Origin of the sequence: Romboutsia faecis, from assembly GCF_014323405.1 — a bacterium.
In the GTDB taxonomy this organism is placed as follows: domain Bacteria; phylum Bacillota; class Clostridia; order Peptostreptococcales; family Peptostreptococcaceae; genus Romboutsia_E; species Romboutsia_E faecis.
Genome location: NZ_JACRWE010000005.1, coordinates 1 through 115,343 on the forward strand (window position 1 = coordinate 1; position 115,343 = coordinate 115,343).

The following is a 115,343-nucleotide window of genomic DNA, read 5'->3' on the forward strand; positions in this document are numbered from 1 at the left end:
GATAAGATTTCCCACCGTAAGGGTAAGACCCCAGGAAGACTACCTGGTTGATAGGTCGGAGGTGGAAGTGCAGTAATGTATGTAGCTTACCGATACTAATAGGTCGAGGACTTGACCAAACTTAAATGATTAAATCATAAATGATATGCAGTTTTTAGAGTATTAACTCTAACATAACTTAATATAAGTTAATCGAAAGATTATGTGGTTACTATAGCAAAGAGGATACACCTGTTCCCATTCCGAACACAGAAGTTAAGCTCTTTAGCGCTGATGGTACTTGGGGGGCAACCTCCTGGGAGAGTAAGACGTAGCCACGTAATCTTTTTTTTATTTTTATTTTATATTATCAATGAATTTATATAAAAAAAGATTGCTCTCTATCAACTTTTCTAATAAAGAAAAGTTGATAGAGAGCCTTTTTTATTTAAGAATAATAATATTAATTAATAGATATTATTTAAATACAGAGAAGAATTTTATGCTACTATAAAAGTAGAGTTTATTTACTACTGGGGGTACAATAATGGAGATAGTGCAGAATTTAAAAAAACAAGGAATAAGTGAAAGTTTAATAGAAGATATATTATATTTTAGAAAATACTACAGCTTAGATAAGAATTTAGAATATAGAGTAACAAAATCTAATACATACTTTTATGGAAAAGACATTTTATCAATGTGCATATCAGCAATATTAGAAGGTGAAAATATTCTTTTATCAGGGCCTAAAGCTACTGGAAAGAATTTATTAGCAGATAATTTATCAGAGATTTTTAATAGACCACAATGGAATACATCATTTCATATAAATACAGATAGTTCAACATTGATAGGAACAGATACTTTTATAGACAACGAGGTAAAATTAAGAAGAGGATCTGTATATGAGTGCTCTATTAATGGAGGGTTTGGAGTTTTTGATGAGATAAATATGGCTAAGAATGATGCGATTGTAGTTTTACACTCAGCTTTAGATTATAGAAGAATAATAGATGTACCAGGATATGAAAGAATTAATTTACATCCAGCTACAAGATTCATAGGTACTATGAACTATGAATATGCAGGTACAAAAGAATTAAATGAAGCTCTAGTATCTAGATTCATGGTAGTAGATATACCAGCAATAGAATATGATAAATTGGATTTAATCTTAAATAATGAATTTCCAGATGCAGATAAAGAAAAATTAAATCAATTTGCAGGTATATTTTTGGATTTACAATTGAAATCTCAAAATGGAGAAATATCTACAAAGTCTATAGACTTAAGGGGGTTAATAGCATCTTTAAAAGTTATAAAAAGAGGACTAAAACCTATACAAGCAATTAATATGGGTATGACAAGTAAAACCTTTGATATATATGAAAAAGAAATCGTTGGCGATGTTATTAGAACAAGGATTCCAGAAAAGTGGAATAGCGAGGATATATTTCCATGTAACCAAGTACATAATTATAAATAATTGGCACAATGGGGGATATTATGAAGTGGATATATAATGATTATGAATTTGATAATAGGATTAATAATCTAGCATGGACTATTTCTGGAGACTATAGTGAAGATATAGAAGTTTCAGAAAAGGATTATTCATCAAAGGAAGTTTCTTTATATTTTGGCATAATAGCAGGCGCTAGAAGAAAATATGTAGATTGGAATATAGTAAAAAAGTATTTGATACATAGGATAAGTAAAGGTTATGAAAAAGATATAATATTAGATTTAGTACAAATAGTCTTCAATAACTTAGTAGAATCTAAAGTTATTGAAGATAGGCCAGGTATAGAAGAGATAAGAGTCAAGGCCTATAGAGATATTATTAATAGATTTACTAAAATATATAATGATAATATTTTGCAAAAGATAAAATATGTATTTATATTAGAAGGAATGGGAAAGCATCCTTCTGTAGATGGATTAAGTCGTAGATTAATCAATGAAATTAAGAATATTAATTTAAATAATGAAATAATAGAGATATTAAAAGATTTAGATAGTATATATATGAAATACTTTAATGCTATTGCTAATGATTTAGATAAAAATGAGCGAAGTGATTCGAAAGAATACAAGGAAATAGATATAGATTTTGACACATTTTCTGATTTTATGTATGAAGAATTATATAATGATGAGGATGAGGCATTTATGGAAAATGAAATTGATTTAATATCATCCTCTATGTTAGTAGAAAGTATAGGCGAAAGTAAGTTATCAGATAGCAGAAATAGATCTAATAGGGTTATCTATATAGATGAAGAAACTGCTAGTAAAATTTATGAAAAGATAGAGTACTATTATGGGAAATCATATCTAAGTAAAAGTGAAATTAAAAAAGTAGAAACTAAAAACTGTAGAAATGTTCATGAAGGTTGCAGAGTACATTTTACTGAAGGTGTTTTAAGATCAGAATGTAAAAATGTATTTCAATTAAAGTATGTAACTAGGCATAAAGAAAATAATTTAAAGAAATATAGAGAAAAGATAAAAACTTATAAAAGAAATATTAATAAATTAACAGAAAATATATCTAGAATACTAATTGAAGAAAGTATAAATGATAGAGTTTATTCTGATTGTGGCACTATAGATGCAAATAGAGCATGGAGAGTTGGAAGAAGTAGTAATAATAAAATATTTTATAAAGATATAGAAAATGAAAAAGGAAGGTATGTAATAGATATACTTTTAGATTCAAGTGGTTCACAAAGTAGGAATCAATATAGAGTTGCAATACAAGCATATATAATAGCCAGTGCATTAACTATGGCTAAAATACCAAATAGGGTGACTGGATTCTCTAGTTTCTTAGATTATACTATATTAAAAAGATTTAGAGATTATAAGGATCCTGTGAGCGTAAATGAAAATATATTTGAATATTTTTGTACAGGTAACAATAGAGATGGGTTAGCTATAAAGTGTATATGTGACGGCCTAATAGAAAGAGAAGAAGAAAATAAAGTTTTAATTGTTTTGAGTGATGGAAAGCCTAATGATGTAAAGATAGGTGCAGAAAAAGAGAGAAGTATAAGAGGAGAATCTACATATAAAGGAAAAATAGCGATAAAAGATACAGCTAATGAAGTAAGGCTAGCTAGACAAAAAGGAATTTTAGTGCTTGGGGTATTTACAGGAAAAGAAAATGAACTTATTGCTGAAAAAATGATTTATGGAAAAGATTTTATATATACTAAAAATATAGAGAGATTCTCAGATATTGTTTCTATGTATTTAAAGAAAATAATTAGGAATTAATGTACGTATAAAATGATAGAAAAAAGAAGGAATATAAAATAGTATATAGAAATACATTATTAGTAAGAAAAATTAAATACAAATATTGATGGGTTCTAGAATTTAGATTAATAGGGAAAGAGGTGCGATTCCTCTACAGCCCCCGTTACTGTAATGTGGACGAAACTTTTAAAATACCACTGTGATAACTAAACTCACGGGAAGGAAAAGGAGTAGGATGAAGCTAAGTCAGGATACCTGCCTATCATATATTTAAATAACTTTTTCGGGGAGGAAAAGATTATGATAAGTCACGTATTTAGTGACTATATTGTGAAATTAATGCCTAACCAATTAGTTAGGCTATTTTTATACTATAATCAAAACAGAAAGAAGAAATTAATATGATAGTAATAGATAAATATGCTTATTCAAATAGTTTAAGAAATAAAAATCTGAATGTAAAGTTTGCAATAGGGTTAGTTTTTTTAGCTGCTTCTATGCTAATAAAAAATTTAATATTTTTATCACTTATTATTTTATTAATGAGCATAATCATAGTATCTATAGCTAATATAGATATACACGATTACATTAAACTACTTAAGATACCAATGATATTTCTGCTTATGAGTATAGCGATGACGATAATAAATATATCTAATGATTCAACCTTACTAATAAAAAGTTTTAGTATAGGTCAAAGGTATATAGGTTTTTCAAATGAGTCTATAAATACATCAATACACATATTATTTAGATCAATGTCGTGTTTAACATGTGTATACTTTATTATGTTAACAATACCATTTAGTCAATTATTAATAATATTTAAGAAATTACATGTTCCAAGTATTATATTAGAATTATCTATGCTAATCTATAGATTTATATTTATATTTATGGAAGAGTTAGCAGATATACGTAAGTCTCAAGAATTAAGATTTGGATATATTAATTTAAAAACATCTTATAAATCCTTTGGACTGTTAGGTAATTTATTGTATAAAAGAATGATGATTAGATATGAAGAAATGTGTATATCGTTAGATGTTAAACTATATGATGACACATTCCATATAGTAGGAGATCAATATGTTTAAAATAAATAATCTTACATATCAATATGAAAAAGAAAAACTAGCTTTATCAAATATAAATATGGATTTTAGCAAAGGTGATATAGTAGGTGTAATAGGAACTAATGGCTCTGGAAAATCGACTTTATTTATGAATATGATGGGTATTTTAAAGCCGAGCGTAGGTAGTATACTATTTAATAATGAGCCTATAAAATATAATAAAAGAAATCTATATGAGTTAAGAAAAGAAGTTGGGATTGTTTTTCAAGATCCAGAAAAGCAAATATTTTATTCTATGGTATATGATGATATAGCATTTGCTTTAAGAAATATAGGTATAGAAGAAAATGTTATTAAAAAAAGAATTATGAATGCTTTAGAAGCAGTCAATGGATTAGAATTTATTGATATGCCTGTACACTTTTTAAGTTACGGACAAAAGAAAAGGGTAGCTATAGCCTCAGTTATAGCTATGGAAAATAAAATGATTTTACTAGATGAACCAACTGCAGGCTTAGATCCAGTCAGTACTAGAGCTATAGTTGAAATTATAAATAATTTAAAAGGTAAAGGTGTAAAAATTGTTATTTCTAGCCATGACATGAATTTGATATATGAAATATGTGATTATATATATGTTTTAGATCAAGGTGAAATAATTAATGAAGGTAGCACTGATGTAGTTTTTAATGATGAAGAAAAAATATTAAAAGCAGGATTAGAATTACCTTGGTTAGTAAAACTTCATATAAACCTAGATTTACCATTGTTCAAAACTGAAGAGGACTTATATGATTTTTGGCATAATTCAAAGAATATAGTAAATCGTTAAATTAGCCCTCAACCTATTTTAATATAGATTGAATAAATAAATAACCCTTAACCTATTTAATTTAGGTACCCTAAAATTTCTCCAAAATTTTAGGGATATTTTTGTGTTTACAACTGTATATACAGCTGATACAATTAATGTGTATATTTAAAATACTTAAGGGGGAAGTTTATCGTGAATAAAAAAATAAAGTCAATTTTTGTAACTGGCCTAAGTCTAATAATTATTTTAGGGTTAGTAGGATGTAGTTCATCAAAAGATGATGATATGCAAGATGTAGAAAATAAAGAGAAATTTGAAATAGGAGTAGTTTTAGGAGAAGGCGGAGCAAATGACCAAAGTTTTAATCAATCATCATTAGAAGGATTTAATAAGGCTAAAGAAAAACTAGGTGTTACAGGAAGTTATCTAGAATCAAATCAACAAGCTGATTATAAACCTAACATAGAGAACTTTGTAGATAAAGAGGTTGATTTAATAATAGGGGTAGGTTATACAACTGCAGCGTCGATGTTAGAAGCAGCAGAGCTACATAAAGACATGAAATTTGTTATGATAGATCATAATTATGAAGAAGAAGATAAAGAAATTCCTGATAATATGGCATGTGTTACTTTTGATGAAAGGGAAGTATCTTATTTAGTTGGACTAATAGCTAGCAAAATGACAGAAAGTAATAAAGTCGGATTTATAGGTGGAATGAAAGATCCTAATATAACTAGATTTGAAGAAGGTTTTGAATTAGGTGTAAAAGCAGGCAAAGAAGGTGTAACATTATCATCTCAATATGCAAACTCTTATGATGATGCTAGCTTAGGAAAATCTATAGCTAATCAAATGTATTTAAAGGGTGTAGATGTTATATTCTCAGCTGCTGGAAATGTGGGCACAGGAGCAATAGAAGCAGCTAAGGAGCAAGATAAACTGGCAATAGGTGTAGATATGGACCAAAATAGTTTAGCGCCTAAGAATGTAATAACTTCAGCTATGAAGAGAGTGGATATAGGAGTATATGATATAATAGAAAAAGCTTCAAAAGGTGAATTTGAAGGTGGACAAGTTACAGTTTATGGGTTAAAAGAAGGTGGAGTAGGCATAGCACCTACTACAAGTAAAAATGTTTCAAAAGATGTATTAGATTTTGTCGAAGCTGAAAGTCAAAAGATAATTAATGGAGAGATAACTTTAAAATAGTATAATTAATTGTCGATATTTAAAATAAAATGTACTATAAAAATATTTGCAATATATAGGATATAGTGTAACAATATAAATATAAAGAATGCTTCTATGAAAGAAGAGAAATATAAATGAGAGCCATGAAGGTTTTTATATGTAATATATAGCTTTTAATTATCAAACAAAGTTATATAGGATTGCATATAAAAACCTTTTTTTATGCTTATTCATAATAAATAAAACTCAGGGGGATAAATATGATATTAAAAAAACTTAAGAAATCAATGTCTTTAATGTTAGCAATATCACTAACAGCAGCAGTTTTAGTAGGATGTTCAAATACTGGTTCAAAAGGTGAGAAATCTAGTTCGGGTTCTCAAGTGAAAGATGAAAGAAAAGCAAATAATGAGCTAGTAGTTGCAGTAGCAAGTGAACCAGAAGCTGGATTTGATGCTACGACAGGTGGACATGGATCGATGACAAGAGTATTTTTCAGTTCATTATTTAAAAGGGATAAAGAGCTTGGAATGGAAAATGATTTAGCAACTGAATATAAAGTATCTGATGATAAATTAACTTGGACAGTAAAAATAAGAGAAGATGTAAAATTTACTGATGGAGAGCCTTTAACAAGTGAAGATGTTGTTTATACATATGAGACTGCAAAAGAAAGTGGATCTGAAATAGATCTAACTATGTTAGAAAATATAACTGCTGTAGATAAGTATACAATAGATTTTAAATTAAAAGAGCCACAATCGACATTTATGGAGAAGTTAGCCTATTTAGGAATTGTTCCAAAACATGCACATGGAAGTGATTTTTCAGATAATCCAATAGGTTCAGGTCCTTTTAAATTTGTTCAATGGGATAAAGGACAACAAGTAATAGCTGAGAAAAATAAAGATTACTATGGTGATGAAGCTGAAGTAGATAAGCTTACGATGGTATTTTTAGATACTGATGCTGCCTATGCTGCTGTAAAATCTGGAGATGTTGATATGGCATCTATAACAGGGGATTTAGCAGGTGAAAAGGTAGAAGGTACAAAAATAGTTAATTTAGATACAATAGAAACATTTGGTGTAGAATTTCCTATGCAAAAAAGTGGTGAAAAGGACAAAGATGGGAATCCTATAGGGAATGATGTAACAAGTGATGAATCTATAAGAAAAGCACTAAATATAGCAGTAGATAGAGAATCCATAGTAGAAGGTGTACTAGATGGATATGGAACAGTTTCAACTACAGGTCTGGAAAAGATGCCATGGTTAAATGAAGAAACTATTATAAAAGAAGATGGAAAAGTTGATGAAGCTAAAGAAATATTAAAAGACGGTGGATGGGAAGATACAAACTCAGATGGAACTATAGATAAAGATGGTGTTGAAGCTGAATTCAAATTATTATATACAGATGGTAAATATAGACAAGAGATAGGGTTAGCTTTTGTAGAAGTAGCTAAAGAATTAGGAATAAAGGTTAACTTAGAAATGAAAACTTGGGACAATATAGTTGATGAAATACATTCTGAAGCAGTTTTATTTGGATTTGGTTCAGGTGATCCATCAGAATTATATAACTTATACAGTAGTAAAGCTGCAGGAGGAGGAATTCCTTGGGATAATGCTGGATATTACAAGAATAAAACAGTTGATAGTTACATAGATAAAGCATTTGCAAGTGAAAATGAAGAAGAAGCTTTAGAGTTCTGGAAAAAAGCTCAATGGGATGGAACTACAGGATTTTCCAATAAAGGGGATGCTACTTATGCTTGGCTTGTAAATGTTAATCATGTTTATATAATGAGCGAAGATTTAGATATAGGAACTCCAGTTGTGCAACCTCATGGAGGAAGAATATTCGATAACGTGACTGAGTGGAGTTGGAAATAAATTAAGTAGGTTATGATAATAGGACATTCTCAAATAGGGAATGTCCTGTTGTGGATTATAAAGAAAGGAAGTTTTGTATGAAAAATAGTAAAAGCTTATTGCCATATCTATTTAAGAAGTTATTAAGATTAGCATCTCTTTTGGTTGCGTTATGTATAATTACATTTGCCTTAATGGAAAAATCTCCAATTGATCCTGTTACTGCTTACGTTGGAGCAGATACAAAAGTGAGCTTGGAACAAAGAGAAAATATAGCAGAGCATTGGGGATTAAATAAACCACCTGTAGAAAGATTTATGTCTTGGTTTAAATCCATGGCTCAAGGTGATTGGGGAACTTCTATGATATATAGAAGACCTGTTGTTGATGTTATAGGAGAAAGGTTTGTAGCATCATTGGCCTTAATGTTAGTTGCATGGATTATATCAGGAGTATTAGGATTTGTTATGGGGATAATATCGGGAATAAATGAAGGAAAATTTATTGATAAAGCAATTAGGTCTTATTGTTATGTTTTAATATCAACACCTACATTCTGGTTAGGAATATTATTTATTATGATATTTTCAGTAAAATTAAAATGGTTCCCTGTAGGGTTAGGAGTTCCAATAGGCATATTATCGGAGGAGGTAACACTTAAAAGTATGATAAATCACCTTATATTACCGGCGTTAACTTTAAGTATATTAGGTGTAGCTAACATATGTCTTCATACTAGAGAAAAAGTTATAGAAATACTATCAAGTGACTATGTACTTTTTGCAAAAGCACGTGGAGAAAGTAAAAAAAATATAGTATTTAACCATGTTATAAAAAATGTGTCTTTACCAGCAATAACATTACAATTTTTGTCTTTTAGTGAACTTTTTGCAGGAGCTGTATTTGCAGAGCAAGTATTCTCGTACCCGGGGCTTGGTCAGGCAACTGTACAGGCAGGATTAAAGGGAGACTTACCTCTTTTAATGGGAATAGTCATAATAAGCTTAATATTTGTATATACAGGAAATTTAATTGCAGATATTTTATATAGAGTTATAGATCCAAGAATAAAGGAGGGACAACAAGTATAATGAATGAAGTTGGAAATCTACTTGTAGAAAATAAAAAAATATCCCAAATTAGACTTGGAATAAGAGAAAAGACATTAATGTCTATAGGAATATTCACATTATTTTTAGCGGGAATAATGTTATTTGGAAGTATGATAACAGAAGAACAAATAGCTATAAATCTTCTTAATAAAAATCAAGCTCCAAGTTTAGAGTATTTATTTGGTACCGATTGGGTAGGCAGAAATATGTTATATCGAACTCTTAAAGGTTTGAGTTTGAGCATGAAAATAGGATTATTATCTTCATGTATAAGTGGAGTTATAGCACTAACGCTAGGTGTACTAGGAGCAACCCTAGGTAATAAGGTGGATTCTTTTATAACTTGGTTTATAGATTTAGTATTATCTGTTCCTCACACATTAGTTGTAATACTTATATCAATATCTGTAGGCGGAGGATTAAAAGGAATTGTATTAGGTGTATCTCTAACTCACTGGCCTTCCTTGACTAGGGTAATAAGAGCTGAAGTTATGCAAATTAGAGAATCAGATTATGCTAAAATATCTAGAAATTTTGGTAAGTCTAATTTATACATAGCTATTCATCACATATTACCTCATATAATACCTCAATTACTGATAGGGATAGTATTAATATTCCCACATGCAGTTTTACATGAAGCATCTGTTACGTTCCTTGGTTTTGGATTACCGCCACATGAACCAGCAATCGGAATAATTTTATCAGAAGCAATGAAGTATTTAAGTAGTGGAAAATGGTGGCTAGCATTTTTCCCAGGTCTAAGCTTAGTTATAGTTTCGCTTATGGTAGATAATATAGGGAAAAAATTTAGCCAATTAATAAATCCAAAAACAGCTTATAAATAGGAGGAAAGAATGAAAAAGGAACCAATATTAAAAGTTAAAGATTTAGGAGTTTCTTTTTCTCAATATACAAAAGGATTAAGAAGAAGAGACCTAAAGGTTATAACAAATCTTGATGTAGAATTGTATGAAGGAGAAATATTAGCAGTAGTAGGGTCAAGTGGTTCAGGTAAAAGTTTATTGGCTCATGCAATTCTTGGAATACTTCCAGATAACTCTACTACAGAAGGTTCTATAACTTATAAAAATAAAGAATTAACTCAAAAAGATAAAGAAAAATTAAGAGGAGATGAAATAGTTTTAATTCCTCAATCAGTTAATTACTTAGACCCATTGATGCAAGTATCTAAACAGGTAAAAATATCTATAAAGGATAAAACAAATGCAGATAAAATTCAAAGAAAAATATTTAATAAATATGGATTAGATAAAAATGTAGATAAATATTATCCGTTCCAACTATCTGGAGGAATGGCGAGAAAAGTATTATTATCTACTGCTTTAGTATCTGATACAAAGGTTATAATTGCAGACGAGCCAACTCCTGGTCTAGATGAAAAATCACTTAATGAAGCATTACAAAATTTTAGAGATATAGCAGATAATGGGTGTGCAGTTCTTATGATAACTCATGACATAGAAGCAGCACTTAAAATTGCTGATAAAATTGCTATATTCTATGCTGGAACAACTTTAGAAATAGCAAATGTAAAAGATTTTGAAAATGGTGGAGAAAATCTTAGACACCCATATACAAAAGCACTTTATAAAGCTTTGCCTCAAAATGGATTTAAACCAATAAAGGGAAATCAGCCACTGCCAAATGAATTACCAAAAGGTTGTTTATTCTGCGATAGATGTGAAGAAGCTTCTGATAGTTGTAAAATGATAAGGCCAGATTCGAAAGAAGTTAGAAATGGGATGGTGAGATGTTTATATGCAACTTAAAGCAAAAGGTATAAATTTTAAATACAGAGATGACAGATATATATTAAAGGATATAGATTTTGAAATAAATAGCGGTGAAATAGTAGGCTTGGTAGCTCCAAGTGGTTTTGGAAAAACTACATTAGCGAAGATATTAGCAGGTTATGAAAAACCTGAAAGTGGAAGCGTGCTTATAGAGGGATATAAGAGTAAAAAAAACAAGTACAATCCTGTTCAACTAATATTCCAACACCCCGAAAAGTCAGTAAATCCAAAGTGGAAAATGAGCAAAATAATAAGTGAAGCTTTTGAGCCATCAAAGGAATTGATTGATTCAATGGGAATTAAGGACGAATGGTTAAACAGATGGCCAAGTGAACTTTCTGGAGGAGAGCTACAAAGATTTTGTGTATTAAGAGCTTTATCTAAAGATACAAAGTTTTTAATAGCTGATGAAATGACAACTATGCTCGATGCAATTACTCAAGCTCAAATATGGGGTGTGGTATTAGAACATGTAAAAAAATATAATATTGGCATGGTTGTTATAAGTCATGAAAAAGCTTTAGTCGATAGAATATGCACTAGAATAGTAGATTTAACTGAGTTTGCAATGCATCATGATATATATGAAAATGGGTACTATAGTAAAGATAAAATCTATGAAAATTCCCAGGATAAAGATCACGTACATCTTCACACTCATAACCATGGTCATCTTCATGACCATATAAAAGGTATGGGGCATGATCATAATCATGATAGTGGCATAACGGGAAGTCATGTTCATGAACATGAACATATACATGAACATGACAATAATATTGGTCATGGACATACTCATACACATGCTAAGAGTTAAAATGAAAAGTAATATAGATATACCACAAGTAATAGATAAAGATTACTTATGGTATATCTTTTTTAATTATGAAAAAATAATGATTAAAGTAAAAATGTTGTGTTATTTCTTTTAGAAGAACTCTATATTGGAAAAGATTATAATATTACTATTTTACTTAAAATTTGAATAAACATTAGATTTAGATTAAAATATATTTATATTGTTTTAAATAGGAGGAAATAAATGAACTTAGATACATTAAATCCTGCCCAGAGAGAAGCTGTTGAAAAAACAGAAGGACCTGTACTTATATTAGCAGGAGCAGGGTCAGGAAAGACAAGAGTTTTAACAACAAGAATAGCACATTTAATGGAAGATAAAAATGTTCAAGCTGCAAATATATTAGCCATAACATTTACAAATAAAGCCGCTACGGAAATGAGAGAAAGAGTAGAAGAAACTATTACAGAACTTGATACTAAGGATATGTGGATAACAACATTCCATTCTTGCTGTGTTCGTATATTAAGAAAAGGTATAAATAGAATAGGATACAATAGAAGTTTCGTTATATATGATAGTTCGGATCAAGTAACATTAGTAAAAGACTGCTTAAAAGAATTAAATTTAAGTGATAAAGTATTTGAACCTAAATCAGTTATAAGCACAATATCTGGAGCTAAAGATAAGTTATTGAGTCCAGCTCAATTTAAACAATTGTATAGAGATGATGTAAGAAACTCTAAAATAGCTGATATATACGCTCTATATCAAGATCGTTTAAAAAGAAATAGTGCATTAGATTTTGATGATTTAATATACAAGACTGTCGAATTATTTAAAGAAGACCCAGAAACATTAGAATTCTATAGAAGTAGATTTAAATATATAATGGTTGATGAGTATCAAGATACAAGTAAGGCACAATATGAGTTAATAAAAATGTTAGCAAGACAGCATCAAAATATATGTGTTGTTGGTGATGATGACCAAAGTATATATGGTTGGAGAGGAGCTGATATAAGAAATATTCTTGAGTTCGAAAAAGACTATGATGATGTTCATGTAGTAAAGCTAGAGCAAAACTATAGATCAACACAAATAATTCTGGATGCAGCAAATACTGTAATATCTAATAATATAGAAAGAAAAAGAAAAAAGCTTTGGAGTGAGAAAAAGGACGGAGAGCTAATAAAAATTCAATTAGCTACGGATGAGCTAGATGAAGCTGAATTTATAGCAGATACTATATCTAGATTAAAGAGAAGAGACAGAAGAAAGTTCAGTGATTTTGCAGTTCTTTATAGAGCAAATGCACAGGCCCGTCCAGTGGAAGATGCATTAAATAGAAGCCAAATTCCATACAATATATATGGTGGAACAAAGTTCTATGAAAGAAAAGAAATAAAAGATTTAATAGCCTATCTAAGGGTTATACAAAATCCACAAGATGATATATCTCTAAAGAGAATTATAAATGTTCCTAGAAGAGGTATAGGTCTTAGAACAATAGAAAAAGTAGAAGATAGAGCAAGTTTGAAACAAGAAAGTTTATACTCTGTTCTTATAGATATAGAAAGTAACTCAGATATATCTAGTAAGGCAAGAAAAAGTATTAGTGACTTTGTTGACTTAATGGGTACATTAAGAACTATAAAGGAAGTCTATCCAGTAAGTAAGTTAATAGAGAAAGTACTAGACACTTCAGGATATATAGATGAATTACAAAAAGATAGCAAAAAAGAAGAATCTGAAGATAGAATAGAAAACTTAAAAGAATTCATATCTGTAGCTTTAGAATTTGAACAAAATAGTGAAGAAAAAGATTTAGAAACTTTCTTAACAACAGTAGCTCTTACTTCAGAAGCTAGTGATGATGAAGAAGATGATAAAGTTTCTTTAATGACTATACATACATCTAAGGGGCTAGAGTTCCCAGTTGTATTTTTAACTGGTATGGAAGAAAAGTTATTCCCAATATCAAGAGCAATAACTTCTATGAGAGATTCAGATATAGAAGAAGAAAGAAGGCTTTGTTATGTTGGTATAACAAGAGCTAAAGAAGAATTATACATGACTTTAACTCAAAAGAGAACTTTATATGGTAAAACTAATCCATCTATAGCTTCTAGATTTATGGAAGAATTACCAGGAGAATGTATAGAAAGACTTAATAAGGCAGAAAATGAACTGAGTTATTCTAAGGCTAATTATAATATTTTAGATAAATATACTAAAAAGTATATGAATAATGTACAAAAGTCATCTATAGCGAAGAAAGTAAATGCAACAGTCAAAGATACTACTAAGGAAACAAACATAGACGATATCAAGCCAGGATCAAAGGTTCATCATCCGAAATTTGGTGTAGGTACAGTAGTTATGATGAAAGGTACTGACGTAACAATTGCATTTGATAATCAAGGTCTAAAGACTATAAATAAGGAATATACAACTTTAGACTTATTATAATAAGGAGGCTTATTGTGGATACAAAAGATTTTGCTAAGGATTTATTAGATTATATATATGATAGCCCAACTTCTTTTCATGCAGTAAAAACATCTATAGATATATTAGAAAAGAATGGATTTAAAGAGATTAAATTAAATGAAAAATGGAATTTAAAAGTTAAAGGAAAGTATTATGTAACAAAAAATTCATCAGCATTAATAGCTTTTATAATAAATTCTAACAATATAGAAAAAGAAGGATTCCGAATGATAGCTTCTCATTCGGATTCACCTTCGTTTAGAATAAAACCTAATGCTCAAATGAGTGTAGAAAATACATATTTAAAATTAAATACAGAATGCTATGGTGGTCCTATTTTGAATACATGGCTAGACAGACCATTATCAATAGCAGGTAGAGTAGTTATAAAAAGTAAAAATATACTAAATCCAGAAGAAAAACTTGTGGACTTAAGAAAACCTATTTGTATAATACCTAATGTAGCAATACATTTAAATAAAAGTATAAATGATGGATATAAGTACAATAAGCAAAAGGATATGCTACCTTTAGTAGGATTAATAAATGATACTCTAGAAAAAGATAACTTTTTACTAAAAGAAATAGCTAAAGAACTAAAGGTTGAAGTAGAAGAAATATTAGATTTTGATTTATTCTTATATGAATATGAAAAGGGATGTTTGATGGGAATTAACGAAGAGTTTATATCTACAGGTAGGCTAGATAATTTATCTATGGCACATGCTAGTTTAAATGCACTTATAAATACTAGTGGAAAGTATGGAATAAGTTTAATTTCAATATTTGATAATGAAGAAGTTGGAAGTTCTACTAAGCAAGGAGCAGATTCTAATATGTTATTAAATATATTAGAGAGAATATGTATATCATTAGGAAAAACAAGGGAAGAGTTCTTTACATCAATATACTCATCTTTTATTATATCTGCTGATTTAGCACATGGGGTACATCCTAATATGTCAGAAAAACATGATCCAACTAATAGACCAGCATTGGGGAAAGGTCCCGTTATTAAAATAAATGCAAATCAATCGTATACGAGTGATGCTTATTCAGCATCAGTTTATAAAAATATATGCAAAGAATCGAATGTTGAATATCAAGAATTTGTAAACAGATCAGATGAAAGAGGTGGAAGTACAATTGGTCCAATATCATCTACTCATATAGATATACCATCAGTAGATATAGGAAGTCCAATACTTGCAATGCATTCGATAAGAGAACTAGGCAGCATTTTAGATCATTATAGCATATATAAAACATTCGTTACATTTTTTAAACTTTAGATAAGGAGAGATATTATGAGAATAGGATTATGCCTCTCAGGTGGAGGTGCAAAGGGTTCTTATCAGGCTGGTGTTATAAAATCATTATATGATAGAGGAGTAAATAAGTTTGCATCTATATCAGGAACTTCTATAGGAGCAATAAATGGATATTTTGTATTCACAGGAAATGTTGAAAAATTAGAAGATATGTGGATAAATATTGAAGAAAATTCAGAAAATAATATAAAAATAGTAAATAATGTTGTGGATAATTCTAAATTAATAGAAATATTAGATGAACTTGATAATAATTCTAAAGAAAATCCTAAGTTTTATGTGAATTATGTGAATATAAATAATAAACAAATAAAAGAAGAAGTAAAAGATATATCGATTGTGGACAAATTAAAAGCAATGGATTATATAAAATATAGTTCATTGTTACCGTTTAATCCAAAAGGAGCTTTAAATTTAAGAGATCAATTTATAAAAGATGTAAATGAAAATTTATATGAAGGTTGTAATTTAGATGGAGGCCTAGTAAGGAATACCCTAATAGAGCCTTTAATAAATGATAGCTTAGATAAAATTATAATTATATCAACTAGACAAGATTATACTATACCAGATGATATAAAATTAAAAATTGATGAAAATAAATTAGAAGTAGTTAGACCTAAAACTATACTTACTAGTCAAGACACTCTTAAATTTAATAAAGAGTTCTGTGAGAAAATGTTTAAAGAAGGATATGATATAGGGAAAACATTAAATATAAATAATTAGTTAGATAGATGAACGATTACATGTAAATTAATAGAATTGTATTAAATGTATTGAATAAAAATCAAAATATTAGTATAATATAAAAGTTCTTCAAATATGACAAAAACAGACATGGAGTTGATATAAATATGGCAACTAAGAGAATCGCCGTTTTAGGTGGTCCAAGGTGTGGAAAAACAACATTAATACAACATTTATATGTTGAAATGAAAATAGCTGGATTAAATGCAGGATATGCTTTAGAATACTCTACAGAGTACCTAAAAGATAAAGGTATGATAGAAACAATATCTGAGCAATATGGAATATACTTAGGTCAAAAGAAATTAGAAGATGAACTAGCAAACTTTGACTATGCTCTTACAGATTATGCTACTTTTGTACCGTACATATATGGAAGATTTATGTTAGGTAACAAAGAAAGAAGCAAAAAAGAAATAGAGATACTTAAGGACTTATATTCACTTGCATTAGAAGATATACAAAACTATGATATGATAGTTTATGTACCAAGAGAGTTTGGGTATGTTCAAGATGGTGTTAGATGGCAAGATGAAGGGATAGCATTACAAATAGATGACGCTATATTAAGCTTCTTAAAAGCGGAAAATATAAACTTTATAGAAGTAAAAGGTTCTACAAAAGATAGAGCTAAACAAATATTAGATTTATTAGAAATTGATTATAAAGAGACACCTCAATTAAATGAAAAAGAAAAGACAAAATCTAAATAATTTTATATAAACTTGATAATATGGTGGTATATGTAGATTGGGTATAATTTATATTTACCACCTTTTTATATCTATATTTAATATTTTACTTTATATGGTTAATACTAGCTTTATTTTTTGCGGTGTTAGTATATAATATATATGATATACATAATTTTTTGAAAGGATGAATAATTACAATGGAAAATAAAAACCCAATAGTAACTATAGAAATGGAAAATGGTAAGAAAATAGTAGCAGAGTTATATCCAAATATAGCTCCAAACACTGTTAAAAATTTTGTTAGCTTAATAGAAAAAGGATACTACAATGGAGTAGGATTCCACAGAGTAATACCTGGATTTATGATTCAAGGTGGATGCCCTAACGGAAATGGAATGGGTGGACCAGGATATTCTATAAAAGGAGAATTCACTAACAATGGATTCACTAACAATTTAAAGCATGAAAGAGGAGTATTATCGATGGCTAGAACAATGGTTCCTAATTCAGCAGGTTCTCAGTTCTTTATAATGCATCAAACATCTCCACACTTAGATAGAGAATATGCTTCTTTTGGTAGAGTAATAGAAGGTATGGATGTAGTAGATGAAATAGCAAATACAAGAACAGATAGAATGGACAAGCCTAAAGAGCCTCAAGTTATGAAGACTGTTACAGTAGAAACATTTGGACAAGACTATTCAGATGTAGAAAAAATGTAATTATAATTTAATTTTAAATGTATTGATATTTTATGTTTACTTTATGTCGAATTTCGTATAAAATAGTAAGGTAATAAATCCTAAAAACATAAAAACCAAAAAACATATTTAAAAAAGTAAGAAATATTATTGTTAAACCAGTTTAGTTGATTACACGTTCGAAGTGAATCAAAGCAAAGAAACAACATGATTTATAAAAGAGACTATTAAATGATAGTTTCGAAAAAAGGTGAGCTCATAAGAGTTCACCTTTTTGTTTTATATATAGATATTTATATTACATATTTCTAACAGCAGTTGTTAAGTTTGGTACTAATTGTTTCTTTCTAGAAACTACTCCTGGAGCAAATACTCCTTGAGTACTTTCTACATTAAATGCTTCAGATATTAACTTATCTTCTGCTTTGTATATTAAGTAAGAACCTTCTTTTATTATATCAGTTACAGCAAGAACTAACATATCATAGTCAGTAGAGTTTATATAAGATAAGAATTGATCTTGCTTAGCAAATATAGACTCTATATCTAAAGTAAATACTTGACCTATACCTACTCTTTTTCCGCTCATACTAAATTCTTTAAAGTCCATATTTACTATTTCTTCTATGCTATATTCATCTAAAGAAGTTCCGAACTTGAACATTTCCATTCCGTAAGATTCCATGTCAACTCCAGCTATTTTACTTAATTCTTCACAAGCTTGTTTGTCTAGTTCAGTAGTAGTTGGAGATTTAAATATTAAAGTATCTGATAATATAGCAGATAATAATAAACCAGCTATAGATTTAGGTATTTCAACATTATGCTCTTTGAACATTTTGTAAATTATAGTACAAGTACATCCAACAGGCATAACTCTTATAGATACAGGAACATCAGTAGATATTCCACCTATTTTATGATGATCAACTATTTCAACTAAGTTAGCTTCTTCTATACCATCGGCACTCTGAGCAACTTCATTGTGATCAACTAATACTACATTTTTCTTAGTTGGATTTAAAAGGTGCTCTCTAGCAACTAACCCTAAGAAGTTATTATTGTCATCAACTACAGGATAAGATCTGAAGTTAGTGTTTAACATAGTTTCCTTAACATCATCAGCGTAATCACTCTCATTGAAGATAATTAAATCTTCTTTAGTTATTATATCTGATAAGTAATTAGATTGATTTATTATATTTGATGTTTTGTAAGTATCCGAATCAACAGTAATAATTGATACTTTATTTTGCTTAGCAAGAGCTAATAATTCATCATGTATAATAGTACCACCAGTTACAACTAAAAGTTTAACTTTTGTATCAATAGCGTATTCAATCATGTCATATCTATTTCCAACTATAGCAATATCACCTTCACATAAAAGGTCCATTACTGTATCCATGTTAAACGATAAAGTAACTACTCTTCCTGTTACCTCTTCGTCACAATTTACAAGGACTGAACCATTAAGGTTTTTGCATATATTTGTTATAGAAGTATGTATAGTATTAAAATGTTGATGAAGAAGGCTCTCAGCAATTTCCTTCATTGTAACTATTCCTTCGAACTTCTTATCTTCAGATACGATAGGTAAAGTTTTAACACCTTTATCACTCATAAGAGAGTATGCTTCAAGTACAGAAGCTGATGGAGTTAAAGCATTAACTTTGTTGTAGCTTAAATCCTTAACTTGTATTTTTACGTTGTCTAATATCTTAGGAGCATCTACTTTGAAGTAATTTAAAGCAAATTGAGCTTCTTTTCTTGGCTTTCCTAAGGCGCAAGCAATTGCGTTTTCACCTAATTGATTTTTTAGGTATGTTAATGAAATTGATGAGCATATTGAATCTGTATCTGGATTCTTATGCCCGAAAACTAATAATGTCATTAAAAAAACTCCTTTCATAAAAGTAATTATTAAATTAACTAAAATCATCTTGATAATAGGTTAAGACTAAATTTAATTCTTAAATATTATACCAAAAGGAGGCATATATTTGTTGATAAAAAAGAAAAAAAATAATAAAGTAATTCTATTATTACCCATTTTGTTAATCATAATAACAGTAGTATTGAGTATAAGAATATTAGGTAAAGAAAATAGTAAATACAATGATAATACAAAAGTACTATCTACTATAAGCCAAGTTTTAGATTTGAATACGGTTAAATACACTTATAGCAATATAGTAGCAGTAAAAAAAGATAAGAGTATAAATGATATAAAAATTCCTTTTACAGAGCAGTCTTTTATAATTAAATATGAAGGAGTTATTAATGGAGGAATAAAACCAGAAGATATAACAATAATTGAGAATACAGGAAAGAAAATAAAAATAGAAGTAGATCAGTGTAGAATATTGAATCACTACATAGATGACGAAAATTTATATGTATATGATATTAAAAATTCTATTTTTAATAAAATGGGTACAAATGATATATTATCTGATATAAGTAAATATAAGAAGGAATATGAAGATAAGATATTGAAAGAAGGGTTTATGGAAGAAATAAAAGAAAATACAAAAGCAAGTTTAATTAATTTATTAAAGAATATTGGCTATGAAGAAATAAATGTATCTTTTAAAAAGGAGTAAATATATGATAAACATTAAGATAAGCGATAAGTTAAAAGAAAAATGTCCAAACACCACTGTAGCATCAATAGAAGCTAAAGTATCTGTTAGAGATGGAGATGAGCATTTATGGAAAATTATAAATGATAAATGCGAAGAAATAAAAAATAATATAAAGAAAGATGAAGTATTGAAAATAAAAAATATAGAGACTTCTAGAATCGCATATAAAAAGTTAGGAAAGGATCCAAGTAGATATAGACTTTCATCTGAATCACTTGCTAAAAGAGTAGTAAAAGGTATGGATTTATATAAAGTAAATAACGTAGTAGATATAAATAATTTAATATCACTAGAAAGTTTTTATTCAGTTGGGACTTATGATTTAAGCAAATTAGGAAAAGAAATTATTTTCACTATAGGTGGAGAAAATCAGAGATATGATGGCATTGGTAGAGGCTCAATTAATTTAGAAAATCTACCTGTATTTGAAGATGAAATTGGGAAATTTGGAAGTACTACATCAGATTCAGAAAGGGCAATGATAACATCAGATACTAACCATATACTTATGAATATTATAGCTTTTGACAAAGACGAAGAACTAAATAGATATTTAGATTATGCGATAGATTTATTAGAAAAGTATGCAGATGCTGTGATAATTGATAAAAAAGTGACTTACTAAAGTTGAATATAGTATTTACTATGATATGTGGTGAAATTATCTCACCACATTTTTATTTTGCTTATTAAATTTTATAAAAGTTTATAGAAAATTAATAGTATACAAGTATTAATGTATAAAATTTAACAATCGAAAGAGAAGTAAAAATTATAAAAATATTTTGTATACAAAATAAAGAATTCAATATATTACTTAGAAAAAAGACCTAAAAGTATTAAAAAATACAGCTTTATAAAGGTAATATAAAAAGAAACGTTTTCATTAAAAAGATTGAAAAAAAATTAACAAAAGTTGTTGACACTTATATTTAATTAAAGTATCATAATTTATATAATAAAGTTTGTTAAATAACTAACGTATTTAAATGAATTATATGGGGGATACGAAAATGAGCAAAGAGTCAAGAAAACTAAAAGTAGTAGATAATGAATTCAGTGTTGAAAATATGATTGATGAGCTAGTTCTAAAAGCAGAAAAGGCTAAACAAGCTATGCTAAGCTTAGATCAAGATGCAATAGATACTATAGTTAGAGAAATGTCAATGGCTGGTTTAGATAAACATATAGAACTTGCACAAATGGCAGTAGATGAAACTAAAAGGGGAATATTTGAAGATAAGGTAACTAAAAATATGTTCGCTACAGAATATATTTATAATAGTATAAAATACAATAAAACTGTTGGAGTAATAGAAAAAAATGAAGAAGAAGGATATATGCTAATAGCTGAGCCAGTAGGTGTAGTTGCAGGAGTAACACCAGTTACTAATCCAACTTCTACAACAATGTTTAAATCATTAATATCAATCAAGGGTAGAAACCCAATCATATTCAGCTTCCATCCATCAGCTCAAAAATGTTCTTCAGAAGCAGCAAGAATATTAAGAGATGCAGCTGTAAAAGCAGGAGCACCAGAAGACTGTATACAATGGATAGAAAAACCATCAATAGAAGCTACTAATTTATTAATGAAGCATGACGGAGTATCAGTGATACTTGCTACTGGTGGACCAGGAATGGTTAAATCAGCGTACTCTTCGGGAAAACCAGCCCTTGGGGTTGGAGCAGGAAATGTTCCTTGCTATATAAACAAAACTGCAGATATAAAACAAGCAGTAAATGATTTAATACTATCAAAAACTTTCGATAATGGAATGATATGTGCTTCTGAGCAAGCAGTAATAATAGATGAAGAAATATACAATGAAGTAACAGATTTAATGAAATACTATGGATGTTACTTTGTAAATAAAGAAGAAAAAGAAAAATTACAAGGATTAGTTATAAATAATGAAACTTGTTCATTAAATCCAAATATAGTAGGACAAAGTCCATATACAATAGGACAAATGGCAGGGATAAATGTTCCTAAAGATGCAAAAATGATAGTTGCAGAACTTGAAAAGGTAGGAATGGAAGATCCTTTATCAAAAGAAAAGTTAAGTCCAGTGCTTGCTTGTTTCAAGGTTAAAAATGCTCAAGAAGGTATACAAAAATGTGTAGAGATGACTGAATTTGGAGGACTAGGACATTCAGCTGTTATACATTGTAACGATGATGATATAATATTAGAGTTTAGTAAAAGAGTAAGAACAGGTAGATTACTTGTGAATGCACCTTCTACTCATGGGGCAATAGGTGATATATACAATGCAAATATACCATCATTAACGTTAGGATGTGGATCTATGGGGAATAACTCAACGACAGAAAATGTATCAGCAAGTAACTTAATCAATGTTAAGAAAGTTGCAATGAGAAAAGTAAATATGCAATGGTTCAAAGTTCCAGAAAGAATCTACCATGAATTTGGTTCTATAAGCTACTTAGAAAAATTACCAAATGCTAATAGAGTAATGATAGTAACTGATAGAGTTATGGTTCAGTTAGGAAATGTAGATAAAATAAATCACCAATTAAGAAAAAGAAGAAATCCTGTGATGATAGATGTATTCTGTGATGTAGAGCCAGATCCATCAGTAGAAACAGTGTTAAATGGTGCAGAAGCTATGAGAAAATTCAAGCCTGACACTATAATAGCTCTTGGTGGAGGTTCGGCAATGGATGCTGCTAAAGCTATGTGGCTATTCTACGAAAATCCAGAAGCTAACTTTGATGATTTAAGATTAAAATTTGCAGATATAAGAAAGAGAGTATTTAAGTTCCCTAAATTAGGAAGACAAGCGCAATTAGTGGCAATACCAACTACTTCAGGAACTGGTTCAGAAGTTACTTCTTTCGCAGTTGTTACAGATAAATTAAATAATATGAAATATCCTTTAGCTGACTACGAGTTAACTCCAGATGTGGCTATAATAGATCCAACTTTAGTTATGACAGTACCAGCAGGTGTTACAGCCGATACAGGAGTTGACGTATTAACTCATGCTATAGAAGCATACGTTTCAATAATGGCAACAGATTATACAGATGCATTAGCATTAAAAGCAATACAATTAGTATTTGATTACTTACCAAAAGCTTATAGAAATGGAAATGACAAAGAAGCAAGAGAAAAAATGCATAACGCATCTTGTATGGCAGGTATGGCATTTACAAATGCATTCTTAGGAGTAAACCACTCATTAGCTCATAAATTAGGTGGAGAGTTCCATATACCACATGGTAGAGCAAATGCTATATTATTACCACATGTTATAAAGTATAATGCTACTAAACCTTCTAAATTTGTTGCGTTCCCTAAATATAAAGAGTTCGTAGCAGATAAGAAATACGCTGAAATAGCTAGATTCTTAGGATTAAAAGCAAATACTGTAGAAGAAGGTGTTCAAAGCTTAATAGATGCAGTAAATAACTTATTAGTTGAATTAAATATACCAAAGACAATAAAAGAGTGTGGAGTATTAGAAGAACAATTTTTAGCAAAGGTAGATAAATTATCTTTAGATGCTTTTGATGATCAGTGTACTCCAGCTAACCCAAGATTACCATTAGTTGAAGAATTAAAAGGTATATACTTAACAGCTTTTGGTCAAATTATAGAAAAGTAATTATTTAAAAATTCTGAAATTAATATTAAATAATTAAATAATATAGATTATTATTTAATTATAAAAGAGGGGCCTATTAAGGCCCTTATTTTATAATTAAATACTTGTCCTTGTAATAAGTACTTTTTCTTGGTTATTTTTTATATTGAATATATAATTTTTGTAATCAAATTCAAAGTTGGCAAAGGCTGAGAATAGATCTATATCTCTCATTAAATGTATTGTCATTAGATGATTGTCCTTATTTATTCTTAAAATTAATGACCTTACAAAAGGAAATTGAATTCTTGAATTGAAAAACTTACACCCATCACAGTCGATATCTAAGCTACGGTAATTTACATCTATAAATAAGTCTATATCTCCTTCCTCTTCTCTTATTATTCTATATTCAAAATCTGTATCTAATTTTAGATTTCCTATTTCTATCATGGTGCCACTCCCTGCTTTATTTAAATTCTTTCTAATTATAACTTATATATAAAGTATTAACTATACTAAAGTAAATATTTATATACTATGTGGATTATTTAAGAAATAAAAAGAGCTTTCATTGGGGGAATGAAAGCTCAAAATTGGGGGAGATTGAGTTAAATATTTAATTTTCATTAACTATTATTGTCCAATAATAACTTTTTATACATTAAAAATAAAAAAATTATTATTAATTTTAAAGAATTAAAATATATTTGTACTTACAATCTCTATCTCTTAGGATTTATAAACTTAGAACCTAAATATTTTTTTATGTCCTCATCAGAAGAAAAGTCGTCAATAAGAATTTCTCTACAGCTATCTTCTAAAATAACTAAAACCTCACAGTCACCTTTTAAAAATGCTTTTTGAACTGTTTCTTCTCTAACTTCTCTTTTTTTAGTTATTCCTTTTTTAGTTTTCTCATAGTCCTTAACGAAATAACTATCCATCATATTTATTATCTTTGTATATCTATTCATAAAATTACCTCCTACGATTAATCATATAAAATGTGTTATAATAATTGTTTGTATTAACCTAATAATTATAACAAGGAGTAATAATAATGACTAGTATAAAAAAAGTAGATATTTACAAATGTATAGATTTTGCTCATGAAAATGAATTATTTGATAAATTGAATAGTATATATAATACTTTACCAAGTGGAGAGTGTACTGGATGTGGTAAGTGTTGTAATGAATCTGTAGGAATAAATTTAGTTGAATTTATAAACATATATAATTACTTAAAGGATAAAGAAAAACTGAGAAAAGAATCATTAGATAGAATATTAGATTATTATTTCTTAGAGTACATAGAAAAAAGATGTTGCCCTTTTAGAGATGAAAATAATAGATGCTTAATTTATGAGGTAAGACCTCTTAATTGTAGATTATTTGGTCATTGGAAAAAAGATGATTATAATAAAAACTTAGACAATGTAACTCAAAGAAATAAAGACTACCAAGAGCTTATGAAGTCTAAACATGGATTTGATATAAGCGATGAAGTAGTTAATTTTAAAATTAAATACTGTGAAAATTTTAAACCTAAGAAAGATTATTTAGATAAAGCTACAAGATTAAGTTTTTCGGATGAAATAATGACTTTAGACTCAAGGTTTTTTGCAAATGAAATTATAGATATAGAATTTAGAGATAGAGGAATTGTAGAATATTTTATAGAATCACTATTACATCAGAATGTAGCTTACAATATAAAGCTAAGGGTTTCTAAGGATGAAAAAATAAGAGAAAGAACAATTAATAGATTAAAAAGAATATTGATAAGATAAGTGGTGAAATTATGGAATTGATAAATATAAAGGGAAATACCTTTTATATAAAGGGAGGAACTAACACAGGTATATATTTATTTGAAGATCATACAGCAGTTATGATAGATCCAGGGCTATCAGGGTTAAGACCTAAAAGGATTATGAAAATTCTAGCAAATAATAATATTAGCTTAAAATTTATAGTAAACACTCATGAACATGATGATCACTATGGTTCATGTAATCAATTCAAGTTAGAAAATAAGGATATAAAGGTACTATCATCTAAGTATGCAAAGATATATATAGATAATCCAGAATTATTTTCTAAATACATAGTTGGAGGAAGAGCTAATAATTTTTTTAATAAAGGTCTAAAAAATGAATCTTTAGATAATCTAAAAGTAGATGATACTCTAGACGAAGGTAAGGTAATATTAAATAGAGAAATATTTCAGGTAATAGAGTTTAAAGGTCATACTCCTGGCAGTATAGGCATTATGACTAATGATAAAATATTATTTGTAGGAGATTTGCTAGTAAATAAGGATATGCTTAATAAATATGATTTTTTATTTATTTTTGATATAGAAGAGTATTTAAATAGTCTAAAAAAAATTAGAAACATAGATTTTGAATATATAGTATTGGGGCATGGTAAAAATATAATATCAAAAGAAGATAGTGAAGAATTAATTAAAATGCATGAGAAAGCTATAAATAAGTATATTAGTCAAATTAGAATAGAGCTAAATGAACCTATAGGATTAGAACAGTTATTAAAAAATATAATAATAAAAAATAATTTAAGCTACAATTATAAAGAGTTTTATTTTTATAAGAGCTCTTTAATGTCAGTGATAAGTTATTTATGTGATTTGGATGAAATTAAGTATATATTAAAGGACGGAGAGCTGCTTTATTATATCCAAAAAAATCAAATTATGATAAAATAAGTATGACTGTAAAAATAGAAACAAAGGGTGAGCAAGATGGAATATGAAAGATGGGATGAAGTATTGGCTCCTTATGAACATGCTGTAGAAGAATTAAAAGTAAAATTCAAAAATATAAGAAAAGAGTTTCTAACTAAGGGAGAATATTCTCCTATTGAGTTTGTTACAGGAAGAACTAAGAAAATAGCCTCAATTATTTCAAAGGCTAAAAGACTTGATATACATGATATTGAAAGAGATATGGAAGATATAGCTGGGATAAGAATAATGTGCCAGTTTGTAGAGGATATATATACTATAGTAGAATTAATTAAACTTAGAAGCGATATGACCATTGTGTATGAAAAAGATTATATAGAGAATTTTAAAGATAGCGGATATAGAAGTTATCATGTTATTATAAAATATCCGATAAATTCTATAGCTGGGTCAAAGGAAATTTTATGTGAAATACAAATAAGAACATTAGCAATGAACTTTTGGGCAACGATAGAGCATTCTTTAAAATATAAATATGAGCACTATATCCCCGAAGACTTAGCCGTGAGATTAAGAAGAGCTGCAGATGCTGCATTCTTACTAGATCAAGAGATGAGTGAGATAAGAGAGGATATTATGAAAGCTCAAGTGATGTATCAAGTAAAAACTGTAACAGTTAGAGATGTATTGAATAAAATTCAAGAGCTATACAATTTAGGAGATACTCATAAGGCAATAATTTATCAAAGACGACTAGATAAAATAGATAATGAAGAAGATATAACTGAAATAATAAAATTAAAAAGAGAAATAGATGATTTATTAGAAGTGTATAAAGACACTAGAACTAAGAAGTAAAGGGGAGCTGTCTCAAGTAATTTTGAGGTAGCTTCTTTGACTTTTATGAAAAATAAAGTTTTATATAGATATATATAGGAAATAATGTAATTTAAGATGTAAAAAGAGAGGAATTAGATATGAGTTTATATGCAATAGGAGATTTACATTTTTCAACATCTGTAAATAAACCAATGAATGTATTTGGGAATAATTGGGATAATCATGAAGAAAAAATAATTGATAGTTGGAAACTTAAAGTAAAGCCAGAAGATACTGTATTGGTATTAGGAGATACATCTTGGGGGATAAACTTAGAAGAGGCTAAGTCTGACTTAGATATAATAAGTGAACTTCCAGGACAAAAGTATTTTGTAAAGGGAAACCATGATTATTGGTGGACCACTGTTACAAATTTAAATAAATTATATGATAATTGTAAGTTTATGCAAACCAACTTCTATGAATATGGTGAGTATGCTATTTGTGGAGGAAGAGGATGGATTTGCCCTAACGATGTTAAGTTTGATTCTAAAGATGAACAAATTTACAAAAGAGAAGAAAATAGAATAAGGATATCTTTAGAAGCAGCTAGAAAGAGTGGATATGAAAAAATAATGGTTGTTACGCATTATCCACCTACTAATGATAAATTAGAAGAATCTATTTTTACAAGGTTATATGAAGAGTATAAAGTTGAAAAAGTTATATATGGACATTTACATGGAAGAGAATCTTTTAAGATGGGACTAAAAGGTATTAGAAATGGAGTGGAATATATACTAGCTTCTTGTGATTACTTAGATTTTGATTTAATTAAAATTTTGGATTAATAAACTATTTAAATGTAAATAATATAAAAAGTATTGAAATGGGGGAAATATAAGTTTTATTTATATGAAAAGGAGAATTAATATATGAGATGGATATTAGTATTCATATTTTTATATCTTATACCCCTTATAGTATTATTTAGAAATAATAAAAATTTTAAAAAGGCTTGTATGTATGGAAGCATATATACTGTACTTGCAACAACCATAGTAATAAGTAATATTTATATGAGTGGACTCAACAAGATTGAAGAAGCATTATATTATCAAAATTATGCTTTTGACCAAAGATATAAAGATAAGTACGTTTCAAATTTTGAAAAAGATAAAAAGAATAAACATAACAAAGAAAATATAGGAAGCAGTAATGTAGAAAGTGAAAGTTCAAATCAAAGTAATAAACAGTCTAAGGATAAAAATGTAGACAATCCTGTACTAAATATAGAAGAAAAAGAAACAGAAAAAGAGACTGTAAAAGAAAAAATAAAAAGTAACAAAGAATCTGATTTAGAGAAACTTGATGAGTTCAAACAAGATATATATGATATAGAAAAAGTAGCATTACTTCCTATGAGAGATTGTATTCCTTATACTAAGGATATAGCAAAAAACTTGAGCAAAATTTCAGAAATAAGAGATGATATCGTATATGCAGAGGAAATGTGTAATGATGTTATTGATATATATAGCACAATGGAGATACCGAAACTTTCTAATGAGGAGTATGAAATAGTATTAAGTAATGCAAGAGATGATGTTAAAAAAGCATATGAATTAAGAAAGAAAGCTATGGAAAGTGCAATAAAGCTTTTGGATACAAAAAATCCTAAGTACATAGGAAAGATAACAGAATACTTAAAGCTATCAGATAATCAGATTGCTAGTTTCAAAGAAAGAGTAAAGGATTTAAAAACTAAAATAGATGAAAATTAAATGGAAAATTCTTAAAAAGCTTGCCTTAGATGGCAAGCTTTTTGGTATTATATACATATACTTAGATTATATATTTTGATTTATAATTTAATATATGCTATAATTTCTAACTATTAAACATTAAAACATTAATGGAGGGGCTTATGAGTAATTTAAATATATGTATTGATATAGATGGGACAATAACTAGTCCGTACCATTTTATTCCATATTTAAATAATATGTATAATAAAAATTTAACAAAAGATGAATGTACAACTCTTGACTGGACAAAATTATACGGTGAAGATATAGAAGATATATTAAATAAGTTTCATAATGAATATATGAACGCCTATGAAGAAGCAGAGGTTATAGAAGGTGCAAGAGATATAATAAAAGAATTATATGAAAGGAATAATTTATATTTTGTTACAGCTAGAAGTGAATCTTTAACAGGAATTACAACTAATTGGTTAAATAAAAATGGTTTTTCTGATATTGAGGTATATTTACTAGGTAGTGATTATAAAATAGAAAAAGCAAAAGAATTAAATTGTAATTTATTTATAGAAGATAATCCTTCTAATGCTGTACAAATTGCTGAAGCTGGTATAAATGTTATATTAATGGACGCAAATTATAACAAAGATACTGAGCATGAGAGAATAACCAGAGTAAAGGATTGGAAACAAATTAAAGAATTAATAGAGAGTCATTATTAAATTTATAATGGGGGAGGCGATATAGTGATAGAGTTAAAATTAAAAAACAGAAAAGGAAACTTTAATGTAAATAGCAAGGATGTAATGGATATTTTAAAGTTACGACCAGATTTTGAGTATGTTCAAGATATATCCAATACAATAAATCAAGACAATATAATGGCTTTTGACTGCCAATTATCTGAAGAAATATTTGCAATGGAAGATGTAGAAGAATTGCTTGAAGAAATGGGAGAAAACTTAGATGAATCGTACTTCAATGTAATATTTGAAGATGTAAGAGTATATCTAAAAGACGCAACAGATGAAATCGAAGCTGAATTACAAGAGATTTATTTAGTCGATAATATTAGATGCTTCTTTGATGTATATAATATAGATGAAGGTTTTACAGACTTCAAATTTGTATTTGTAGTAAGTTTTGAAGATATAAAAATAGCATCATTAACTAATTTAGCTAAAATAGTAGCTAAAAGACAATTAGTAGGTGCCTCAAAATTTTATAGTTAAAAATAGAGCTATTTTAATATAATTACTAGTGACGAAGATCTGGATGGAAATATAAATTTATATTTTCTACTTCTTAACATCTATATTAAGGTTAATCATTTATTTTTATACGAAATAGAGTAGGAGTAAAAAAGACTATAATAAACTTAAAATAAGTTCATTATAGTCTTTTAATTTATTATTAAGAATTAAGCTTTGTTTATTGAACCGAATAATTCCATTTTTTCTTTAACGCAAGTTTTTATAGCTTCAAATCCTGGAGCTAATAATTTACGAGGGTCAAATCCTTTACCTTGTAAATCTTTACCTTCTTCTATGTACTTACGAGTAGCTTCAGCGAATACTAACTGACACTCAGTATTAACATTTATTTTAGAAACTCCTAAAGATATAGCTTCTTTTATCATTTCCTCAGGTATACCAGTACCACCGTGTAATACTAATGGCATATCTCCTGTAGCATTATTTATAGCAGCTAATGCATCAAAGTTTAATCCTGCCCAGTTTTCTGGATATTTACCATGGATATTTCCTATACCAGCAGCTAACATATCTACACCTAAGTCAGCTATTTGCTTACACTCAGCTGGATCTGCTATTTCACCAGCACCAACAACACCATCTTCTTCTCCGCCTATAGAACCAACTTCTGCTTCTACAGAGATTCCTTTAGCATTTGCTATTTCTATTATTTCTTTTGTTTTAGATATATTTTCTTCTATAGAGTAGTGAGAACCGTCGAACATAACAGAAGAGAATCCTGCTTCTATTACCTTTAATGCTCCATCGTAGCTACCATGATCTAAGTGAAGAGCCACTGGAACTGTTATATTTAATCCTTCTAATAATCCATTAACCATTCCAACTACAGTCTTATAGCCACCCATGTATTTTCCAGCACCTTCAGATACACCTAATATAACTGGTGAATTATTTTCTTGTGCTGTTAATAATATTGCTTTAGTCCACTCTAAGTTATTTATATTGAATTGACCTACAGCATATTTCCCTTCTCTAGCCTTAATTAACATTTCTTTAGCAGAAACTAACATAGTTAAACCTCCATAAAAACAAAATTTATAAAATTTACCCATCTTCTTTATTATATCTTTAAAATAAAAAAAGGTATATAGTAAATTGTAATAACTTCAAATTAAAAGTATAATAATATCTATAAATTAATATCTGTTAAAAATATTATTATAAACCATGAAAAAACTTACTTAAAGGAAGGTAATATTATAAATGGCTAAAAAACAACGTATTGATAAAATACTTTCAAACATAGGTTGTGGAAGTAGAGCGGAAATAAAAAGATATTGTAAATATGGGAGTATAGTAGTCAATGGGCAAACTGTATCTAATCCAGGACTTCAGGTAGATCCTGAGAAAGATGAAATATTATTTAATGGTGAAAAAATCACATATAGAGAATTCGTATATATAATGATGAATAAACCTGATGGATATATAAGTGCGACATTTGATAAAAGAGACCCTATTGTTTTAGATTTAATAGATCCATCATATTTGGTATTTGAACCATTTCCAGTTGGAAGACTAGATAAGGATACAGAAGGTTTGCTAGTACTTACTAATGATGGACAGCTTTCTCATAGAGTTTTATCTCCAAAAAAACACGTACCTAAGACGTATTATGCTAAAATAGATGGAGTAGTAACCGAAGAAGATATAGATGCTTTTGAAAAAGGTGTAACTCTTGATGATGGATATGAAACAATGTCTTCACAATTAAAAATACTAAAGAGTGGAGAAGAGTCAGAAATAGAACTTACTATACATGAAGGAAAATTTCACCAAGTTAAAAGAATGTTTGAGAGTGTAGGTAAAAAAGTAGTATACTTAAAAAGGCTTTCTATGGGTAAATTAAAATTAGATGAAAGTTTAGCGTTAGGAGAATATAGAGAGTTAACTGAAGAAGAAATAAAACTAATAGAAGAAAGATAGTTTTAAAATATATAGATGTAACGGAGGAAGTATCGTGAAGAGAAAAGACATAATTGAATTTGAAGTAGATAAGATGGAGTTCGGTGGGACTACTGTTAGTATGTTAGGTAACAAGGAAATCCATATGAAGGGCGGAATAAGTGGGCAAAAAGTTAAGGCAGCAGTAAAAAAAGCTAGAAGCAAAAAAGCAGAAGTTAAAATGTTAGAAATATTAGAAAAGTCTCCAATAGAAACAGCTAATCCATGTAAACATTTTGGAATCTGTGGTGGATGTACTATACTATCTGTACCATATGAAAAGCAACTTGAAATAAAAGAAAGACAAGTTATGGACTTATTCTTAAACCAAGATATATTTGGATTCCAATTTTTAGGAATAGAAGGAAGTCCTCAGGATAGACTTTATAGAAATAAGATGGAATATACTTTTGGTGATGAAATGAAGGATGGTCCTCTTACGCTAGGTCTTCATAAAAAAGGGAGACACATAGATATACTAACTGTTGATGGATGTTACTTAGTAGATCAAGATTTCATAAAGGTGTTAACTTCTACGGTTGAATATTTTGATGAAAAGAAATTACCTTATTATAGATGTATGAGTCATAAAGGATATTTAAGAAACCTTGTTGTTAGAAAAGGTATAAACACTAATGAATTAATGGTTAATATAGTTACTTCATCTCAAGAAGATTTCGATATGACAGAGTATAAAGAAATGTTATTAAATCTTGAAACACAAGCAGAGATAGTAAGTATATTACACACTATAAATGATGGACTTGCAGATGCAGTTCAATGTGATGAATTAAGAGTATTACACGGTAGAGATTATATAAATGAAGAATTATTAGGACTTAAATTTACAATATCTCCATTCTCATTCTTCCAAACAAATACTAAGGGAGCAGAGAAACTTTACTCAATAGCTAGAGATTTTGTAGGAGATCATGAGAATAAAGTAGTATTTGACTTATATAGTGGAACAGGAACAATAGGTCAAGTTATGGCAGGAGCTGCTAAAAAGGTATACGGAATAGAATTAATAGAAGAGGCAGTTGTTGCAGCTAACAATAATGCAAAATTAAATGGGTTAACAAACTGTGAATTCGTAGCAGGAGATGTTGCAAAAACTGTTAAAAATTTCAAAGTTAAACCTGATTTAATAATAGTTGATCCACCAAGACCGGGTGTTCACAAAGATGCTATAAGAGATATATCAGGATTTGGAGCAAAAGAAATAGTTTATATTTCTTGTAACCCAAAAACTTTGGTATTAGATTTAGTTGAATTTAAAAAGTACGGGTATGAGGTTGAAAAGGTTAAGTGCATGGACATGTTCCCTAATACTCCTCATGTAGAGACTATAGTAAAATTAAAAAAAGTTAACTAAGAAATTATTAAACATATAAAAAATGGCTAAACAAATTATGTTTAGCCATTTTTATTTATCTTGAATAGATGCTTACTTCAATAAATTAAATTATAATGTAATAGTAAATATTTTAAAATATATTATGACTGCAAGGGGGGAATTAAATGATGATTAAGCTAGTAGCAGCAGATATGGATGGAACTTTACTAAATAGCAAAAAGGAGTTATCTCCAAATTTATTTAATACAGTAAATAAGTTAAGAGATAAAGGTATAAAGGTTGCAATAGCAAGTGGAAGACAGTATTATAATTTATTAAAAATTTTTGAAGAAATAAAAGATGATTTGATATTTATAAGTGATAATGGTTCTATTGTATTTGAAGGTGAAGAGAATATTTTTATAAGTGAAATAGAAGAGGAAAAATTAATTGAGCCAGTAGAAGTTATTCGTAACATAGATAATGCATATCCAATATTATGTGGGGAAAAATCTGCATATGTAGAAGATGATAATTCAGAGTTTCTTCATAATGCAAGGATGTACTATGAGCGCTTAGAAGTAGTACCGAATATACTAGAAGTAATAAAAAAAGATAAAATATGTAAAATAGCTGTATTTGATGGGAATGGAGCTGAAACTAATAGTTATCCATTATTAGAGAAATTCAATGATAAATTATTAGTTTGTTTATCAGGTGAAAATTGGGTTGACTTTATGAATTTAGATATTAATAAAGGTAATGCAATAAAGAAGTTACAAGAAATATATGAAATTACTTATGATGAGTGTATGGCATTTGGAGATTATTTAAATGACTATGAAATGATGCAAGAATGTAAACATAGTTATGCAATGGCGAATGCACATCCCAAGTTAAAGGAAATATGTAATTATGAAGCCAAATCTAACGATGAAGATGGAGTAGTAGATACATTGAATAATTATTTGTTAAAATTAAATAGGAGACCCTGTAATAAGGAATAGTAATTAAATTTAGCTCAATAAAGGTAGCCAAGATTGATGAGAGTTTATCAAGGAAATATTTAATAAATGGAACCTTTTATTGCTATACTTAAAGATAAGTTTAGTAGTAAACACTAAACAAATTGGATGGAAATACGGAAAATCCGTTCTATCAATATATGATGGAGTTTTTTATATTTGAGTAAATTATATAAACTTTTATTAAAAAAGTTTTATGAAGAGAGATAATATTAACAAAATCTTTATCCTTTGATAACTATCTTAATACCATATTTATGTAGAAATTCGTAAAATAGTAAGTATAAAATACAGTTACAAGGGAGTGTTGATTATGTTAGCATTTGAATATAAAGTAAACTCTTATGAAGTTGAAGAAAAAGAAGCCATTGATTGCTTAAAAAAATATAATTATGAATTGGCTAAAGAACATATATATAATATGATGATGGAAGAAGATTCTTTTCCTGAAGGTCATAACTTACTAGGTATTATGTATGAGTTACAAGGAGATTTAGATTTAGCTAGAAAACATTATAGAGCCTCTTATGCATTAGATCAAACATATAAGGCAGCGGATAAGAATTTACAAAGAGTTACTTCTTTTCAATATATATTTAAATTAGAAGATATAGATTATGGAAATAAGATTTACAACGAAGAATATAATTTGTATAAATTAGTATACGACAAAAGAAATATAGGTAGGTTATTAAAAAGATAATGAATCACCAATTAAAATAAAGTTTAGATAATTTTATTTTAATTGGTGTTTTTTATTGTATATATTATTTAAGGTATGTTGTATTTTAATTAATTTGATTCTATAATTTAATAAAATAGTTTAATTAAGGAGGATTAATACAATGATTCCAGATAATTCAAAAGAGGATATTTCTGGTAATAATAACCATAAATTTATCAAAAATAAAATACTGAAAAATTTAATAACAATTATTTTTATAATGTCAATGGCAACTCTAATAGGGTTGTTTTTTAAAGCGTTTGAATTAAATGAATCTAGTATTATTTTAGTATTTATACTAGGAGTATTGTTTTCAGCTATTAAGACAGATGGATATATATATGGAATATCTACATCTATAGTAGGCGTTTTATCATTTAATTTCTTTTTTACAGAGCCATATTATACTTTTATAGCATACAGAGCAGACTACCCTATTACCTTTTTTATTATGCTAATTTCAGCATTGATAACTAGTACTTTGACGTCTAAAATAAAAAGAGAAATCAAGTTATCAAATATGAGAGAACAAAGGATAAGGTTATTATACGAAAATAATAAGAATTTGCTTAAAGCTAAAAATAAAGATGAAATAGTGGAAATATGTAATTCTAGTTTAGTTGATATATTAAATAGGTCCGTAGCTACAGCAATCGTAGATAATGATGAGAATTTAAAGAAAATAGTTGTAGAGATATTTGACAATGAAGATGCAAATGGGATATTCCAATCACCATTAGAGAAATGTGCATTAAAAGAATGTTTCAATTTAGGAGAAGAAATTGGATGTGGAACAGATCTTTATCAAAATGCAAAAACATTTAATTTTCCTATAAAAGGACATAAAAATACTCTAGGAGTTATAGGTATATCTTGTATTGACAGTGTAGGACTAACTGAAAATGAAAAGATACTATTAAAATCTGTCTCTAATCAAGTTGCACTAGCAATTGAAAGAGAGGATTTATTTGAAAAAACAAAAAAAGCAAACTTAGATGCTGAAACAGAGAGGTTAAGAAGTAATTTACTAAGATCAATTTCGCATGATTTAAGAACTCCTTTAACAAGCATAATAGGTTCATCTTCAACAATATTAGAAAATTATAAGTATGTAGATGAAGATATAAAAAAGGAACTTTTAAAAAATATATATGAAGATGCAAGTTGGTTAGCTAGATCTGTTGAAAATATTATAAGTATAACCAAAGTTGATGAGGGCAGATTAGAAATCAAGAAGAATCTAGAAGTAGTAGAAGAAATCGTAGAAGAATCTATATTCATAGTTAAAAAGTTTTCAGATAAACATAATATTATTGTGGATATTCCAGATAATGTAATTATTATTAATGTGGATGGTTTATTAATTGAGCAAGTTATTATAAATTTAATTGATAATGCAATGAGATATACTCCAGATAATTCCGAAATAAAAGTAAAGGTTATGAAAATAGAAAACTATGTATATTTTGAAGTTGAAGATAACGGAGAGGGATTAAAAGGTGATGACATTGATCATATATTTGATAGATTCTACTCTAAAACTAATAGAAAGTCATTAGAAAAAAGAGGAATAGGCTTAGGGCTTTCTATTTGTAAATCTATTATAGAAGCCCATGATGGGGAAATTGAAGCCTTTAATAATAAATTAGGTGGAGCTACATTTAGATTTAAAATACCTTGTGAGGAGGAATAGAATATGAGTTTAAAACCACAAATATTAATAGTAGAAGATGAAAAGCCAATAAGAAAATTTATAAGGGTATCACTTGAAACACAAGGATATGAGTGTATAGAATCATCTGATGGAAGTAATGCAATAACATTAGTTTATTCTATGAATCCAGATATAATAATTTTGGATTTAGGCCTCCCAGATATGGATGGTATTGATGTAATTAGTAAAATAAGGGAAGTAAGTGAAGCAAAGATTATTGTGGTATCGGCGAGAGGACATGAAAGGGAAAAAGTATATGCTTTAGATACAGGAGCTGATGATTACTTAACAAAACCTTTTAGTGTCCCAGAATTATTAGCAAGAATTAGAGTATCTCTAAGGCACAAAAGTGAAATGAATGCTATAGGAGTTGAAGATATGAAAATTTTTGAAGTTAGAGGACTAAAGATAAACTTTGAAAAACATGAAGTAAGTGTAGATGGAAAGTCAGTTCATTTAACACCTATAGAGTTTAAGTTGCTTGAGTTATTATCTAAAAATTCAGGGAAAGTATTAACTCATAGATTTATTATAAATAAAATCTGGGGAGGACACTTAGATACAGAAACACAATCACTTAGAGTTTTTATGGCGAGCATAAGAAGAAAAATAGAAAAAAATCCTGCACAACCAGAGTATATAAAAACGGAAGTAGGCGTAGGATATAAACTTGTCGATGAATAAATATAAATATTTTATTAAATGTATATATTAATTTAATGTATGTTAACAAAATCTTTATATAGATCCAATTATCTTAACACAAAATTTATACCAAATCTAATAAACTAAACATAAATAATATGAAGAAAAGTTTAGGAGATGAGTGATATATAATGAAAAAATTTAATTCTGAATATGTGATTATTGCAGGGTGTAGCAGATTTGGTACAAATATAGCTACAGAATTATCATTAAGTGGAAAAGATGTAGTTATAATAGACATAAATGAAAATTCATTTAGGAAACTATCACCAAATTATAGTGGATTTAAGATGATTGGAGATGCTACAGATATAGATATACTAATGGAAAATGGTATAGATAGGGCTACTATGTTAGTTGCTGCAACTAATGATGATGATGTAAATATTATGATTTCTTTAATAGCTAAGAATATATTAAATGTAAATACAGTTATTACTAGGTTGTATGATAATGAAAAAGAAGTTGTCTATGATGGGCTTGATATAAAGATAATTAGACCTACTACTCTAACTATAAATGAATTTGATAAATTGCTTGAAATGAATAATAATTCAGATAGGGATAAAGAATTTATGAATATAAAAAAAGCAAATAATAAGAAAAGTTTAATAAGAAGAGTAGGTGCATATTAGATGAATATTATAATTATAGGAGGAAGAAAAAAAGCTGAATTTTTATTAAAGTCTTTATTAGATAAGAAATATACAACTTCTATTATAAATAAAGATTATGAGTACTGTAATGAATTAAGTGAAAAATATGAATGCTCTATAATCCATGGAGATGGAGGGAAAAGATATATTTTAGAAGATGCAGGTATTCAGCATGCCGATGTAGTTATAGCTATGACATCAAAAGATGCAACAAATCTAGTTATATGTCAATTAGCCAAGAAGATATACAATGTAAAGAAAAGTTTTGCTACAGTAACTAATCCTAAAAATGTAGATGTATTTAAAAATTTAGGTATAGATGGAGCCATAAGTGCAACTTATATCGTTTCAGATATTATAGAGCAGATGGCTACTATAAATGATATATATAAATTTATGCCTATTGAAAATGGGAAAGTTAATATATTAGAAGTAATAGTAAATGAAGAATCATCTTTATGTAATAAGTATATAAAGGATATAAACTTACCAACAAAATCAATAATTGGATGTATAATTAGAGGTTTAAATAGTATTATCCCAAATGGAAACACAAAAATAAATTCAGATGATAAGCTTATAATACTATATGATGTTACTGTTCATAATGATATGATAAGAGAATTAAATATAAGAGGGTAATGCTATGGAACTTAGAAAAATAAAAAACTGGAATGTATTACTTTATTATATAGGTATCTTAGCAGTAATAATAGGTGTAATACTATTATTACCACTATCTATATTGCCTTTTTATAAAAATGAAATGAATTTTGCAATTAGTTTTATATGTCCTTCGCTGGTATGTATAATATTAGGGGTAGTTTTAGTAAGAATATTTAAATGTGATACAAATAAAAATTTATCTGTTGGAGAAGATGCTGTAATAGTAGTAAGTGCATGGATATTAGCTACTGTATTTTCGGCAATACCTTTTATGATAAGCCAAAATTTAAATTTTACACAAGCGTATTTTGAATCTGTTAGTGGTTGGACAACTACGGGGCTATCAGTAATAGATGTAGAGTCAACACCTCATATATTTTTGATTTATAGAAGCATAATGCAGTTTTTTGGTGGTGTAGGAATTGTATTAGTAATGGTATCGGCATTATCATCTACATTTGGGATGAAGCTTTATAACTCTGAGGGGCATTCAGATAAAATATTACCAAATCTTATAAAGTCCTCTAGAATGATTTTATCGATATATTTGGGCTATGTAATAGCTGGAACTGCATTATATGTTATAACTGGTATGCCGATATTTGATGCAATAAATCATTCAATAGCAGCCTTATCAACAGGAGGTTTCTCAACAAAGTTAGAGAGTATAGGGTTTTATGATAATGTTTATATAGAGTTAATAACTATAATATTAATGATACTTGGTACGATTAGTTTTGCAACCCATGTATTATTAGTAAAAGGGCGATTTAAAGAAATCTTAAAAATTGGAGAGATAAGATTTATGTTTCTTATTTTAGGGATTGCTATCCCACTAATTACATTTGTATCATTAAAAGATTTATATGGAGGTTTATATAAAGGATGTAGAGTTGCATTATTTGAAATAGTATCAGCTTTGTCAACTACAGGATTTTCAACAGTTGGATATAATAATTGGCCACCTTTTGCAATGTTTATAATGATAATATTGATGATTACAGGGGGTGGTGCGGGGTCTACCTCAGGAGGTATAAAGCTTTATAGAGTTTATTTAATGATGAAACAATTAGTATGGAATATAAAATCGAAATTTCTTCCAGAGCATTTTGTAAAAAAACATTATGTGTATAAAGCAGAAGGAAAAGTAATTATAAATAAAGATGATGTTATAGAAATTTATAATTATATATGTGCATATATAGTGATATTTGTTTTAGGTGTGGCTACAATGTTAGCATATAAATACCCACTACATGAAGCAATGTTTGAGTTTTCATCAGCCCTTGGAACTGTAGGTTTATCTGTAGGAATAACATCTCCAACTGCACCAAGTTTAATATTATGGGTAGAAATAATTGGTATGTTACTTGGAAGACTTGAAATATGGGTTATATTTATCGCTATATTTAAAATTGCTAAAAAAGCTATTACAAAATAATTTTGATTTTGTAATAGCTTTTTTTAGATTATTGGATAAAAAGATTGAAAAAATCTAAATATAATCATAGCGATTATATTTAGGAGGAAAAGTAATGAAAGGAATTAGGAATTTACTTAAGCCAGCTATATTCTTAATGGTAGGTTTTTTAGTTATTTTCTCTATGAAATCTAATAATATATTTAGACTCCAGGATAAAATAAAGACAAGTTTAGAAGAAGGATTAAAAGTTGTAAAAATAACAGAGGAAAGATCAGTTATAAAGGAAAAAAAAATAGTTATTGATGCAAGGATTCCGAAAATTCACTATGAAGATGATATTGTAGAGAGATACATAAATTCATATGTAAGAAAAAATATAAATGAATTTATAAATCAACAAATACAATTAAGTGATATTAATAATAATGGATATAAAGAAGATATAGATATAAACTATCAAATTGTTTATGAAGATGAAAGTTTAATAAATCTTATAATTTATAAAAGTACAAGATGGGGTAGAAAAGAATTTAAATTAGAAAAGGATAGTTACGTTTTTGATTTAAAAACAGGACAAAGAATATACTTAGATAACTTCCTTAAAGACAATGAGGACTACAAGGATGTAATAGAGAAGTATATCTTTTCTAATTTAAAAAGCAGTAATTCTAGTGAGTATAAAGATAAGATTAATATAGATAAAGATACAAATTATTATATTAGTGATGGTGGAATAAATATATATTTTAATCCTTATAGGGAAAGTAAGAGTAATGATAAAAATGAATTCAAAATACCATATGATATTTTTAAAGCTAAAATAAAAATGGTAAAGACTGACGATATAGTAGCTAATATAGATACTCAGACAATAAATAAAAAAGATAAATATATAAATAGCGTAATAAATATACCTATAGTAATGACTGGAGATAAACAAATAGAAAAAAATATAAATAACAAAATAAGAAATGATATCATGGATTTTTATAATAAATCACAAGAAGAGGCGAAACAATTTTTAGATGATTTCCCAGAGGAAGAGGGGAAATTTGTAGCAAATACTAATTTTGAAATAAAGAAAAATAGTAATAATATGTTGAGTATTATAGTTACATACTACAAGTATAGTGGTGGAGCACATGGAGATTACAATAATATAGCATATAATATATACATGAAAAATGGTGAAATTTTAAATTTAAGTGATTTATTTAAAGATAAGGTTAATTATAAAGAAGTTATTAATAATGAAATAAGAAAACAAATTGAGGATATGGTAAAAAAAGACAAAGAAAATGCAGGAGTATATCAATTCACAACGATAAGTGATAATCAAAAATTTTATATTCAAGATGATAATATAGTAATATTCTTTGATTTATATGAAATAGCACCGTATGCTGCTGGAATACCCGAGTTTAAGATAAATATAAAGAGTTTTAATCATATTTTAAAGGAAAATTATATAAGTATATTTGAATAATTAATATTTAAAAATGTCATTATATACAAACCATAAGATTAATATAAAAGTAGCTTATAAAATATAAAAGTAGAGTATGAAATATATATTCATACTCTATCTTTATATATTTATTTATATTAAATTGTTGGATTTAAAGATGCTATTTTAGTTACAGCAACATAAACTCTTGATATTTCATACCAAGTTTTAAAATCAACAACTCCTGTTTGAGGTAAACCAAAAATACTTTGAAATGTTCTTACTGCCTCAGCTGTACTTTCACCATATATACCATCTTCTCTAACTTTAGGTATAGCAGGATAAGATCTAGAAATAGCATTAAGTTGATTTTGTATTGTTTTTACATATTTATTATTTGAACCGACTTGTAAAGTTTCATTAGGATAGGATACTGGTACTCCACTTACAACTGGAGCTTTTTCAAACACTATTTCATCACCATAAAAATATCTTAATATACCTTCATAATCATATCCTTGATCTCCTAAATCTTTACTTCCCCATTGGGTCATTTGATTAGGACATTGGGATTTCTGACCATCACAATATTGAGCTAAAAGAGGCTGTCTTGCAGTTGGAGGTCTTTTTATAAATGTGTTAAATATATCATCCACAGCTACATTGATAGTATCAAATAAGTTTCTATTATTTATAAATTTATGATCATATGCAGTAGATGATGTTATTGTAAAGTTATATCCTTTACTTCTATACCATTCTGTATATACTCTATTTAAGGTAAAAGAAATTATAGCTATTATATTTGCATATATCGTCTGAGTTGGCCATGTAGAATAAATCTCAGAAGAAGCAACATTTTTTATATATTCTTTGAATGGAACCCAATAGTTCTGAGCAGAGCTATTCTCAGGAAGACCATCATGAACAACTATAAATTCAGGAACTACAGGATTATCTAGAACAACAAAGCCCGTAGGAGCAGGTAATGGTTTCAAATCACTTTCTGGTATTTTTGGGGGGAAATCACCCCAAAGTGTATTAGGAGGAATATCAAAGACAACTTCATTTTGTCTAGAATATGATCCTCTCCTTCTTTGAAGCTGGCTAAGAGGGACGCCTTGTCGTGCTTCAATAGTAGGGAATAATTGTGTTCCATTTATAATTACAGTATTATATCCGTCAGCTATTACTTCAACAGTATATACACTATAAGGTTTGACATCAGAAGGTGCCTGAGAATAAGCAATATCAGGAGCTGGCAAGGTTAAGTTGGTTACCTGGCCAGAAATATTACTTTTTAAATTACTGTAGACTGTAGTTGAACTTTCACCGCTCTCAGTAGGATTAGTATATATATTTACTGTAGCTCCCTCGATTGGACGATTAGTGTTCGAATCAATTACACTTACTGTTAAAAAACCATCTTGCATAAAATCACCCTTTCTCTAGAGAATTTTAAGCTCTATTATATTCTATTCTATGAAGTTGAATCTTATTTTGTTAAGGAAATGGAAATAATAATAGGTAAAATATAAAGAAAGAGGATGTATAATGAAAATAAAGATACTTATATTAGCTATATCACCAATAGTAGCGTTTCTATTTTGGATATATTTAAAAGATAAATATGATAAGGAACCTATACATATATTAATTAAATATTTTGTTTTAGGGATTTTAACTAGCGTTTTAGGAATTATTGTAGAGCGATTTTTAATTAAAATAAATATATTAGATGGGATGAATTTAATTATATATACTTCTTTTATAGTAGCAGGATTAACTGAAGAGTCTTTAAAGGCACTTATGTTAATACCTAACTTATTAAAAGAGAAGTATTGTAATGAAAAGTTAGATTGCATAATTTATTCGGTATTTTTATCTCTAGGATTTGCAACAGTTGAAAATTTGATCTACATACTATCTGAAAGTAATGAACTTGTTTTACAAGTGAGCTTAAGTAGAGCAATTATATCTATACCTGCTCATATAATGTTTGCTATAACTATGGGTTATTATGTAGGGAAATATAAATTTGAAGAAAATAAATTTAAAAGAAGAGAATATCTTATTATGTCTATATTAGTACCAATTTTACTTCATGGAATTTTTGACTTTATATTAATAATAAAGTTTAGATGGTCGATTATGGTTTTTATATTTTATATTATATTTTTATGGAAAATAAATTTAGATAAGCTTGATAAATATATGGAGATTTCTAAAGTAAGATTTTTAAGATATATAAAACATAGGCAAAGAAAATAAAATCAATAAAAATAATGTGAAATTTTCAGATTTAAAATGAGCAAATAACATAAAAATTACAATAAAAAAGAATTGAGAATAAAACTAATAAAATATATATCCATGATTAATACTAAAATAGTATAAGGTATTTTAGGAGGTATTATTATGGGACCTTTAACTAAAGAACAAGAATATGCTATATCTAAATTTCTAGCAAGATACGACTATGGTGGAGTTTTAGAGATATTAGAAGAAAGTGGAATAGAGGGTGGTGACTTATATTTATTAATTAAGTCTTGCAAATATGCAGTTAACTTTGATTTTAGTAGTGCTTTAAAGATTATGCAATCTATGGAATTTCAAGTAATATCAAGAGGGGATGTGCAATCTTTAGTTACAAATTTAGAGAATTTAATAGAAGGTGAACCTGAAGATTTGATGTCAGAGTTAATAGCAAATATAAAAATTCAAATTGTTAATGAGGAATATATAGATTTTTTAGGTAGATTATATCGATTAAAAGAAGCTTTATTTAAATATATTTTTGTAAACACAAAAGAAAATAAAAAATATAAAGTGTGTATGCATGGTAAGATGGTATCTAAGAAAAATATTCAATACACTTTAAAAAAGAAGTATAATATATATAATGGAAATTTAATCCACGGAGTAACTAACTATATAAATAGATATGTAAAACATACAAAGCGAATGGATAAGGTTCTTGAAATCTTAAATGGGGATAAGCTAGAAAATTTAATAAGACTTAGAAATGATAGCCTTGTTGGTCATGGATTTAAAGGAGTAAGTAAAGAGGATATTGAATATATATATGGAAATCCAATGGAAGTTACAAAAGACTTGATTAAGGCTTGTGAACTTCTTGATTTAGGCATAAATATAGATAAGTATGACCATATTAATGAAATAGCAATACAATTAATCGGAAACTATGCCAATTATTAGTTCAAAATTGTATTTTAGGGGAGATGTTATGGGTGGTAGAGAAAATGAAAAATGTAGTCTTTGAATGGGTTAAAGTAATTTTAGCAGCTATTATAATTGCATTTATTATTACTCAATTTATAAGACCTACTTTAGTAAGAGGAGAATCTATGTATCCAACACTAGAAGAGAATGACTATTTAATAATAAGCAAGGTTTCTTACAAAGTAAAAAATCCTAAGTTTGGAGATATTATAGTTTTTAAGACTGATTTACTTCAGGAAGATGGGACTCATAAAGATTTAGTGAAAAGAGTAATAGCAACTGAAGGAGATCATTTGGTCATTAAAGATTTTAAAGTTTATGTAAATGAAAAATTGGTAGAGGAACCATACATCAACGGGCAGTATACCACTGGAGATATAGATATTATAATACCAAAAAATAAAATATTTGCTATGGGAGATAATAGAGAAAAAAGTTTAGATAGCAGATATGAAGAGGTAGGGCTTATAGAAAAAAGTGATGTGATGGGTAAAGTAACTGTACGATTATACCCATTTGATAGGATAGGGCTTGTAGATTAAATATACATTACAATAGTATAAACAAATGACATAGGAGAGAGCAAATGAGTGATAAATTAAAAAAAGAAATAATTGATTGGGCAAAAACTATAGTGATATCATTAGTATTAGCTTTTTTAATAGTTCAAGTTATAAAGCCTACAATTGTTAGTGGAGAGTCAATGTATCCAACTTTAAATAATAAGGACTACTTAATATTGAACAGATTATCTTATAAATTTGGAGATATAAAAAGAGGAGATATTATAGTATTTAAAACAGATTTAAAACAAGATAATGGAAAAGAGAAAGACTTAATAAAAAGAGTTATAGCAACTGAAGGGGATCATTTAGTAATAAAGGATTCTCAGGTGTATTTAAATGATAAGTTAATAGAAGAACCTTATATAGATAATTCATATACATCTGGAGATATAGATATAGTTATACCAGATGGTGAAGTATTTGTTATGGGAGATAATAGAGAAAATAGTAAGGACTCCAGATCAGAAGATGTAGGCTTAGTAAATGAAAGTGATATTTTGGGAGAAGTTATGATAAGATTACTTCCTTTAAATAAAGTTGGTCCTGTAGACTAGGTGATATGATGAAGGTAGGGATATCAGCTCTTTTATTTAATATAGAAGAAGCTATAGAAATTTGTAAATCAGAAAAATGTATAAAACATATAGAAGTAGGTATTGATAACTTAGAAGAATGTGAAGAGTTAATAAAGTATAAGAAGGATTTCGAAAAGCTAGGTTTATCTATTGGGATTCATTTACCTATGGAGCTTAACACTTGTGAAAATATAATTTATATAAGAAACTCATGGATAAGTTTTATAAATGAAATTAATAAAAAATTAAGTGATTTAAATATAGAATATTTCAATATGCATTTGGGATATGCAATTACTAATAGGCTGGAGAATAATCGAATAAAGTATTTAAATAATATTGTGAGATTTTTTAATGATAATTATTTAAATTCAAATATTGTTATATCTATAGAAAATACATATTCAAAAAGAGGTGATTTTTCAAATATTGGAAATAATGTCAGAGATTTTGAGTATATATTTAATAATACAATGAGAAAAAAATTATGCTTTTGTTATGATACAGGGCATTTTTTAATAAATAAAGATAACTATATAAATAAATTAAGTGAAAAACTAAAAATAGTTCACTTAAGTGATAATGATGGAATCAATGACATCCATATTGGTATAGGAAAAGGACTCTTATGTATGGAACACATAAAAAAAGTTTTAGAATATAATCCAGAGTACTTAGTTTTAGAAATTGATTACAAGGATATTAAAGACACCTTAATAACTTTAAAAAGCTTATAAAAGAGGTATACATACCTCTTTTTCCTATATAAGTAGGGGAAAGGAGAATAGACTATGGGGAATTTAGAATTAAAGGTAAATGGAGAAGTAAAAAAATACTGTATAGATAAGAATTCTGAAGGCATAAAATTAGAAGAAATAGCAAGAGATATTGAAAGTGATTCTAGTGGGATTATAACTTTAGGGATTATAAAAAATAAATTAAAAGAGTTAAGTCATGTTGTAAAAGAAGATTGTAGTATAAGATTTTTAGATACTACAGATTTAGATGGATATAGAGTATATACTAGAGTTCTAAATTTTATATTTATGATGTCATGCAATGATATTTTTAAGGATTCAAGGATTACTGTGGAGCATTCTTTATCAAATGGATTATATTGCGAGGTTCATATTGGTAGGGATTTAACTGAAGAAGACATAAAAAATATAAAATGTAGAATGGAAGAAATAATAAATAATAATTATGAAATAGAAAAAATAAGCACTACAAGAGCAGAAGCTATTTCAATATTCAAAGAGCACAAAATGATAGAAAAAGCAGAATTATTAAAATACAAAGAATATGATGATGTAAAAATATATAAATGCAATAATTATATAGATCACTTTTATGGATATATGTTACCTTCAACAGGATATATAAAAACATTTGATCTAAAATTATATAAAAATGGAGTTATACTTTTTGGACCAAGTAAATTTGACAAGAATATACCAAGAGAATTTAAACCTCAGCCTAAGTTATCTAATATATATCGAGAATCTGAGATATGGTCTAAATTAATAGGTGTAGATAAAGTTTTAACTCTAAACAAAATTATAGAAAATAATGAATATGGTGATGTTATAAGAACAGTCGAAGCTCTGCATGAAAAAAAGCTTTCTCAAATTTCTGATATAATAAAAGAAAATAAGAAGAGGATAATATTAATAGCGGCCCCTTCATCATCAGGGAAAACAAGTTTTGCTCATAGATTATGCATTCATCTTAGAGTAAATAATCTTAAACCTGTATCTATATCATTAGATGATTATTTTGTAGATAGGGAACATACTCCGATAGATGAATTCGGTAATTATGACTTTGAATCTATCTATGCAATAAACTTAGAGCAATTTAATAAAGATTTAAAGGATTTATTAGAAGGAAAAGAGATATCTATACCTAAATTTGACTTTAAACAAGGTAAGCAGGTTAATAGTAATAAAAAGCTAAAAATAGAGAGTGATCAGCCAATAATATTAGAAGGTATACATGGATTAAATCCATTACTAACATCATCTATACCTGATAATGAAAAGTTTAAAATATATTTAAGTGCACTTACTCAAATAAACTTAGATGACCACAATAGAATACCAACAACAGATCTAAGGTTAATTAGAAGGATAGTAAGAGATTATAATTTTAGAGGTTATAGTGCAGAGACAACTATTATTAATTGGAACTCAGTAAGAAGAGGAGAAGAAAAAAATATATTTCCTTATCAAGAAGAAGCCGATGTTATATTTAACTCAGCTTGTTTATACGAATTAGCAGTTTTAAAAAAATATGTAACTCCATTATTAGAAAGTATTAAGGAGAATAGTAGGGCTTATATAGAATCTAATAGATTATTAAAATTTCTACAATATTTTGTAGCATTAGATGATATATCTGATATACCATCAACATCTATATTAAGAGAATTTATTGGAGGTAGTAAAATTGTAGATTAAATATGAATAGGCACGAATATAAAACTTTACACTATTTAACTTAAAGGGTGTATATGACATAAGTTTATATTTGTGCCTTGTTATTTTAATATTATATAAATTTCTTTTATAGCATATAATTTTTGTATTATAATATACAATATATAATAATAGATAAAGTTACGGAAGTTGTTAGCACAAAGGAGGATTTTATAGACAGATGGAAAATTTATTAAATAACATAATTAAATTAAACAAAAAATATACAAATTTTGGTCAGGTTGCAAGCTACATACCAGAATTAAAAAATGCTAATTCAGAAGATTTAGGAATCTGCATAATAGATAAAGATAATAATATTCATTATGCAGGAGATTATAAAAAGAAATTTACAATACAAAGTGTTTCTAAAACTATTATATTAGCTATGGCATTAATGGATAATGATTGGTCTTATGTATTTTCAAAAGTAGGAATGGAGCCTAGTGGAGATCCTTTTAACTCAATAATGAAATTAGAAACAGATGATACTAAAAAACCTTGTAATCCAATGATAAATGCAGGTGCAATAGTAACGACGTCATTAATTAAGGGAACTACACTAAAGGAAAAAGAAGAAAGAATGTTAGCTTTCTTTAGAAAAATAGCTAAAAATGATGATATAAAAATAAATCAAGCTGTATATGAATCAGAGAAGTTAACAGGTGATAGAAATAGAGCAATGGCATATTTATTAAAAAATGATGGTGTAATAAATGGAGATGTAGAAGAAATCCTTGATTTATACTTCAAGCAATGCTCTATAGAAGTTGATTGTGTAGATCTAGCTAGAATAGGTCTTTTATTTGCGAATTATGGTATAGATATAGAAACAGGCGAACGTGTAATAAGTGAAAATGTATCCAGAATGGTAAAAACATTTATGGTTACATGTGGAATGTACGATGCATCAGGAGAATTTGCAATAAAAGTTGGAATACCTGCAAAATCTGGTGTAGGAGGAGGAATTATGGCATCTGTACCAAGAAAGATGGGTATAGGAGTTTACGGGCCTTCGTTAGATAAAAAAGGAAATAGTATAGCTGGGATTAAGATATTAGAAGATTTATCGAAACAGTTAGAGTTAAGTATATTTTAATATATAGAATTTTTTGACAATTGTATACACTTAATATATAATTAAAATATAATAAAATAATATTTTTTTAGGGGTGGGGGAATGAAAGAGTTACTTGTGCTACGAGACTTAGAATGTATAAAGGCTATTGCACATCCTCGTAGAATAGACATTCTAAAATCATTTGAAAAAGAGCCGTTATCAGCGAAGCAATTGTCACAAATGTTAGATGAGCCTCATGCAAAAATCAACTATCACATAAAAACTTTATACAAAGTTGGAATACTTGAGTTAGTAGAAGAAAAGATAAAGTCCGGAATTGTTGAAAAATACTATTACCCAACTGCTAAAAATATAATAGTGGGTAAAAAAGTCATTGATTTTTCACTAGATAATTTAGATAATGGGGATAAGAAAGATATGTGCATATCTAAATTTGAAAATATGAGCGAACTTTTTTACAAGGCAGCAGAAAATGAAGTGCTTCAACCGAATAATGTTATAGAGTATAGTGATGTTTCATTTGCAGAAAGTGAAATTAATGAGATTAATGAAGCTATTAGAACAAAAGTAAATGAAATATTAGATAAAAGGTGTGAAAGCGAATTAGATGAAGGATATAATCTAGCGCTAGTTAGTATACCTATATTGAAAAAAGAAGAGTATAATTTATAATAAGTATCAACATTAGTTGATACTTATTTTTTTGGGTATAATTAAATTATACAATATTAACTTTAATAGACATAAGGAGGAGCGACATGCTTATAATAGGACCACATATTTCTATTGCTAAAGGTTTTGCAAAAGCTGCACAATCGGCTGTAGATATGAATGCAAATACTTTTCAATTTTTTACTAGAAATCCAAGAGGAGGAAATGCGAAAGCTTTTGATGAAAAAGATATAGCAAAGTTTCAAAAAATAAGAGAAGAGAATAATTTTGGACCTCTTTTAGCCCATGCACCGTATACTATGAATTTAGGTGGAGCAAAAGATGATGTATATGAATTTGCAAGGAGAGTAATAAAAGAAGATATAGAGAGAATGGATTCAATTGGAATTGAGTATATGTGTTTTCATCCAGGAAGTCATGTAGGTGGTGGAATAGATTTTGGTATAGAAAGGATAATTAATGGCCTAAATGAAGGTATTAAAGGAAATGAAAATATAACTATACTTTTAGAAACTATGTCAGGAAAGGGAACTGAGATAGGTTTTGAATTTGGGCAACTGAAAAGAATAATTGATGGAGTGGAGCATAATGGAAAAATTGGAGTATGCTTAGATACTTGTCATATATTCTCGGCAGGATATGATATAGTAAATAATTTAGAAAATGTATTAGAAGAGTTTGATAAAATAATTGGACTAGATAGACTTAAAGCAGTGCATTTAAATGATAGTCTAATGCCATTTGGTGACAAAAAGGATAGACATGCCCCATTAGGAGAAGGAAAAATTGGTTTAGAGGCAATTATCAACTTTATGACACATCCTAAATTAAAGGACTTACCATTCTTTTTAGAAACTCCTTTTGATGAAGAGGGTCATAAGAGAGAAATAAAAATGATAAGAGAAATACTGACTAATAATTAAGATTAATATATAATAGATATATAATTTTAATAGATAGGCGGGGGTCAAATGAGATATTTAGGAAATACTAATATGAAAATAAAGAGAGTTGGATTTGGGGGCATACCAATACAAAGGATAACTCAAGATGATACTAATTTAGTTATTGATGAACTAGAGAAAAATAATATAAACTTTATAGATACAGCTAGAGGATATACTATAAGTGAAGAATATATAGGTAATGCATTAAGAGGAAGACGAGATAAGTTCTTTATTGCTACTAAAAGTATGTCTAGAGATTATGAAAGTATGAAGAAGGATATAGAAATCAGTCTAAGAAATCTTCAAACAGAATATATTGATCTATATCAACTTCACAATGTTAAGTTAGAAGAATATAAGACTATATTTGAAAATGATAAGGCAATGAGAGCATTATTAGAGGCTCAAAAAGAAGGCAAGATAAAATATATAGGAATAACTAGTCATAGTTTAGATACGATAGAACATGCAGTAGAAGATGAAAAGTTTGATACAATACAGTTTCCATATAATATTGTCGAAGGCCAAGCTGATGAAGTATTTAGAAAAGCAAATGAAAAAGGCATTGGTATAATTGTTATGAAACCATTAGCTGGAGGTGCTTTAGATGATGCAACCTTAGCTATCAAATATATATTATCAAAAGATTATATTGATGTAGCTATACCAGGGATGGATAGTATCGAACAAGTTCAACAAAATGTTGATGTATTAAATAATTTAGAATTAACAGAAAATGATAATAAAAAAATAGAAGAGATAAGAACTACTTTAGGTGGTAAATTCTGTAGAAGATGTGAGTATTGTTTACCATGTCCAGTAGGTGTAAATATACCTCAAAACTTTTTATTAGAAGGTTATTATACGAGATATAATCTAAAGGAATGGTCAAAAGAGAGATATGATGGCTTACAAGGGAAAGCCAGTGACTGTGTCAAGTGTGGAAAATGCGAAAAAAAATGCCCATATGATCTTCCAATAATAGAAATGTTAGAAAACGTATGTGCAAAGTTAGGTTAAATTAAATAAAGGGGAGTGTATCAAATAATCTATATAAATAACTTTGGTACATACCCCTTTTAATTTTGCTCTATTCTTTTTTTGATATAGAGTAAGAAACTTCATATTCAGCTACCGGATAAAGTTCGATTTCAACTCTAGGATTTTCTTTATCTATGAAGTCAAAAAGTAGTACGGGTTTTAGTTGTTTATCATTTTTTATTATGCCACTTTTTTCTATTCCATCACAGATACTTTTAGGATAGTTATGTAAATCACCCATACGTTTATTTGGAAAATACAGTTTTAAAACTGTTATCAAATCTTCTTCTATTGTTTCACCGAAATATTGTTGATTTATATAACCAGCAATCATATTCTCATAAGCTAAATATTTAGAGTGTTTACCAGTTGAAGGCATCCATGCTTGACCGTGTATATTATGAAGTTTAAAATTTGATTTACTTATAGGTCTACCGGGTATTGTTAATTTAATCAAAGTATCACATCCTTACGATTAGTAATTATAAATGTAATCGTAAATTAATGAAAGGAGGATTTTATGAATAGTGAAAAATTAAAGAGTTTTTGTAGGAATATAGGATTGAAATACGTTGGAATTGCAGGCGTTGGTCCTTACGATAATTTAGAAAGAATAATAAAAAATAAATTATCTAACGGTCACTTTACAGGCATGGAAGAAGAAGTAATAGAAAAAAGAATAAATCCTAAACTTATTATGGAAAATGCTGAATCAATAATTGTATGTGCATTTCCATATTACACAGGAGAATATGAGGATTCTAATTTATCTAAGTATTGTTACGGAAAGGATTATCACTTAGTTGCTAAGGATTATTTACAAAAAATATGTGATTACTTATCTGAAGAAATAAATAATTTTGAATATAAATACTTCGTTGATAATGGACCATTAGTAGATAGACACTTAGCATACTTGGCCGGAATAGGATATTTTGGAATAAATAATAATATAATAACAGATGAATACGGTTCATATATTTTTATAGGGTATATAGTAAATAATTATGAATTTCATGTAGATAAACCATTACCAAAAACCTGTATAAAATGTAATAAATGTGTAAAATATTGTCCGGGAAATGCGATATTGGGAAATTATGAATTAAATCCTAAAAGGTGTTTATCTTATATAACTCAAAAGAAAGGTGACTTTTCAGAAGAAGAAAAAACATTACTAAGAGATAATAAAAAGATATTTGGTTGTGATATATGCCAAGATGTGTGCCCTCATAATAAAAGAATATCTAAAACAGAAATAAATGAATTTATAGATAATCAAATAACGAAGTTAGAATATGAAGAAATAAATGACATTTCTAATAAAGAATTTAAGCGAAGATATGGTGATAGAGCATTTAGTTGGAGAGGAAAAAATATAATAAAAAGAAATATAGAAATAATTTTAGAGAAGCCTTAATAGAATGAATAAAGGCTTCTTTTTATATTAGAAAAAATATACCTTAGTACATATAACTATATATATTCACTTTACTGTATAATCAAAGGTTTATTATAAAGAGGAAAGAGGGGGGAAATATGCAAAAATTCAAAAATACATCTGAAATAGAAGTACTAGATGAAATACTAGGCCAAGAAAGAGCTATTAGGGCTATGGAGGTAGGACTTAAAATAGATAATTCAGCTTACAATATATATGTGTCAGGACATTCAGGAACAGGTAAAACCACATATACACTAAAAGCATTAAATAAATATTCAGTAGGCAAAGCTAGACATAAAGATTGGTGCTATGTATATAACTTTGAGCATCCTAGAGACCCGATATCCATTGGTTTAAAAATAGGATTAGGAAAAGTATTTAAAAAAGATATAGAAAAACTAATAGAAGCATTATTAGATGAATTAAAAGATGCCTTTGAAAGTGAAGATTATGAATTAGGTAAAAATCAACTATTAGAAAGTTATGATATAGAAAAAGAATCTCTTTTAAAAGAAATTAAAAAGTATGGAGAAGAAAGAGGTTTTAAATTAAAGAATAGTAGGTTAGGTATGGTTTTCGTTCCTTTAAAAGAAGACTATGAAGAAGAAGTATCAGATGAAGAATTTTATAAAACAAAAAGAGAACTAGAACATATGGCGATTCAAACTGTATATAAAATAAGAGATATAGAAGATGAAGCAAAAGAAGCATTATTAGGCTTAGAAGAAGAAATAGGAAGATTCATTATAGATCCTCATATAGATGAACTAAGCGAAAAATATAAAGAATATGAGAAAGTAGTACAGTATTTAAAAAATTTAAGAGATGATATATTAGAAAATATATTTTTATTTTATATGGATGATGAAGAATTAAAAGATAAGGTAGATAAGGATCATTTCTTAAAATACAGAGTGAACTTATTTGTAGATAATGAAGATGAAAAAACTAATTCTTCAGCACCTATTATAGTAGAGACTAATCCTAGTCCAGCAAACTTATTTGGAAAGATAGAGTACGATTATTATAATGGAAATTTAAAAACTGATTTTACGAAAATAATTCCAGGAGCTGTTCATAAAGCTAATGGAGGATATTTAGTTTTATATGCAGACCAATTACTTAGATATGAATTATCTTGGGATATGTTAAAAAGAACTATTCAATCTAAAAAAATAATTATTGATACTAATACATCTATAAATCCAGAGAGTATACCAATTGATATAAAGGTAATATTAATAGGAAGTAATTATTTATATAATCTTCTGTATAGCTATGATAATGACTTTAGTAAGTACTTTAAGATTTTTGTAGACTTCGATAATGAGATGAATAAAAATGAAGATAATGAAATGGGTATTGCCAGATTTATAGCTCTTCAATGTAAAAAAAATAATTTGAAACACTTTACCTATGATGCAGTTCAAGAAGTTATAAATTTTAGCACAAGATTATCTGGTGATATAGATAGATTATCTACTGAATTTAATAAGATTATGGAAGTAATTGTAGAGGGGAACACATATGCTGAAATCAATAATTCAGAGTTTGTAGATAAAGATGATGTGAAGATGGCTATAAATGAAAAAAGAAAGAGACTAAATAAAATAGAGTGCAAGATGGATGAATCTATAGAAAATGGATTTACATTGATAGATACAGAAGGACAGAGAGTAGGAGTTATTAATGGTCTATCTGTACTGAGTACAGGAGAATATTCATTTGGAAGGGCTTCAAGAATAACAGCGACAACAAGTATAGGAAACAGAGGAGTTATAAATATTGAAAGAGAAGTTAAAATGAGTGGCTCTATACATGATAAAGGTATTTTAATTTTATCTGGATATTTATCTGAGAACTTCGCTCAAGAATATCCTTTATCAATGAACGCATCTATATGCTTTGAACAAAGTTATGGAGGTGTAGATGGAGACAGTGCATCTGGAGCAGAACTATATGCAATACTATCTTCATTAGGAGGAATACCTATAAAACAAAATATTGCGGCAACTGGATCAATTAATCAAAAAGGTGAGATACAAGTAGTTGGAGGAATCACTGAGAAAATAGAAGGATTTTACTATACATGTAAAAATAAAGGTTTAAATGGGAATCAAGGTGTAATAATTCCAAAGAATAATAGTAGAAATATGATTTTATCCGAAGAGGTTAATAATGCTATAAAAGAAGGTATGTTCCATATTTACACTGTAAACAATATTGAAGAAGCTATGGAAATACTAACGGATATGAAGTTTAGTGAGATAAAGTCATTAGTTAAAGAAAGATTGGATAGTTTTGCTAAATTAAGAGATACTTCTAAATAAATGATTTATAATATTTTAAAAAGGGTAATTAATATAACAAATAAAAAAGCGAAAACTAAATAGTTTTTGCTTTTTTATTTGTTATAGATTAGTGAAATTGATAGATAATATAAATAGAATAAAATTTAGAGGGGACAAATTTATGAAAGATGTTAATAAAATATTAGATAAATTAGAAGAATTATATCCAGATGCTAAATGTGAGTTAGATTACACAACTCCATTTGAGCTCTTAATTGCAACAATATTATCAGCTCAATGTACAGATGTAAGGGTAAATATTGTTACTGGAAAAATGTTTAAAAAGTATAATACCCCGGAAGCTTTTAATAAATTAAGTATAGAAGAAATAATAAAAGAAATAAAAACTTGTGGCCTATATAAAAGTAAAGCAGAAAAAATAAAGATAACTTCGCAAAAAATATGCGAAGATTATAATGGGCAGGTTCCAGATACATTAGAAGAATTAGTGAAGCTGCCTGGTGTAGGTAGAAAAACAGCTGGAGTTGTTTTAAGTAATGCATTTAATAAACCAGCAATAGCTGTAGATACACATGTATTTAGAGTTTCAAATAGAATTGGTATAGTTAATACTAAAACACCTGAAAAGACTGAGTTTGCGCTTATGGAAGCAATACCGAAAGAAAGATGGTCTCATTCTCATCACTTATTAATTTTTCATGGAAGGAGAATGTGTAAAGCAAGAAAGCCAGAATGTGGTATTTGCCCTATAAAAAGTGATTGTGACTACTATATTGGAAGGGAATGACAGCTTTGAAACGAATTAAAAAAATATCATTATTAATAGTAGCAATATTTTTTTTAGGAAACATGCAAATTGTACAAGGAATTGAAAAGGAAGGAAAAATACATAAAAATATTTATGTAGAAAATATTGACTTATCAAATTTAACTAATAAAGAAGCTATGTATAAAATTAATAAAATAATAGAAGAAAATAATAAAGTAAAACTGAATTTTAATGAAAAAGTATATGAACTGAATTTAGATGACATAGGTGTGAAATATAAAGTTAAGAAAGCGGTAGATGATGCTTATGATATTGGAAGACAGGATAGTTTTATTAATGATATAAAGACTAAAGTTAGTTTAGATTTAGGTCATAAGAAGATTATAAAACTAGAATATACTTATAGTGATGAAAAGTTAGAAAAATATATAGATACCATAAGTAATGATTTTTATGTACAACCTATAAATGCAACTGCAAAAATAGAAAATGGATTGGTTATAACGACAAAAGAAAAAGTTGGACAAAGATTGAATAAGGGTAAATTAAAAAATGAAATTATTAACAATATAAAAAATATTTATGGAGAAACAGTACAGATAACTGTACAAAATATAGAACCGAGATATAAAGAATCGCAATTATCTCAAATTGACACAGTTCTAGGGACTTATGAAACTAGTTTTAACGGTAAAATTTTAAATAGAGTAAATAATATAAAAATAGCTTCAGATGCAACTACAAATGTATTGATAGGGAGTGGAGAAGAATTCTCTTTTAACTCTATAATTTTGAATTCTAATTGTGTTAATAAAATGAAGGAAGCGCCTGTCATAGTAAATGGAAAATTAGAAAATGGATTAGGTGGAGGTATATGTCAAGTATCAAGTACTATATATAATGCAGCTCTTTATGCAGGAATGAATATTACAAGTGTAAAAAATCATACAATACCAAGTGCATATATCTCTAAAGGAAGAGATGCAACTGTATCATTGGGGGATATTGACTTTAAATTTAAAAATAAATTTAAAACACCTGTTTTAATATATAATGAAGTTTATGAAAATAGAATAGTTTCAACGATTTATGGAAATAAAGAAGACAAGAAGGAGATAGAAATTACTACAGAGATTGTAGAAATACTTCCTAACAAAGTTGTACGAAAAAATAGTGAAGAAATGTATGAAGGGGAAAAATTTGTAGAACAAGATGGTAGGGTAGGATATAAGGTTAATACTTTTAGAATATATAAATTGGGTAAAGATATTTCTAAAGAATTAGTATATGAGAGCTTTTATCCTCCTAAGGATAAGGTAATCATACATGGAACGAAAAAGAAAATAATTAAGAAAAAAGAAATAATAGAAGAAAATAATCATAAAGATATTAATAAAAAATCGAAAATTAAGACTGAGATTGTATAAATCTGTAAACTAGAAAATAGTTTTAATTAAAGAACTTTTTTAATTAAAACTATTTTCTGCTATAATAATATTTAGAAAATAAAACCATATGATGTTTAGAACATAAAGGATATAGCATTAATTAGGAGGATAAGTATGTCATTAAATATAGTTTTAGTAGAACCAGAAATACCTCAAAATACTGGTAATATATTAAGAACATGTGCAGCTACAGGATCAACCCTGCATTTAGTTAGACCACTAGGATTTTCTTTAGAGGATAAATATTTAAAAAGAAGTGGTCTTGATTATTGGGATATAGCAAACATACAATATTACGATAGTCTTGAAGAGGTAAAAGAAAAAAATCCTGATGGAGTATTTTTCTATTCAACAACAAAAACAAATAATTCTCATTCAGATATGAAATTTGTAGAAAATTCATTTTTAGTATTTGGAAAAGAGACAAAAGGATTACCAGAGGATATATTAAAGGAAAATCCAGAAACTTGCATGAGGATACCAATGTTAAATCATGAAAGAGCAAGGTCTTTAAATTTATCGAATGCAGTAGCGATAGTTGTATTTGAAGCATTAAGACAAATTGGATATCCAAATATGAGGTAATGCTAAGATGTTAAATGAAATTTGAAAAGGGGGCATATTTTTATAATGAATAATTTAAAAATAGTATGTGATAGTTTATCTGACGTACCAATAGACTTAATTCATAAATACGATATAGAAGTAGTTCCACTGACTGTAATTTTAGATGGCAAAGAATATAAAGATGGTGTAGACATAACAAAAGAAGAGTTTTATAAGAAATTAAGAGGAGAAAATATATACCCAAAAACATCTCAAGCTACATATGCACAATTTAAGGATGTTTTTGAAAAATATATTAATGAAGGTAGAGATATACTTTATATAGCTGGTTCCTCTACTGCAACTGGTACTTATCAAAGTGCTATTATGGCTAAAAATGATTTAGATGGAAATATATATACATATGACTCACAGAGTTTTTCTTATGGTATAGGTGTTTTAGTTGTAAAAGCGGCTGAACTTGCCAAGGAAGGTAAAAATGGTGGGGAAATAATAGAAGAATTAAAGAATTTAAGAGAAAAGTCATATTTATTATTTTCTGTTGATACATTAGAATACCTTCAAAAAGGCGGAAGAATATCTTCAACAAAGGCTACTATAGCTAATATATTAAATATAAAGCCTATTTTAGATGTAAAAGAGGGATTAGTATCTCCTATAGCTCAAGTTAGAGGAAAAAAACATGTAATTTCAAAAATGATAGAACTTGTAAAAGAAAATTGTGGGGATGATTTATCAGATCAGGTAATTTACATAGGTTATAGCGATGATTTAAAAGAAAAGGAAAAATTAGTTGAAGCTGCAAAAAAAGAATTAAATCCAAAAGAAGTACAGTTTTTCATGGTAGGAACTTGTATAGGATCTCATTCAGGTCCAGGTGTAACTGGAATTCTAACTTTTAAGAAATAAAAATAAGAAGTCTTAGAATAAATATTTATTTTGAGGCTTCTTTTTTATTTAAAAACTAAAATGTAAATCATTATTCATACTAATAATGATTAAAAATCTAACTAAAAATTTATAGTAGTGTATATAAATAAATATAAAATATACTCTAATAAGAATTTTAACCATTAAATGCAACACATTCTTACAAAAAAAAAGAAAATTCTGCAGAAAAAGTATAGCTAAAAAAAAGAAAATAGTGTAAAATAAAGATAATTATTACAGATGTAGAGTAATTTAGGAGGGAATTTATGAAACTTAAGAAGTTATTAGCATTAGGCTTAACTACAGTTATGACTGCTGGTTTATTAGTAGGATGTGGTTCAAGCTCAGATGATTCTGCTAAAGGATCAGAAGATAAAGTATACAAAATAGGGATGATAACAGATACTGGTGGGGTAAATGATGAATCATTCAACCAATCTGCATGGAAAGGTCTTGAAGACTTAAAAGCTGAGTATGGGGATAAAGTAGAAGTTAAGTACTTAGAATCTACTCAAGATGCAGATTACGCTCCAAATATAGAAACATTTGCTGATCAAGATTATGATTTAATAGTAGGTGTTGGTTACAAGTTAGAAGACGCGATAAAAAAAGCAGCTTCAGATTATCCAGAAAAGCAATTTGCTATAATAGATTCAGTTGTAGAGGCTGAAAATGTTAACTCATTAACTTTCGATGATAGTGTATCTTCTTTCTTAACAGGATTAATAGCTGGTAAGATGACTGAAACTGGTAAGGTTGCATTCATAGGTGGTATAGAAAGTGATTTATTAAGAACTTTTGAATACGGATTTAAAGCTGGTGTAAAGACTGCTAAAGAAGATGCTACTATAGCATCTCAATATGCAAACAGCTTCTCTGATGCTGCTAAAGGTAAGTCTATAGCTAATCAAATGCACAAAGATGGTGTAGATATAATATTTACAGCTGCTGGAGCTACTGGAACAGGAGCAATAGAAGCTGCTAAGGAAAACAATAAAAAAGCTATAGGTGTTGATTCAGATCAATATAATTTAGCTCCAAACAATATGTTAACATCAGCTATGAAGAATATAGATGTTGCTATGTTCAACTTATGTAAAGAAATGGTAGAAGGAAATTACAAAGGTGGACAAGTTATAGTAAATACTTTAGAAAATGGTGGAGTTGGTATAGCTCCAACAAGTGATAAAAACGTAGACCCAGAAGTATTAACTTATGTTAATGAAATGGCTGAAAAAATAAAGAGTGGAGAAGTAAAAGTACCTTCTAATAAAGAAGAGTTCGAAGCTCAATTCGGAAAATAAAAATAAAAATTATATCATATAAAACTATCCTAATAATTTAGGATAGTTTTTTTATTGTAATAAAAGAGATTTATAATTTATTAAAAAAATACATATCTAAAAATATGGTTAATTATTTGGATAAAAGACTTTTAAAATGAGAAACATACCAATATACATAAAATCATTAAAGGAGGCAAAAGTAATGAAATTAAAAAAGACTATAACACTTGCCACATCTTTAATTTTATCAGCTTCTATGATAGTTGGATGTAGCAATAAAACTAATGAAAAAACAGAAGGAGGAACTACATCTAATAAAGTATATAAGGTAGGAATGGTAACTGACACTGGTGGAGTAAATGATGAATCTTTCAACCAATCAACATGGAAAGGTCTTCAAAAATTAAAAAAGGATTATGGAGATAAAGTCGATGTAAAATATTTAGAATCAAAACAAGATGCAGAATATGTGCCAAATATAGAAACCTTCATAGATGAAGATATGGATTTAATAATTGGAGTGGGTTATAAATTAAAAGATGCTATAGCTGAAGCATCTAAAAATTATCCAGATAATAATTTTGCAATTGTTGATGAAGTAGTAGATGCAAAGAATGTAGATTCTTTAATATTTGAAGATAATGTATCATCTTATCTAACTGGTTTAATTGCAGGAAAAATGACTAAGACTGGTAAAGTTGGTTTTATAGGTGGAATTGAAAGTGAAGTTTTAAAGAAATTTGAATATGGATTTAAAGCAGGTGTAATTGATTCTAATCCAGATGCAAAAATATCAACTCAATATGCAAATAGCTTTTCAGATGCAGCATTAGGTAAATCTATAGCAAATCAAATGCACAAGAATGGTGTAGATGTAATATTTACAGCAGCAGGAGCTTGTGGTACAGGAGCAATAGAAGCTGCAAAAGAAAGTAATAAGATGGCAATCGGTGTAGACCAAGATCAAAATTCACTTGCACCTAAAAATGTTATAACATCAGCTATGAAAAATATAGATGTAGCTGTATATAATCTATCTAAAAAGTTAATAGAAGGAAAATATGAAGGTGGTCAAACTATAGTTAATACACTATCAACTGGTGGTGTAGGAATAGCACCAACTACTAAAAATAATGTTCCTGAAGATGTCTTAAAATATGTTGATGATACAGAAGAAAAAATAAAATCAGGGGATATCAAGGTTCCTGCTAATCAAGAAGAGTTTGAAAAGGCTTATCCTAATAATAAATAGATTTTAAATAAAACTCCCCCTTAAAAATAGGTAACTATAATTAAATATCTATTTTTAAGGGGGAGTTTTTCTTTATAAATATAAAATATGTGTATCAAACAAATAGATTATATCTAATATGGATAATATATAAATATATATAGTTATTTTGCTAAAAAGGTTAATAGTGTAACATAATGGTAAATAAGAAGGGAGAAATAGTACAAAAAATATAAATAATACGCATATATTTAAGAGAAAACAAAAAAATGTCGAAAAAAGTTTGTTATATTAATTATATTTTAGTATAATAAAGAGTACTGATTATTAAATAAGGAGGCTAGCAAAGGGCGATGAATAATAGTAATGTTGATTACAGTCAAAAAGTTGTTGAAATGAAAAAAATAACTAAAAAGTTCGGAAACTTCGTAGCAAATGACAACATAGATTTGACTGTACATAAAGGAGAAGTACATGCTCTTTTAGGTGAAAATGGAGCAGGAAAATCTACATTGATGAATATATTATATGGTTTATACCAGCCTACGTCTGGAGAAATACATATAAATGAAAAATTAGTAAATATAGATAACCCAAATATAGCTATAGAAAATGGGATAGGAATGGTTCATCAACATTTCATGCTTGTACAGCCATTTACAGTAGCTCAAAATATAATATTAGGTACTGAACCAGTAAAAGGTTTAGGTGCAGTTAATATGAAGAAAGCTATTGAAGATGTTAAAGAGTTATCAGAAAAGTATGGTTTATATGTAGACCCAACTGCAAAGGTAGAAGACATAACAGTTGGTATGCAACAAAGAGTTGAAATATTAAAGGCTTTATATAGAGGAGCAGAAATATTAATACTAGATGAACCTACAGCAGTTCTTACACCTCAAGAAATAAATGAACTTATGCAAATTATAAGAAATTTAACTAAAGAAGGTAAATCAGTAATAATAATAACTCATAAATTAAAAGAAATAAAAGCTGCTGCAGATTACTGTACTATTATAAGAAGAGGTAAATATATAGATACAGTTAAAGTTTCTGAAACTAGTGAAGATGATCTAGCAGCAATGATGGTTGGTAGAGAAGTTAATTTTAAAGTTGATAAAGATGAACCTAAGTTAGGAGATGTTGTTTTATCAATAAAAGATTTACTAGTAAGAGATAATAGAAAAATAGCTGCTGTTGATGGTCTATCATTAGAAGTTAGAGCTGGAGAAATACTAGGTATAGCAGGAATAGATGGAAATGGTCAATCTGAGTTAGTAGAAGCTCTTACTGGTCTTAGAAAAGCCGAATCTGGAAGTATAAAAATAAATGGTCATGAAGTTATCAATAATAAACCACTAGAAATGTTTAACAAAGGTATAAAAAACATACCAGAAGATAGACAAAAAAGAGGTTTAATATTAGACTTTACTGTTGCTGAAAATACAGTACTACAAAATTATAAAGATCCAAGATTCTCTAAAAATGGAATCTTAAAAATGGATGCTATAGAAGAACACGCAAAAATGATAGTAGATAGATTTGATGTAAGACCTACTGACTATACAACAAAAGCAAGAGCTTTATCTGGAGGTAACCAACAAAAGGTTATAATAGGTAGAGAGGTTGATAATATTGAAGTATCAAGAGCTGCAACAAATGAGCCACAATTATTAATTGCAACTCAACCAACAAGAGGATTAGATGTTGGGGCGATCGAATTCGTTCATAGTTCTCTTGTTAAGCAAAGAGATGAAGGAAATGCAGTACTTTTAGTTTCTTTAGAATTAGATGAAGTTATGAATGTATCTGATAGAATAGCTGTAATATACGAAGGTAAAATCGTAGGTATAGTTGATGGTAAAGGTGCAGATGAAAATACATTAGGATTCATGATGGCAGGAGGTGCAGAAGATGAGCAATAGTAAACAAAAAAGAAAGTTATCGACTGCTAACAATGCTATTATTTTCTCGTTAATATCAATAGTATTAGGTTTAGTTGTTGGAGCGATAGCTTTATTAATAGCTGGATTTAATCCGATAGAAGCATACTCAGCTATGATAACAGGTGTATTTGGAAAGCCTAAATTCATAGCATGGACAATAATAAGATCAACTCCACTTATACTAACAGGACTTTCTATAGCATTTGCTTATAAGACAGGTTTATTCAATATAGGTGCAGAGGGACAGTTTATAATAGGTGCTTTATTTGCAACATTAGTTGGAGCAGGAATAGATTTACCAGCATTTATACATGTACCACTTACTCTTTTAGTAGCAGCAGTAGCAGGTGCTGTTTGGGGTGGTATTGCAGGATGGTTAAAATCTAAATATGGAATAAATGAAGTTATAGCAACGATAATGTTAAACTGGATTGCATTTTACTTAAGTAACTACATGATAAGAACTACTTGGTTAGCTCAACCAAATAGTGAAACGTCTGTAAGTATACATGAAAGTGCAAGTATAGGAATTGATTGGTTAAAAGGATTAGTTGGACCAGCTACTTCAGTAAACTGGGGTATTGTAATATCTATAGTTGTTGTATTAATAATAGCGTTTATATTATTCAAGACAACTTTAGGATTCGAACTAAGAGGTGTTGGATTCAACAGATATGGTGCTGAATACGGTGGAATAAATGTAAATAAATCTATATTACAATCTATGGCAATAGCAGGTCTAATAGCAGGTCTTGCGGGTGCAATACAAGTTATGGGAGTATCTCATAATATATCAGTATTAGCAGCTCAAGAAGGATATGGATTTGATGGTATAGCTGTAGCGTTAATAGCTAATAGTAATCCAATAGGAGTTATATTCTCAGGATTATTATTCGGAGCGTTTAAATATGGAGGAACTAAGATGCAAGCTATTGGTGCTCCTTCAGAAGTAGTAAACATAGTTATCGGTTCAATAGTTTACTTTATAGCATTAAGCAGTGTATTAAAAATGTTATATGATAAAATGAAAGAAAAGAGAAGTAAAGGGGGGAATGCGTAATGGATCAAATAGCTTTAATTATTAGTACTACTTTAATGTACTCTACACCCCTTATATTTACAGCATTAGGTGGAGTATTCTCTGAAAAATCAGGTATAGTTAATATAGGATTAGAAGGTATGATGGTTATGGGTGCATTTGCTGGTGCAGCATCAGGATATTTTTTAGGAAACCCATGGTTAGCATTTATGATAGGTGGATTAGCTGGTGGTTTATTCGCGCTTATACATGCTATAGCAACTGTTAGTTTTAATGCAGACCACACAATATCAGGTGTTGCGATAAACTTACTTGCACCAGGTGTAGCACTATTCGTATCTAAGATGATGTTTGATGGAGCTACTATGACTCCAACAATACCAATGGAAAATAAGATACCAAGACCGTTAAACGGATTATTCCCAGCAGGAAGTGTATTAGATACTATATTTAATTCATATGCTACAGTTTATTTAGCATTTATACTAGTTCTAGTAGTTTGGTATGTATTATACAAAACTAAGTTCGGTCTTAGAGTAACAGCAGTTGGAGAACACCCAGGTGCAGCGGATACATTAGGTATAAGTGTTACTCGCGTTAGATATGCAGCAGTTATAATATCTGGTATATTAGCTGGATTAGGTGGAGCATCGATGAGTTTAGCAGTTGTTTCATCATTTAGACCAACATTAATATCTGGACAAGGTTATATCGCTATGGCAGCAGTTATATTCAGTAAATGGAGACCTCAATGGGCAATGGTAGCATGTTTATTATTTGGTTTCTCAACTGCATTAACAGTATTCTTCGGAAATCCAGAATTACCATTTGTTGTAAATGAAAACTTATTATCAATGATACCTTATATAGTAACATTAATAGTTCTAGTATTATTTGTTAAGAGTTCTAAAGCTCCGTCAGCGCTTGGAAACCCATATAAAAAAGGTGAAAGATAATAAAAAAAGATATCTCAATTTGAGATATCTTTTTTTATTGAACAAAAGTAGTTTAAAAATATTATTTATTGAAATAATAAAGTATAAGGTAAGATTTTATTATTAGGCAATCCTCTTTTAGATAGTAAGAAAGGGGCGATAAAATTGACAAATAAAGAGTTACATATAAGTTTTTCACCTCATCATAGGATTAATGCCCAAGGCTTTTTAGAAACCAATAAAATAAAAAAAAATATAAGTTTTAAAGATAATATAATTGATGTAGCGGTTAATCTAGATATAGAAGATGAGTTAAATTTAGAAAATATAGAAGAAGAGTTAACGTGCCTAATAATATGTATAATTAAACAAAAGTATTTAAAAGAGTACATAGATAAAAAATATAAAGAATTGTATGAAAATGAAGTTGATATTATTTATAAACATGCTTTAACAGTTTTTGATAGAATGGAAAATGTTATAAAAGATGCAATAAAAAATAAGATATGTAATTATTTATCTAGCTGTGATTATCTAAATATAGAAGGATTTTTAACTTTTAGATTGAAGGAAACTCTCATATATCTATCTTCAATAACAGATATAGCGTTAGAAGAATATTTATCAGAAAAGGAACAAAGTGAGTTTATAAATGTATTAAAATATTTTATAGATATTCAAGATAGCAAATTAGATTTGCTTGTAGTGAATATCTTAAAGAATGGTTCTTTTGTACTGTATGATGGAGATGGTAATAAAATAGATAATATTGATGATGAAGAAATAATAAATATGGCTATAAAAGAGGAATTGAATTATGAAGATTTTCTTATAAGTACATTATTAGCTCTTTGTCCTAAAAAAGTACAAATTATAGATTCGTTAAATAATGAATCCTCAAAGTTGGTTATAGAAACTATAAAATCTATATTTGGCGACAGGGCTAACATGGTTTTTAAAAATTAAATATAATATCTACTAAAATGTATTGTCTATTAAAAAATACTTTTTAAATTTTCATATAAGACTTATAATTATATATGTCTAAAAATAGATAATTATATAATATTATAAGGAGATTTATATGAGCAATATATTAAAAATAGCATTATTGGCTAGTATCGGTGGCATAATTGGTTATATAACAAATGTTTTAGCAATAAAGCTAATATTTAGACCTATAGAGCCTATAAAAATACCTATATTAAATTTTGAAATAATTGGTCTTATACCAAAAAGAAGAAGTGAAATATCTAAAAACATAGGACAAATAATACAAGAAGAATTTTTGTCTATGGAAGATATTCTTTCTAATATAATGAATGAGGATGATAAAGAAAATATTACTGAGTACATAAAAGAGAAAATAAAAAATATAGCTCAAGAGAAAATGGCTTTCGTGCCATTTCCAATAAGAGGAATGATAGAAGGCTATATAATGGATGCTGTTGATGTTGAAGTTAAAGCTGCAATAGATGAACTTAGTGAAGATATTATGAATAAAGCAAAAGAACGTATAAATATACAAGAAATGATAGAGAATAAGATTAATGAATTAGATTTATATCAATTAGAGGATCTAATTATTAAGGTTGCTAAAAAGGAATTAAAACATATAGAGATATTAGGATTAATATTAGGTTTCTTAATAGGGATAATACAAGGTATTATCATAATATTTATATAGAATATTAAGGTTGATACAAAATTTACTATCTGATATAATAGTTATAATAACTTAAGACATTTGCAAGGATAAGGACGAGTAAAGTAGGACTAATTTACAGAGAGGACGGGTCATCGGCTGTAAGCCCATCTAAAAATAGCTATTTGAAAACTACCTTGGAGCAGAACTTACTAGCATAATTATTATGTGAAAGTGTTCGGGTGACAACCTTATAGTCAACAAGAGGATTTATAATGTATTTGTAAATCAACTTGGGTGGAACCACGAATTAATACTCGTCCCAATATTTTTATTGGCGACGAGTTTTTTTATTATAAAAATATATAGGAGGCATTAGTTATGATAAAGGTTACTTTAAAAGATGGAACTGTAAGAGAGTTTGAAGGTCAAATATCTGTTATGGATATAGCTAAGTCGATAAGTGAAGGATTAGCTAGAGTTATAGTTGCAGCTTCAGTAAATGATAAAGTTGTAGGACTTGATTATATTGTAAATGAAGATTGTAATCTAAACTTATTTAAATTTGAAGACGAAGAAGGAAAAGATGTATTTAGACACACATCAGCTCATATATTAGCACAAGCTATAAAGAGATTATACCCAGAGGCTAAGTTTGCTATAGGACCAACTGTAGAGAATGGTTTCTATTATGATATTGACTTAGAGCATAGATTAACAAATGAAGACTTAGAAAAATTAGAAAAAGAAATGAAGAAGATAGCTAAGGAAGATATAGCTGTTGAAAGATATGAACTTCCAAGAGAAGAAGCCTTAGCTTGGGCAAAAGAAAATGGAGAAATATATAAAGAAGAACTTATATCTGAATTACCAGAAGGTGAAATAATATCTTTCTATAAGCAAGGTGATTTTACTGACTTATGTAGAGGTCCACATTTACCTTCAACTAAGAAAGTCAAAGCAGTTAAGTTATTAAGTGTAGCAGGTGCTTACTGGCGTGGTGACGAGAAAAATAAAATGCTTCAAAGAATATACGGTATAACATTTGAAAAGAACAAAGACTTAGAAGAATATTTACACATGTTAGAAGAAGCTAAGAAAAGAGACCATAGAAAATTAGGTAAAGAATTAGATCTATTCTTTATACCTGAAGAAGGTCCAGGATTCCCATTATTCTTACCAAAAGGTATGGAACTTAAAAATGAATTATTAAAATTCTGGAGAGAAATACACAGAGAAGATGGATACCAAGAAATAGAGACTCCAATAATATTAAATCAAAAATTATGGGAGACTTCAGGACACTGGTTTAACTATAAAGAAAATATGTATACTGTGGATATAGATGATCAACAATTTGCTATAAAACCAATGAACTGCCCAGGTTCATTAATATACTATAATTCTAAGCCACATTCATATAAAGAGTTTCCAATGAAGGTTGCTGAGCTTGGTAGAGTTCATAGACATGAATTATCAGGTGCATTACATGGACTTATGAGAGTTAGAGCTTTCACTCAAGACGATGCTCATATATTCATGTTACCAGAACAAATAAAGGATCAAATAAAAGGAGTTGTAGATTTAATAGATAGAGTTTACAAGACTTTTGGATTTGAATATCATTTAGAACTATCTACTAGACCAGAAAATTCAATAGGAAGTGATGCAGATTGGGAAGCTGCTGAAAATGGATTAAGAGAAGCTTTAGAAGAGCTTAACTTACCATATATATTAAATGAAGGAGATGGAGCATTCTATGGTCCTAAAATAGACTTCCATTTAAGAGATTGTTTAGGTAGAACATGGCAATGTGGTACTATACAATTAGATATGCAATTACCTCAAAGATTTGATATAAATTACGTAGGCCAAGATGGTGAGAAGCATAGACCAGTAATGATACACAGAGTTGCATTTGGAAGTATAGAAAGGTTTATAGGAATATTAATAGAACACTATGCTGGTAAATTCCCAGTTTGGTTAGCTCCAACTCAAGTAAGAATACTTCCTATATCAGATAAATACAATGATTATGCAAATGAGGTTAAAAAAGCCTTATTTGATAAGGGTATAAGAGTTGATATAGATGACAGAGCTGAGAAGACTGGATTCAAAATAAGAGAAGCTCAACTTCAAAAAATACCATACATGATAATAGTTGGTGAAAAAGAAGAAGCGGATAAGACTATATCTGTAAGATCTAGAGATAAAGGTGAAATAGGTGCTGTATCTTTAGATGAATTCATATCAACTATATTAAATGAAGTAGAAAACAGAACAAATGTTGAACAATTTTAATTAAGACATTAAAATGCACTAACAATCATATAAAGGATGTTTGTTAGTGCATTTTTATTTGAATAATTTTTTATATAATACTGAATATAAAAAATATTGCTCTTAATCATATACTTAGTAGTATTTAATTAACAATTTCTTTTCTTATTAAAGATTTTAATTCCTCATGAGTCATAGTTTCGTTTTCGAAAAGATGTTTTGAAACTATATGTAAATCATTTAAGTTATTTCTTAATAAATCTAAAGTATCTTTATAACAATTTTGAACAATATTATTAGCTTCTTTTTGAACCTGTTCAGATAAGAATGTTTTTACATTGCCGTCAATAGTCATGAATCCTAATTCGCTCATACCATATTCGCAAACCATTTGATTAGCAATATCTGTTACCTTTTTTAAGTCATCTTTAGCACCAGTAGATTTATGGTTAAAAATTATTTCCTCAGAAGCCTTTCCTGCTAAAAGGATTTTTATTTTTCCTATTAATTCTTCTTTAGTATAAATATATCTATCTTCATCTGGAAGCTGAAGAACATAACCTAAAGCTTCCCCTCTAGGTACTATAGATATTTTTTGTATAGGGCAAATACCTAAGATGTTGCTAACTAAAGCATGACCAGCTTCATGATAAGAAACTATCTCTTTTTCTTTTTCTATAAGAGTAGAATTTTTAGACTCTAATCCAGCAATAACTCTTTCTAAAGCCTTATCAAAGTGAACAGCAGTTATTATAGGACTGTTGTCTCTTACAGCAAATATTGCAGCTTCATTAGCAATATTAGATAAATGAGCACCATTAAATCCATGAGTTTTTTTAGCTAAAAGCTCTAAATCAACAGAGGGATCAAGAGGTTTATTATTAGTATGAACCTTCAAGATTTCATGTCTAGTATGAAAATTAGGTGAACCAATATGAATATGTCTGTCAAATCTTCCAGGTCTAAGTAATGCTTCATCTAATAAATCAAGTCTATTTGTTGCTCCAACGATTATTACATTAGAATCTTTATTAAAACCATCCATTTCAACTAATAGTTGATTTAATGTCTGATCTTTTTCATTATTACTCTCTAAGTGTCTTTTTGCTCCAATAGCATCTATTTCATCAATAAAAATGATACTAGGTGCTTCTTTTCTGGCTTTTTCAAATAAGGTTCTAACGCGTTTTGCACCGACCCCAACATATTTCTCTACGAATTCAGAACCAGTCACATTAAAAAATGAAGAATTAGTTTCTCCGGCTACTGCTGATGCTAGAAGAGTTTTTCCAGTGCCAGGAGGTCCATAGAATAATACTCCTTTTGGAATTTTAGCTCCCATTTTTTTATATTTATCTGGATTTTTCATGAAATCAACAATTTCAAAAAGCTCTTCTTTAACTTCATCAAGTCCGGCCACATCTATAAATGTAGTCTTTGGCTTAGTACTACTAGCATCTTCATTTTGTGTCTCTTTTTCTATTTTCGTTTGTGCAAATACTGGGACAGGATTATTAAATTTTTTTAAGAAATTATTCAACATTTTCATAGCCATACACCTCGGATAATAAAAATTATTAATTTATTTTATATTTACCATAGTTACTAATATTTATTATTTAAAATTTTCCATAAATAATTTATTTGTGAGATATTTTTAAGTATAGCCACAAATTACATAAATAATTACTCATTAAATAAAAAATAATAATATAATATAGTAAGTTATAATAATTATTAAAAAAAAATAAAAAATATAAATATATTCTTGACAGGCTAAAATATATATAGTATATTATATGAAGTAGTTAAGAAAAACAAAGAAGAAGTCCGCTTCTCACCTTGCAACGAAAGTTAGTAAGGTAAATATAAGTTTAACCTAAAACATTAGAAAATGTATAGGTTATGATTATTATGACTTATATTAGCGGATGATTATATTATCATCCGCTTTTTATTTATATAAAATTTTGGAGGTGTCCTACCATTAGCAAAGAATTATCAATGAATGATCAAATAAGAGATAAAGAAATAAGAGTTATCTCAGAAACTGGAGAGCAACTTGGAATAATGTCATCAAAAGAAGCTCAAGTATTAGCAAACAATAAGAACTTAGATTTAGTGAAAATATCACCAAATGCTAATCCACCAGTTTGCAAAATAATGGATTATGGAAAATATAAATACGAACAAGCTAGAAAAGAAAAAGAAGCTAGAAAAAACCAAAAGACAATAACAGTTAAAGAAATAAGACTTAGACCAGGTATCGAGTCTAATGATTTACAAACTAAAGCTAATAATGCTATAAAGTTCCTTAAAAAAGGAGATAAAGTTAAAGTTGAACTTAGATTTAGAGGTAGAGAATTAGGTCATAAAGATATTGGTAAAGAAGTAATGATTAAGTTTATAGATATAGTAAAAGAGTTTGGAGAACCAACAAAAGCCCCTGCATTTGAAGGGAATAATATGGTTGTAATTATAGATCCAAAAAAATAGATAATTAACTGAGAGGAGGAATTTATCATGCCTAAAATGAAAACTCATAGAGGTGCTGCTAAAAGATTCAAGAAAACAGGAACTGGAAAACTTAAGAGAGCTAAAGCTTTCAAAAGACATATACTAACTAAGAAAAATGCTAAAACTAAGATGAACTTAAGAAAAGCTGCAATAGTTAGTGAAGGTGATGCTAGAAGAATAGCACAATTATTACCATACTAAGATTAAACATAAGACAAAAAATAGATAAACATTAAAGATTATTAAAGGAGGTCACGACGATGGCAAGAGTTAAAAAAGCTATGAACGCTCGTAAAAAGCATAAAAAAGTATTAAAACTTGCAAAAGGATTCATAGGATCTAGAAGCAAATTATATAGACCAGCAAACACTTTCGTAATGAAAGCATTAAAGAACGCATATATAGGTAGAAAGTTAAAGAAGAGAGACTTCAGAAAACTTTGGATACAAAGAATAAACGCTGCTACTAGAATGCACGGATTATCTTACTCAAGATTCATGAACGGATTAAAATTAGCAGGTGTTGAAGTTAACAGAAAAATGTTATCTGAAATGGCTATACAAGATCCTCAAGGATTCGCTCAATTAGTAGAAGTTGCTAAATCAAAATTAGCTTAATTATACGATAAAGAAACAGTGAACTAATATTTAGTTCACTGTTTTTTTTTATGTAAAACTAAACAATTCTATGTTAAATCAAAAAGAATTTATATTATTATCTGAATTTGATTTTTTGTATTAAAATAGAGATTATTGCAAAGAAATGTGTATAATAGTATATAAGGAATTTAAGTGTTATGAAATGAAATCCTCCTATTATTGTTTTTAATTAAAATTTGGAATATAATAAAATAATGGCTATAAAGGCTTACATATACAAGGAGGTCTAAAAAATTGAAGTCAGCATTAAAGAAGATTATTAATTACCTAAATAGTATGGATCCTGCGAAGGTAATGGTTATAGGATTTGCAGCTGTAGTTTTATTTGGAGCATTCTTACTGAATCTTCCAATGGCAACTAAAAGTGGAGAAAGTATTGGATTATTAGATGCTTTATTTACTGCAACATCTGCAGTATGTGTTACAGGATTAGTTGTTGTAGATACAGCTACATATTGGAGTCATTTTGGTCAAATAGTAATTATAACATTAATACAAATTGGTGGACTAGGATTTATGACTATAGCGACTATGTTTGCGCTTTTAACTAAGAAAAAAATTAATTTAAGAGAAAGACTTTTAATTCAAGAATCTTTAAATCAAAAAGATTTATCTGGTATGGTAAAGCTGACTAGATATGTGATTTTAATAACATTTTTAATAGAGGGAATTGGAGCGATTTTATTATCTTTTACTTTTATTCCTCAATTTGGACTAGGAAGAGGTATATGGTATAGTATATTCCATGCAATATCTGCCTTTTGTAACGCAGGATTTGATTTAATGGGTTCTGTAAGTGGACCATTTACATCATTGACATCCTATGTAGATAATTTCATGATTGTAATGACTATATCAGCACTTATAATATTAGGTGGGATAGGATTCCCTGTAATGTTAGATGTAATAAGAACAAAAAAAGCATCTAGATTAAATATGCATTCAAAAATTGTAATAGTTACGACAGCTATTCTTATAGGGATAGGAAGTATATTTATATTTGTGGTGGAGTTTAATAATCCAAAAACGTTAGGTACATTAAGTTTTCCAGGAAAATTACTTGCATCTTTCTTCCAATCGGTAACAACTAGAACTGCTGGATTTAATACAATAGATTTAACTTTAATAAAAGAAAGTAGTTTATTCGTAATGATGATACTTATGTTTATTGGAGCATCACCAGCATCTACAGGTGGAGGTATAAAGACGACAACACTAGCATCTTTAGTAATAACTGTAAGAAGTTTCATATCTGGAAAAGGTGACATAGAAGTATATGAGAGAAGGATTAGTGGTGGAACTATTACTAAGGCTATAGGTATATTCTTTATAGCTACAGCACTTGTGGTTTTTGGAACTTTGGCATTATCGCTTACAGACGAAGGATTTACTTTAGTTGAATGTGGATTTGAAATAGTATCAGCAATTGCTACTGTAGGTTTAAGTATAGGAGGAAGTCCAAATTTAACAACAATGGGGAAAGTTGTAGTAATGATAGCTATGTTTATAGGAAGAGTTGGATCTCTGACTATATTTGTTGCATTACTTTCAAAAGGAGCTAGAAAAAAACCTCCAGTTAGATACCCAGAAGGAAAGATAATAGTAGGATAAATTATACATATTGAGAGGTAAATATTATGAAACAATATATAGTTATTGGTTGTGGAAGATTTGGCGCATCAGTGGCCACTACAATGCATCTTTTAGGTCATCAAGTTATGGCTATAGATAAAGGTGAAGAAATAATTCAAAATATATCTGATAAAGTTACTCATGCTGCTATAGTAGATGTGACTGATGAAGTTGCTTTAAGATCATTAGGGTTAGGCAACTTTGATGTAGCAATAGTTGCTATAGGATCAGATATTAGAGCATCTATAATGGCAACGCTTATAGCTAAAGAAATGGGAGTTCCTCACATTGTATGCAAAGCAAAGGATGAGTTACAAGCTAAAGTTCTTTACAAGATTGGAGCGGATAGAGTCGTATTCCCTGAAAGAGATATGGGAGTAAGAGTTGCTCATAACTTAGTTTCAGATAATATACTAGACCATATAGAATTAGACCCAGAATACTCAATAGTTGAGATAGTTACACCTAATAAATGGGTTGGGAAAACATTAATAGAATTAGATTTAAGAGCTAAATATGAGATAACTGTTCTTGCAATAAAAACAGGAAAGAGTATAAATGTGACTCCATCTCCTCAAGAGGAGCTTAAAGCAGGCAGTATTTTAGTAGTAATAGGTCAAAATAATAGCATAAGTGCAATAGCTTCAGAAAATAAGGATTTAATTAGGAGAAGGTAGTAATGTCTATAATGATAAGTAGTAAGGATAATGAAAAAATTAAGTATACAAAATCATTATTAAAAACTAAAGGTAGAACAAAAGAAGGAAAGTTTATAATAGAGGGATATAGAATATTAACTTTAGCTATAGAATGTAAAGCAAATTTAGACTATGTATTCATAAATGAAGAATTTGAGAATAAAAAAGAACATTTAGATTTTCTTAAGATTCTTAAGGAAAAGAATGTGAAAATATATAAAACTACAAATAAGATTTTTAAAGAATTAGTAGATACAGAAAATACTCAGGGAATTTTAGCAGTTGTAGGTTTTAAAAATAGATATATAGATAATAATATTAATGATTCGCATAAATTTGTATTGATTTTAGATAGAATACAAGATCCTGGCAATATGGGTACTATAATTAGAACTGCTGATGCGGCAGGGGTGGATGCTATAATAAACCTAAAAGGATGTGTAGATATATATAATCCAAAGGTTATACGTTCCACTATGGGATCTATATTTGATATGAATATAATTCAATCAAATCAAGAAGATACGCTTAGAGTACTTAAAGAAAAAGGATTTGAAATTGTATCTAGCTATTTAAATACAGACAACTATTATAATACTGTTAGCTACAAAGATAAAGTAGCTTTAGTTATAGGTAATGAAGCAAATGGAGTAAATGATGAATTGATAGAAGAATCAGATACACTAGTTAAAATACCTATATATGGGAATGCAGAATCTTTAAATGCTGCAATTAGCTCTGCTATATTAATGTATGAGATAAAGAAATCTTTAGTATAGAATATTGTAAGCATATATATGGATATGTTATAATATTATATCATGACAATAATAAATATAATTTAAATACATTGAAAGAGAAAAGTATTTTAAATTAACTTAGTGTAGAGAGAAGTACCTTGGCTGAAAGTACTTTCTAAGTGTTTAAAAGAAGTTCACTCTGGAGTATTAAAGCTGAAATTAATAGTAAGCTTTAACGTTAAAACGCGTTAAGTTTATACGAGGTGGTTTAGTGAATTTTTTATTCCTAAGCTACTAGGGTGGTACCGCGAAATTATAACCTTTCGTCCCTAGATAGGGATGAAGGGTTTTTTTAATACTAAAAATGATTATAAAGTATATATTTTATAGATAAATTATAATTATTAATACTTATAACAATAATGAAAGGGTGATAAATAGTGCAAGAAAAATTACTTAATCTAAAAGATATCGCTTTAGGTGAAATACAAGAAGCTTCTACTATAGAGGAATTAGAAAGCTTAAGAGTAAAGTACTCAGGAAAAAAAGGTCAATTAACTGCTATTATGAAAGAAATGGGTAAGCTATCAGCAGAAGAAAGACCAGTAATAGGTAAGGTTGCTAATGTTGTAAGAGAAGCAATAGAAGGTGGAATAAATACTAAAAAAGAAGAAATAAAGGCAATAGAAAAGGAAAAACAATTAGCTAGTGAAATTATAGATGTTACTATGCCAGGTAAAGTATTTACGGTAGGTAAGAAACATCCTATAACTAAAATAATAGATGAAGTTTCAGAAATATTCATGGGACTTGGATTCTCAATAGCAGAAGGTCCAGAAGTTGAAACAATAGAAAATAACTTTGATGCATTAAATGCTCCAAAGGACCATCCATCAAGAGATATGAGTGATACATTCTACATAAATAGTGAATTATTACTTAGAACTCAAACATCTCCAGTTCAAGTTAGAACTATGAAGAATAATGATTTACCAATAAAGGTAATATCTCCAGGTAGATGTTTTAGATTTGACTCTCCAGATGCTACACATTCACCAATGTTCCATCAAATAGAAGGGTTAGTTGTTGGTAAGGATGTGACAATGGCACAACTTAAAGGAACTTTAGATAACTTTGTTAAGAAACTATTTGGAGAAGAAACTAAAACTAAGTTTAGACCACATAACTTCCCATTCACAGAGCCAAGTGCAGAGGTTGATGTTACATGCTTTAAGTGTGGTGGAGAAGGATGTGCAATGTGTAAACAAGAAGGATGGATAGAAATATTAGGAGCTGGTATGGTTCATCCAAATGTACTTAGAAACTGTGGAATAGATCCAGAAGTATACAGTGGATTTGCATTCGGTATGGGTGTAGAGAGAATAGGTATGCTTAAGTATGAAATAGATGATATAAGATTATTATTCGAAAATGATATGAGATTCTTAAATCAATTTTAATTAGGAGGTAAATATATGTTAGTATCTTTAAAATGGCTTAGAGACTATGTCGATATAGATATGGACACTAAAGAGTTTGCTGATAGAATGACTATGACAGGAACTAAGGTGGAAAAAGTAGATTTCTACGGAGAAGAAATAGAAAATGTTGTTGTTGGTAAAATACTAGAAATAGAACAACATCCAAATGCTGATAAGTTAGTTGTAACTAAGGTTGATGTAGGAAGTGAAGTTATACAAATAGTAACTGGAGCTAAGAATGTATCAGTAGGTGATTATATACCGGTTGCAAGAATAGGAGCTAAGTTACCTGGTGGAATAAAAATAAAAAAAGGTAAATTAAGAGGAGAGCTTTCAGAAGGTATGATGTGCTCTGCCGAAGAATTAGGAATAGATGAACACTTCGTAGCTGAACATAAAAAGAATGGAATATACATATTAGATCACGAAGAGTCTTATGAATTAGGAAAAGATGTAAAAGAAGTTATGGGAATAAATGATGCTTTAATAGAGTTTGAATTAACATCTAATAGACCAGACTGTAGATCTATGATAGGTATAGCTAGAGAAGCTGCTGTAACTATAAACTCTAAATTAAAGTATCCAGAAATAGTTGTAAAAGAAGAAGGACAAGATATAGACTTCGATATAAAAATAGAAAATGAAGATCTTTGTAAAAGATACTGTGCAAGAACAGTTAAAAATGTAAAAATAGGTCCATCTCCATACTGGATGCAAAGAAAACTTATAGAAGCTGGTGTTAGACCAATAAGTAACATAGTAGATATAACTAATTACGTAATGTTAGAACTTGGACAACCTCTTCATGCATTTGATTTAAGTAAATTAAGTACTGGTAAGATAGTTGTTAGAAATGCTCAAGAAGGAGAAAAATTCACTACTTTAGATGAAGTTGAAAGAACTTTAGATAAAGATATGTTAGTTATAACTGATGGTGAAAAATCTTTAGCATTAGCAGGTGTTATGGGTGGACTTAATTCTGAAATAGATGAGAATACTACAGAAGTTTTATTAGAAGGTGCAAGCTTTAAGCAAGAGAACATAAGAGCGACTTCTAAGAAATTAGGTCTTAGAACAGAAGCATCAGGAAGATACGAAAAAGGTATAGATACAAATCTTGCTGAAGAGGCTGTAAATAGAGCTGCTCAGTTAATAGAATTATTAGGTTGTGGAACTGTTGATAAAGGAATCGTTGATGTATATCCAACTAAGCCAGAAACTAAAGTATTAGTTGTTAATCCGCAAAGAATAAACAAATTATTAGGTGTAGATGTACCTATGGATCAATTTGTAGGAATATTAGAATCATTAGAATTTAAGTGTAACTTAGTATCTAGTGAAAAATTAGAAATAGAAGTTCCAAGCTTTAGATTAGATATGGAGCAGGAAGCAGATGTATTTGAAGAAATAGCTAGAATATATGGATTTGAAAATATACCTTCAGCTCAATTAGAAGGAAATGCGACTGCTGGAGTAAAAACATCAAAACAAAAATTCATGGATAATGTAAAAAATACTGCAACTTCTATAGGATTAAATGAGATATTAACATATTCATTTGTAAGCCCAAGAGGTGTGGATAAGATACAACTTCCAGAAAATGATCCAAAGAGAAACTTTGTAACTCTTATAAATCCATTAGGTGAAGAAACTTCAGTAATGAGAACTACAATGATGCCTAGTATGCTTGATGTATTATATACAAATATATCTCGTAAAGTAGATAGAGCATATGCATTTGAATGTGGACATACATTTACACCGCAAAATGGATTACCTCAGGAACATAACCATGTATGTATAGGAATGTATGGTAAAGAGGTAGATTTCTTTACATTAAAAGGTGCAATAGAAACAATAGCTAAAAATGTTGGATTTAAAGATTACGAAATAATACCAGAAAAAAATAATTCAACATTCCATCCAGGAAGATGTGCTAAAATAGAGTATAATGGAATATATGTAGGTACATTTGGAGAATTACATCCAAATGTAATAGAAAACTACGGTTTAGGTCAAAGAGTTTATATAGCAGAGTTAGATCTTGATATAATATTTGAAAACTCAAGTACTAATATAGTTTATAGTCCATTACCAAAGTTTCCATCTACTTCAAGAGATATAGCTTTAATAGTTAAGGATGAAGTATATGTGAAGGATATAGAAGATATAATAAAGACTAATGGTGCTGGTCTTGTAGAAGATTATAAGTTATTTGACGTATATAAAGGTGCACAAATAGAGGAAGGTTATAAGTCTATAGCGTATTCTATAACTTATAGAAGTAAAGAAAAAACATTAACAGATGAAGATGTGGCTAAAGTGCATGACGTAATATTAAAAGAATTAGCAGAAAAGTTAAATGCAAATTTAAGATCAAACTAACTCATCTGTATAGGGGGATTAGTATGAACAATGTTAACAAAGTAATTGTAAAAATTCAGGGTGCAGAATATCCTATGGTCGGAGATAAGCCTGCACATGAAATGATAAAAGTAGCTAACTACGTTGATCAAGAAATGACGAAGGTTATAGAAAGTAACCCTAAATTAAGTACAGTTATGGCTGGGATTGTAACTGCTATAAATATTACAGATCAACTATTTGAATGTGATGATTATAGTAGTGATTTAGCTAAAGAAAATGATGAATTAAGACGAAAAGTAGATCAAACAGATGAAGGACTTAAGTTAGAGATAAAAAAATTACAGCTTCAATTAGACAGTAGAGATAAAGAAGTATCTGAGGCTAAGGCTAAGATTGATGAACTAAACAAGTTACTTGAAGATAAAAGTAAGGAATTAGAATCTAAGGAAACTGAAATAAATAACCTAAGTATGTCTACAGTAGGTTCAAAATCAGAAGTTGAAAGTTATAAATCGGAAATAGAAGATTTAGAAGATTTACTTAAAGCTGCAGAAGAAAGAGCTAAGATTGCTGAAAGTTTATCATCAGAATTCCAAAATAAGGCTTATAAATTACAGTTAAAATATACTGAGCTAGAAAATGAGCTTAAATATCTGAGAGCTACAATATAGTTAATAATTAGGGGGTGTCTCAAAATGACTAAAATCATTTAGAAGACATCCCTTTTGATATTTGAAGTTAAAAATAATGGGTATATAGATTTATTGTATTAAATATTAAAGAATATTCCTTGAAGGAGGATGAATATGAAAGACATAGAATTATTAGCACCTGTTGGATCTTTTGAAGCTTTAAAAGCAGCTGTTCAAAATGGAGCGAATGCTGTTTACTTAGGTGGAAAAGATTTTAGTGCAAGAGCATCAGCAAACAATTTTGATAGAGATGAATTAAAAGAGGCTGTAAAATATGCTCATATTAGAGATGTACAAGTTTTCGTTACAGCAAATACTTTAATTAAGCAGGAAGAAATAGAAAGTTTTGTAGAATATGCTAAATTTTTATATGATATAGATGTAGATGCAATAATACTTCAAGATATAGGTATAGCAAAGTTAGTTAAAAGATTATTACCAGACTTTGAACTTCATGCTAGTACTCAAATGGTGGCTCACTCTTTAGAAGATGTAAAGTATCTTGAAAATGCGGGATTTGATAGAGTTGTATTAGCAAGAGAGCTAAATGTAGAAGAAATAAAATACATTTGTGACAACACAAATGTTGATATAGAAGTATTTGTTCATGGAGCATTATGCGTATGTTACTCAGGACAATGTTTAATGAGTAGTATGATAGGAAATAGATCAGGCAATAGAGGTAGATGTGCTCAACCATGCAGACAAAAATATGAACTTATAGATATACACACAGGAGAAATTATAAATAGCAATGGGGATTATTTATTAAGCCCTAGAGATTTAAATACTATAGAGGATATAGATAAAGTAATCGATGCGGGAGTACATTCTTTAAAAATAGAAGGAAGAATGAAAAGACCAGAATATGTTGCTACTGTAATTAGTAGTTATAGAAAAACTGTTGATAATTATTTAGAAAAGAATAAGATAAATGTTTCGAATGAAACGATAAGTGATTTATATACTATATTTAATAGAAAGTTCACAAAAGGTTTAATATTAGGAGAAGTAGGAAAAGATGTAATGAATTCTGAAATACCTAATAACCAAGGTTTATATATAGGTAAAGTTTTAGATTTTAATAAAAGAGCTAAGAGATTGAAAATAAGATTAGAAAATACTCTTAAAAAAGGTGATGGAATAAACTTAGGTGGGGGGACTATAGGTAGGATTATAAAAGATGGAGAAATAACTACTATAGCTCATAGAGGAGATGTAATTGAACTAGATTTTGTTGGAGAAGCTAGAAGACATCAGGTGGTATTTAAAACATCAGATAGTGAGTTGATGGATAGAGTCCAAAGTACGTTCCAACAAGATAAGGAACTAGTGAAAAGCCCTATTAATGCTGAGTTAGTTATTAGATTAAATGAAAAACCAGTACTTACTCTAATAGATTTAAAAGGAAATAAAGTATCTATTGAAGGAGACAAAGTTGTAGAAGAAGCAATGAAGGTAGCCTTAAGTAAAGAAAAGGTAGAATCTCAGATTCAAAAGTTAGGAAACACTCCATATGAATTAAATAGTATAAGGACAACACTTGATGAAGGTGTAAGTTTACCTATAAGTATACTTAATCAAATGAGAAGAGATTGTATAGAGCTATTAAATGAAGAACGAATAAAAATAAAAAATAGAAATTATAAATCAGAAAAAATAGAATATAAGCCAATTATAGCATATAAGGCTATAGATAAAAAAATAAGAGTAAAGGTAAAAAATCTAGAGCAACTAAAAGCTGCATTAGAGTGTGATATAGATTCTGTTTATTATGAAGATATAATAACATTAGATAAGGCATTAGAAATGGGAATAAAGTATAATAAGAAAGTTATTTACTCATCTCCAAGAATAATAAGAAATAAAGAGTATAAGCATTTAGAAAAAGCTAAAAAATTAAATTTAAAAAATGTTCAGGTTGGTACTCTAGGAGCTATGGATTACTTTAAAGGAAAAAATTTAAGTATAGATTATTACTTAAATGCATTTAACAGTGAAACTATGAATCATTTTAAAAGTGAAGGAGCTACTTCATTATGTATATCACAAGAACTGAATTTAAATGAAATAAAAGAAACATTAAAATATACAGACATAGAAGTAGAAGCTGTAGTATATGGATTTGCAACTATGATGGTAACGGAATACTGTCCTATGGGTGTTTTAGTTAGAGATTGTAAAAAAGATAAAAGAGCAGCAAAATGTAATCAAAGCATATATGCATTGAAGAATTTTAAAGGAGATATGTTTAGAATATCTCAGGATATATTCTGCAGAAGTACAATTTATAATTCAAATATAACGTGTATATTAGATAATTTAGAAGAAGTAAGCAAATCTGGAATAGATGTATTCAGACTAGACTTTACACATGAAAGTGAACAAGTTGTTAAGGAAGTAATAGAAGCACATATTGAAGTATTAAATAATAATTACAGAATGGGTTCAAAGGCAACTAAACTATATAATTATTTAGATCAAATAGGAACGACATCAGCACATTATTATAAAGGTGTAGAATAAGATAATGAAGAAAAATATAATAATTACTGTGTTTTCGTTAATAACAATAGTAGTGATATTTACAATAGCATTAAATAATTTATCTTTAAAAAGTAATGATCATAAAAATTTTGTTGAGAAGAAAGCAGAGGATTTAAATCCGATATCAAAAGAAAGCGCAAAAAAAATATTAGAAGCAGAGTTTGGTAAAGATATTGTAAATACTGAGAATGATTTTAAAGAAGAAGGTAATTACTATATTATTGATGTGAATGTTAATATAGGAACTTCAGAAGAACATACTCATACCGAAGAGGAATTATCAACAGAAGATTTGAGTATAACAGATGATGGTGATCATATGATAAGTCTAGGTATTTATAAAATTAACAAATATACAGGCGAATTAGTAGAAGATTAAATATAATCAATAAAAATAACGGATAAAAATATCCGTTATTTTTATTTTGAAATACTAGTGAATAGACTTTAAGATTGCTAGTAAGTAATTCCAAGTATTTTCAGTAGACTGTATATCTAAATGTTCATTAGGAGTGTGAACATCAAACATATCAGGACCTAAAGAAATAGCTTCAGCCCCAGGCATTTTATCTAATAATAAACCACACTCAAGACCAGCATGAATAGCCATAATTATAGGTTTCTTACCAGTTAGCTTCTCATAAGTATCAACAGCTATTTTTTCAAGTTGAGATCCCTTAGCATACTCCCAAGCAGGATAAGCACTTTCAACTCTAAAATTACCATTTAAAGAGTCAGTTAATAAATCCATTTTATTTAAAATATCATCTTTTAAGGAGCTAACTGAACTTCTGACTGCACTTTCAAATAGAACTTCAGTATCACTATTTATTACAACTCCTAAGTTTGTAGAACTTTCTACTAAACCTTCTATGTCCATACTCATAGTTTGAATTCCGTTAGGCATTAAGTTATACATTTTTATTACTTTATCTTTAAATTCAGAAGTAAATACTTTATCAATTTTAGTATCTGAAACCTCTATTACAAGACCTGGATCAGAGGTTCTAAACTCATGTTTAAATACTTTTTCAATTTCAGATATTTGATTTTTAACATCTTCAACAGCATTTCTATTAACTACGATTATGCACTCAGACTCACGAGGAATAGCATTATTTTTTGAACCACCGCTAACCTTAGCTAAATCGAAATCAACCTTTAGTAAGTTTAATAATCTACCTAATAATTTATTAGAGTTAGCTCTTTGTTTGATTATATCCATTCCAGAGTGGCCGCCAAGTAGTCCTTTTATATCAACTAATAAAGCAACTTTATCTTTTGATACTTCACTATATTCAACTGGTAAAGTAGATATAGCAGTAGCACCACCAGCACAACTAACTAATATATAACCTTCCTCTTCTGAATCTAAGTTTAATATATATTTAGATTTTAAATTTTTTCCATCTAAATTCATAGCTCCACTCATACCAGCTTCTTCATCAACAGTAACTAAGAACTCTATTTCAGGATGTTCAATAGTATTATCAGCAAGAACCGCCATACCCATAGCAACAGCAATACCATTGTCAGCACCTAAAGTAGTACCAGTAGCATAAATCATACCATCTTCTATTCTTAATTTTATAGGATCTTTAGTGAAATCGTGATCAGTATCTTTATTTTTCTCGCAAACCATATCCATATGTCCTTGAAGCATAACGCAAGGCGCATTTTCATAACCTTTAGTTGCAGGTTTTCTAATAATAATATTTAAATGTTCATCTTGGATTGTTTCTAAATTTAAAGAATTACCGAAATTATAAAGAAAATCACTTATTCCTTTTTCATTTCCAGAACCTCTAGGTATTTGAGAGATTTCTTCGAAATACTTAAAAACAAGTTTAGGCTGTAGCCCCTCTAAAACTTTTTCCATTAACATAATCTCCTTTTAGTAAAATAGTATTAAAACAGCTATTTTAAGTTAATAATTAAAAAAATACACTACAAATAATGTATGTTTATGTATAATATATAAATAGCTATATAAATAGTATAATACAAATGTACATAAAATAAACAATATAAACTAGAGTAATAAAAGGAGGAAGTATGAATCAAAAATCATTAAGAGTTTTAGAGTTTAATAAAATCGTTGACATATTAAAGACAAAAGTTTCATCTTCTTTAGGTTTAAAATATATAGAAAATTTAACTCCAAGTTCAGACTATGAAGAAGTTAGATATATGTTAGAAGAAACTAGTCAAGCTCAAGGTATACTTTTAAAAAGAGGATCATTAGGTCTAAATGGTATACATGATGTTGAAGATAAAGCAAAAAGAGCGGAAATTGGAGCATCTTTAGACCCGGGAAGTTTAATAAAAATAGCAGATACTCTAAGAGTTGCTAGAAATCTAAAAAATACGTTAGCAAGTAGTGAAGAAGAAGAATTTAATTACCCTGTAATTCAAGGATTATCAAATTCATTATATGTATATAGAGATGTAGAAGATAAAATTTACAATGCGATAGTAAGTGAAATAGAAATATCAGATAATGCGTCTTCAGAACTTAGAGATATAAGAAGAAGAATTGTACAAAAGAATCAATCTATAAGATCTAAGTTAAATTCTATAATTTCATCAACTACATATCAAAAATATTTACAAGATGCAATTATATCTGTAAGAGGAGATAGATTTGTAGTTCCTGTAAAAGCAGAGTATAGATCTTATGTTTCTGGAATTATTCATGATCAATCATCATCAGGAGCAACTTTATTCATAGAGCCTATGAGTATTGTTGATATGAATAATGAATTAAGACAATTAAGATTAAAAGAACAAGAAGAAATAGAAAGAATACTAGCTGAGTTATCTGCACTTGTAGGTGAAATTAGCCATGATATTATTTCTAACCAAGAAATACTAGGTAAGTTGGATTTTGCATTTGCTAAAGGGAAACTATCCATAGCTATGAAGGCAGTAGAACCGAACTTAAATGAAGACAAATTTATAAATATAAAAGCTGGGAGACATCCTTTATTAGATGCAGAAACTGTAGTTGCAAATGATATTTATCTAGGCAGAGATTTCCATACATTGTTAATAACAGGTCCAAACACAGGTGGTAAAACAGTAACTATAAAGACAGTAGGACTATTTGCTCTTATGACACAAAGTGGTCTTCATATACCTGCAAACTATGGAAGTAGCATGTGTGTATTTGATAATGTATTTGCAGATATTGGTGATGAACAAAGTATAGAGCAAAGTTTATCTACTTTCTCATCTCATATGACAAATATAGTTTCTATATTAAAAGATGTAACAGAAAATTCTTTAGTAATATTTGATGAATTAGGTGCGGGAACTGACCCTATTGAAGGAGCATCTCTAGCAATCGCTATATTAGAAGACGTAAAAATGGCGGGAGCAAAATGTATAGCAACAACTCACTATACTGAATTAAAAAATTATGCACTAACAAAAGAAGGTGTAGAAAATGCTGCAGTTGAGTTTGATGTAGACACTTTAAGTCCTACATATAGATTACTTATGGGAATACCAGGTAAATCAAATGCATTTGAAATATCTAAAAAATTAGGATTAAGTGATTATATAATATCAAGAGCGAGAGAATTTATAGATGATAGTAATATAGAATTGGAAGATGTTATTCAAGAAGCTGAGAAAAGTAGACTTAAAGCAATAGAAGAAAGAGAAGAGGCTGAAAAATTAAAGGTAGAGATAGAAAAAGTTAAACAAGAATATGATGAGAGATTAGCTAAAATAACATCTCAAAGGGATAAATTAATAGAACAAGCTAAGTCTGAGGCATTTAGAATTACTAGAGGTGCTAAAGAAGAAGTTGATAATATAATAAAAGAACTTAGACAAATGGAAAATGAAATAGCTTCTAAAGAAAAGAATCGTAAGATTGAAGCACTTAGAAAAGAATTATCTAGTTCTATGGGTGCTCTTCAGCCATCTGTTGAAAGTATGATAATTCCAAAGGTTGCAACTAAAGAAATTAAAAATTTAAAACCTGGAGATGAAGTTAAGGTAATAACTTTAAATCAAAATGGAAGTGTAGTTTCAGTTGATGAAAGAAAGAAAGAAGCAGTAGTCCAAATAGGTATAATGAAAATGACCTTACCATTCAAGTCGTTGCAAAAAGCAAAGGCAGATGTAAAGACTACTGTAACTAAGGGAACTAGAAGCATAATAAAATCAAAATCAGGTAGAGTTAAGAGTGAAGTAGACCTAAGAGGTATGAACTTAGAAGAAGCAATAATGGAAGTTGATAAATATTTAGATGATGCCTGTGTAGCAGGATTAGAATATGTTACAATAATACATGGTATAGGTACAGGCGTTCTTAAATCAGGAATTCAAGAAGTACTTAAGAAGAATAAACATGTTAAATCTCAAAGACCTGGTCAGTACGGTGAAGGTGGAGCAGGTGTCACAATAGCGGTATTAAAATAAAGTTATTAAGGAGAGATTAATATGATTTTAGTATCAGCATGTCTATTAGGAATAGACTGTAAATATAACGGGTCTAGCAATGATAATGCTAAGGTAAAAGAGTATTTAAAAAATAAAGCATTTGTAATTGCATGTCCAGAACAACTAGGAGGATTAACAACACCAAGGAATCCTTCTGAAATAGTTAAATGTGATAAAGATGGAATTATAAATGAAAATTATAAAATCATAAGTAATAAAAATGTAGATGTCACTGAAAACTTTATAAAAGGTGCGAATGAAACCTTAAAAATTGCCAAAATTTATAATTGCAAAGAAGCTATATTAAAGGATGGAAGTCCTTCTTGTGGTTCTAATTTTATATATGATGGAAGTTTTACAGGCAATAAAGTTATAGGTGAAGGAGTAACAACTAAATTACTTAGAGACAATAATATAAAAGTAATTAGTGAAAAAGACTTATAATAAATCAAACATCTTGAAAAAACTTAAGATTTGATTTACCATAAGAAGATAAGAGAAAGAGAGAGGAGCAATGACATGCAAGATTTCAAGGTAGCAATAGCAAATTGCCTTAAAGAAAAGATAGAAGATTTATCTTTAGAAGAAATATTAGGACTTATAGAAATACCACCAAATAAAGATATGGGTGACTATGCTTTCCCATGTTTCAAACTAGCAAAGGTATTTAGAAAAGCTCCTAACATGATAGCAAGTGATTTATCAGAAACTATAGAAGCTAAGGGAGATATATCGAAAGTTATGCCAATGGGCGGATACGTAAACTTCTTTGTTAACAAATCTCAATTAGCTAATAATGTTATAAATGATGTATTAACTCAAAAAGATGCATACGGACATGGAAAAATGGGAGATGGTAAAACTGTAGTAATAGATTTTTCATCTCCTAATATAGCAAAGCCTTTCCATATAGGTCACATAAGAACTACAGTTATAGGTAATGCTTTATACAAAATATATGACTCTCAAGGATATGATACTGTAAGAGTAAATCACTTAGGTGACTATGGGACTCAGTTCGGAAAACTTATAGTAGCATTTAAGTTATGGGGAGATAAAGAAACTGTAGAATCTAACCCAATACCAGAATTATTAAAGTTATACATAAGATTCCATGATGAAGCTGAAGAAAAGCCAGAAATGGAAGATGAAGCAAGAGCTTGGTTTACAAAGTTAGAAAATGGAGATCCAGAAGCTAAAGAATTATGGCAATGGTTTAGAGATGAAAGTTTAAAAGAATTTGCTAGAGTTTATGATTTATTAGATATACAATTTGATTCTTACAATGGAGAAAGTTTCTACTCTGATAAGATGGATACTGTAATAGAGACTATAAAAGAAAAAGGATTATTACAAGAATCTCAAGGAACTAATGTAGTTGATTTAGAAGCATATAATATGCCACCTGCATTAATAACAAAAAATGATGGTTCTACTTTATATATGACTAGAGATTTAGCAGCAGCAGTATATAGAAAGAACACTTACAACTTTGATAAGTGTATATATGTAGTTGGATCTCAACAAGCATTACACTTCCAACAATTATTTAAAGTTTTAGAACTTGTAGGATTTGAGTGGGCTAAAGATTTAATACATGTTCCATTTGGAATGGTTGCACTAGAAGAAGGAACTATGTCTACTAGAAAAGGTAGAGTAGTATTCTTAGAAGATGTTTTAAAACAAGCTATAGAAAAAACAAAAGAAACAATGTTAGCTAAAAACCCAGATGCTAAAAATGTAGACACGATAGCTAAGCAAGTAGGGGTTGGAGCTGTAGTGTTCCAAGAGTTATCTAACAGTAGAATCAAAGACTATACTTTCTCTTGGGAAAGAACATTAAGCTTTGAGGGTGAGACTGGACCGTATGTTCAATACACTCATGCTAGATGTTGTGCAGTATTAAGAAAGGCTAATGAAGAAGTAACTTCAGATATTAATTATGAATTATTAACAAATGAAGATAGTGTAGAAGTATTAAAAACAATAGCTTCATTTAATAAAAATATAGTATCTGCATTAAATAGAAATGAGCCACATATAGTAACTAGATTTGTACTAGATTTAGCTCAAGCATTTAACAAATTCTATCATGATAATCCAATCTTAGTAGATGATGTTGAAGTAAGAAAAGCTAGACTTGCTTTAGTTGCGGCAACTAGACAAACATTAGAAAATGGACTTAAATTATTAGGAATGCATGCACCAGAAAGAATGTAATAGGTGTTAAAATATAGATTATAACCGGGGCGCTCGGGCTGATATATAATTTCTAGAATTATATATCAGCCCTTCGCTACGTTATATAACCTATATCTTAATATACTTAGAGGTGATATATAAGAAAGACAAGGTATATTAAATATATTAGTTGATAAGACTAATTATTAAATAGTATTACTGAGGAGTATAATATTTATGAAGGATAATATAATAAAAAAATGCTACTTAGCAGCCTTTGACATAAATGATAAAAATCTTAGAAATTTAATGATTATAAATACTAAATGTTTAGTTGATGATGGAAAAAATAGATATGTATATATAGATAGTAATCGTTTAAAAGATGAGTTAATTTATTATAGATTTTATGGTGAAATACCAAATTACAATTCTATTTTAAATCTAATATTACCGGCAGTACTTGCAAATAAAAATATCGATAGATCACAAGATGAAGCTATATCGTTAATTCAAAAATATGCTAAATATTTAAAAAAAGAAATAAAGATTTTTGATTATATATTAGGTTCGGTTATATACAATAGTATAATTCACAGTTTAGTATATGATAAAAATATTAGTTATGAAGAGTTATTAAAAGGAATTAAAGAAAGAATAATAGGTATATCTATAGAATTAGATAAACCTCAAATGATTAAGTTTCAGATGAGTAGAATTAATGCTTTACAAACTATAGATAAATTTATAGATAAAAATAATGAAGACTATGATGATAATAGAATAGTATCTACAATTTTAAATATTTTATATGATATTTATATAGAAGATAGAGATGTAGAGAATGATGGAATTAAAAGTATAAAAAAATCTATACTATCTATACTTGGAGATGAAATTCACCTAAATATAGATAATATAGATTTTGTTTCGTCAATGTCAGAGTACATCACTAAATTAAGATCGTATAAAATCAATAAAAAAATATACAACAGAACATCTGATCCACGAGAATTAATTAAATTAAATGAAGGTGACGTTTACATAGACCCGATATTTAATCAAATAAAAGTTATATCAAAAGAATTTAGTGAAGACATACTTAGTATGAAAATAAAAGCTAAATCTGGAATCTATGTATTAAAATTTAAAAAATCTTAAATTTAGTTATTAGCTTCTAGGTAGTCTATAAAAACTTCTTCTGTAGTATTGGTTAAGAAGCATAACTCTTTTACTATACTATTTCTAAGTTCAATAAAATCATTAAGGTTTGTATTTTCATTAGTAAACTCTAATGCTTTTATTATAAGTAGTAAATCCCTTTTTGATAAGGCATTGATAGATACTTGGTCGATTAATTCCATAATAAACTTCCTTTCTAAATATATAGTAACTAATAAACTAATATTCTACAAAAAACAATAAAAACCCTTTTAAAAAGTAGAATTATGATAGTTTATATAAATTATTTTAACTTAAATACAAGATAAAATATAGACAATATTGATAAAGAGGTGAAATATTTGAAAATATTATTAACCACATTAAACTCTAAGTTTATTCATACAAATTTGGCAATAAGATATCTAAAAGAATTTGTAAGAGATTTACTACCAGTAGATATAAGAGAGTATACAATAAATAATGATTTGGATTATATTTTGAAGGATATATATAGAAATAATTATGATGTTGTATTGTTTTCTACATATATATGGAATGTATATGATACGGCTAAAATTTGTGAAAACTTAAAAAAAGTAAACCCTAATATAAAAATAGCACTAGGTGGTCCGGAAGTAACTTACGATAGTGCAGAAGCAATGGAAAAATATCCTTTTATAGATTATATATTATGTGGCGAGGGAGAATTAGTTTTTAGAGACTTAGTAGAATATTTATTAGGCAAAAAAAATATTGAAGATGTAGAGGGGATAGTTTACAGAAATAATGATGAAGTAATAGTAAACAATCCTAAAGCTTTACTACAAAACTTAGATGAGATACCTAGCCCATATGAAAATTTAGATCCAAAAGAATATGAAAATAGAATTGTTTATTATGAAACATCAAGAGGATGTCCTTTTAATTGTCAATATTGTTTATCATCAACTTTAAAGGGACTAAGATACTTTAGTATTGATAGAGTAAAAAAGGATTTGAAACAATTAATTGATGCAAGAGTATCTCAAATTAAATTTATTGACAGAACTTTTAATGCAAACAAGAAGTTTGCTCAAGAAATAATGAAGTTCCTTATGGAACATGACAATGATTACACAACATATCATTTTGAAGTAACAGCGCATTTATTAGATGAAGATACGCTGGAATTCTTAAAAGATTGTAAGGAAGGTTTATTTCAATTTGAGATTGGAGTTCAATCTACGAATCAAAAAACTTTAGATGCAGTTGGAAGAAGAGATGACTTTAAAAAGCTATCTTATGTTGTTCAAAAAGTTGCTTCCTATAGAAATATACATCAACACTTAGATTTAATTGCAGGTCTTCCTTATGAAGATTATGCAAGCTTTGAAAATTCATTCAATGATGTATTTAATTTAGGAATAGAACATTTACAACTAGGTTTTCTTAAGATGATAAAAGGTACAGGGATAAGAAATACAGCAAAAAATCATGGATATAGATACAAAGATTATGCTCCATACGAAATTTTATATAATGATTATATAAGTTATGTTCAGATATTAAAACTAAAAGATATAGAAGAGATATTAGAAAAATACTATAACTCGAAAAATTTTGTACTATCAATGAGATATATAATTAAGAATTTCTATAGTGAAAGTCCATTTAAATTCTTTGAAGACTTTGCAACTTACTTTGATGATAATGGATACTTTGATATGGCTCAAGGTAAAAATCAATTATACAATATATTATTAGACTTCTATAATGAAAAAATAAATGTGAATAATGAATTATTTAATGATATACTAAAGTACGATTACATATCGTTAGGTAAGACATCTAATTTACCACAATTCTTTAACAAAAGAGAAATGGAAGATTTTAAAAATAGATGTCATGTATTTTTACAAGATAATGACAATGTAATTAAATACTTACCTAAATTTGAAAATAAACCAGCTAAACATATGATTAAATACGTTCACTTTGAACCATTTAACTTTAATATTTTAGAGTTGAAAGAAGATATACATAGAAATCTAGTTAAAAATGAAAATGTAGTTTTGTTTGTATATGATGATAAGAAGATTTTTGAAAAGTCAAAATCATATAGTGTAGTGATATAGGAGGTTAATATGAACTTTAGAATTGAAAAATACTTATTAAAAAAAGCAGATGAATTAGCTTTCATAACCATAAAAAATGATGGAGACTTTAAATTAGAAGGGTACAAGATACCAAATCAAGGATTAGATGTTCCAATAAAGAATGAAGTACTTGTAAAGGGAATAAAAGAAAATACAGCTCAAGAAGGAATTAATTCTATGTCTATAGCAGATGCTATGATATATATTATGGGTATAGATAGCAACTTCAAGTACAATGATGAGTACAAGAAGTTTCTAGATGCTTTAGAAAAGAATATAAATTTAGATATAAGAGCATATATGGGATACATGTCTAGAAAGTATTTTGAAATAGGAGAATCTACAGATTCTTTAATATACTTAAAGGCACTTATAAGTCAATATCCAGATGATATTGAAGGAATGTATCACTATGCAATAGTATGCCAAGAGCTAGCCCAACAATATCAAAAGGATTCTGATAATGAAGGAATGAACAATTTCTTACTTGAAGCTTTAGATAAGTTAGAAAGAGTTATAGCATTAGATGAAGGATTTGCATTAGCATATTATCATTTAGGATATCACTATTATAACCAAGGCCAATATATAAAAGCTAAAGTTATATGGGAAGAAGCTTTAAACTTAGGCTTAGATGAAGATACAGTAGCTGAGATACAAGATAATATAGGAAAGATGGACTTTAAAGTACAATACGAAGAAGGTTATAGCTTAGTATTCCAAGGAAGAAGTGAAGAAGCTTTAGAAAAATTATTGCCATTAGAAGCAGAACATTCAGATTGGTGGAATTTATTATTTATGATAGGTTTAGCATATAAGCATATGAATGAAATAGAAGAAGCTAAATCATATTTTGAAAGGATATTAATCTTAAAACCACATCAAGTTGATACTATGGTAGAGCTAGGGCTTTGTGAAGCTGCTTCTTATAATTTAGAAAAAGCAATTGAGCATTTTAGTACAGCTGCAAAGATAAAAGAAGATCCAGAAATACTATGTAACTTAGGTATGGCATACTTAAACAATGGTGAACTAGATGAGGCAATTTATTATGTTGAAAGAGCATATGAATTAAACCCAGAAGATGAAATAACAGTGGCATGTATGAGAGAGTTAGATAATTATAGATAAAATCAAAATAGGTGTATCCTAAAGTATATTTTAGGATACACCTATTTTATTTATATTTATAATAAAGTAGATAATGGAAATTTGTTTTGGGTATAAGTAAATTATAAAAATATTTAAAGGAGCAATATTATGAGAAAAATTCTTGATAATTTAAAACTTTATTTTAAGAAAAAGGAAGATAAGAATGAAACGATATGCTATTGCTTTAATATAAGTAGTAACGATATAGCAAAAGAAGTGAATCAAGGTTGTGAATCTATAAGAGACATAAGAAATAATACAAAGGCTGGAATGGGTTGTGGAAGGTGTAACGCAGGAGTTGAAAGAGTGGCATACAATGCTATTAAAAATAGAAATAAAAATATATAAATAACATAATACAGATATAAAATTTAGTGCTAATATTATATAGGGGTGGTGATTTGATAAAGAAATTAGATGAAATGGAAAAACATTTAAAGTTAGGAGAAAGAGCAATTTTATCTGTAGCAGCAGCTCATAATGAAGAAGTTTTAATATCAATAAAAGAAGCTGTGAATAGAGGCGTAATTCAACCTATATTAGTTGGAAATATTGACAAGATAAAATCTATTTCAAAGTCTATTAATTTAGACTTAGAGAATATAGAATTAATACAAGAGGATGATATTGTAAAGTGTGCTGAAATAGCAGTAAGATTAGTTCATGATAATAAAGCTGACTTTATAATGAAAGGCTTGCTAGATACTTCGATATTACTAAAAGCCGTTTTAAATAAAGAATATGGGTTAAAAAAAGAAGGACTACTAAGTCATGTAATGATTCATGAAGTTGAAAGTTATCATAAGTTACTTCTTATTTCAGATGGAGGAATGAATATATCACCTAATTATGAACAAAAAGAAGGCATAATAAAAAATGCTATACTTGCTGCTAAATCCTTAGGTATAGAGGAAATAAAGGTTGCATGTATCGCAGCAGTAGAAAAAATAAATCCTAAAATGCAGGCAACAATAGATGCGCATAAATTGCAAGAAGCTTGTGAAAATGGTTTATTTGGAAAAAATGTAATTGTAGAAGGTCCTTTAGCATTTGATTTAGCGGTATCTAGTCATGCAAGTGAAGTGAAAGGACTTAAGAGCATAGTATCAGGAGATGTTGATATTATAATCACACCAACAATAGAGGTTGGGAATGCTCTTGGAAAATCACTTACTTATATGACTAAGTCAAAATCAGCTGGTGTTATAATGGGAGCCAGTGTACCTATAGTATTAACTTCAAGAGCTGATTCATCTGAGTCAAAGTTATATTCGATAATATACGGAGCTTTAATATCTAAAAATATATAAAAATATTTTTATATTGTATACATTTAATAATATATAAGTTATAATTTTATTGAAATAAAATCAAAGTACTTACCCAGAAATATCTAAAAATATTAAACAATTCATTAATATATAAGAAACAAACCTAATAAATATAGCTAAAAATAATCCAAACTAAAAAGAAAAATAGTAAAATTAAGGAATGTAGAAAAAAAAGAAATTTTGTTGCTTAAAGGAAAAAATTGTTAAAAAAATATTTAAATTTTCACCCAAGAAAACATAAATTAGTATATAATCAAATTAGGGTTTTTATTTAAGACATGCTGAGTTTATCACCTAGGGGATTTTAAAATTAAAATCAAAAAAGGGGATAGAGATATGGATAAAAAAGCAATGACTATTGACTTGAACAGTCAAATATTATTAGACAAGGCCGAAAAAGAAGGCGTTGAAACAATGTATGACAGGGCGCAAGGCTTTAAAAATCAATGTGGATTTGGTTTAAAAGGTATTTGCTGTAGAAACTGTGGTATGGGACCTTGTAGAATAACTCCAAAAACTCCTAGAGGAATATGTGGAGCAGATGAGCATACAATAGTTGGTAGAAACTTTGCTAGAATGGTAGCAGCTGGTACTGCAGCTCACTCTGATCATGCTAGAGATATAGCTCATACAATGGCTCTAAGTTCTAGAGACGGAAACTACACTATTAAAGATGAAGTTAAATTAATAAATTTAGCAAAAGAATGGGATGTAGAAACTGAAGGTAGAGATATATACGACATAGCTCATGAAGTTGCAGATGTAGCTTTAATGGAATTCGGTAAACCACATGGAGTAGCAAGATTATTAAAAAGAGCTCCAAAACAAAGACAAGAATTATGGAATAAGCTTGGTATAGAACCAAGAGCTATAGATAGAGAAATAGCTACAATAATGCACTCTACTCATATAGGATGTACAGGAGACATAGATAGTTTAATGCAAATGTCAATGAGAACGGCATTAGCAGATGGTTGGGTTGGTTCAATGATAGGTACAATATTTAGTGATATATTATTTGGAACTCCAACTGTTAGAAATTCAGAAGCAAACTTAGGTGTTTTAGAAGAAAACAAAGTAAATATAATATTACATGGTCATGAACCTTCATTATCAGAAATGATAGTTTTAGCATCAGAAGATCCAGAATTAGTTGAATTAGCAAAATCTGTTGGAGCTGATGGAATAAATTTAGCAGGAATGTGCTGTACAGGTAACGAAGTTATAATGAGACACGGTGTTAGAACAGCAGGAGATTTCCATCAACAAGAATTAGCTTTAGTTACAGGAGCTGTAGAAGCTATGATAGTTGATGTTCAATGTATATTCCCTGCATTACCAAGAGTTGCAGACTGTTATCACACAAAATTCATAACAACATCTCCAAAAGCAAAGATAGCAGGATCTACATACATGGAATTCAAAGAAGAAGATGCGTTTAATATAGCAAAAGATATTGTTAGATCAGCTGTATTAAACTTCCCAAATAGAGATAAATCAAAAGTATTAATCCCAGAACATAAAGCAAGCTCAACTGTAGGATATAGTACAGAGGCTATAGTAGGACAATTAGATAGAGTTGTAAACTCTCAAATAGACCCAGCAGGAACTGTGAAACCACTTGCAGACTGTTTAAAATCAGGAGTTTTAAGAGGAGCAGTAGGTGTTGTTGGATGTAACAATGCAAAAGGTGTTTCTAACTTAGCTCATACAACAGTTATGAAAGAATTAATAAAAAATGACATAATAGTTGTTACTACAGGTTGTGGTGCATCAGCAGCAGGTAAGTTTGGATTATTAAACAAAGATGCAAAAAAATATGCAGGAAAAGGTTTAGCTACTGTATGTGAACTAGTTGATATACCTCCAGTACTACATTTAGGTTCTTGTGTTGACTGTAGCCGTATACTTGAAGTTGTTGGAGAGACAGCTAAGTATTTAGGTATGGACTCATCTGATCTTCCAGTAGCTGGAGTAGCTCCAGAGTGGATGTCAGAAAAAGCAGTTGCAATAGGAACTTATGTTGTAGCAACTGGTATAGACGTATACTTAGGAATAATGCCTCCAGTAGGTGGATCTGAAAGAGCAGTAGAAATATTAACTAAAGAAATGGAAGATATGGTAGGAGCTAAGTTTATAGTTGAAGAAGATCCAGTTAAATTAGCTCATAAGATAATCGAAGGAATAGAAAAGAAACGTGTTCACTTCGAAGCTTTAGTAGAAGAAAAAATGTTACAACCAGCTGAAGCATAACAGTAATTATAAACTTAATAGTTGAGTTGATTTAAATCTAAGCATACTACTTTGAAAAGTTAGTATTGTATATAAGTTTATAGAAAAGCTTGGCTGTAGATTATTTTTAATGCAAAAATATAAGTAGGGCATTAACTTTAATGTCTTACTTATAGAAATTTTAAAATAGATAAATATAAAATTATTAGATCTATAAAGTATATATACAGAAGGTGGTAGAATATGAAAATAGCAGTAACAGGTAAAGGCGGAGTAGGTAAAACAACTTTCTCTTCAATGCTTTCGAGAATGTTTGCTGAAGATGGATATAGGGTTGTTGCTGTGGATGCTGATCCAGATGCAAATTTAGCATTAGCACTAGGGTTTCCAAGGGAAGTTTATGATTCTATAGTACCAATATCAGAGATGAAGAAATTAGTTTCTGATAGAACAGCAGCAGAAACAGGAACATTTAATAAAATGTTTAAATTAAATCCTAAAGTAGATGATATACCAGAACAGCATTGTCAGGAGTACAATGGAGTAAGATTACTTACATTAGGAACTGTTGACTCAGGTGGTTCTGGATGTGTTTGTCCTGAACACGTATTACTAAAAAGACTTTGTAGCCATTTAATATTGCAAAATAAAGATGTAGTAGTTATGGATATGGAGGCTGGAATTGAGCATTTAGGAAGAGGAACTGCTCAAGGTGTAGATGCATTTATAGTAGTAGTAGAGCCAGGGGAAAGAAGTTTACAAACATATAGAAAAGTAAAAAAACTTGGAAGTGATATAGGTGTTAAGCAAGTCTTCGTTGTCGGAAATAAAATAAGAAATAAAGATGATGAAGATTTTATAAAAAGTAATTTAGAAGATGGAGAAGCCTTAGGATTTATATACTACAATCAAGACGTTATAAATTCTGATAGATCAAATCAGTCTCCGTATGATGTGAGCACACAAACTAAAGATGAAATTAAGGTTATAAAAGATAGATTACTTCAAATAAAAGAAAATAAAAATAAATAAGATTGAAGCTATCTTTAAGAAAATTCTTAGAGATTAGTTTTAACAGCACTTACATATAGTTAGTGTTATAAAAATTAAAAAATTGTGGGGAGGATTCAATTATGGGATTCAAATCTGATATTGAAATTGCACAAGAAGCACAACCTCAAGATATTAGAGATATTGCAAAGAAATTAGGACTTACAGAGGATGATATTGAGTTATATGGCAAGTATAAAGCTAAGGTAGACTATAATCTTCTTAAAAAAGATAATGGTGGAAAAAAAGCTAAGTTAATATTAACTACAGCTATAAATCCAACTCCTGCAGGAGAAGGAAAAACTACTACTACAATAGGTGTTGCAGATGGTTTAGCTAAATTAGGTAAGAATGTGCTAGTTGCATTAAGAGAACCTTCTTTAGGGCCAGTATTTGGTGTAAAAGGTGGAGCAGCTGGTGGAGGATATGCTCAAGTTGTTCCAATGGAAGATATAAATTTACACTTTACTGGAGATTTCCATGCTATAGGTGCTGCAAACAACTTATTAGCTGCAATGTTAGATAACCATATTCATCAAGGTAACCAATTAGGAATAGATGCTAGAAGTATAACTTGGAGAAGATGTGTTGACATGAACGATAGACAATTAAGAAATGTTGTCGATGGTTTAGGTGCTAGAGCTGACGGAGTTGCAAGAGAAGATGGATTTGATATAACTGTTGCATCAGAAGTAATGGCTGCTTTCTGTTTAGCAAGTGACATAGTTGACTTAAAAGCTAGATTAGGAAGAATCATAGTTGGATATAACTTCCAAGGGGAACCTGTAACTGCAGAACAATTAAAAGCTAATGGTGCTATGGCAGCTTTATTAAAAGATGCTTTAAAACCAAACTTAGTTCAAACTTTAGAAGGAACACCTGCATTTGTTCATGGTGGTCCATTTGCAAACATAGCTCATGGGTGCAACTCTGTAATAGCTACTAGAATGGCTATGCATTTTGCAGACTATGTAGTAACTGAAGGTGGATTTGGTGCTGACTTAGGTGCAGAAAAGTTCTTAGACATAAAATGTAGAATGGCTGATTTGAAACCAGATGCAGTTATAATAGTTGCTACAGTAAGAGCATTAAAATATAACGGTGGAGTACCAAAAGACCAATTGAATAATGAAAATTTAGAAGCATTAGAAGCAGGTCTTCCAAACTTATTAAAACATGTTGAAAATATAACTCAGGTATACAAATTACCTGCAGTTGTTGCTATAAATGAATTCCCAACTGATACTGAAGCAGAAGTTAATTTAGTAAGAGAAAAGTGTAAAGAATTAGGTGTTAATGTTGCCTTATCTCAAGTGTGGGCAAAAGGTGGAGAAGGTGGAATTGAGTTAGCTGAAGAAATAGTTAGGTTAACTAGCCAAGAAAATGACTTCCAATTCTGTTATGAAGATGACTTAAGCATAGCAGAAAAAATAAATGCAATAGCTACTAAAATATATGGAGCTGATGGTGTAGACTTTACTCCACAGGCTCAAAAAGAATTAGAAAGATTAGAAAGTTTAGGATTTGGTAAGATGCCTATATGTATGGCAAAAACTCAATATTCTTTAACTGATGATCAAACTAAATTAGGTAGACCAACAGGATTCAGAATAACAGTAAGACAATTAACAGTTTCAGCTGGAGCTGGATTTATAGTTGCACTTACTGGAGCAATAATGAAAATGCCAGGACTTCCTAAAGTCCCAGCAGCAGAAAGAATAGATGTTGATGAAAATGGAGTAATATCAGGTCTATTCTAGTATTGATAAGAAAACAAGTTAAGGTAGTGCGATATCGTACTACCTTAATTCGAATAGAGACCTTTTGTAGAATTAGGGGGAAAAATGATGAATATATCAGAAAAAACTTGTGTAGAATTTGTAGATGTGCTTGCATCTAAAGCACCAGTTCCAGGAGGTGGAGGAGCAGCAGCTTTAGTAGGAGCTATAGGTATGGCTTTAGGTAGTATGGTATGTAACTTAACTATAGGTAAAAAGAAGTATGCAGAATACGAAGAAAGTGTTAAAGAGATTTTAGTTCAAGCAAGTGAATTAGAAAAAGATTTACTTGTTATGATTGATAAAGATGCTGAAGGATTCTACCCACTTTCTCAAGCATATGGACTTCCAACTTCAACTGAAGAAGAAAAGAAAATAAAAGAAGAAACTATGCAAAAAGCACTAAAAGTTGCATGTGAAGTTCCTATAAATATAGTAAGAGCATGTTATAAGGCTATAAAGTTACATGAGGAACTAGTAGATAAAGGTTCAAGACTTGCGATAAGTGATGTAGGGGTAGGAGTACAATGCTTAAGAGCTGCAATACTTGGAGCAGAATTAAATGTTGTTATTAACGTTAACTCTATAAAAGATCAAGATTATGTAGATAAAGTTAATGCAGAAATGAAAGAACTTGTACAAGGCGGAGTCAAAATTTGTGACGAAGTTTTCAAGAAAGTTGAAATTGCTTTAGGGAAATAGATTAAATTAATATTTAAGGGGGATCTTGTAAATGGAAGTATCAGTAGCTAAAGGTCAAATAATTAAGGGTAAACCAGTTGCAGATGAAATGAGCGAAAACTTAATAAAAGAAGTTAATGAGTTAAGCAAAGAGGGTATAATACCTAAGTTATCTATATTAAGAGTTGGAGAAAAAGCTAATGACTTAGCTTATGAAAGAGGAGCTCTTAAAAAATGTGAAACTATAGGTATTGAAACTGAGGTAACTGTTTTAGACGAAGATGTAACTCAAGAACAATATATAGAAGCGTTACAAAAACTAAATGATGACCCAAAAGTAAATGGTATATTAACATTTAGACCATTACCAAAAGGTATAGACGAAGAAGTAATAAAGCACGTTATAGCACCAGAAAAAGATGTTGACTGCTTTAACCCATTAAATACTGCTAAAGTAATGGAAGGTGATAAAACAGGATTCCCACCATGTACTCCAACTGCGGTTGTTGAAATATTAAAACATTATAATGTTGATTTAAATGGAGCAAATGTAGCAGTACTTGGTAGATCTATGGTAGTTGGAAAGCCAGTATCAATGCTTTTATTAGGAGAAAATGCTACAGTTAATATATGTCATTCTAGAACTAAAAATTTAGCAGAAGTAACTTCAAAAGCTGATATATTAGTTGCTGCTGTTGGAAGAGCTAGGATGGTAACACCTGAATACATAAAAGAAGGTGCAGTTGTAATAGATGTTGGTATAAATGCTAAACCAGAAGGTGGCGGAATTTGCGGTGACGTAGATACAGATGCAGTAGTTGAGAAAGCATCTATGATAACACCAGTTCCTGCAGGAGTAGGCTCTGTAACTACATCTGTACTTGCAAAACATGTAATAAAAGCTTGTAAGTTACAAAATAACAAATAGAGATACTTTTAGGGGGGAATAAGGGTATGGTAATTTCTGATAAAAAACCAATACAAGAAATATTAGGATTTTTAGAAGGTTCAGAAAAAGTAGTTTTAGTTGGTTGTAATCAATGTGCTGCAACTTGTAAAACTGGAGGAGAGCCAGAATTACAAGCTATGAAAGAAGAATTAGAAGCTAACGGAAAAACAGTATTAGGATGTAAAGTTATAGATCCTTGTTGTAACCTTTTACAATGTAAAAAAGATTTAAAAGCTGTAAAAGAAGAGTTAAAAGAAGCTGATGCTATATTATCTTTAGCTTGTGGTGATGGGACACAAACTATAGTTAAAAACACTAAGAGCATGCCTGTTTATCCAGCTAACAACACATTATTTATAGGAGAAGTTGAAAGAGTTGGTCAATTTGAAGAAGCTTGTAAAGCCTGTGGAGAATGTGAACTTGGATGGACTGGTGGAATATGCCCAGTAACTATGTGTGCTAAAGGCTTAATAAATGGAGCTTGTGGTGGAGCTAAAGATGGAAAATGTGAAATAAGCCATGAAAATGATTGTGCATGGATTAAAATATATGAAAGACTTAAAGAGATAGACCAATTAGATAATTTAACAGCAGTAAGACCGCCAAAAGATTACTCAAAACAAAATAATCCAAGAAGTTTAGATCTAAAGAAAAAAGCACAAGAAGCTGCAAATGCAGAAGCTTAATAACTTTTAAAGGTTAAAAAGGGGGATTTTATAAATGAGCTTATTACAAGAAACATTAGAAAGAGGCGAATTTGCAATAACTGCTGAAATGGCACCTCCAAAAGGTACAGATCTTTCTCACCTTTTAGAATGTGCAAAAAAGTGTGTAGGTAGAGTTCATGCTACAAATGTAACTGATTTCCAATCAGCAGTTATGAGAGCAACATCTCTTGCTACATGTAAAATGTTAAAAGATATAGGTCTTGAACCAGTAATACAAATGACTGGAAGAGATAGAAATAGAATAGCTATAGAAGGTGAAATGCTTTCTGCAGGTGTATTTGGAATAGATAATCTATTAGCTTTAACAGGAGATCATACATGTGTTGGAGATCACCCACAAGCTAAGGGAGTATTTGATTTAGACTCTGTAAGTATACTTAGTACAGCTACTCAATTAAATAGTGGTGTTGATAGTGTTGGTTTAGAATTACAAGGTAAAACAAACTTTTATTTAGGTGCATCTGTAACACCAGAATATGCTCCAATAGAAGTACAATTATTAAAAATGCAAAAGAAAATAAATGCTGGAGCTAGATTCTTCCAAACTCAAGCGGTTTATGATATAGATCATTTAAGAAAGTTCAGAGAACTTACAAAAGATATGGATTGTAAAATTCTAGCTGGTATAGTTCCATTAAAGTCACCAGGTATGGCTAAATTCATGACAGCTAATGTTCCAGGTATATTCGTTCCAGATGATCAAATAGAAAGATTAAAAGCAGCTGGAAAAGGTAACTATGTTCAAGAAGGAATAAAGATGGCTGGAGAATTTATAAGACAGATAAAAGAAGAAAACTTATGCGACGGTGTACACATAATGGCTATAGGAGCAGAAGAAAATGTTCCTCTAATATTAGACGCTGCAGGTCTATAAAATTAATTAGGATAGGGGGCAATTCAATGAAAATAGCAGTTATCGGTGGAGGCCCAGGAGGATACGTAGCGGCTATAAAAGCGGCTATGCATGGTGCTGATGAAGTTGTAGTTATAGAAAAGAAGAGAGTTGGAGGGACTTGCCTAAATGTAGGATGTATACCAACTAAAGCATTACTTGCATCTTCTTCAATGTTAATGAATGTAAAAGAAGCAAAAAGCTTTGGAATAGATATAGATGGTGATATAAAACCAAATTTTTCAGCTATAATGGATAGAAAAAATAAAATTGTAGATCAACTTATAGCAGGTATAGAATTTTTATTTAATAAGAGAGACATTAAACTTATTAATGGATTTGGAAAATTGGTAGATAAGAATACTATAGAAGTTACAAAGGAAGATGGATCAAAAGAGATAGTTAATGCAGATAAAATAATATTAGCAAATGGTTCAGTTCCTGTAGTACCATCTATGTTCCCATACGATGGTAAGCTTGTAATAACTAGTGATGAAGTTCTAGGGTTAGAAGAACTTCCGCAATCTATGTTAATAGTTGGAGGAGGAGTTATAGGATCTGAAATAGGTCAATTTTTCCAAAATTTAGGTACGCAAGTTACTATTGTAGAGATGGCTGAACATATTTTAGGAAATGAAGATAAAGATGTGGCTAAACAGTTGCAGAGACAGTTTAAAAAGGATAAAATTAAAGTGTTAGCAGGTGTAGGGGTACAAACTTGTGAAATAGTAGATAATAAAGTTGTAGCAACACTGTCAAATGGGAAGTCAGTGACTGCAGATACTTGTTTAGTTGCAGTTGGTAGAAAACCAAATCTTGCTAACTCAGGAATAGAAGAAATAGGAATAGAGCTAGTTGGAAGAGGAAAAGTAAAAGTTAACGAATACTTAGAAACTAATGTAGAAGGTATATATGCTATAGGGGATATAATTGATACTGCTATGCTTGCACATGTCGCTTCAAAAGAAGGAGAAGTAGCAGCGGTAAATGCATTAGGTGGAAATAAAAAAGTAAATTATTCAGCAGTACCAAGATGTGTATATACTGAACCAGAAGTTGCTGGTGTTGGAAAAACTGAGAAACAACTACAAGCTGCAGGTGAAGAATATAATGTAGGTCAGTTTGATTTTAGAGCATTAGGAAAAGCTCAGGCTATAGGCCATATCCAAGGATTTATAAAAGTTCTTGCAGATAATAATGATAAAATTATTGGAGCTTCAATAGTAGGACCTCATGCTACAGATTTATTAACTGAACTATCTTTAGCAGTTGGCCTAGGCCTAACAGTAGAACAAGTAGGAGATATAATACATGCACATCCAAGTTTATCTGAAGGATTGATGGAAGCTCTTCATGATGTACATGGAGAATGTGTTCATGCTGCTCCAAAATTAGTTAAAGCATAAAGCAAAACAGAGTAATTAGACTATAGTTTAACTTAAAGCTCTGTTTTGACAAGGACAAGGGGGAAGTCTTAATATGGGATATAATATAGCTGTAGCAGGAAAAGGTGGAACTGGGAAAACAAGTCTTACAGGGCTTTTAGTTAATTCTTTAATACAAGATAAAAAGTCACCAGTATTAGTCGTAGACGCAGACGCTAATGCCAATATAAATGAAGTATTAGGCATAGACGTAGAAGCATCAATTGGTCAAATCAGAGAAGAAGTAAATCAAAGAGAAAAATTAGGTAATTCATTCCCTGGAGGTATGACAAAAGCACAATTCTTACAATATAGATTAAACTCTATAATTGAAGAAGGAGAAGGCTATGATCTACTTGTAATGGGGCGTTCTGAAGGAGAAGGTTGTTATTGTTTTGTCAATGGTATCCTAAGAGAACAAGTTCAAAAAATTTCAAACCATTATAATTATGTAGTCATAGACAATGAAGCTGGTATGGAACACTTAAGCAGAAAAACTACTAGACATGTAGATACTCTACTTTTAGTAAGTGATTGCTCAAGACGTAGCATACAAGCAGTTGCTAGAATAAGAGATTTAGCTAAAGAATTAAACCTAAGTGTAGGAGAGGTAAAACTTATAGTAAATAAAGTTCCAGATGGAATCTTACATGAAGGAGTAAAAGAAGAAATTGAAAAATATAAGCTAGATCTTATTGGAGTAGTACCTTTAGATGAATTAATATATGAATATGATTCTACAGGTAAACCATTAGTAGAGTTACCTGAAGATTCACAAGCTAAACAAGCTATTAAAAATATAATAGCTAAATTAGAATTAAAATAGGCTTAAGGGGGAAAAGATTATGGCATTTAAAATGTCTGTTCAAAAGTATTCTGGTAAAATATCAGAAGTGGAGATAGGAACAGGAGATAAAGCAATAAAATTAGGTGGAGAAAATGTTCTACCATTTTATGGATTTGATGGAGAAACTGGAAACTCTCCAGTTGTTGGAATACAAATATCAGATATATATCCAGATAGCTGGTTAGATTCATACAAAGAAATGTATAAAGATGTGGCTAACTGTCCTGTTGAATGGGCTAAGTATGTTGAAGCAAATACAGAAGCAGATTTTATATGTTTAAAATTCGATGGAGCAGATCCAAATGGATTAGATAAAACTCCAGAAGAATGTGCTGAAGTTGCTAAAGCTGTTGTTGAAGCAATAAATATACCTTTAGTTATAGCTGGTACAGGTAACCATGAAAAAGATGGAAAATTATTTGAAGTTTTAGCTCAAGCAGTAGATGGTCATAACTGCTTATTTATGTCAGCAGTAGAAGACAACTACAAAACAGTAGGTGCTTCAGCTGGTATGGCATATAACCACAAGGTAGGGGCTGAATCTTCAGTTGATATAAACTTAGCAAAACAAATGAACGTATTATTAACTCAATTAGGTGTTAAATCAGAAAATATAGTTATGAACATAGGATGTTCAGCTGTTGGTTATGGATATGAGTATGTTGCATCTACTATGGATAGAATAAGACTTGCAGCATTTGGTCAAAATGATAAATCATTACAAATGCCAATAATAACTCCAGTAGGGTTTGAAGTAGGTCACGTAAAAGAAGCTATAGCTTCTGTTGAAGATGAACCAACTTGGGGTTGCCCGGAACAAAGAACAATAGCTATGGAAGTTTCAACTGCAGCAAGTGTATTAGTTGGTGGATCAAATGCAGTAATACTTCGTCATCCAGAATCAATAAAAACTATAAAAAATTTAATTAGCGAATTAGCTTAATTTATATTGTAAGGTTAGGGGGATATAAAAATGGCATTAAAAGCATTAGATATATTTAAATTAACACCAAAGAAAAACTGTAAGGACTGTGGTTTTCCAACTTGTATGGCTTTCTCTATGAAAGTTGCTTCAGGGGCAGTAGAAGTTGAAAAATGTCCACATATGTCAAATGATGCAATAGCAAAATTATCAGAGGCAACTGCACCATTAATGAAATCATTAAAAGTAGGTGCTAAAGAATCTGAATATACATTAGGCGGAGAAACTGTATTATTCAGACATGAAAAAACTCTTGTAAGTAGAAACAGATTTGCTGTACAATTCTGCGACTCTATGAGTGAAGAAGCAATAGATGCTAAAATAGCAAATATGAAGTTAGTTGATTACATAAGAATAGGAGAAGAAATGAAGGTTGAGTTTGCATTAGTTAAGTACAATGGAAACAAAGACGCTTATGTATCATTAATTAATAAATTAAAATCTAGTGAATTAAAAATAGCTTATATAATAGATTGTGAAGATGCTGAAGTAGCTAAAGAAGCTGTTTCATTATTAGATGGAACTAACCCAATAGTATACGGAGCTAATAAAGAAAATTACAGTGCTATGATAGATGTAGTTAAAGGAGCTAACTTAGCACTTGGAGTTAAAGCATCTAGTTTAGAAGAATTATATTCTACAGTTGAAACTATACAAGCAGCTGGATATAAAGAATTAATACTAGATGTAACTGGAGAAAATATAAAAGACACTTATACTAATGCAGTTCAAGTTAGAAGAATATCATTAAAAGAACAAGATAGAACATTCGGATACCCATCAATAGTATTTGCAAACAAATTATCTAATGACAACCCAATGATGGAAGTAGCTTTATCTTCTGTATTTACAATAAAATATGGATCTATAATAGTTTTAGATGACATAAATTACTCAAAAGCATTACCATTATTCGCATTAAGACAAAATATCTACACTGACCCACAAAGACCAATGAGAGTTGAACCTAAAATATATCCAATAAATAACCCAGATGAAAATTCACCAGTATTAGTTACTGTTGACTTTGCATTAACTTACTTCATAGTATCTGGAGATATAGAAAGATCTAAAGTACCATGCTGGTTAGTAATACCTGATGCAGGTGGATACTCAGTTCTTACATCTTGGGCTGCAGGTAAGTTTGGTGGTAACTCAATAGCAGCATTCGTTAAGGAATGTGGAATAGCTGAAAAAACTAAAAATAGAGATTTAATAATACCTGGTAAAGTTGCTGTTATAAAAGGTGACTTAGAAGAAAACTTACCAGATTGGAACATAATAATAGGTACAGAAGAATCTATGGAAATACCTAAATTCTTAAAAGAATATCAAGCTAAAAAGAACGAAGAATTAGCAAATGCTTAAGATGAAATTATTATTTTAAAATAAACTAATTTAATCCATAAGGGGGATAATTAATACATGGAAAAATTTATGATAATAGGTGAAAGAATACATTGTATATCACCAGAAATAAGAAAAGCATTAGCAGAGAGAGATCCTGAGCCAATATTAAGAAGAGCTAAAGCTCAATTAGATGCAGGTGCTCATTATATAGATTTCAATATAGGACCAGCTGAAAGAGATGGAGAAGAAATAATGACTTGGGGAGTTCAAATGCTTCAATCTGAACTTAACAATGTACCATTAGCATTAGATACTGCTAATAGAAAAGCTATAGAAGCAGGTCTTAAAGTTTACAATAGAGAACATGCTAAACCAATAGTAAACTCTGCAGATGCAGGTGGAAGAATAGATTTAATAGACTTAGCAGCTGAATATGATGCTAAAGTAATAGCATTATGTTCTAAAGATGGTATACCAAAGGACAATGATGAACGTATGGCTTACTGTCAAGAAATGTTAGAAAAAGGTTTAATGCTAGGTATGGATCCAACTGATATGTTATTCGACCCATTATGCTTAGTTATAAAAGGAATGCAAGAAAAACAGCTTGAAGTTCTAGAAGCAATAAGAATGATGACAGAAATGGGACTTCCAACAACAGGAGGTTTATCAAATGTATCTAATGGATGTCCTAAACATATAAGACCAATACTAGATAGTAATTTCTTAGCTATGGCTATGGCTAACGGATTTAGTTCTGCGATAGTAAACCCATGTGATGAGTTATTAATGCAAACTATAAAATCTTGCGACATAATAAATGGAGCTTCTTTATATGCAGATTCTTTCTTAGAAATAAATGAAGGTGCATTTGAATACAACGTATAATATACAAACTAATCATAAAATAATAAGCCTCAGCTAAGTAAGCTGAGGCCTAAAGGGGGAAGTAGAGTGAATTTATATAATATAATTTTTACAGGCTCAGAACAAGCTTTAAGTGCTGCTAAAGGTATGTTAGCTGATGCAATATCTCAACATGGAAAAGAGCATCCAGTATCATTCCCTGATACTGCATACTCATTACCTTGCATATATGCAGCAACAGGACAAAAAATGAATACTCTTGGAGATTTAGAAGGAGCTTTAACTGTTGTTGAGTCTTTAATAAATAGAACTCATTTATTAGAACATGCCTTAAATTCTGGCTTAGCTACAGCTTTAGCTGCTGAAGTTATAGAAGCTATAAAATATGCAACTATGGAAGAGCCTTATGCTGCTCCATGTGCAGGACATGTAAGTGACCCAATAATAAGATCTCTTGGTGTACCACTAGTTACAGGAGATATACCAGGAGTTGCAGTTGTACTTGGTGAATGCCCAGATGCAGAAACTGCAGCAAAAATAGTTAAAGATTATCAATCTAAAGGTTTATTAACTTTCTTAGTTGGTAAAGTTATAGATCAAGTTATAGAAGCTGGAGTAAAAATGGGAGTTGACTTAAGGGTTATACCTTTAGGATATGACGTAACTTCTGTTATCCATGTTGTATCTGTTGCAATAAGAGCAGCATTAATATTCGGAGGATTAACTCCAGGAGATCTTCCAGGATTATTAGAATATACATCTAAGAGGGTTCCTGCATTTGTTAATGCATTCGGACCACTTAGTGAACTAGTTGTATCTGCTGGAGCTGGAGCAATAGCTTTAGGATTCCCAGTTATAACTGATCAAACTGTTTTAGAAGTTCCTATGAACCTATTAACTCAAAAAGATTATGATAAATTTGTAGCTACTTCATTAGAAGCTAGAAATATAAAAATAAAAATAACTGAAATACCTATACCAGTAGCATTTGCAGCTGCATTTGAAGGTGAAAGAATAAGAAAAGGCGATATGTTTGCTGAATTTGGTGGTAATAAAACTGAAGCTTGGGAGCTTGTTGTACACAAAGAAGCTGCTGAGGTTGAAGACCATAAAATAGAAATAATAGGACCAAATATAGATGAAGTTGAACCAGTTAATGGATTAGTAAGATTACCTCTTGCTGTAATAGTTAAAATTGCTGGTAAGCAAATGCAAGATGACTTTGAACCAGTTCTTGAAAGACGTTTCCACTATTTCATGAACTATATAGAAGGTGTAATGCACGTTGGACAAAGAGATATGTCTTGGGTAAGAATATCTAAAGATGCTTATGAAAAAGGATTTAGATTAGAACATATAGGAGAAGTTTTATATGCTAAGATGAGAGATGAGTTTGAAACAGTTGTTGATAAGTGTGAAATAACTATAATAACTGATCCAGAACAAGTTTCTGCTAGAAAATCTGAAGCTACTTCTAGATATGATGCTAGAGATGAAAGATTAGCTTCATTAGTAGATGAAAGTGTTGATACATTCTATTCTTGTAACTTATGTCAATCATTTGCACCAGCTCATGTTTGTGTTGTTACTCCTGAAAGACTTGGACTTTGTGGAGCAGTTAGCTGGTTAGATGCTAAAGCTACAAAAGAACTAGACCCAACAGGTCCTTGCCAACCAATAGTTAAAGGTGAATGTTTAGATGATAGAACTGGGGTATGGAACTCTGTAAATGAAACAGTTAGCCAAATATCTCAAGGTGCTGTTGAAAGTGTTACATTATATTCTATACTTGAAGATCCAATGACTTCTTGCGGATGCTTTGAGTGTATATGTGGTATAATGCCAGAAGCTAATGGATTTGTTATAGTTAACAGAGAGTTCCCAGGAATTACTCCAGTTGGTATGACATTCGGAGAGCTTGCTTCTATGACAGGTGGAGGTGTTCAAACTCCAGGATTTATGGGACACGGAAGACATTTCATATCATCTAAAAAATTCGCTTATGCTGAAGGTGGACCAGAAAGAATTGTATGGATGCCAAAAGAATTAAAAGAGTATGTTGCTGATAAATTAAACGCTACAGTAAAAGAAATGACAGGTATAGAAAACTTTGTAGATATGGTTTGTGATGAAACTATAGCTAATGATTCTGAAGGAGTACTTGCTTTCTTAGAAGAAAAAGGTCATCCAGCATTATCAATGGAAGCTGTAATGTAATATTACTTATCTAGGGGGATTAAAATGAAAGTTATACCAGAATTAAGATACAGTGATAAACACACTTGGGTAAAAATTGAAGGTGACTATGCATATATAGGAATAACTGATTTTGCTCAAGATCAATTAGGAGAAGTTTTATTTGTTGAAATGCCAGAAATAGAAGATGAACTAACACAAGGAGAAGACTTTGGTGTGGTAGAATCTTCTAAGGTTGCATCAGACTTAATAGCTCCTATATCGGGTGAAGTAGTAGAGATAAATGAAAGATTAGAAGATGAACCTGAATATATAAATGAAGATCCATATGATGCTTGGATTGTAAAAGTTAAACTTTCTGATTCTGATGAATTAGATAATTTATTAAGTTCTGAAGTTTATGAAAGTACAGTAGAGTAACTTTATTAAATGAAAGTAGGAATCCGACTGCAGCGGATTCCTACTTTTTTATTAGTTACAGATATTATGAACAGATACATCTATGGTTTTAATACTACCTTTATGCAATTATCTAATTTGCTATCAAATATATCATAAGCATGTTTACCTTCAGATAAAGATAGTTTATGAGTAATAATGTCAGTAGGATCATATTCACCCTTTTTTATTATATCTAAAATTTTAGGAATGTAAGCTTGAGCAGGACACTGGCCCATTTTTATTGTTATATTTCTAGCAAAAAAGTCGCCTAATGGAAATAGATTATATCTTGCTCCATAAACACCTACCATCATAACAGTACCACCTTTTCGAATAGCTCTAGAAGAAATTTCAATTGCTGATTTCGATCCACCTTGTAGTTTTAATAAAGTTTCAAATTTTTCAAAGTTTGACATTACACCATCCATACCTACACAATCTAAAACAACATCGGCTCCACCACTAGTAATTTCTTTTATATATTCACCTGTATCATCGTGATCTTCAAAATTAATAGTTTCAACACCTTTATATGAAGCTGCATGATTGAGTCTGTACTGAACTCTATCTACGGCAATAATTCTTTTTACATTCTTTAACATAAGCCATTTTATAGCAGAAAGACCTATAGGACCACAACCAAGAACAACTACAATATCACCTTTTTTAACACCTGCATTATCTACCCCCCAATAAGATGTTGGTAAAACATCTGTAAGGAAGAGTGCTTTATCATCAGATAATTCTTCGGGGATTACTGTAGGGCCTACATTAGCATATGGAACTCTTAAATACTCTGCTTGTCCACCATCATATCCACCAAATGTATCACTATATCCAAATATTCCACCACATTCACCATATTTATTTGAATTATCGCACTGACTATATAAATCATGTTCACAATAAAAACAATGCCCGCATGATACAGGGAATGGAACAATAACTCGATCACCTTTTTTTACTTTAACAACATCTTTACCAACTTCTTCAACTATACCCATTGTTTCATGACCTAAAATTGAATTTTTCTTTAGATTTGGTATCATACCATGAATTAAATGAAGATCTGAACCACATATAGCAGTAGATGTTACTTTAACAATAATATCGTCATTTTTTTCTATTTTAGGATCCTCTACGTCACGTACATTTACATTTTTTATTCCTTCATAGACAATAGCTTTCAAAATGTGTCCTCCTTACAAAGTAAAATTTATTTGAGTTTAGTTTCTATTAAATTAAGGTAAAATATTCTTAAAAATGCATATATGACTTTATTATTTATAACATACTATATGTGAAATTATGCTAAAATTATATTATAGACTGTATTGGGGGGTAGAGTATGATAAAAGTACTTTTTAGGTCACACGATAAAGAAGTTTATTGTAATAAAGGGGAATTATTACTGGATGTTGCAAGAATGGCGGATATATTTATAGATGCACCTTGTAATGGAAATGTATCATGTGGAAAATGTAAGGTTAAACTTTTGAATGGCAAAGTTGATACTGAAAAAACAAGACACATAAGTGATGATGAAATAAAACAAGGATATGTCTTAGCTTGTAATTCAAAAGTAGTTTCTGATATAGAAGTAGATGTTCCATCTAAACTATCTTCATCTATGTATGGAATGAAGATAGAAGGTGGAGGAAAAGAAAAGGATGAAGCCATTTTTAATAGAGCTAAAAAAATAGCAGAAAATCATAATTTAAAATTTTCTACAAATATAAGAAAAAAGTATATTGAACTAAGTGAACCAACATTAGATGATAATATAAGTGATGTAGATAGAATACAAAGATATGTTAGACATCACTTAGGTTATAATGAAATAGATTTTAGGTTAGATATACTTAGAAAAATACCTATATTACTTAGGGAAAGTAATTTTAAGGTAACATTAACTTACGTAAAAAAGAAAAATAAGTTAACAATAATAGATATAGAGCCAGGAGATACTGGTGAATCACTATATGGTATAGCTATAGATATAGGAACGACTTCAGTAGTAGTTTGCTTAGTAGATTTAGTTGAACAAGTTCTTATAGATAAGGCATCTTCAGGAAATGCACAGATAAAATATGGAGCAGATGTAATAAATAGAATTGTATTTGCAACTAAGAAAAATGGACTTGATGAATTACATAAGGCTATAATTCATGATACTATAAATCCACTATTACATTCTATATATGAAAAAAATAATATTAATAGAGATGATGTTATTAGTGTTGTGGCATCTGGTAACACAACTATGGCAAGTTTATTTTTAGGAGTTTATCCGGATTATCTAAGAAGAGAACCTTATATACCTCCATTTTTAAAATCTCCTAAAATAATGGGTGAAAATG

General features: G+C 29.1%; 103 protein-coding genes, 2 rRNA genes, 1 riboswitch and 2 other annotated features (1 of these 108 running past the window's edge). Of the genes, 95 read left to right on the forward strand and 10 right to left on the reverse strand.

What is annotated here, in order from left to right; translation table 11 throughout:
- From H8923_RS11485 to H8923_RS11565, 17 genes are all read left to right on the forward strand, one after another.
- Window positions 1–119, forward strand: a 23S ribosomal RNA gene (locus H8923_RS11485); the annotation flags it as partial.
- Window positions 120–203: 84 nt separating this feature from the next.
- Window positions 204–320: ribosomal RNA gene (gene rrf / locus H8923_RS11490) — 5S ribosomal RNA — on the forward strand.
- A gap of 206 nt (window positions 321–526) precedes the next feature.
- Window positions 527–1,468 (forward strand): AAA family ATPase, encoded by a 942-nt coding sequence (locus H8923_RS11495; protein ID WP_153971985.1) that lies wholly within the window; start codon window positions 527–529, stop codon window positions 1,466–1,468.
- Window positions 1,469–1,488: 20 nt separating this feature from the next.
- On the forward strand, window positions 1,489–3,264 hold the full coding sequence (locus tag H8923_RS11500) for a vWA domain-containing protein (RefSeq protein WP_153971984.1): 1,776 nt from the start codon (window positions 1,489–1,491) through the stop codon (window positions 3,262–3,264).
- A gap of 73 nt (window positions 3,265–3,337) precedes the next feature.
- Window positions 3,338–3,523: riboswitch (cobalamin riboswitch) on the forward strand.
- Between the two features lie 124 nt (window positions 3,524–3,647).
- Window positions 3,648–4,346, forward strand: a complete 699-nt coding sequence (gene cbiQ / locus H8923_RS11505; RefSeq protein WP_153971983.1) for a cobalt ECF transporter T component CbiQ — start codon at window positions 3,648–3,650, stop codon at window positions 4,344–4,346.
- Window positions 4,339–5,157, forward strand: coding sequence for an energy-coupling factor ABC transporter ATP-binding protein (locus H8923_RS11510; RefSeq protein WP_153971982.1), 819 nt, complete (start codon window positions 4,339–4,341; stop codon window positions 5,155–5,157). The genes cbiQ and H8923_RS11510 overlap by 8 nt, the downstream gene beginning before the upstream one ends.
- 174 nt (window positions 5,158–5,331) lie before the next feature.
- Window positions 5,332–6,351, forward strand: a complete 1,020-nt coding sequence (locus H8923_RS11515; protein ID WP_187127929.1) for a BMP family lipoprotein — start codon at window positions 5,332–5,334, stop codon at window positions 6,349–6,351.
- 242 nt (window positions 6,352–6,593) lie between these two features.
- The gene (locus H8923_RS11520) at window positions 6,594–8,231 is read left to right on the forward strand and encodes an ABC transporter substrate-binding protein (RefSeq protein WP_153971981.1); all 1,638 of its coding nucleotides are present in this window, start codon (window positions 6,594–6,596) and stop codon (window positions 8,229–8,231) included.
- Between the two features lie 77 nt (window positions 8,232–8,308).
- Window positions 8,309–9,301 carry an ABC transporter permease gene (locus tag H8923_RS11525; RefSeq protein WP_153971980.1) on the forward strand — a complete coding sequence of 331 codons (993 nt, stop codon included), beginning with the start codon at window positions 8,309–8,311 and terminating at the stop codon, window positions 9,299–9,301.
- Complete coding sequence (locus H8923_RS11530) at window positions 9,301–10,170, forward strand: ABC transporter permease (RefSeq protein WP_153971979.1); 870 nt, start codon at window positions 9,301–9,303, stop codon at window positions 10,168–10,170. The genes H8923_RS11525 and H8923_RS11530 overlap by 1 nt, the downstream gene beginning before the upstream one ends.
- Before the next feature lie 9 nt (window positions 10,171–10,179).
- Entirely contained in the window at window positions 10,180–11,115 is a 936-nt protein-coding gene (locus H8923_RS11535; RefSeq protein ID WP_153971978.1) for an ABC transporter ATP-binding protein, read from the forward strand.
- Window positions 11,105–11,956: an ABC transporter ATP-binding protein gene (locus H8923_RS11540; protein WP_153971977.1), complete on the forward strand. Its 852-nt coding sequence runs from the start codon at window positions 11,105–11,107 to the stop codon at window positions 11,954–11,956. The genes H8923_RS11535 and H8923_RS11540 overlap by 11 nt, the downstream gene beginning before the upstream one ends.
- 225 nt (window positions 11,957–12,181) lie before the next feature.
- Window positions 12,182–14,410 (forward strand): DUF3553 domain-containing protein, encoded by a 2,229-nt coding sequence (locus tag H8923_RS11545; protein ID WP_153971976.1) that lies wholly within the window; start codon window positions 12,182–12,184, stop codon window positions 14,408–14,410.
- Window positions 14,411–14,424: 14 nt separating this feature from the next.
- Complete coding sequence (locus tag H8923_RS11550) at window positions 14,425–15,723, forward strand: M18 family aminopeptidase (RefSeq protein WP_187127930.1); 1,299 nt, start codon at window positions 14,425–14,427, stop codon at window positions 15,721–15,723.
- A 15-nt stretch (window positions 15,724–15,738) separates the two neighbouring features.
- Complete coding sequence (locus H8923_RS11555; protein WP_153971975.1) at window positions 15,739–16,491, forward strand: patatin-like phospholipase family protein; 753 nt, start codon at window positions 15,739–15,741, stop codon at window positions 16,489–16,491.
- Between the two features lie 128 nt (window positions 16,492–16,619).
- Window positions 16,620–17,225, forward strand: coding sequence for an AAA family ATPase (locus H8923_RS11560; RefSeq protein WP_153971974.1), 606 nt, complete (start codon window positions 16,620–16,622; stop codon window positions 17,223–17,225).
- A 179-nt stretch (window positions 17,226–17,404) separates the two neighbouring features.
- Complete coding sequence (locus H8923_RS11565; protein WP_147542171.1) at window positions 17,405–17,929, forward strand: peptidylprolyl isomerase; 525 nt, start codon at window positions 17,405–17,407, stop codon at window positions 17,927–17,929.
- A 277-nt stretch (window positions 17,930–18,206) separates the two neighbouring features.
- Here H8923_RS11565 and H8923_RS11570 read toward each other — a convergent pair whose 3' ends face one another.
- Window positions 18,207–19,802 (reverse strand): putative manganese-dependent inorganic diphosphatase, encoded by a 1,596-nt coding sequence (locus tag H8923_RS11570; protein WP_153971973.1) that lies wholly within the window; start codon window positions 19,800–19,802, stop codon window positions 18,207–18,209.
- A gap of 109 nt (window positions 19,803–19,911) precedes the next feature.
- On the opposite strand from H8923_RS11570, the gene H8923_RS11575 reads away from it, so the two are divergent.
- The 3 genes from H8923_RS11575 to adhE all read left to right on the forward strand — a co-directional run bounded on the left by H8923_RS11575 (window position 19,912) and on the right by adhE (window position 24,191).
- Window positions 19,912–20,514: a DUF4230 domain-containing protein gene (locus H8923_RS11575; RefSeq protein WP_153971972.1), complete on the forward strand. Its 603-nt coding sequence runs from the start codon at window positions 19,912–19,914 to the stop codon at window positions 20,512–20,514.
- A 4-nt stretch (window positions 20,515–20,518) separates the two neighbouring features.
- Window positions 20,519–21,181: a B3/B4 domain-containing protein gene (locus tag H8923_RS11580; RefSeq protein WP_153971971.1), complete on the forward strand. Its 663-nt coding sequence runs from the start codon at window positions 20,519–20,521 to the stop codon at window positions 21,179–21,181.
- Between the two features lie 388 nt (window positions 21,182–21,569).
- Window positions 21,570–24,191, forward strand: a complete 2,622-nt coding sequence (adhE, locus tag H8923_RS11585) for a bifunctional acetaldehyde-CoA/alcohol dehydrogenase (protein WP_153971970.1) — start codon at window positions 21,570–21,572, stop codon at window positions 24,189–24,191.
- Between the two features lie 96 nt (window positions 24,192–24,287).
- Here the strand turns inward: adhE and H8923_RS11590 are convergent, their stop codons facing one another.
- Together H8923_RS11590 and H8923_RS11595 are read right to left on the reverse strand one after the other, a co-directional pair.
- The gene (locus H8923_RS11590) at window positions 24,288–24,623 is read right to left on the reverse strand and encodes a hypothetical protein (protein ID WP_153971969.1); all 336 of its coding nucleotides are present in this window, start codon (window positions 24,621–24,623) and stop codon (window positions 24,288–24,290) included.
- A 272-nt stretch (window positions 24,624–24,895) separates the two neighbouring features.
- Window positions 24,896–25,147, reverse strand: coding sequence for a hypothetical protein (locus H8923_RS11595; RefSeq protein WP_153971968.1), 252 nt, complete (start codon window positions 25,145–25,147; stop codon window positions 24,896–24,898).
- Between the two features lie 86 nt (window positions 25,148–25,233).
- Between H8923_RS11595 and H8923_RS11600 the strand changes: the two genes are divergently transcribed.
- The 7 genes from H8923_RS11600 to H8923_RS11630 all read left to right on the forward strand — a co-directional run bounded on the left by H8923_RS11600 (window position 25,234) and on the right by H8923_RS11630 (window position 30,699).
- Window positions 25,234–25,965, forward strand: a complete 732-nt coding sequence (locus tag H8923_RS11600) for a YkgJ family cysteine cluster protein (protein WP_153971967.1) — start codon at window positions 25,234–25,236, stop codon at window positions 25,963–25,965.
- Window positions 25,966–25,976: 11 nt separating this feature from the next.
- Window positions 25,977–26,903 carry an MBL fold metallo-hydrolase gene (locus tag H8923_RS11605; protein ID WP_153971966.1) on the forward strand — a complete coding sequence of 309 codons (927 nt, stop codon included), beginning with the start codon at window positions 25,977–25,979 and terminating at the stop codon, window positions 26,901–26,903.
- 36 nt (window positions 26,904–26,939) lie between these two features.
- Window positions 26,940–27,740: a GTP pyrophosphokinase gene (locus tag H8923_RS11610; protein WP_153971965.1), complete on the forward strand. Its 801-nt coding sequence runs from the start codon at window positions 26,940–26,942 to the stop codon at window positions 27,738–27,740.
- 119 nt (window positions 27,741–27,859) lie between these two features.
- Window positions 27,860–28,552 carry a metallophosphoesterase gene (locus tag H8923_RS11615; RefSeq protein ID WP_153971964.1) on the forward strand — a complete coding sequence of 231 codons (693 nt, stop codon included), beginning with the start codon at window positions 27,860–27,862 and terminating at the stop codon, window positions 28,550–28,552.
- An 84-nt stretch (window positions 28,553–28,636) separates the two neighbouring features.
- The gene (locus H8923_RS11620; protein ID WP_153971963.1) at window positions 28,637–29,485 is read left to right on the forward strand and encodes a hypothetical protein; all 849 of its coding nucleotides are present in this window, start codon (window positions 28,637–28,639) and stop codon (window positions 29,483–29,485) included.
- A 143-nt stretch (window positions 29,486–29,628) separates the two neighbouring features.
- Window positions 29,629–30,189, forward strand: coding sequence for a 5' nucleotidase, NT5C type (locus H8923_RS11625; RefSeq protein ID WP_153971962.1), 561 nt, complete (start codon window positions 29,629–29,631; stop codon window positions 30,187–30,189).
- Between the two features lie 24 nt (window positions 30,190–30,213).
- Window positions 30,214–30,699, forward strand: a complete 486-nt coding sequence (locus H8923_RS11630; protein WP_187127931.1) for a hypothetical protein — start codon at window positions 30,214–30,216, stop codon at window positions 30,697–30,699.
- Between the two features lie 188 nt (window positions 30,700–30,887).
- Here H8923_RS11630 and fba read toward each other — a convergent pair whose 3' ends face one another.
- Window positions 30,888–31,751 (reverse strand): class II fructose-1,6-bisphosphate aldolase, encoded by an 864-nt coding sequence (fba, locus tag H8923_RS11635; protein ID WP_153971961.1) that lies wholly within the window; start codon window positions 31,749–31,751, stop codon window positions 30,888–30,890.
- A 193-nt stretch (window positions 31,752–31,944) separates the two neighbouring features.
- Here fba and H8923_RS11640 point away from each other — a divergent pair, with 193 nt between their 5' ends.
- The 10 genes from H8923_RS11640 (at window position 31,945) to H8923_RS11685 (ending at window position 42,420) form a co-directional block, all read left to right on the forward strand.
- Window positions 31,945–32,667, forward strand: a complete 723-nt coding sequence (locus tag H8923_RS11640; protein WP_153971960.1) for a pseudouridine synthase — start codon at window positions 31,945–31,947, stop codon at window positions 32,665–32,667.
- Window positions 32,668–32,701: 34 nt separating this feature from the next.
- On the forward strand, window positions 32,702–34,060 hold the full coding sequence (rlmD, locus tag H8923_RS11645; protein ID WP_187127932.1) for a 23S rRNA (uracil(1939)-C(5))-methyltransferase RlmD: 1,359 nt from the start codon (window positions 32,702–32,704) through the stop codon (window positions 34,058–34,060).
- Between the two features lie 146 nt (window positions 34,061–34,206).
- Window positions 34,207–35,028, forward strand: a complete 822-nt coding sequence (locus H8923_RS11650; protein ID WP_153971959.1) for an HAD family hydrolase — start codon at window positions 34,207–34,209, stop codon at window positions 35,026–35,028.
- Between the two features lie 331 nt (window positions 35,029–35,359).
- Entirely contained in the window at window positions 35,360–35,749 is a 390-nt protein-coding gene (locus H8923_RS11655) for a hypothetical protein (RefSeq protein ID WP_153971958.1), read from the forward strand.
- Between the two features lie 142 nt (window positions 35,750–35,891).
- Entirely contained in the window at window positions 35,892–37,463 is a 1,572-nt protein-coding gene (locus tag H8923_RS11660) for a DUF4118 domain-containing protein (protein WP_153971957.1), read from the forward strand.
- A gap of 3 nt (window positions 37,464–37,466) precedes the next feature.
- Window positions 37,467–38,168 carry a response regulator gene (locus H8923_RS11665; protein ID WP_153971956.1) on the forward strand — a complete coding sequence of 234 codons (702 nt, stop codon included), beginning with the start codon at window positions 37,467–37,469 and terminating at the stop codon, window positions 38,166–38,168.
- A 152-nt stretch (window positions 38,169–38,320) separates the two neighbouring features.
- Window positions 38,321–38,824 (forward strand): potassium channel family protein, encoded by a 504-nt coding sequence (locus H8923_RS11670; RefSeq protein WP_153971955.1) that lies wholly within the window; start codon window positions 38,321–38,323, stop codon window positions 38,822–38,824.
- Window positions 38,825–39,487 (forward strand): potassium channel family protein, encoded by a 663-nt coding sequence (locus tag H8923_RS11675; protein ID WP_153971954.1) that lies wholly within the window; start codon window positions 38,825–38,827, stop codon window positions 39,485–39,487.
- 4 nt (window positions 39,488–39,491) lie between these two features.
- Window positions 39,492–40,952 (forward strand): TrkH family potassium uptake protein, encoded by a 1,461-nt coding sequence (locus H8923_RS11680; RefSeq protein ID WP_153971953.1) that lies wholly within the window; start codon window positions 39,492–39,494, stop codon window positions 40,950–40,952.
- Window positions 40,953–41,046: 94 nt separating this feature from the next.
- Window positions 41,047–42,420 (forward strand): DUF3298 domain-containing protein, encoded by a 1,374-nt coding sequence (locus H8923_RS11685; RefSeq protein ID WP_153971952.1) that lies wholly within the window; start codon window positions 41,047–41,049, stop codon window positions 42,418–42,420.
- Window positions 42,421–42,539: 119 nt separating this feature from the next.
- Here H8923_RS11685 and sleC read toward each other — a convergent pair whose 3' ends face one another.
- Complete coding sequence (gene sleC / locus H8923_RS11690; protein WP_153971951.1) at window positions 42,540–43,814, reverse strand: spore cortex-lytic germination protein SleC; 1,275 nt, start codon at window positions 43,812–43,814, stop codon at window positions 42,540–42,542.
- A 121-nt stretch (window positions 43,815–43,935) separates the two neighbouring features.
- Here sleC and H8923_RS11695 point away from each other — a divergent pair, with 121 nt between their 5' ends.
- The 10 genes from H8923_RS11695 to H8923_RS11740 all read left to right on the forward strand — a co-directional run bounded on the left by H8923_RS11695 (window position 43,936) and on the right by H8923_RS11740 (window position 52,962).
- Complete coding sequence (locus H8923_RS11695; protein ID WP_153971950.1) at window positions 43,936–44,652, forward strand: PrsW family intramembrane metalloprotease; 717 nt, start codon at window positions 43,936–43,938, stop codon at window positions 44,650–44,652.
- 147 nt (window positions 44,653–44,799) lie between these two features.
- Window positions 44,800–45,600, forward strand: coding sequence for a hypothetical protein (locus H8923_RS11700; RefSeq protein ID WP_153971949.1), 801 nt, complete (start codon window positions 44,800–44,802; stop codon window positions 45,598–45,600).
- A 44-nt stretch (window positions 45,601–45,644) separates the two neighbouring features.
- Complete coding sequence (lepB, locus tag H8923_RS11705; RefSeq protein WP_243139950.1) at window positions 45,645–46,166, forward strand: signal peptidase I; 522 nt, start codon at window positions 45,645–45,647, stop codon at window positions 46,164–46,166.
- A gap of 44 nt (window positions 46,167–46,210) precedes the next feature.
- Window positions 46,211–46,744 carry a signal peptidase I gene (gene lepB / locus H8923_RS11710; protein ID WP_153971947.1) on the forward strand — a complete coding sequence of 178 codons (534 nt, stop codon included), beginning with the start codon at window positions 46,211–46,213 and terminating at the stop codon, window positions 46,742–46,744.
- 5 nt (window positions 46,745–46,749) lie between these two features.
- Window positions 46,750–47,502, forward strand: a complete 753-nt coding sequence (locus tag H8923_RS11715; protein WP_243239224.1) for a sugar phosphate isomerase/epimerase family protein — start codon at window positions 46,750–46,752, stop codon at window positions 47,500–47,502.
- A 54-nt stretch (window positions 47,503–47,556) separates the two neighbouring features.
- A complete protein-coding gene (locus H8923_RS11720) occupies window positions 47,557–49,224 on the forward strand; it encodes a nucleoside kinase (RefSeq protein ID WP_153971945.1) in 1,668 nt (555 codons plus the stop codon).
- Window positions 49,225–49,423: 199 nt separating this feature from the next.
- Window positions 49,424–50,341 carry a glutaminase A gene (gene glsA / locus H8923_RS11725; RefSeq protein WP_153971944.1) on the forward strand — a complete coding sequence of 306 codons (918 nt, stop codon included), beginning with the start codon at window positions 49,424–49,426 and terminating at the stop codon, window positions 50,339–50,341.
- Window positions 50,342–50,422: 81 nt separating this feature from the next.
- Complete coding sequence (locus tag H8923_RS11730; RefSeq protein WP_153971943.1) at window positions 50,423–50,995, forward strand: ArsR/SmtB family transcription factor; 573 nt, start codon at window positions 50,423–50,425, stop codon at window positions 50,993–50,995.
- A gap of 86 nt (window positions 50,996–51,081) precedes the next feature.
- A complete protein-coding gene (locus H8923_RS11735; RefSeq protein WP_153971942.1) occupies window positions 51,082–51,918 on the forward strand; it encodes a deoxyribonuclease IV in 837 nt (278 codons plus the stop codon).
- A 48-nt stretch (window positions 51,919–51,966) separates the two neighbouring features.
- Window positions 51,967–52,962 carry an aldo/keto reductase gene (locus H8923_RS11740; protein ID WP_153971941.1) on the forward strand — a complete coding sequence of 332 codons (996 nt, stop codon included), beginning with the start codon at window positions 51,967–51,969 and terminating at the stop codon, window positions 52,960–52,962.
- A 70-nt stretch (window positions 52,963–53,032) separates the two neighbouring features.
- Here the strand turns inward: H8923_RS11740 and H8923_RS11745 are convergent, their stop codons facing one another.
- Complete coding sequence (locus H8923_RS11745) at window positions 53,033–53,440, reverse strand: RusA family crossover junction endodeoxyribonuclease (protein ID WP_147542032.1); 408 nt, start codon at window positions 53,438–53,440, stop codon at window positions 53,033–53,035.
- Between the two features lie 63 nt (window positions 53,441–53,503).
- Here H8923_RS11745 and queG point away from each other — a divergent pair, with 63 nt between their 5' ends.
- The 14 genes from queG to thrS all read left to right on the forward strand — a co-directional run bounded on the left by queG (window position 53,504) and on the right by thrS (window position 70,836).
- Window positions 53,504–54,403 carry a tRNA epoxyqueuosine(34) reductase QueG gene (gene queG / locus H8923_RS11750; RefSeq protein ID WP_153971940.1) on the forward strand — a complete coding sequence of 300 codons (900 nt, stop codon included), beginning with the start codon at window positions 53,504–53,506 and terminating at the stop codon, window positions 54,401–54,403.
- 119 nt (window positions 54,404–54,522) lie between these two features.
- Entirely contained in the window at window positions 54,523–56,757 is a 2,235-nt protein-coding gene (locus H8923_RS11755) for a Lon protease family protein (protein ID WP_153971939.1), read from the forward strand.
- 142 nt (window positions 56,758–56,899) lie between these two features.
- Window positions 56,900–57,526 (forward strand): endonuclease III, encoded by a 627-nt coding sequence (nth, locus tag H8923_RS11760; protein ID WP_153971938.1) that lies wholly within the window; start codon window positions 56,900–56,902, stop codon window positions 57,524–57,526.
- Window positions 57,527–57,531: 5 nt separating this feature from the next.
- Window positions 57,532–58,935 carry a VanW family protein gene (locus H8923_RS11765; protein ID WP_172976730.1) on the forward strand — a complete coding sequence of 468 codons (1,404 nt, stop codon included), beginning with the start codon at window positions 57,532–57,534 and terminating at the stop codon, window positions 58,933–58,935.
- A gap of 135 nt (window positions 58,936–59,070) precedes the next feature.
- A complete protein-coding gene (trmL, locus tag H8923_RS11770; protein WP_153971936.1) occupies window positions 59,071–59,541 on the forward strand; it encodes a tRNA (uridine(34)/cytosine(34)/5-carboxymethylaminomethyluridine(34)-2'-O)-methyltransferase TrmL in 471 nt (156 codons plus the stop codon).
- Window positions 59,542–59,586: 45 nt separating this feature from the next.
- Window positions 59,587–60,432, forward strand: a complete 846-nt coding sequence (locus H8923_RS11775; RefSeq protein ID WP_153971935.1) for a DegV family protein — start codon at window positions 59,587–59,589, stop codon at window positions 60,430–60,432.
- A gap of 287 nt (window positions 60,433–60,719) precedes the next feature.
- The gene (locus tag H8923_RS11780) at window positions 60,720–61,757 is read left to right on the forward strand and encodes a BMP family lipoprotein (RefSeq protein ID WP_153971934.1); all 1,038 of its coding nucleotides are present in this window, start codon (window positions 60,720–60,722) and stop codon (window positions 61,755–61,757) included.
- A gap of 184 nt (window positions 61,758–61,941) precedes the next feature.
- On the forward strand, window positions 61,942–62,991 hold the full coding sequence (locus H8923_RS11785; protein WP_153971933.1) for a BMP family lipoprotein: 1,050 nt from the start codon (window positions 61,942–61,944) through the stop codon (window positions 62,989–62,991).
- Window positions 62,992–63,323: 332 nt separating this feature from the next.
- Window positions 63,324–64,895 carry an ABC transporter ATP-binding protein gene (locus H8923_RS11790; protein WP_153971932.1) on the forward strand — a complete coding sequence of 524 codons (1,572 nt, stop codon included), beginning with the start codon at window positions 63,324–63,326 and terminating at the stop codon, window positions 64,893–64,895.
- Window positions 64,885–65,976, forward strand: coding sequence for an ABC transporter permease (locus tag H8923_RS11795; protein ID WP_153971931.1), 1,092 nt, complete (start codon window positions 64,885–64,887; stop codon window positions 65,974–65,976). Before H8923_RS11790 ends, H8923_RS11795 begins: the two co-directional genes overlap by 11 nt.
- Window positions 65,976–66,911: an ABC transporter permease gene (locus H8923_RS11800; RefSeq protein ID WP_153971930.1), complete on the forward strand. Its 936-nt coding sequence runs from the start codon at window positions 65,976–65,978 to the stop codon at window positions 66,909–66,911. Before H8923_RS11795 ends, H8923_RS11800 begins: the two co-directional genes overlap by 1 nt.
- 144 nt (window positions 66,912–67,055) lie before the next feature.
- On the forward strand, window positions 67,056–67,856 hold the full coding sequence (locus H8923_RS11805) for a putative sporulation protein YtxC (protein WP_153971929.1): 801 nt from the start codon (window positions 67,056–67,058) through the stop codon (window positions 67,854–67,856).
- 118 nt (window positions 67,857–67,974) lie between these two features.
- The gene (locus tag H8923_RS11810) at window positions 67,975–68,577 is read left to right on the forward strand and encodes a DUF445 domain-containing protein (RefSeq protein WP_153971928.1); all 603 of its coding nucleotides are present in this window, start codon (window positions 67,975–67,977) and stop codon (window positions 68,575–68,577) included.
- 56 nt (window positions 68,578–68,633) lie between these two features.
- Window positions 68,634–68,863, forward strand: a binding site (T-box leader).
- Between the two features lie 53 nt (window positions 68,864–68,916).
- On the forward strand, window positions 68,917–70,836 hold the full coding sequence (gene thrS, locus H8923_RS11815; protein WP_153971927.1) for a threonine--tRNA ligase: 1,920 nt from the start codon (window positions 68,917–68,919) through the stop codon (window positions 70,834–70,836).
- Between the two features lie 124 nt (window positions 70,837–70,960).
- Here the strand turns inward: thrS and H8923_RS11820 are convergent, their stop codons facing one another.
- Window positions 70,961–72,364 (reverse strand): ATP-dependent metallopeptidase FtsH/Yme1/Tma family protein, encoded by a 1,404-nt coding sequence (locus H8923_RS11820; RefSeq protein WP_153971926.1) that lies wholly within the window; start codon window positions 72,362–72,364, stop codon window positions 70,961–70,963.
- A 455-nt stretch (window positions 72,365–72,819) separates the two neighbouring features.
- On the opposite strand from H8923_RS11820, the gene infC reads away from it, so the two are divergent.
- The 11 genes from infC to H8923_RS11875 all read left to right on the forward strand — a co-directional run bounded on the left by infC (window position 72,820) and on the right by H8923_RS11875 (window position 84,527).
- Entirely contained in the window at window positions 72,820–73,311 is a 492-nt protein-coding gene (infC, locus tag H8923_RS11825) for a translation initiation factor IF-3 (RefSeq protein ID WP_153971925.1), read from the forward strand.
- 27 nt (window positions 73,312–73,338) lie between these two features.
- On the forward strand, window positions 73,339–73,533 hold the full coding sequence (gene rpmI, locus H8923_RS11830) for a 50S ribosomal protein L35 (RefSeq protein ID WP_147540771.1): 195 nt from the start codon (window positions 73,339–73,341) through the stop codon (window positions 73,531–73,533).
- A gap of 59 nt (window positions 73,534–73,592) precedes the next feature.
- The gene (rplT, locus tag H8923_RS11835; protein ID WP_122639317.1) at window positions 73,593–73,949 is read left to right on the forward strand and encodes a 50S ribosomal protein L20; all 357 of its coding nucleotides are present in this window, start codon (window positions 73,593–73,595) and stop codon (window positions 73,947–73,949) included.
- 276 nt (window positions 73,950–74,225) lie between these two features.
- Window positions 74,226–75,602 (forward strand): TrkH family potassium uptake protein, encoded by a 1,377-nt coding sequence (locus H8923_RS11840; protein ID WP_243139949.1) that lies wholly within the window; start codon window positions 74,226–74,228, stop codon window positions 75,600–75,602.
- 26 nt (window positions 75,603–75,628) lie between these two features.
- Window positions 75,629–76,300 (forward strand): potassium channel family protein, encoded by a 672-nt coding sequence (locus tag H8923_RS11845; protein ID WP_153971924.1) that lies wholly within the window; start codon window positions 75,629–75,631, stop codon window positions 76,298–76,300.
- Window positions 76,301–76,302: 2 nt separating this feature from the next.
- Window positions 76,303–77,100 (forward strand): TrmH family RNA methyltransferase, encoded by a 798-nt coding sequence (locus tag H8923_RS11850; RefSeq protein ID WP_153971923.1) that lies wholly within the window; start codon window positions 76,303–76,305, stop codon window positions 77,098–77,100.
- 62 nt (window positions 77,101–77,162) lie between these two features.
- Window positions 77,163–77,395: a binding site (T-box leader), on the forward strand.
- 106 nt (window positions 77,396–77,501) lie between these two features.
- Window positions 77,502–78,521, forward strand: coding sequence for a phenylalanine--tRNA ligase subunit alpha (gene pheS / locus H8923_RS11855; protein WP_187127933.1), 1,020 nt, complete (start codon window positions 77,502–77,504; stop codon window positions 78,519–78,521).
- A 15-nt stretch (window positions 78,522–78,536) separates the two neighbouring features.
- The gene (gene pheT / locus H8923_RS11860) at window positions 78,537–80,927 is read left to right on the forward strand and encodes a phenylalanine--tRNA ligase subunit beta (RefSeq protein ID WP_153971922.1); all 2,391 of its coding nucleotides are present in this window, start codon (window positions 78,537–78,539) and stop codon (window positions 80,925–80,927) included.
- Window positions 80,928–80,950: 23 nt separating this feature from the next.
- Entirely contained in the window at window positions 80,951–81,580 is a 630-nt protein-coding gene (gene zapA, locus H8923_RS11865) for a cell division protein ZapA (RefSeq protein WP_153971921.1), read from the forward strand.
- 135 nt (window positions 81,581–81,715) lie between these two features.
- The gene (locus H8923_RS11870; protein WP_153971920.1) at window positions 81,716–84,127 is read left to right on the forward strand and encodes a U32 family peptidase; all 2,412 of its coding nucleotides are present in this window, start codon (window positions 81,716–81,718) and stop codon (window positions 84,125–84,127) included.
- Between the two features lie 4 nt (window positions 84,128–84,131).
- On the forward strand, window positions 84,132–84,527 hold the full coding sequence (locus tag H8923_RS11875) for a hypothetical protein (protein WP_153971919.1): 396 nt from the start codon (window positions 84,132–84,134) through the stop codon (window positions 84,525–84,527).
- A 54-nt stretch (window positions 84,528–84,581) separates the two neighbouring features.
- Here H8923_RS11875 and H8923_RS11880 read toward each other — a convergent pair whose 3' ends face one another.
- On the reverse strand, window positions 84,582–86,027 hold the full coding sequence (locus tag H8923_RS11880) for an aminoacyl-histidine dipeptidase (RefSeq protein ID WP_153971918.1): 1,446 nt from the start codon (window positions 86,025–86,027) through the stop codon (window positions 84,582–84,584).
- A gap of 176 nt (window positions 86,028–86,203) precedes the next feature.
- Between H8923_RS11880 and H8923_RS11885 the strand changes: the two genes are divergently transcribed.
- The 4 genes from H8923_RS11885 to H8923_RS11900 all read left to right on the forward strand — a co-directional run bounded on the left by H8923_RS11885 (window position 86,204) and on the right by H8923_RS11900 (window position 91,945).
- A complete protein-coding gene (locus H8923_RS11885; RefSeq protein WP_153971917.1) occupies window positions 86,204–88,582 on the forward strand; it encodes an endonuclease MutS2 in 2,379 nt (792 codons plus the stop codon).
- 21 nt (window positions 88,583–88,603) lie between these two features.
- A complete protein-coding gene (locus H8923_RS11890; RefSeq protein ID WP_153971916.1) occupies window positions 88,604–89,047 on the forward strand; it encodes a DUF523 domain-containing protein in 444 nt (147 codons plus the stop codon).
- A gap of 75 nt (window positions 89,048–89,122) precedes the next feature.
- Window positions 89,123–90,823, forward strand: a complete 1,701-nt coding sequence (argS, locus tag H8923_RS11895; RefSeq protein WP_153971915.1) for an arginine--tRNA ligase — start codon at window positions 89,123–89,125, stop codon at window positions 90,821–90,823.
- Between the two features lie 198 nt (window positions 90,824–91,021).
- The gene (locus tag H8923_RS11900; RefSeq protein WP_153971914.1) at window positions 91,022–91,945 is read left to right on the forward strand and encodes a hypothetical protein; all 924 of its coding nucleotides are present in this window, start codon (window positions 91,022–91,024) and stop codon (window positions 91,943–91,945) included.
- A 2-nt stretch (window positions 91,946–91,947) separates the two neighbouring features.
- Here H8923_RS11900 and H8923_RS11905 read toward each other — a convergent pair whose 3' ends face one another.
- The gene (locus H8923_RS11905; protein ID WP_153971913.1) at window positions 91,948–92,148 is read right to left on the reverse strand and encodes a hypothetical protein; all 201 of its coding nucleotides are present in this window, start codon (window positions 92,146–92,148) and stop codon (window positions 91,948–91,950) included.
- Between the two features lie 159 nt (window positions 92,149–92,307).
- On the opposite strand from H8923_RS11905, the gene H8923_RS11910 reads away from it, so the two are divergent.
- The 18 genes from H8923_RS11910 to gcvH all read left to right on the forward strand — a co-directional run bounded on the left by H8923_RS11910 (window position 92,308) and on the right by gcvH (window position 112,962).
- Window positions 92,308–94,062 (forward strand): B12-binding domain-containing radical SAM protein, encoded by a 1,755-nt coding sequence (locus tag H8923_RS11910; RefSeq protein WP_153971912.1) that lies wholly within the window; start codon window positions 92,308–92,310, stop codon window positions 94,060–94,062.
- A gap of 9 nt (window positions 94,063–94,071) precedes the next feature.
- Window positions 94,072–95,214, forward strand: a complete 1,143-nt coding sequence (locus H8923_RS11915; protein WP_153971911.1) for a tetratricopeptide repeat protein — start codon at window positions 94,072–94,074, stop codon at window positions 95,212–95,214.
- Window positions 95,215–95,343: 129 nt separating this feature from the next.
- A complete protein-coding gene (locus tag H8923_RS11920; RefSeq protein ID WP_153971910.1) occupies window positions 95,344–95,583 on the forward strand; it encodes a (2Fe-2S)-binding protein in 240 nt (79 codons plus the stop codon).
- A 53-nt stretch (window positions 95,584–95,636) separates the two neighbouring features.
- On the forward strand, window positions 95,637–96,545 hold the full coding sequence (locus tag H8923_RS11925; protein ID WP_153971909.1) for a phosphate acyltransferase: 909 nt from the start codon (window positions 95,637–95,639) through the stop codon (window positions 96,543–96,545).
- A 357-nt stretch (window positions 96,546–96,902) separates the two neighbouring features.
- The gene (cooS, locus tag H8923_RS11930) at window positions 96,903–98,819 is read left to right on the forward strand and encodes an anaerobic carbon-monoxide dehydrogenase catalytic subunit (protein ID WP_153971908.1); all 1,917 of its coding nucleotides are present in this window, start codon (window positions 96,903–96,905) and stop codon (window positions 98,817–98,819) included.
- A gap of 222 nt (window positions 98,820–99,041) precedes the next feature.
- The gene (locus tag H8923_RS11935) at window positions 99,042–99,830 is read left to right on the forward strand and encodes an ATP-binding protein (protein WP_153971907.1); all 789 of its coding nucleotides are present in this window, start codon (window positions 99,042–99,044) and stop codon (window positions 99,828–99,830) included.
- Between the two features lie 101 nt (window positions 99,831–99,931).
- Window positions 99,932–101,608, forward strand: a complete 1,677-nt coding sequence (locus H8923_RS11940; RefSeq protein ID WP_153971906.1) for a formate--tetrahydrofolate ligase — start codon at window positions 99,932–99,934, stop codon at window positions 101,606–101,608.
- Window positions 101,609–101,695: 87 nt separating this feature from the next.
- On the forward strand, window positions 101,696–102,328 hold the full coding sequence (locus H8923_RS11945) for a cyclodeaminase/cyclohydrolase family protein (RefSeq protein ID WP_153971905.1): 633 nt from the start codon (window positions 101,696–101,698) through the stop codon (window positions 102,326–102,328).
- A 31-nt stretch (window positions 102,329–102,359) separates the two neighbouring features.
- Complete coding sequence (locus H8923_RS11950; RefSeq protein ID WP_153971904.1) at window positions 102,360–103,235, forward strand: bifunctional 5,10-methylenetetrahydrofolate dehydrogenase/5,10-methenyltetrahydrofolate cyclohydrolase; 876 nt, start codon at window positions 102,360–102,362, stop codon at window positions 103,233–103,235.
- 26 nt (window positions 103,236–103,261) lie between these two features.
- Window positions 103,262–103,942, forward strand: a complete 681-nt coding sequence (locus H8923_RS11955) for a methylenetetrahydrofolate reductase C-terminal domain-containing protein (protein WP_153971903.1) — start codon at window positions 103,262–103,264, stop codon at window positions 103,940–103,942.
- Between the two features lie 34 nt (window positions 103,943–103,976).
- Entirely contained in the window at window positions 103,977–104,858 is an 882-nt protein-coding gene (locus H8923_RS11960) for a methylenetetrahydrofolate reductase (RefSeq protein WP_153971902.1), read from the forward strand.
- Window positions 104,859–104,884: 26 nt separating this feature from the next.
- Window positions 104,885–106,282, forward strand: a complete 1,398-nt coding sequence (lpdA, locus tag H8923_RS11965; protein WP_153971901.1) for a dihydrolipoyl dehydrogenase — start codon at window positions 104,885–104,887, stop codon at window positions 106,280–106,282.
- A gap of 73 nt (window positions 106,283–106,355) precedes the next feature.
- Window positions 106,356–107,126, forward strand: coding sequence for an ATP-binding protein (locus H8923_RS11970; RefSeq protein WP_153971900.1), 771 nt, complete (start codon window positions 106,356–106,358; stop codon window positions 107,124–107,126).
- Between the two features lie 19 nt (window positions 107,127–107,145).
- Window positions 107,146–108,090, forward strand: a complete 945-nt coding sequence (acsD, locus tag H8923_RS11975; RefSeq protein ID WP_153971899.1) for an acetyl-CoA decarbonylase/synthase complex subunit delta — start codon at window positions 107,146–107,148, stop codon at window positions 108,088–108,090.
- Between the two features lie 30 nt (window positions 108,091–108,120).
- Window positions 108,121–109,497 carry an acetyl-CoA decarbonylase/synthase complex subunit gamma gene (gene acsC, locus H8923_RS11980; protein WP_153971898.1) on the forward strand — a complete coding sequence of 459 codons (1,377 nt, stop codon included), beginning with the start codon at window positions 108,121–108,123 and terminating at the stop codon, window positions 109,495–109,497.
- A gap of 57 nt (window positions 109,498–109,554) precedes the next feature.
- The gene (acsE, locus tag H8923_RS11985; RefSeq protein WP_153971897.1) at window positions 109,555–110,367 is read left to right on the forward strand and encodes a carbon monoxide dehydrogenase/acetyl-CoA synthase methytransferase subunit; all 813 of its coding nucleotides are present in this window, start codon (window positions 109,555–109,557) and stop codon (window positions 110,365–110,367) included.
- Window positions 110,368–110,433: 66 nt separating this feature from the next.
- Complete coding sequence (acsB, locus tag H8923_RS11990; protein WP_187127934.1) at window positions 110,434–112,563, forward strand: acetyl-CoA decarbonylase/synthase complex subunit alpha/beta; 2,130 nt, start codon at window positions 110,434–110,436, stop codon at window positions 112,561–112,563.
- A gap of 24 nt (window positions 112,564–112,587) precedes the next feature.
- Window positions 112,588–112,962, forward strand: a complete 375-nt coding sequence (gene gcvH / locus H8923_RS11995; RefSeq protein WP_153971895.1) for a glycine cleavage system protein GcvH — start codon at window positions 112,588–112,590, stop codon at window positions 112,960–112,962.
- Between the two features lie 80 nt (window positions 112,963–113,042).
- On the opposite strand, the gene H8923_RS12000 is transcribed toward gcvH, so the two are convergent.
- Window positions 113,043–114,173 (reverse strand): zinc-dependent alcohol dehydrogenase, encoded by a 1,131-nt coding sequence (locus tag H8923_RS12000; protein ID WP_153971894.1) that lies wholly within the window; start codon window positions 114,171–114,173, stop codon window positions 113,043–113,045.
- Between the two features lie 158 nt (window positions 114,174–114,331).
- Between H8923_RS12000 and acsV the strand changes: the two genes are divergently transcribed.
- On the forward strand, window positions 114,332–115,343 hold the 5' portion of the coding sequence (gene acsV / locus H8923_RS12005) for a corrinoid activation/regeneration protein AcsV (protein ID WP_153971893.1). Its footprint extends 917 nt past the window's final position; the window shows 1,012 of its 1,929 coding nt (coding positions 1–1,012); it begins with the start codon at window positions 114,332–114,334; its stop codon lies beyond the right edge, outside the window.

What these genes read in the sequence shown, in the direction of transcription:
- H8923_RS11495 (WP_153971985.1), top strand. Translation starts at nt 527, where the DNA reads ATGGAGATAGTGCAGAATTTAAAAAAACAAGGAATAAGTGAAAGTTTA.
- H8923_RS11500 (WP_153971984.1), top strand. Translation starts at nt 1,489, where the DNA reads ATGAAGTGGATATATAATGATTATGAATTTGATAATAGGATTAATAAT.
- cbiQ (WP_153971983.1), top strand. Translation starts at nt 3,648, where the DNA reads ATGATAGTAATAGATAAATATGCTTATTCAAATAGTTTAAGAAATAAA.
- H8923_RS11510 (WP_153971982.1), top strand. Translation starts at nt 4,339, where the DNA reads ATGTTTAAAATAAATAATCTTACATATCAATATGAAAAAGAAAAACTA.
- H8923_RS11520 (WP_153971981.1), top strand. Translation starts at nt 6,594, where the DNA reads ATGATATTAAAAAAACTTAAGAAATCAATGTCTTTAATGTTAGCAATA.
- H8923_RS11525 (WP_153971980.1), top strand. Translation starts at nt 8,309, where the DNA reads ATGAAAAATAGTAAAAGCTTATTGCCATATCTATTTAAGAAGTTATTA.
- H8923_RS11530 (WP_153971979.1), top strand. Translation starts at nt 9,301, where the DNA reads ATGAATGAAGTTGGAAATCTACTTGTAGAAAATAAAAAAATATCCCAA.
- H8923_RS11535 (WP_153971978.1), top strand. Translation starts at nt 10,180, where the DNA reads ATGAAAAAGGAACCAATATTAAAAGTTAAAGATTTAGGAGTTTCTTTT.
- H8923_RS11540 (WP_153971977.1), top strand. Translation starts at nt 11,105, where the DNA reads ATGCAACTTAAAGCAAAAGGTATAAATTTTAAATACAGAGATGACAGA.
- H8923_RS11545 (WP_153971976.1), top strand. Translation starts at nt 12,182, where the DNA reads ATGAACTTAGATACATTAAATCCTGCCCAGAGAGAAGCTGTTGAAAAA.
- H8923_RS11555 (WP_153971975.1), top strand. Translation starts at nt 15,739, where the DNA reads ATGAGAATAGGATTATGCCTCTCAGGTGGAGGTGCAAAGGGTTCTTAT.
- H8923_RS11560 (WP_153971974.1), top strand. Translation starts at nt 16,620, where the DNA reads ATGGCAACTAAGAGAATCGCCGTTTTAGGTGGTCCAAGGTGTGGAAAA.
- H8923_RS11565 (WP_147542171.1), top strand. Translation starts at nt 17,405, where the DNA reads ATGGAAAATAAAAACCCAATAGTAACTATAGAAATGGAAAATGGTAAG.
- H8923_RS11570 (WP_153971973.1), bottom strand. Translation starts at nt 19,802, where the DNA reads ATGACATTATTAGTTTTCGGGCATAAGAATCCAGATACAGATTCAATA.
- H8923_RS11580 (WP_153971971.1), top strand. Translation starts at nt 20,519, where the DNA reads ATGATAAACATTAAGATAAGCGATAAGTTAAAAGAAAAATGTCCAAAC.
- adhE (WP_153971970.1), top strand. Translation starts at nt 21,570, where the DNA reads ATGAGCAAAGAGTCAAGAAAACTAAAAGTAGTAGATAATGAATTCAGT.
- H8923_RS11590 (WP_153971969.1), bottom strand. Translation starts at nt 24,623, where the DNA reads ATGATAGAAATAGGAAATCTAAAATTAGATACAGATTTTGAATATAGA.
- H8923_RS11595 (WP_153971968.1), bottom strand. Translation starts at nt 25,147, where the DNA reads ATGAATAGATATACAAAGATAATAAATATGATGGATAGTTATTTCGTT.
- H8923_RS11600 (WP_153971967.1), top strand. Translation starts at nt 25,234, where the DNA reads ATGACTAGTATAAAAAAAGTAGATATTTACAAATGTATAGATTTTGCT.
- H8923_RS11605 (WP_153971966.1), top strand. Translation starts at nt 25,977, where the DNA reads ATGGAATTGATAAATATAAAGGGAAATACCTTTTATATAAAGGGAGGA.
- H8923_RS11610 (WP_153971965.1), top strand. Translation starts at nt 26,940, where the DNA reads ATGGAATATGAAAGATGGGATGAAGTATTGGCTCCTTATGAACATGCT.
- H8923_RS11615 (WP_153971964.1), top strand. Translation starts at nt 27,860, where the DNA reads ATGAGTTTATATGCAATAGGAGATTTACATTTTTCAACATCTGTAAAT.
- H8923_RS11620 (WP_153971963.1), top strand. Translation starts at nt 28,637, where the DNA reads ATGAGATGGATATTAGTATTCATATTTTTATATCTTATACCCCTTATA.
- H8923_RS11625 (WP_153971962.1), top strand. Translation starts at nt 29,629, where the DNA reads ATGAGTAATTTAAATATATGTATTGATATAGATGGGACAATAACTAGT.
- fba (WP_153971961.1), bottom strand. Translation starts at nt 31,751, where the DNA reads ATGTTAGTTTCTGCTAAAGAAATGTTAATTAAGGCTAGAGAAGGGAAA.
- H8923_RS11640 (WP_153971960.1), top strand. Translation starts at nt 31,945, where the DNA reads ATGGCTAAAAAACAACGTATTGATAAAATACTTTCAAACATAGGTTGT.
- H8923_RS11650 (WP_153971959.1), top strand. Translation starts at nt 34,207, where the DNA reads ATGATGATTAAGCTAGTAGCAGCAGATATGGATGGAACTTTACTAAAT.
- H8923_RS11655 (WP_153971958.1), top strand. Translation starts at nt 35,360, where the DNA reads ATGTTAGCATTTGAATATAAAGTAAACTCTTATGAAGTTGAAGAAAAA.
- H8923_RS11660 (WP_153971957.1), top strand. Translation starts at nt 35,892, where the DNA reads ATGATTCCAGATAATTCAAAAGAGGATATTTCTGGTAATAATAACCAT.
- H8923_RS11665 (WP_153971956.1), top strand. Translation starts at nt 37,467, where the DNA reads ATGAGTTTAAAACCACAAATATTAATAGTAGAAGATGAAAAGCCAATA.
- H8923_RS11670 (WP_153971955.1), top strand. Translation starts at nt 38,321, where the DNA reads ATGAAAAAATTTAATTCTGAATATGTGATTATTGCAGGGTGTAGCAGA.
- H8923_RS11675 (WP_153971954.1), top strand. Translation starts at nt 38,825, where the DNA reads ATGAATATTATAATTATAGGAGGAAGAAAAAAAGCTGAATTTTTATTA.
- H8923_RS11680 (WP_153971953.1), top strand. Translation starts at nt 39,492, where the DNA reads ATGGAACTTAGAAAAATAAAAAACTGGAATGTATTACTTTATTATATA.
- H8923_RS11685 (WP_153971952.1), top strand. Translation starts at nt 41,047, where the DNA reads ATGAAAGGAATTAGGAATTTACTTAAGCCAGCTATATTCTTAATGGTA.
- sleC (WP_153971951.1), bottom strand. Translation starts at nt 43,814, where the DNA reads ATGCAAGATGGTTTTTTAACAGTAAGTGTAATTGATTCGAACACTAAT.
- H8923_RS11695 (WP_153971950.1), top strand. Translation starts at nt 43,936, where the DNA reads ATGAAAATAAAGATACTTATATTAGCTATATCACCAATAGTAGCGTTT.
- H8923_RS11700 (WP_153971949.1), top strand. Translation starts at nt 44,800, where the DNA reads ATGGGACCTTTAACTAAAGAACAAGAATATGCTATATCTAAATTTCTA.
- lepB (WP_243139950.1), top strand. Translation starts at nt 45,645, where the DNA reads ATGAAAAATGTAGTCTTTGAATGGGTTAAAGTAATTTTAGCAGCTATT.
- lepB (WP_153971947.1), top strand. Translation starts at nt 46,211, where the DNA reads ATGAGTGATAAATTAAAAAAAGAAATAATTGATTGGGCAAAAACTATA.
- H8923_RS11715 (WP_243239224.1), top strand. Translation starts at nt 46,750, where the DNA reads ATGATGAAGGTAGGGATATCAGCTCTTTTATTTAATATAGAAGAAGCT.
- H8923_RS11720 (WP_153971945.1), top strand. Translation starts at nt 47,557, where the DNA reads ATGGGGAATTTAGAATTAAAGGTAAATGGAGAAGTAAAAAAATACTGT.
- glsA (WP_153971944.1), top strand. Translation starts at nt 49,424, where the DNA reads ATGGAAAATTTATTAAATAACATAATTAAATTAAACAAAAAATATACA.
- H8923_RS11730 (WP_153971943.1), top strand. Translation starts at nt 50,423, where the DNA reads ATGAAAGAGTTACTTGTGCTACGAGACTTAGAATGTATAAAGGCTATT.
- H8923_RS11735 (WP_153971942.1), top strand. Translation starts at nt 51,082, where the DNA reads ATGCTTATAATAGGACCACATATTTCTATTGCTAAAGGTTTTGCAAAA.
- H8923_RS11740 (WP_153971941.1), top strand. Translation starts at nt 51,967, where the DNA reads ATGAGATATTTAGGAAATACTAATATGAAAATAAAGAGAGTTGGATTT.
- queG (WP_153971940.1), top strand. Translation starts at nt 53,504, where the DNA reads ATGAATAGTGAAAAATTAAAGAGTTTTTGTAGGAATATAGGATTGAAA.
- H8923_RS11755 (WP_153971939.1), top strand. Translation starts at nt 54,523, where the DNA reads ATGCAAAAATTCAAAAATACATCTGAAATAGAAGTACTAGATGAAATA.
- nth (WP_153971938.1), top strand. Translation starts at nt 56,900, where the DNA reads ATGAAAGATGTTAATAAAATATTAGATAAATTAGAAGAATTATATCCA.
- trmL (WP_153971936.1), top strand. Translation starts at nt 59,071, where the DNA reads ATGTCATTAAATATAGTTTTAGTAGAACCAGAAATACCTCAAAATACT.
- H8923_RS11775 (WP_153971935.1), top strand. Translation starts at nt 59,587, where the DNA reads ATGAATAATTTAAAAATAGTATGTGATAGTTTATCTGACGTACCAATA.
- H8923_RS11780 (WP_153971934.1), top strand. Translation starts at nt 60,720, where the DNA reads ATGAAACTTAAGAAGTTATTAGCATTAGGCTTAACTACAGTTATGACT.
- H8923_RS11785 (WP_153971933.1), top strand. Translation starts at nt 61,942, where the DNA reads ATGAAATTAAAAAAGACTATAACACTTGCCACATCTTTAATTTTATCA.
- H8923_RS11790 (WP_153971932.1), top strand. Translation starts at nt 63,324, where the DNA reads ATGAATAATAGTAATGTTGATTACAGTCAAAAAGTTGTTGAAATGAAA.
- H8923_RS11795 (WP_153971931.1), top strand. Translation starts at nt 64,885, where the DNA reads ATGAGCAATAGTAAACAAAAAAGAAAGTTATCGACTGCTAACAATGCT.
- H8923_RS11800 (WP_153971930.1), top strand. Translation starts at nt 65,976, where the DNA reads ATGGATCAAATAGCTTTAATTATTAGTACTACTTTAATGTACTCTACA.
- H8923_RS11810 (WP_153971928.1), top strand. Translation starts at nt 67,975, where the DNA reads ATGAGCAATATATTAAAAATAGCATTATTGGCTAGTATCGGTGGCATA.
- thrS (WP_153971927.1), top strand. Translation starts at nt 68,917, where the DNA reads ATGATAAAGGTTACTTTAAAAGATGGAACTGTAAGAGAGTTTGAAGGT.
- H8923_RS11820 (WP_153971926.1), bottom strand. Translation starts at nt 72,364, where the DNA reads ATGAAAATGTTGAATAATTTCTTAAAAAAATTTAATAATCCTGTCCCA.
- infC (WP_153971925.1), top strand. Translation starts at nt 72,820, where the DNA reads ATGAATGATCAAATAAGAGATAAAGAAATAAGAGTTATCTCAGAAACT.
- rpmI (WP_147540771.1), top strand. Translation starts at nt 73,339, where the DNA reads ATGCCTAAAATGAAAACTCATAGAGGTGCTGCTAAAAGATTCAAGAAA.
- rplT (WP_122639317.1), top strand. Translation starts at nt 73,593, where the DNA reads ATGGCAAGAGTTAAAAAAGCTATGAACGCTCGTAAAAAGCATAAAAAA.
- H8923_RS11845 (WP_153971924.1), top strand. Translation starts at nt 75,629, where the DNA reads ATGAAACAATATATAGTTATTGGTTGTGGAAGATTTGGCGCATCAGTG.
- H8923_RS11850 (WP_153971923.1), top strand. Translation starts at nt 76,303, where the DNA reads ATGTCTATAATGATAAGTAGTAAGGATAATGAAAAAATTAAGTATACA.
- pheT (WP_153971922.1), top strand. Translation starts at nt 78,537, where the DNA reads ATGTTAGTATCTTTAAAATGGCTTAGAGACTATGTCGATATAGATATG.
- zapA (WP_153971921.1), top strand. Translation starts at nt 80,951, where the DNA reads ATGAACAATGTTAACAAAGTAATTGTAAAAATTCAGGGTGCAGAATAT.
- H8923_RS11870 (WP_153971920.1), top strand. Translation starts at nt 81,716, where the DNA reads ATGAAAGACATAGAATTATTAGCACCTGTTGGATCTTTTGAAGCTTTA.
- H8923_RS11875 (WP_153971919.1), top strand. Translation starts at nt 84,132, where the DNA reads ATGAAGAAAAATATAATAATTACTGTGTTTTCGTTAATAACAATAGTA.
- H8923_RS11880 (WP_153971918.1), bottom strand. Translation starts at nt 86,027, where the DNA reads ATGGAAAAAGTTTTAGAGGGGCTACAGCCTAAACTTGTTTTTAAGTAT.
- H8923_RS11885 (WP_153971917.1), top strand. Translation starts at nt 86,204, where the DNA reads ATGAATCAAAAATCATTAAGAGTTTTAGAGTTTAATAAAATCGTTGAC.
- H8923_RS11890 (WP_153971916.1), top strand. Translation starts at nt 88,604, where the DNA reads ATGATTTTAGTATCAGCATGTCTATTAGGAATAGACTGTAAATATAAC.
- argS (WP_153971915.1), top strand. Translation starts at nt 89,123, where the DNA reads ATGCAAGATTTCAAGGTAGCAATAGCAAATTGCCTTAAAGAAAAGATA.
- H8923_RS11900 (WP_153971914.1), top strand. Translation starts at nt 91,022, where the DNA reads ATGAAGGATAATATAATAAAAAAATGCTACTTAGCAGCCTTTGACATA.
- H8923_RS11905 (WP_153971913.1), bottom strand. Translation starts at nt 92,148, where the DNA reads ATGGAATTAATCGACCAAGTATCTATCAATGCCTTATCAAAAAGGGAT.
- H8923_RS11915 (WP_153971911.1), top strand. Translation starts at nt 94,072, where the DNA reads ATGAACTTTAGAATTGAAAAATACTTATTAAAAAAAGCAGATGAATTA.
- H8923_RS11920 (WP_153971910.1), top strand. Translation starts at nt 95,344, where the DNA reads ATGAGAAAAATTCTTGATAATTTAAAACTTTATTTTAAGAAAAAGGAA.
- cooS (WP_153971908.1), top strand. Translation starts at nt 96,903, where the DNA reads ATGGATAAAAAAGCAATGACTATTGACTTGAACAGTCAAATATTATTA.
- H8923_RS11935 (WP_153971907.1), top strand. Translation starts at nt 99,042, where the DNA reads ATGAAAATAGCAGTAACAGGTAAAGGCGGAGTAGGTAAAACAACTTTC.
- H8923_RS11940 (WP_153971906.1), top strand. Translation starts at nt 99,932, where the DNA reads ATGGGATTCAAATCTGATATTGAAATTGCACAAGAAGCACAACCTCAA.
- H8923_RS11945 (WP_153971905.1), top strand. Translation starts at nt 101,696, where the DNA reads ATGAATATATCAGAAAAAACTTGTGTAGAATTTGTAGATGTGCTTGCA.
- H8923_RS11950 (WP_153971904.1), top strand. Translation starts at nt 102,360, where the DNA reads ATGGAAGTATCAGTAGCTAAAGGTCAAATAATTAAGGGTAAACCAGTT.
- H8923_RS11955 (WP_153971903.1), top strand. Translation starts at nt 103,262, where the DNA reads ATGGTAATTTCTGATAAAAAACCAATACAAGAAATATTAGGATTTTTA.
- H8923_RS11960 (WP_153971902.1), top strand. Translation starts at nt 103,977, where the DNA reads ATGAGCTTATTACAAGAAACATTAGAAAGAGGCGAATTTGCAATAACT.
- lpdA (WP_153971901.1), top strand. Translation starts at nt 104,885, where the DNA reads ATGAAAATAGCAGTTATCGGTGGAGGCCCAGGAGGATACGTAGCGGCT.
- H8923_RS11970 (WP_153971900.1), top strand. Translation starts at nt 106,356, where the DNA reads ATGGGATATAATATAGCTGTAGCAGGAAAAGGTGGAACTGGGAAAACA.
- acsD (WP_153971899.1), top strand. Translation starts at nt 107,146, where the DNA reads ATGGCATTTAAAATGTCTGTTCAAAAGTATTCTGGTAAAATATCAGAA.
- acsC (WP_153971898.1), top strand. Translation starts at nt 108,121, where the DNA reads ATGGCATTAAAAGCATTAGATATATTTAAATTAACACCAAAGAAAAAC.
- acsE (WP_153971897.1), top strand. Translation starts at nt 109,555, where the DNA reads ATGGAAAAATTTATGATAATAGGTGAAAGAATACATTGTATATCACCA.
- gcvH (WP_153971895.1), top strand. Translation starts at nt 112,588, where the DNA reads ATGAAAGTTATACCAGAATTAAGATACAGTGATAAACACACTTGGGTA.